This window comes from Arboricoccus pini (genome assembly GCF_900187945.1).
In the GTDB taxonomy this organism is placed as follows: domain Bacteria; phylum Pseudomonadota; class Alphaproteobacteria; order Geminicoccales; family Geminicoccaceae; genus Arboricoccus; species Arboricoccus pini.
This window is the reverse complement of record NZ_FYEH01000003.1, coordinates 1-111,895: the sequence shown is the minus strand read 5'-3', so window position 1 is coordinate 111,895 and position 111,895 is coordinate 1. Positions and strand designations below refer to the sequence as shown.

The following is a 111,895-nucleotide window of genomic DNA, read 5'->3' as shown; positions in this document are numbered from 1 at the left end:
CTCCACTTTTTCATTAGCGGGTTGTTCGAACAAGGCCTCTCCCGGGCCGCCTAGGGTGGCGAGCGCGGCGTTGCCCTTGAACTCGTCGCGCAGTTGGTCGCCTTCGAACGAACTGACGGTGAAGCGCAGGTTCTTGTTGTCGCGCGATTCCCAGCTCGAGAAGCGCACGTCATAGCTGAATCCTTGATCGTCCTCGCCGCTCGTGGCGACGAAACCGAGTCTTTGGTTGCTGATCCAGCCATCGCATGCCGCCTGCCATTCGACGACGAGGCCGCCGCGAATGCTCTCGATTCCGGTATCTGCCGTCAGAAGCGAGAGGCGATAGGCGGCGCGGTGCGAAAGCAAGTCGGTGGCATCGGCAGGGCCGGCTGTCAGCATCAGGGCCAGCGAAGCGCTCAGGAATGGGGCCGTTAGCCAGCGCATGGTTTTTCCGACATGAGGTCCGCCCTGATCTAAATCCGTTTTGGCGACGGTGTCACGCTCGCTCCTGGCGATCGGCCCTTGGCGAGCAAAGCCAAGCATTGCTCCGAAACACGCGCTGGGCTTTCTTGTCGAGGAGGGAACAGGTAAGCCAAACAGACGCTTGGAAGAGAACGGCGATGCATCGCGAGATGTATAAGCGAATGAAGTGCGAGGGTTGACCGGTTGGAGGCAGGCCAGTGACGGAAGCAATCTTAACCTGGGAAAAACTGGGCGAGTACGGGGAGCTCCGGACATTTCGGCGCAGTGGTCCACCCTGGCACCTGGCGATCGAGATTTTGCGCGAGGTCGATGGTCGTGCGTGGACCCTGCGCATTCCGCTAGATGAATTACGGGCCCTGATGACCGTGTTGCGCTCGGCCTCTGCCCGGTTGGGCGCGCCTTCGGAACTCGTTTTCGACGAGGACGGCACGGCCGTTTTGACCTCGGATAGATTGCGTGGTGATCGCGAGCTCTATGCGCTTGTGCTCCAGCAGAACGACGATCTCATCTTTGCGCTCTGGACCCGCGAGCATCTTCGCTCCGGCTGGTCATGGTCGCTCGACGCCGTATTCGTGCCGATCGATCTCTATCGGAGCTTCATCGATCTTCTCTTCAAGGCAATCGAGGCAGCAAAGCAGCCAAACGCCGGTCACATGCCGAACTTGCGTATGGCGCAGCCGGGCGTGTCTTTCCCTTAAAATTCGCAACCTCATTCCGGTCGACCTGCTAGCCGAGGCGATGACGACGGCTGGCGGCGCTGCCATGGGGTGTGATCATGAGCGAGGTCTTTAAACGCATGCGGCTGACAAGCTCTTCTGCCCGCCGGCGGCTCCTTTTGCTTCCTGTGTTGCTCTCTTTTATCGCCGTCTTCCCCTCCACTCGCCTTCGAGCGCAGCAGCCGGGTGATCATCCCACCTCGGCGGCCCAGGTGGATGCTGCACAGGCTCGCACGACGCTGGCCATCCTCAAGGATGACCGTCGCCGCGCGGAGTTGATCTCGACGCTGGAGACAATTGCTGCCGCCGCACCTGGCGGAGCCGAGGCGGTAGCCGCAGCGGCTCCGGCCGAGGCAGCGTCCGTACCGGAGGAGGGCCATCTCGCTCCCGACAGCTTGGGCGCTCAACTGGTCAACCAGGCGGCGTACTGGGTCGAGGATGCGAGCAAGGAACTCAGCCAGATTGGCCGGACCGTGTCGGATGTCCCGCAACTCTGGGGCTGGCTGACGCGGACGGTCAATGATCCCATTGCCCGCTATAGCCTCATCGATGCCGTATGGAAGATGGGCGTCATCCTCGCTGTTGCCCTTTTAGCCGAGTTCCTGATCTTCCAGGTGTTGCGGCCTCCCCTACGAACACTGCAGGCTAGGCCGGGCCCCCCGCCGGGGCGGCATGTCGATCCGATCCCCGACCTTTCTTCGGCGGGCGAAGCCAGCATGCATGTCGAGAGCGCCCATGACAGGCATCGGGGCAGGGCACTCCTGGCGGGATTGGGCGCGGTGATGCGTCGGCTACCGGCAGCCTTGTTGCACACGGTTCTCGAAATTGCGCCCGTCCTCGTATTCCTGGGCGTGGCCTATGCTCTGCTGGCGACGCCGCTGGGCGCTACGCCGACGGCGCGGCAGACCGCACTGGCCGTGGTCAATGCCTATGTCATCTTGCGAGTGATCTTGAGCGGGGTCCGGTTCTTTACCAATTCGAGCGCCGATGGCCTGCGCCTTCTTCCCCTGCAAGGGGAGACCAGCGCCTATCTGGAAGTCTGGGCGCGTCGCATTCTGGCGACCGGACTTTTTGGTGGCGCGATTGCCGAGATTGGGCTTTTCCTTGGCCTTACCCCCGAGGCACGCATGGCGATTCTCAAAATCGTCATCCTTCTCATCCACGTGTATGTAGTCATTATTCTCCTGCAATCGCGCGCAGCGATCAGCAGCGAGATCGCCGGAGCCGCTAACAAGCGCGGCTATTTCTCGGTCGTCCGGCGTCGCCTCGCGACCGTTTGGGTCTACCCGGCGGTCATCCTCGTGATGGCCATGTGGTTCGTCTGGGCGCTCGAGGTACGCGATGGCCTTTACCGCCTTCTCGTCTTCTTCCTCTCGACGCTGATTGTGTTGGTGGGCGCCCGGGTTCTGACCATTCTCCTTCTGGGCGCACTGGATCGGCTGTTTCGCGTCCATCCGGACATGCACAGGCGCTATCCGACCTTGGAGGCGCGGGCTAATCGGTATTACCCCATCCTTCGTCGGCTGATTATGGTGGTCATGGTGATCTTCACCGTCCTGGCGCTGCTTCAGGTCTGGGGGCTCCAGGCCGTGGACTGGCTGACCGCGAGCGCCATGGGCGCCCAACTCCTTTCGGCGGGTGTGACCGTGTTGGTCGCCGCTGTCGTGGCGATCCTCGTTTGGGAATTCGTCACGACGATGATGGACCGGCATCTGGCCACGCTCAATCGTGCTGGCCAGTATGCGCGGGCGGCCAGGGTGCGCACATTGCTGCCGATGTTGCGAACGGTGCTCTTGGCGACCATCGTGGTGATTGTCGGGTTGACGCTCTTGAGTGAGATCGGCGTCAATATCGCACCGCTCCTGGCTGGTGCCGGTATTCTCGGTGTGGCGATCGGCTTCGGTTCGCAAAAGCTGGTGCAGGATTTCATCACCGGCATCTTCCTGCTTTTGGAAAATGCCATGCAGGTGGGCGATTCCGTCACAGCTTCAGGGCTTTCCGGCACCGTCGAGAACCTATCGATCCGTACAATGCGACTGCGTGCTGGCGATGGCTCGTTGCACATCATTCCCTTCAGCTCGGTCGGCACGGTGACAAACGTCAATCGCGGGCTCGGCAACGCTGCAATCGAGGTCGTGGTGTCGGCCAAGGAGGACACCGACAGGGTCGGCGAGGTCTTGAAGGATATCGCCCGCGGCATGCGGGAGGACGAAGCCTATAAGGACCGGATCCTTGCGGACTTCGCCTTTTGGGGCGTCGACAATGTTGACGGCGGTTCGGCCAAGCTCGTTGGTCAGATTGCCTGCACGGATTCCGGTCGCTGGGGCGTGCAGCGTGAATTCAATCGGCGCATGAAGAAGCGCTTTGAGGCCGAAGGTATCGAGATCGCGATTCCTGCACAAAGGGTGATCGTCGAGCAGCGCGAACGCCATGCCGATGTTGCCGCACCCCAGAGCCCAGTATCGAAAGCGGAGCGGAGTGGCGCCATACCGGAATCACCGCCGCCCTCGGCCCTCGGCAATGACAGCTAGCCGACCGAGTGGATCTTGAGCGAGACCGCACCTTCCTGGAAGGCGTCCTTCGCTCAGTAGATCATGCCGAGCTCGAGCTGGGCTTCCTCGCTCATCATCTGCGGCGTCCAGGGGGGATCCCAGACGATGTTGACGACGGTGCCGTTGACGCCTTCGACGGCGTTGACCTTGAGTTCGACCTCGCCCGGCAGGCTCTCCGCGACAGGGCAGGCCGGCGAGGTCAAGGTCATGTCGATCGAGACCTTGTTCTCGTCATCGATGTCGATTTTATAAACGAGGCCCAATTCATAGATGTTTACCGGGATTTCCGGATCGAACACCGTCTTGAGCTGCTCGACGATGCGTTCGCCTAGCGCCGTCACGGCAGCGAGGCGGTCGGGCGAAGGGCGTTCGTCGCCTTCGTCGAGAATGGCCGTCGCCCGGTCGAGTGCCGGATCATGGTCGGTCGGTGAGGCCGGCACTGCGTCGTCCCTCTCGTCTGCCATCGCGGAACCTTCCTACTCTTTCGCGTGCTCGGGCACTGTCTTCTAGCCGGCGAACGTGCGGGCGACGCGCCGAAGTGCCAGGGATAGAGCTGCGATGTCGCTCTCATCATTATATACGCCGAGCGAGGCGCGTGCCGAGCCGGAAAGGCCGAATTTCGCGTGTAGCGGCATGGCGCAATGATGCCCGGTGCGAATGGCGATCCCTTCGAGGTCGAGCATCGTCGCTACGTCCTGCGGATGAATGTCGCCGAGCTTGAATGTGAGCACGCTGGCCTTGTCTGGCGCCCTGCCGATGATCTCCAGGCCCTCGATCTGCGAAAGGTCGCGCGTGGCCGTGGCCAGGAGCGATGCTTCATGGCGGGCGATGGCCTGGATGCCGACGCTCTCGATCCAGTCGACGGCATGACCGAGCGCCACGATACCGGCGATGTCGGGCGTGCCGGCCTCGAACTTGAAAGGAACCTCGTTCCAGGTGGTGGCCTCGAACGTCACGTGCTCGATCATGTCGCCGCCGCCTTGATAGGGCGGCATGGCCTCGAGATGCTCGAGCTTGCCCCAGAGCACACCAACGCCTGAAGGGCCGTACATCTTGTGGCCGGAAAAGGCGATGAAATCGGCCCCCAATCCCTGAACGTCGACCGGCAGATGCTGGACGGCCTGTGCTGCGTCGACCAGGACTGGAATGCCCCGATCTTTCGCCAGCTCGATCAGGCGGTCCACCGGATTGATTGTGCCCAGAACGTTGGAGATCCAGGGGAAGGCGATCAGCCGGGTGCGCGCGTTGATCCGCTCGGCGAAGGCATCGAGATCGAGGATCCCTTCAAGCGTTACCGGGGCTGCAACGAGCCTCGCACCTGTTGCAGCACCAATCAGCTGCCAGGGCACGATGTTGGCATGGTGCTCCATTTCCGTGACGAGGATCTCGTCGCCGGGTTGGAGGCGGGGCCGCAGGAAGGATTGCGCAACGAGATTGATCGATTCGGTGGCGTTGCGGGTGAAGATCACTTCGCGCCAGGACGCGGCATTGATGAAGCGTGTCAGCTTTCGTCTCGCCTCGTCATGGGCCGCGGTGGCACGCTGGCTCAATTCGTAGACGCCGCGATGGATGTTGGCGTAGTCGTGTTCATAAAAGCGCGCATGCGCGTCGATGACCGCCTGCGGCTTCTGTGTGCTGGCGCCGCTGTCCAGATAGACCAGCGGACGACCGTTGATCTGCTGGCGAAGGGCAGGGAATTGCGCGCGGATCGCCGCGACGTCGAATGCCGCTTCTGGACGGTCCACCATCAGAGCATGCCTTGCAGGGCACTTCCCCCTGGCAGCCGTTCGAATGCCATCCGCCTCGCCAGCAGCTTGAGCGGCACGTCGCTGAAGCGCTCGAACACTTCGGCTGCGAAGGCGTAGGTGAGCATACTTTCGGCCGTCGCCCGGTCCAAGCCGCGCGAGCGCAGATAAAAGAGTTCCATCGGATCGTGATCGCCGACCGTCGCTCCGTGGCTGCATTTCACGTCGTCGGCATAGATCTCGAGTTCGGGCTTGGTGTCGATCTCGGCATCATCGGAAAGGAGCAGATTATTGTTTTGCTGAAAGGCATTGGTCTGCTGGGCCGGCTTCTCGACGAAGATCTTGCCTTGGAAGACGGCGTGGCTGCGATCGTTGATCACGCCTTTGTAGAACTGGTTGGAATGACTGCCCGGGGCCAAATGATGCACGCGAATGGCGGTGTCGACATGCTCCGTGCCGACCGGCATGTAGACGCCGTTCAAAAGGCAATCGATGGCATTGCCTTTCAGGCGTGCATCCATCTCGTTACGCACGAACTCGCCACCCAGGGTGGCGATCGTCTGCTTCAGTTTGGCCTCGGCCTCCAGGTCGATGGCAAGCTGGCCGACAAAGCAGGCTCCTTCACTCAGGAGTTGCAGCCGATCATGCGTCAGGCTGGCACCCTTGCCAATCTCGACTGTGCCGACGAGGTTGGTGAGGCCCTTCGACTGCCCGAGCGTCACGTGCGTTTCGATCAGACGCAGTTCTGCACCAGCCCCCAGCTTGATGCGCACGCGCGGATGCGTCATTGGCGTCGGTCCGGCCTCGACGGTCGTCAGGAACAATAGCTGCAGCGGCACTTCGAGCTTTACACCAGCCGGTATATCGATCCAGGCGCCGTTATCCGCGAAGGCAGCATTCAGGGCGGTGAGCCCGTCATCTTCCCGGTCCTGATCGAGAAGGGCCTTGAAGGCGGCAGGCTCTTCGGCGAGGACGCGGCCGATACTCTTGAAAATGACGCCCGGCGGCAGGCCCTGCACATGCGAGAGGCTGGCCGCCGGGCGGCCATTAACGAAGATCAGTCGACGCGCGCGCGAGCCACCCGCAAGATAGGGGGTCACCATAGCACTTCCGAGCTCGGCCGCAGCTGCTGGATGCCAGGGGCGATTGAGAAAGCGGGCGGCGTTGGTGTAGTGCCAGCGCTCGGCTCGCTGGTTGGGAAAACCCAGGGCCTTGAAGCGCTCGAAGCGGCGGCGGCGGAGGTCGCCCAGCTCAGTGGCGCCATTCAGCCGGCCAGCCTGCGCCAGGAATGCCTCGGCGAAGCTGGAGATGGGCTCGACGAACGCCTGCGGCCGTCGGGCTGCCGGCGGACGCGGACTGACTGGAAGCGTAGCAGCAGACATGTCTTGCGATTCCTGCCTCAAGCAGCCACGGCGCCAATCATGGCATCGTAGCCCTTTTCCTCGAGTTCGCCCGCCAACTCCTTGCCACCCGAGCGCTGGATCTGGCCATGCGCCTGAATGTGGACGACGTCGGGGACGATATAGTCGAGGAGGCGCTGATAATGAGTGATGACGATGAAGGAGCGCTCAGGTGAGCGCAGTCGATTGACGCCTTCGGCAACCGTCCGCAGCGCGTCGATGTCAAGGCCGCTATCCGTCTCGTCCAAGATGGCGAGCTTTGGTTCGAGCACCGCCAGCTGCAAAATCTCGTTGCGCTTCTTCTCACCGCCGGAAAAGCCGAAATTGACGTCGCGCTTCAAGAGATCCTCGCGCACCCCGACGACAGCCGCCTTTTCGCGAAGCAGTTTCATGAAGGCGGCCGCCGAAACTTCCGGCTCGCCGCGCGCCTTCTTGATGGCATTGAGTGCCTGGCGCAGGAAATAACTGTTGGCGACGCCTGGAATCTCGACCGGGTACTGCATCGCCAGGAAGATGCCTGCGGCCGCTCGCTCCTCAGGCGACATTTCGGTGACGTCGTGACCGTCGAAGGTCACCGACCCCCCACTGACCTCATAGCCGTCTCGACCGGCCAGCACATAGGCAAGCGTGCTCTTGCCCGAGCCATTGGGTCCCATGATCGCGTGTACTTGACCAGGCTTCACCTGAAGATTCAGGCCCTTCAAGATCTCCTTGCCTTCGACACCAGCCTTGAGGTTTTCGATCTTCAACATAGGGAAATATCCGACTTCGAAACGACGACCCGCTCCCTTGGGGCGGTATTTATCTGCAGAGGGGCTGCGGCGGGCCGAGGCTCTAGCCGACGCTGCCTTCAAGCGAGACGCCCAGGAGCTTCCTGGCCTCCACGGCGAACTCCATTGGCAGCTCTTCCATGACCTCGCGACAAAAGCCGTTGACGATCAACGCCACGGCATCCTCTTCCGGCACGCCCCGCGAGCGGCAATAGAACAGCTGATCGTCGCTGATTTTCGAGGTGGTGGCCTCGTGCTCGCATTGCGAGCTGCGGTTGCGCACCTCGATATAGGGGACGGTATGCGCGCCGCAGCGATCGCCGATCAGCATGCTGTCGCATTGCGTGTAGTTGCGCGCGCCTTCGGCTGACTTCAGCATCTTGACGAGACCGCGATAGGTGGAATCAGAACGGCCGGCCGAGATCGTCTTGGCGACGATGCGAGAGCGGGTATTCTTGCCGATATGGACCATCTTGGTTCCGGTATCGGCCTGCTGGTGGTTGTTTGTCACCGCGACCGAGTAGAACTCGCCCTGGCTATTGTCTCCCTGGAGGATGCAGGAGGGATATTTCCAGGTGATCGCTGAGCCGGTCTCGACCTGCGTCCAGCTGATCTTGCTGTTCTTGCCGCGACAGGCACCTCGCTTAGTGACGAAATTATAAATCCCGCCTTTGCCATTCCTGTCGCCGGGATACCAGTTCTGCACGGTCGAATATTTGATCTCGGCATCGTCTAGGGCGATCAACTCGACGACGGCCGCATGCAACTGGTTTTCATCACGCATTGGCGCCGTGCAGCCCTCGAGATAGCTCACATAGGCGCCCTTATCGGCGACGATGAGCGTCCGCTCGAACTGTCCGGTCCCGGCCGCGTTGATGCGGAAATAAGTGGAGAGTTCCATCGGGCAGCGCACACCGGGCGGCACGTAGACGAAACTGCCATCGGAAAAGACGGCGGCGTTCAGGGCGGCAAAGAAATTGTCGCCCTGCGGCACGACGCTGCCCAAATATTTCTTGATCAGGTCGGGATGGTCTTTGACTGCCTCGGAGACCGAGCAGAAGATGATGCCAAGCTCATTCAGCTTCTTTTTGAACGTCGTGGCGACCGAGACGCTGTCGAAGACATAATCGACGGCGATGCCGGCAAGGAGTTCCTGCTCCTTGATCGGGATGCCCAGCTTTTCATAGGTCTTGCGAATCTCGGGGTCGATCTCGTCCAGCGATTTCGGCCGGTCATCGGGCGACTTGGGTGCCGAGAAATAGGAGATCGCTTGGTAGTCGATCGTCGGATATTGCGGCTTTTGCCAGTCGGGCTCGACCATGCCCTGCCAGCGGCGAAGGGCGTCCAGCCGCCACTCTGTTAGCCAGGTGGGCTCGTCCTTCTTGTTCGAGATGAAGCGGACCGTGGATTCGTCGAGTCCGACCGCGGCGCGATCTTCGCCCACGTCCGTGGTGAACCCGTATTTATACTCGCCACCACCGGCGTAATCCCGCACCGTCTCGAGAGCCGTTGCCATTTTCTACCTCAGTGCACTGCAGGAGAGCATCGCTATCATCAAGCGAGCTTGGCCATGGGCGGCCGGCTCACCTGATGATCGCTGTTGTCGTCTTCGACCATGAAAGCCGACGGGATGGCCGTGGCCATCTCGCCGATCGAAATTTCTGCCAACGCCGTGCGGATGGCATCGTTGATTCGTTGCCAGTTGGTTCGTGTGGGACAGAGCTGCTCGATGCCGCAGTCCGTCTCACCCTCTTCTGTGCAACTGGTAAGTGCAATCGGGCCTTCAAGGGCCTCGACGACCTCGGCGACCGTGATCATCGCCGGATCACGTGTCATCACATAGCCGCCATTGGCCCCGCGATTGGAGGCCAGCAAGCCGGTCCGCACGAGCGTCTTGAGGATCTTGCTGGCCATTGCCGCAGGCACCTGCGTCGCTTCGGCAATGTCATGCGTCGCATGTTGGCGTGCCCGTCCGCGCGCCATATGCGTCATGATCACAATGCCGTAGTCGGCGAGTTTGCTGAGCCTGATCAACGAAAATGTCCGGCTTCGATCCTGGTCCGCGACAAATAGAACCAATTCGGTCCAATTTGAACCCCTCTAATGAAGAAAAGCGCTGTAATCTTATGCCGAAACGAGGGGACGTGGCGTTTCGCGGCGGCCGAATTCCCGCTAGAGGAATCAAGCAAGATGGGGAGAGCCGCAAATGACGCAGCCCGCGGGGGCCTTGGCAGGCCTGCGTGTGTTCGATCTCAGCCGAATTTTGGCCGGACCGTCCGCCACACAGGTTCTGGGCGACCTTGGCGCCGAGGTCATCAAGATCGAACGCCCTTTGGAGGGCGACGACACCCGCCGATGGGGCCCTCCCTTTTTGCAAGGAAGCGACGGCCAGCCCATGGCCGAGAGCGCCTATTACGCGGCCGCCAACCGCAACAAGCGCTCCGTGGCGATCGACATCGCCTCGGCGGAAGGTCAGGCCCTAGCTCTGGAGTTGATCGCGCATTGCGATGTGCTAGTCGAAAATTTCAAGGTCGGCGGCCTGAAGCGCTACGGGCTCGATTATCCGAGCCTGCGGGTTCGCTTCCCGCGCCTCGTCTATTGCTCGATCACCGGCTATGGCCAGACGGGCCCCTACGCGGCGCGGGCCGGCTACGACTATCTCGCGCAAGGCCAGGGTGGCATCATGAGCCTTACTGGCGAGCCGGACGGCCAGCCCATGAAAGTGGGGGTCGCTGTGGCCGACTTGATGTGTGGCATGTATGCGGCAACGGCCATTCTGGCGGCGCTGCGCCATCGTGACCGCAAGGGCGAAGGCCAGCAGATCGACCTGTCCCTGTTCGATACGCAGATCGCCTGGTTAGCAAACCAGGGCTCGAGTTATCTGGTCTCCGGTGAAGTGCCGCCGAGGCTGGGCAACGAGCATCCAAGCATTGTCCCCTATCGCGTCTTTGCCACGGCGGACGGCTTCATCATCCTGGCCGTCGGCAATGATGCGCAGTTTCGCAAATGGTGTGCCGTCGCAGGGGCAACGGAACTGGCGCAGGATCCGCGCTTTGTCACGAATCCGGCGCGAGTGGCGCACCGCCAGGAATTGCACGCCTTGATGGAGCCCTTGATGCGCGAGCGCCAGACGGAGGCCTGGATTGCCGAGCTTGAGCAGGTTGGCGTCCCCTCGGGACCGGTCAACACGCTGGATCGCGTCTTCGCCGATCCGCAGGTGGAGGCCCGCGGCATGCGGGTGGCGATCCCGCAGGGCAATGTTGCTGGCGGTGTCGTGCCTGTCATCGCCAGCCCTATCAAGATGTCGGCGACGCCGCCTGCCTATCGCTGCCCTCCGCCAACGCTGGGACAAGATACCCGGGCCGTGCTGCAGGAGCTTTTGGGGCTGGAAGCCTCGGTGATCGAAGGCCTGCGCGCCAGGGGCGTCGTCGGTGTGAGCGATTAGGCCGGGGTGCCTTCTTCCTCGATAGGCATGCCGCTCTTTCGCCAGGCCTCGAAGCCGCCGTCGATATGGCTGACGTTCCGATACCCCATGTCCGACAGCGTCTTGGCGGCTAGTGCTGAGCGACCGGCCGCCGCGCAATAGACGACGATGCGGTTGGCCCGGCCGAAGTCGGGCTTGTAGGAGGAGCTGGCGGGATCGGCCGCCCACTCGAGCTGGCCACGCGGTACGCGGATGGCGCCTGGAAGGTGGCCGCCCTGCCATTCCGCGGGCTCGCGGACATCGACGAAAAGGACCTCTCGATCGTCCACGAAGGCTTGGGCTTGCTCGGGCTGCAGGGTCTCGATCGCTCGGCTGGCGTCAGCGACCAATTCCTTGGTCGACTTGATCTGCATCGGCTTCTTCCCGCTTAGAGGTGTGGACTTCCAACATCTGGCACGAGCACCGGTGCCGCGGCGCAGACGCTCTGGCGGTGGCAGGTCTTGAGATGATCGTTGACCATCCCGGTCGCCTGCATCAAGGCATAGCAGATCGTCGGACCCACGAAGGTGAAGCCCGCTTTGCGTAGGTCGCGACTCATAAGTCGCGATTCCGGCGTTTCGCTCGGCACTGTGCCTGGGCCGGCGCGCACGGGGTTGCGTTCGGCCGGGGCGAATGCCCAAAGAAAGGCAGTGAGACCACCAGGCTGAGCGATGAAGGGCAGGGCGGCCCGGGCGTTGGTTCGCACGCTTTGGATCTTTAGGCGATTGCGGACGAGGCCCGGATTGGCCAGCCGCTCCATTAGCTGATCGTCGCTGAGGGCGGCGAGCGCTTCGATCTCATAGTCAAGAAAGGCTTCTCGATAGGCGGCGCGGCGCTCAAGCACGGTTCGCCAGGAGAGACCGGCCTGTGCGCCTTCCAGGGTGAGGAACTCGAAGAGGCTACGGTCGCCGACAAGCGGCATGCCCCATTCCTCGTCATGATACCGGCACTCGCCAGGGCTGCCGGCCGCCCAGCCGCAACGCGGCAGGGACTCAGACATGGAGAGTGCGATCAGGAGACCCTTGGCGAATCCGGGCGTTCATGGTCTCTGCCGGCAGCCCGCTTGCCGCCGCCTTTGAAAGGAGGATGATGCTCGATCTTGTCCCCGCCTTGACCACGACCGCCTTTTGGGTCCCCGTCCTCCAAATCATCTGGATCGACCTGCTCTTGAGCGGTGATAACGCCGTGGTCATAGCGATGGCCTGCCGTGATCTGCCGCCCGCGCGACGACGTTGGGGCACGATCCTTGGTGCCGGAGTGGCTATCACGCTCCGTGTCGTTCTCGCCGTTTTCATCGTCTATCTCTTGCAAGTCCCCTATCTTAAGCTGGTAGGGGCGGCCCTGCTCTTGTGGATTGCCGTCCGACTGATGCTGCCGTCCCGCGCGGACGATAGCAAGGTGAAGCCACGTACGACGCTGGCCGGGGCCATATTGACGATCGTGGTCGCCGATGCGGTCATGAGTCTCGACAACGTCATCGCCATCGCTGCCGCCAGCGAAGGCAACATCGTGCTGCTCATCCTGGGGCTGCTCGTAAGCATGCCGCTCATCGTCGGAGGCAGTCAGATTGTCCTCACCGCATTAAAGAGGCTGCCCTTTCTCGTCATCTTGGGAGCCGGCATACTGGGTTGGGTGGCAGCCGAGATTGCGTTGACGGACCCGGTGGTCCTGCCCTGGATGCAAGGCACGCCGCCCTGGCTCGACATTGCGGCGTCGTTAGGGATGGCTGTTTGTGTGGTCATCTCGGGCTCGATCGTGGCCTGGACGTCGCGTCGGAGGCGTTCTGACATTAAAAATACCTCTGAAGAGGCAATGTGAACGGGTTTCTGGCTCGAGCACCTTGCCACGGCGCTCATATCGGCACAGGGTTAGGATTGTCATACTGCGTTGATCTAACGATGCCGGCTGCCTAACGGGCACGACTTCATTCTCAGCGTCAGTCTGGCGCGTCGCGACGTTCGCGGCGCCACTATCTTTCGGAGAACGTCATGCCCGTGGGCACCGTCAAATGGTTTAACGCGACTAAGGGATACGGCTTTATTCAGCCGGATGCCGGTGGTCCAGATATCTTCGTGCACATTTCCGCTGTCGAGCGCGCGGGAATCGGTAACCTACGGGAAGGTCAGAAGATCTCCTACGAGGAGCAGCGCGATCCCAAGCGCGGCAAGAGCTCGGCTGAAAATCTCAAGTCTGCTGAATAGCAGCCGCGAGACGATCAGCGTCATGCAGAAAGGCCCGGTTCACGCCGGGCCTTTTCTTTATTCGGCCTCGAGTTCCGGATAGTGGCGAAAAATGCCCTCCTCGTTGAAGGCGATTCGGCGCGGGCTCGAAAGATAGGCGTGCAGTCTTGGCCGCTGGCTCAGACGTTCGCCAAGAGCCGTGAGCAGCGGATAGGCTGAAGCTTGGCGGCGCATGCTCGATGGGAACGCGTAGCTCAGCCCCTGGACGATCTGGAACAATGAGAGGTCGGCGTAACTGTGCTCCTGGCCTAATAGATAGGGCCCGTCGCTCCGCATGAGCAGGCGCTCGAAATAGCCGAGATATTTTGGCATGCGTGTCGCGATGAAATCGGTTGAGCGGCGTTTCGCTTCCTCGAGCTGATCCTCGTAATAGAGACTGCTGGCGATTGGATGGTGTGTGTCGTGGACCTCGGCGACAAGGTCCATGATGGTCAGTTGGACCTGATTGACGAAGAAGCGCCCTTCATCCCCCTTCGGGGCCAGCCCGTGACGGCCGCCGAGAAACAAGAGAATGTTCGCGGTCTGCGCGATGACAAGGTCGCTGGTGACGAGAAAGGGCGGCGCAAAGGGCGGCAACGCGCCATTCGAGGCATTCATGCACGACAGCATCGCATCCATGCCATGCGACCTCGCGACGTCGTCGTAGGCCACATCCGCATCCTCAAGGGCCAGGCGAACGAATTCGCCGCGTCCCTGTAGCATCGGCCAGTAATAGAGCTTGTAGTCAGTCATTCTCGCGCCTCCGCTGATTGCCCTGATGGGACGGCAATGAGCTTGGCTGAGGCTGGCTTATGTCAAGGCGAATGCCTTAGCCGGGCAGGGGGGCGAACAGGTTGGCGATGTCTTCGTCGGTGAAGCCAAGCTGGCCTGTGCCGCCGCCAAGAACGCCCTCGTAGAGGGCCCGCTTCCTGCCCTGCAGTTCGACCATCTTCTCCTCGACCGTGCCGGCGGCGATGAGCTTATAGACGAAAACGCTCTTTTTCTGGCCGATCCGGTGTGCCCGGTCGGTGGCTTGCGCCTCGACGGCCGGGTTCCACCAGGGATCGTAATGAATCACCGTGTCGGCGGCCGTGAGCGTCAGGCCGACGCCACCTGCCTTCAGACTGATCAGGAAGATCGGCACTTCCTCGGCCTGAAAGCGCCTGACGGGCGTCTCGCGATCCCGCGTCCGGCCGGTAAGCTTGACGAAGGGAATGCCTGCCTCGCTCAGGCCCTCGTCGATCAGATCGAGCATCTCGACGAATTGAGAGAAGACGATGATGCGACGGCCCGTCTCCACCATGGCGGGCAGCATCTCCATGAGGAGCTCGAACTTGGCCGAACCCAGGCTTTCCCCTGGCTCGGCCGCCAGTACGGTCTCCGCCTCGCCGTCCTCGATGGCGTCGAAGAGATCGGCCGTGCGCGGCTGGCGCTTTGGCGCCTTGGCAAAGGAACGGGTGGCTCGACCGCCGGCTGCGGCCGGCTGGATGGGCTCCTCTTCGTCATCAAGGGCCGGGTCGGTCTTTAGGAGGCGGGGATCGCAACAGACCTGGCGGAGCTTGAGGAGCGCTTCCAGGATGGCGATGGACGAGCCCGCCAGACCCTTCTCGTTGATCTCGTCGCGGATCCGATCCGACATGGCGACACGGACCGATTCGTAGAGATCGCGTTGACGCTCGGAAAGTTCGATCTCGCGCAGGAACTCGCTCTTGGGCGGTAGTTCGCCCGCCACCTGCATCTTCTCGCGCCGAAGCATGAATGGCCGGACGCGATTGACCAGGAGGCGCTGGCGCTCCAGGTCGCCTTCCTTTTCGATCGGCGTTCTGAAGATACGGCGGAACTGCTCCCGCGAGCCGAGAAAGCCCGGCATGAGAAAGTCGAAGACCGACCAGAGCTCGCCCAGATGGTTCTCGATGGGGGTGCCGGTGAGTGCCAGTCGCTGATCGGCCTTGAGCTCGCGCGCGGTCTTGGCGAGCTTGGTCGAAGGATTCTTGATGGCCTGGGCCTCGTCCAGGACCAAAAGCCGCCAGTGGCGGGGTACCAGGTGCTCCTTGTCGCGGATGAGGAGCGCGTAGGAGGTCAAGACGATGTCGTGCGCATCGACGTGCCGCCAGAGATCCTTGCGCTCGCCACCATGCAGGACAAGGAGTTCGAGGCTGGGCGCGAATTTGCGTACTTCGTTGCGCCAGGTCGGGATGAGCGAGGTCGGAGCCACGATCAGGACCGGATGGTCTAGCCTGCCATACTGCTTCTCACTGACGATGTGGGCCAGCGTCTGCAGCGTTTTTCCGAGGCCCATGTCGTCGGCTAGGATTCCCGAGAGGCCGCAGGTCGAGAGGAGTTGCAGCCAGGAAAGGCCTTGCTGCTGGTACGGGCGCAAGGTTGCCTGCAGTGCTGCGGGCTGCGGTACCATCGGCAGCTCGCGCGTCTCGCTCAACCGCTCGGCCATCTGCCGGAGCTCGTCGCCGCCCTCCCATTTGAGCGCCTGTTCGGGCAAAGACTTGCGAAGCGCGACGAGGCGGGTCGCCTCCGCCCGGCCGAGACGGAGAATCCCGCTCTCGTCGAGGCGGCCGCCTGCCAGGAGGTCGTAGAGTGCCTCGACCACGGCCTTGAGCCGGGTCGCCGGGATGGGCACGAGGCGTCCGTCGGGAAGCTCGCCATAGATGGTTTGCTCACCCGCCTTCTCCAGGGCGGCCGGCGTCATCGCGTTGGGACTGCGGCGGAAGAGATCCAAAAGAATGGGAAGGAGAGGCACCCGCTCGCCATCGACGTCGATGCCGATATCGAGCGCGAACCAGTCCATGCCGCTGTCGTCGATGTCGATGCTCCAGGTCGAGCGCGGATGCACGACCTTGAAGGGATAATCGTCATCGAAGCTGATCTTCCAGCCCTTGACCTTGAGGTCGGGCAGCACCTCGTCGTTGAAATGGATCCACCGCATGGCGACGTCGTCGTCTTCGTCGCCTTCCTCGAAGGTGAAATCCTGGCGGCAGTTCTCGGGTGCAAAGCGTCCCATGCCGGTCGGACCCAGCGGCTGCAGGCCCAGTCCGTTCAAGGTCTCGATGCAGGACACCTCGAAGACGGTATCGCGCGGCATCACCATGAGCCGCGTGCCAGCCACGTGATTGAGTTCGGTACGGCCGTCCTGCCAGCCCACCTCGTAGCCGCTATAATCGAAGGTTACCCGGGCGAGCGGCAGGTCCATTTCCTGCTCCTCGCGCTTATAGCCCTGGCCGCGGGCATAGATCACGCTCGGGCAATGCAGGTGCAGCATCGGCTGTGGCCGCACCTCGATCCGCTCGCGCCGCTTCAAGGGCTCAGGCAAAGGCAGCATCGAGGCGGTCGGCTGCAGGCGCTGCCGCACGAGCGTTGCAGCCGTTGCCGGAACCGCCGGCGCGCGCAGGAGGTGCTGGGCCAGGCGCTCGGGCACGTCGGTGGTGATGGGGCCAGCCCGATGGGTGGACAGATCAATATACCAAGGGGTGCCGAGGCCGACGACGACAATGTCGTCATTGGTCTCGTCGAGCGTGCAGGTGACGTGCTGCTGGCCTTCGTCGTCGAAGCGCCAACTGAATCGACCCGGCCGAGGGCCGCCATAGCTCAGCGGCAGATTCTGGCCGTTGCGCCAATGACAGCGACCTGTCTCGAGCATGCGACGCAGCGTCTCGCTGTCGGCGGAACCGCCAAGCCGTCGCTGCGGGTGCGACTCGCCACTCTCCTCGTGCTGGCGTCGCGAGGCGCCCGCCAATAGGCGGCCGATGATCTGGTCCTCAAGCTTGATGAAGGGCGGCGGCTCGTCCGCCACCAGCGAGGCCACTGAGATAACCTGCTCGCGACCGTAAATGCCGTCGCCCAGAGAGCGCGCCCGGGATGTGATCACAGCCAAAGGCTGGGCGACGCCGCTCTCGCGCCAGGAACGTTGTGCCGGCTCCAGCAGATAGAGGACGCATTCGCCGCCATCGGCGTGGCCATTCATGGAAGTGAGTTTGGCGGCGCCGGCCACCTGGCTGAGCCAGCTTTCGAGCTCGCCATCCAAGGTGGCGGCGACATCGTCGGGTTCCGGGGCGGCGACTTTGTCCAGCAGGGAAATCAGGGCGGCCGCCGCGTGTTCGCATTCGGAATAGGTGATGCAGGTGCAGGTGCTGGTCAGCCGCACACGGCCGCCCCGGCCATTGGTGACCTTGATGCGAGTCAGATTTGGCGTGCGGCGCTCACCCTTGACCTTGGCGACTACCGACTTGCCATCGCGCTCCACCTCCACGTCGACGACCGCCGCATGGGAGGCCAAATCCTCGGCCTTCAGCCAGATCGCCGGCGGAAATAGACGTTCGAGATCGAGGCGGTTGAACGGAAGCATCGCTATTTATATCGGACCGTATATCGGAGGAGCGCACAGTAGCTAACGATGCGTTAATTTGCATCGCCGCAAAGAATTAAATGAAAAATGACGACTTATACGTCATTAGGCGCTATCGATCAAGCATTCGTTCATATAACGCGCCCTCCAGTACTGGCGTGGAAGTTTGTCGATGCCGCGCGGCACGGCACGCGCAAGCACCTCGTCCCGCACATCCCTTGGTCATCCTTGATCGTCAAATCAAACCATACTTGGTCGGACAATCGACCGACGCACAGCATGCCACCTCTTGCATAGGTTAAACCGCCTGTCACGTGGCCATACGCGAATTGCATACATTTGGCTGCGCAAGTCGGTTGTGATCGCAGCAAGCGTTGCACGCGCGCAGCAATAACGGGCATTGCTTGCCCTTGCGGCGGCGTTCACTAGCATCGGCCGGGCGGGCGATGGTGGGAGCGGAGAGTGGCCGATGAATGACGGGCAAGAGATCGTGCCTTTGGTCGCGGCAGCGCGGATAGAGGCGCGGGTACATGAACTGGCCCAGGCCATCGCCGGCGAGCTGCCTGCGCAATTTACGATGGTGGGTCTTTTGAAGGGCGCCTTCATCTTCATGGCCGACTTGGCGCGCGAGCTGGACGCGGCGGGCTGTCGACCCAGAATCGAGTTCCTGCAGGTATCGAGCTATGGCAGCGGCAAGATCAGCAGCGGCGAGGTCAAGGTCATAGGCGGCCTGCCGGATTCGGTGGGCGGCCGGACTGTGCTCCTCGTCGACGACATATTAGACAGCGGCCGAACCTTGTCCTTCACGCGCGATCTGTTGCTACGCCACGGTGCGGAGCGGGTCTGGACATGCGCTCTTCTCGACAAGCCGTCGCGGCGAACGGTCGTCATCGAGGCGGATTTCGTCGGCTTTGTCATCGATGACGTGTTCGTCGTCGGCTACGGCATCGACTTTGACGAGCAGGATCGCCACCTTCCTTATATTGGCCGATTGGCCTGATGGAGCCCGGCTTGTCCGTCGTCCGGCAACTCGCCGTCGGCTCGCCGGGGCGGTGGCAGGGGATCCTCCGTGCCCTCCTCACCACCGCGGCAGCCCTCATCGCCTATGTCCCGACGCAGACGCTCGGCCTGCAGGAAGGGTTTTGGGCCGCGATCACCGCCATTGCCGTCACGCAGGGCGAGTGGCGTTTGACACGTACGACGGCGAGGGACCAGCTTCTGGGAGCCGCCATCGGCGGCCTCGTCGCGCTTGCCATGGTCCTGGCCGTGGGCCGTCACCTCTGGAGTTACGGGCTCGCAGTCGGTGTCGCTGCCGTTTGTTGCGCCCTGGTCCGCCTGCCGGCCGCAGGGCGCCTGTCTGGCATCACCGCCACCATCGTCCTTCTCGTACCTTCCGGCATCTACAGCGCAGGCGACATAGCCTTCTGGCGCGTCTCGGAAGTCGCATGGGGCGTCATAGTCGCGGTGAGTCTCGTCTGGATCGTCGAGCGATTCCGCGAGTGGGTGGGCGGTGGACGGGGTACACTGCGCTAGCCCTTCAAGGAATGGCACCGCGAGAGGAGATCCGCCTGGCGTGTGGGCTCGGGCAGACGCCGGCCGCCATCGGTGCGCAACACCCAGTCCACGGCCTCGTCGAGTGTGATGCCATGGCCGGCCGATATGAAGAGAGGGCGTACCCCCGTCTTGCTGCGTAGGACGCTGCCGACGATGCGTCGCTTGTGGATCAGGGGGGCACGCGCGCCACGCTCCAGGGCCGGTTCGGCATGGGTGCCGACAAGGCGCGATTTGGCGCAACCGATCGTTGGCAAGCCAGTGATGATTCCCAGATGAGAGGCAAAGCCAAGGCCGGTAGGATGGGCCAGTCCTTGGCCATCGACGACGACGAGATCGGGTGGCCGGGTCAGCATGCCGAGCGCCTCCACGGCTGCTGGCACCTCGCGAAAGGACAAAAGGCCAGAAACATAGGGAAAATCGATGGGACGCACCGCTATCGCGCTCTCGACGAGTTCAAGGGTGCGGGCCGACAGCAGGACGGCGGCGGCGAAGGCCAGGCCGCGCGCCGGGTCGTAATGCAGGTCGACACCGGCCACGTTTCGTACCGGACCATCAAGCGGCCGCTCGCCCAACGAACCCGCGAGTTGTGCCTGGATGGCACGGGCCTCCTCGGCCGTTCTTGGCCACTGGCTCCAGTCATGGGGAGTCATCACCAGGCCGTCACCAAATGCCGCGCCTCACCGGCCAGCCAGGCTTCGGCCGCTGCCCGCCCGGCATCACGCAGGTTACAGACTAGCGACCAATCGGGCACGAAGCGGGTCGCAGGATCCAAGCGGCGGATGGAGTCGCCAGCATTGATCGTCGTGATGCGGTTGCGCCTGAGCTCGCGGAGTTCGCGCGAGAGCAGGCCCAAGGAGGGTGGCAGGAGGGTCTGCAACCGTTCGAGTTCGAGAAGCTCGCGTACGAGCGGTTGGGCAAAGGCCAACTGTGCCACCCTTGCGCGGATCGCATCCGCTCGGCGCGGCACGTCTTGGATCTCGATCGGTTCGATGCGGACGAGCAGGATGGGATGGGCTGGCATGGCACGGGCCAGGGCCACGATCGGCGGGTTGCTCGTGAAGCCGCCATCCCAATAGCTCTCGCCGTCGATCTCGACGGCGCGAAAGAGCTGCGGCAGGCAGGCCGAAGCCATGACGGCCGCAGCCGAAAGCTCGGAGTTCTCGAAGATCTTGAGTGCTCCGCTCTTGGCATTTGTGGCTGCGATCAGGAGGCGGGGAAGGTCCGCCGCGCGCAGTCCCGCAAAGTCGATGATCTGGGCCAGCGCATCGCCCAGGGGATCGAGACCGATCGGATTGAGCTGGTAGGGACTGAAGAGATGCGTCGCCAGCCCCAGGCCGAAGCGCCCGAAAGGACCGGCCGATAGCTGAAGCGGCGTCAGTCCGCTGATCGTGCGCCAGAGTAGATCGAGCGAGGATCTGGCTCCAGCCCGACCGTCGGCCAGGAGGCCCGAAGCCAGTGCCACCGCATTCAGGGCACCAGCCGAGGTGCCGCTGATAGCCCTGATCGTGACGTCCTCCTCGAGGAGGCGGTCGAGCACGCCCCAGGTGAAGGCGCCGTGCGCGCCGCCGCCCTGCAGCGCCAGGCTCAAGGGCGTCAGTCTCACCGACATGAAACTGTGGGCCCGGTGGCGATAGCGGACGGGCAGGTGGATCCGTCAGAATGGCGTCGAGACAGCATCCGCCGCGCCGCAGCCGTTCGTTTAGTGCAGCTTTGGCGACTTCAGCGATCGATCGCGATCCACCGAGGTGATCGAAAGCGTGATCGTTTCGCGGTCGCGCTGGATGGTAAGCGGGATCTCGACGCCGGCCTCGCCCAGATCCCAGGTGGTGCGCCAGAGATCGGCGAGGTCGCTCACCGGCTGTCCGGCGACGGCCAGGATCATGTCACCTTGCTCGAGCCCGGCCTCTTCTGCCGGACCCAGAGGGGCCAGGCCCGCGACAACGAGGCGATCGCTGGCCTCGGTCGCGAAGATGCCGAGCCAGGGACGCGAGGGGCCACTGCGTCGACCATGTCGGCGCAGATCATCGAGGATGGGGGGCAGCAGGTCGATGGGCACAGCCATGTTGCCAGCGGCGGTCTTGTTGTCGCCGGCCTCGGCCTGGATCATCAAGGAGCCGATGCCGACCAGCCGGCCTCGCTCGTCAAGGAGGGCGGCCCCACCCCAGTGGGGATGGGCAGGTGCCGTATAGAGCGCCTCGTCCAGAACATATTCCCAATAGCCTGCAAACTCGCGTTTGCCGATCAGACGCGTCTGCAGGGCCGCAGGTCGGCCGCCGCCGGCTGCCAGCGTGACCTGGCTGCCCACGCCTAGGCCCTTCGTGCTGCCCAGTGCCAGAGGAGGAAGGTCCAGGCGCCCCATGGTCTGGAGCAGCCCGAAACCGCTATCGAAATCATGCCCTAACACATGGGCCGGCACAGCCTTGTTGTCGTGGGAGGTGAGCCAGACGTTCTCGGCCTCGCTCACGAGATACCCGATCGTTAGCACAAGGCCGCTGGCATCGATCAGCACGGCACTTCCGCGCCTCTCGGTTCCTAGCATGGCAGCGGTGTAGGCGTCGTCGGGAATCTCCGCGCGCAGACTGAGGACACTCAAAAGGGTCCTGTCGAGATCGAAGGCCAATGCTTCGGGTTTGGCCTGCAACGTTGCAGGGATCGACCAGTCTTCAGGCATGCGTACGACCTTGAAACCTTCTAAGAGCAAAAGGTTACTCTTGTTTTAAAAGATGGGGTACCTGGGCGGTTTGACCACTCCCTCATTCGGAACGCGGCAAGTTTCTCTCTAGCGGTTGAAACTGATTGTCCCGAATCCCGGCACTTTGACGGCGGGGCCGAGCGGGTTAATGCCGAAGACCATGCCTAGGATATTGATCTCCAGGCCCTCTTCCTTGGCAAGGGTCATGCCAAGGAGGCCGGCCAGGGAAAATTGCACGCCCGTACCGCTGGGCGCCATGGCGAACGGCATGAAATAGGGCAGGAAGTCCTTGCCGACGGCATTCGGGGGCATCGCCGTCCGCAGTTCCGGCACCTGGCGCAGAATGCTGGCGATGAACGTGTTGGAATTGGGGCCGGGCCAGGTCACGTAGGAATAGCGGTAGGGATAGGCCGCGATGGCCGCCCTGATCTTGGGGATGGCCAGTTCGGCGGCCGGACCCGTAGTATGCGAAACGATCATGGGCTTGTTGCCCGCCCAATAACCGTCGGGCACACGCATGTCGCGGCGGATAGCCGGACGGTCCTGGCCGATGCCCCAGCCGGCGACGTCGTAGCGTTCGTAGGCCTTCGCATTCTTCTCTTTCAAGATGATCCAGCTATGCACGGCGAAGGCGCCCTTCCAGCCATAGGTGCGCGCGGCATAGACTTGGACGACGGCATCCTGGTAGGTCGCCGGATCGGGTGCTTGCCCGCTGCTGTCCCATCGCCGCTGACTCCAATGCTGGGCCTCGGAGCTGTTGAGGTACCCATAGGTCAAGGGGCCAGCCAGAAGACCGACAACCAGGATCAGAACGAATAGGAGCATGCGGCGCAGACATGTCATGGTTTTTGCAAGATGCGCATGCGGCCACGCCGGCGCAATCCCAACCCGGCATGTCGCTTGCCCATGGATCGCATGCCCGCGAGGCTGGCGGTTCAGCCCGAAAGGAGTTTTAACGTGGCACTGCTGTTCTTCAGCGAGGGCGATGATCCGGTGATGTGGCGGGAAGCGCTGCTCAAGCATGCGCCGGATCTCGATTTCCGCGAGGTTGACACGATGGGCGACGCGGCCGAGATCGAAACGGCGCTCGTTTGGCGGCCGCCCGCCGGACTTTTGGCCAAGCTGCCAAATCTGAAAGCGATCTTCTCCCTTGCTGCGGGCGTCGATGCGCTTCTCGCAGATACATCGCTGCCGCCCGTGCCCATCTGCCGTATGGTCGACCCGTCTTTGACGACGACAATGACGGAGTACGTGCTGCTCGGCACCCTCCGCTATCTGCGTGAATTCGACATCTTCGAGGCGCTCGCCAAGGAAGGGAAATGGGAGTGGCGGATGCCGCCCGCGCCCCACGAACGCAAGGTCGGCATGATGGGGCTGGGGGTGCTCGGCACCGATGCGGCTTTGGCGCTGCAGCGTCATGGCTTCGAAGTCAGCGCCTGGAGCCGCACGCCGAAATCGCTGGCTGGCATAGTCTGTCACTCGGGCGCCGACGGGCTGGATCCGTTCCTCGCCGATCTCGACATCCTGGTCTGCCTTCTGCCGCTGACGGCAGAGACGAGGGGCATCCTCGATGCCGAGCTGTTCGCTAAGCTCAAGCCTGGCTGCCGTTTGATCAACGTTGCTCGCGGTCCGCATCTGGTCGATGACGACCTTCTGGCAGCCCTTGAAAAGGGGCAGATCGCGCATGCGACGCTGGATGTCTTCCACAAGGAGCCGCTGCCGGCGGATCATCCCTTCTGGCGGCACCCGAAGATCACGGTGACACCGCATATCGCGAGCAATGGCCGGCCGGAGACCGCCGCCAAGACAGTGGTTGAAAACATGGAACGCCTGGCGCGTGGCGAGCCGCTCGCCAACGTCGTCGATTTCGACCGAGGCTATTGAGCGCGCGGATCGTCATCGCCAGTCCCGGGAGCGGTAACGGGGCCCGGGACTGGTAGGTGGGCGCCAACTCTCCTGTTCGGGTTTGAGACAAACTCTCGAAAACGTGCGTCGCGACGATCCTGAGGCTGGCGCGACGGGCAGGATTGCGGCCCGTCGCCCGGTTCGTCGACGGCCGCGATCCTCGGCATTGATCGAACATCATCGAACTTTCCCGCGAGCGGCGGATTGCATGTGGCCGCATGCACGACTATTTCCGCTGGAACCGTGCCGATAGGCTGTGCGCGGTATGAGAAACTGGCGGGGATCGAAGAACATGGCGGCACCGCCAAGCGGCAAGGGCGAGCCCATTACCGACAAGCGGCAGCTCGTCGAGTTCCTTGCCTCTGGCGCGAAGCCGCCAGCCGCCTTCCGTATCGGTACCGAGCACGAGAAGTTCGCGTTCACGCGGGAAGATGGGCGGCCGCTGCCTTATGCGGGCCCGCGCGGCATCCGCGCCTTGCTGGATGGCCTGGCCCGGGAGTTTGGCTGGACTCCGGTTCTTGAGAACGACCAGCCGATCGCCCTGATCAAGAATGATTGCAGCATCAGCCTCGAGCCTGGTGGTCAGTTCGAATTGTCGGGAGGCCCGCTTGAGACGCTGCACCAGACCTGTAGCGAGGTGACGACGCATCTGGAGGAGGTGCGCAAGATCGCGGATCCCCTGAGTATCGCCATGCTGGGCATGGGCTTTAATCCCAAATGGCGGCGCGAGGATATCCCTTGGATGCCCAAGGGCCGCTATAAGATTATGGGGGAATATATGCCCAAGGTCGGCAAGCTCGGCCTGGACATGATGCTGCGGACCTGCACCGTGCAGGTCAATCTCGACTTCGCCAGCGAAGCGGACATGGTCAGGAAATTCAGGACCAGCCTGGCCCTGCAGTCGATCGCGACCTCGCTTTTCGCCAACTCACCCTTCGTCGAGGGTCGCCCTAACGGCTTTCTCTCCTATCGCAGCTGGATCTGGACCGATACGGACAATGACCGCTGCGGCGTGCCGCGCTTCGTCTTCGAGGACGGCATGGGATTTGAGCGCTATGTCGAATGGATGCTCGATGTGCCCATGTACTTCGTCTATCGCGAGGGACGTTATATCGATTGCACCGGTCAGTCCTTTCGTGCCTTCCTCGATGGCAGGCTGCCGCAGTTGCCGGGCGAGCGCCCCTATCTCAGCGACTGGAGCGATCATCTGACGACCGCTTTTCCTGAGGTGAGGCTGAAGAAGTTCCTCGAGATGCGCGGCGCCGACGCGGGCTCATGGCGGAGCCTTTGCGCCCTGCCGGCCTTCTGGGTGGGGCTGCTCTATGACGAGACGGCGCTGGACGAGGCGGAGGAACTTGTGCGCGATTGGAGTGTGGGCGAGATCGAGGCTGTCCGCCTCGCAGTCCCCCGCCAGGGCCTGAAGGCCAAGGTTGGCAAGCGTAGCGTCCACGAGGTTGCAAGGGACGCGCTCGCCATCGCCAATCGGGGCCTGATCCGCCGCGCCCGCGTTAACTGGGAAGGTGCCGACGAGACGCGCTATCTGCGTCGCCTGGAGGAGGTTGTCGAGACCGGTCGCACGCCGGCCGAGGTCAAGCTCGCGAGCTTCAACGGCGCCTGGGAAGGCCAGATCGACAAGGTCTTCAGCGATTACGCCTACTAGGTCCTGGATCTGTCCCGCGCGGGCAGCTTGGCCGCCAGATAGTGGCCGCGGCGGCAGCCTTCCCCGCATGATCGCCGCGCCTGGGCGGCGGCTAAGGGTGATCGATTTGGAACGCCGCTGATCTTCGCGCCCGACCCGCTCGGTATCACCGCGCGCCCATCTTCTTGCCTCAGGAAGGTTGGTGCCTCGCCGGTCGCGAAGTGTCTCTCGCGGATCTCGATCGCTGTGCCACGCCTAGGCTGGATGCAGCATTGCCCGCCAAGCTGCCATGGGGCTGGGAAGAGCGGGACAACCCGTTGCGCCTTCTCAGAAGGACCGTAGCCCGAGGCCTCCTCGAGCCGCTTCGCGCCTTGCTTCATCGGAAGATCATCCCCGGCCCAGGACTCGAGCTCACAGCTCGTGGCGAGCGTCCAGTGTCTCACATCGCGATTTCGCATGGAATGCGTTCCTGAACCGTTGATCTATCGCAATGCACGGTCCAGCCGGCGATGGTATTGCTGCCTGGTTCTATTGGGCGGCAAACACGGAAACGAGCGGCTATGTCATCGTCTGTGAAGCTTGCGCGACGGGTGGGCAGGACGGAGTCCGGTTTCATCGCCGCCTGGGCGTTTTGTTTGATCTTCTATTTCGCGCAATATGCCTTGCGTTCGGCGCCGGGTATTATGATCCCCGAATTGACCGGCACGTTCGGGCTGTCGGCACTCGGCGTCAGCACGCTGGTGGGCCTTTATTACTACACCTATTCGACCTTCTCGCTGGTCGCCGGCGCCGCGCTCGATCGCTACGGTGCAAAATACGTCATCCCCGCTGGAATCCTGGTGACGGCGTTGGGCGCGATCCTTTTCGGCCTGGGCTCCGTCACCGGCGCGGAACTGGGTCGCCTGTTGCAGGGCGTCGGCTCCGCCTTCGCCTTCACCGGTGCTGTCTATCTGGCCACGCACGGTTTTGCCGCGAGCTCGCTGGCGACCGCCGTGGGCTTCACCCAATGCTTCGGCATGCTGGGGGGATCGGCCGGGCAGTTCGCCGTCGGGCCGCTGATCCATGGCGTGGTGAGTTGGCAGCTCTTCTGGATCCTGGCCGGGATCGTGCTGATCGCGATTGCCCTCCTGGTGTGGTTCACGACGCCCGGCGGGCATGACGAGCACCCGGGCGGATCGAACTCGCTCTGGTCGGCGTTGCGGCCCTACAAGGTCGTGCTCTCCAACCCGCAATCCTATCTTTGTGGGTTCGCGGCCGGCCTGCTGTTCTTGCCCACCACGATCGGTGATATGATTTGGGGCGTGCCGTTCCTGCGCGAGGGCCTGGGCGTCGACTACGCGGCCGCCGTCAATCGCGCAACCATGGTGCCGTTAGGCTGGGTGATCGGCTGCCCGCTGCTCGGCTACATTGCCGACAAGATCGGTCGGCGCAAACCCGTGCTGATCGGCGGTGCAATCTTGATGCTCGCCGCCGCCGCGATCATCGTCTACCTGCCGCACCTGGCGCCTCCCTATGTTCTGGGCCTCGTCCTCGGCATCGGCTCGGGAGCGGCGATGATCCCCTATTCGATGATCAAGGAAGTCAATCCGGACGAAGTAAAGGGCAGTGCCACGGGCGCCATCAACTTTCTCGTCTTCACTTTCAGCGCCCTGCTCGCGCCAGCTTATGGCTGGCTCTTGAATTACCTTACAGACGAAGGCGCGCGCACACTCGGCACGTTCCAAGAGGCGAGCGTGGTCGGAATGGCGTCGATCGTCATTGCCATCATCCTGTCCTGCTTCATCCGGGAAACCGGTGCGGCGGTTACGGTAGCGCGGAGGAGCGGCCGATGAGCGCTCGCCTTCATGATATGAGCCCTGTCGTCGACATGACGAGGCGGCGTGCCGTCGGGCCCGCCCGTTCGGCTCACCCGGTCTATCTGGACCATCTGCCACCATGCAATCAGGCTTGCCCGGCCGGCGAAGACATCCAGGGCTGGCTGAGCCTGGCGCAGGCCGGCAAGTTCCGCGAGGCCTGGGAACATTTGGTGCGTGACAATCCGCTGCCCGCGGTGCATGGCCGGGTCTGCTATCATCCTTGCGAAAGCGGCTGCAATCGCGGCGAGCTCGATACCGTGGTCGGCATCCATGCCGTGGAGCGTTTCCTAGGCGACAAGGCGACCGAGGAGGGCTGGACCATTCCGGTCGCGGGATCCAGCGGAAAGCGGGTGCTGATCGTCGGGGCCGGGCCCAGCGGCTTGTCGGCGGCCTACCACCTGGCCCGGCTCGGGCACGCGGTGGAGATCCACGATGCGGGGCCGCTGCCGGGCGGCATGCTGCATTTCGGGATCCCAGCTTATCGCCTGCCGCGCAATGTCCTGATGCAAGAGATCCAGCGGATCGAGGCGATGGGCGTGAAGATCGTTCTCAACCACAAGGTCGAGGACATCCTGGCGGAGAAGAAGGCGGGGGGCTTCGATGCCGCCTTTGTCGCGATCGGCGCGCAGGCAGCCAAGCACATCGACATCCCGGCGCGGGACGCCGCTCATGTCATCTCGGCGGTGAACCTGCTGCACGACGTCAGCGCCGGTGCGGCGCCGCGCCTCGGCCGCCGCGTGGTGATCTACGGTGCCGGCAACACGGCCATGGATGCCGCTCGGACCGCGAAACGCCTGGGTGCGGAGGAAGCGCTGATCGTCTTCTTCTCCGACCGTTCGCATATGCAGGCACACGCATTCGAGGCCGAGGAGGCGCTGAGCGAAGGCGTCAAGATCAGGTGGCTGAGCAGCATCCGCGATATCGGTGATACCGACATCAAGGTCGAGCTGATGGCTCTCGACGAGAAGGGGGTGCCGCAACCCACCGGGCGGTTCGAGACCCTGCAGGCGGATGCCGTGATCCTGGCCGTCGGCCAGCAATCGGAGAGCCGCTTCCTCGCCAATGTGCCGGGCATCGAGGTTGAACCCGACGGCACTGTGCGCGTCGGTGACGACATGATGACTGGTGCCGAGGGTATTTTTGCCGGCGGCGACATGATTCCCGGCAATCGGACGGTGACCACGGCGGTGGGTCACGGCAAGAAGGCGGCTCGGCATATCGATGGCTGGCTGCGACACGCTGCCTACGCGGCACCCGCCAAGCATCCCGGCATTTCCTTCGCCGACCTGCATTTGCCGATCTACAGCGACGCCGTCCCGTCCCGCCAGAACGAGATTCCGCCGGCGCTGCGCGAGGGATTCGCCGAAGTCACCGCCGGGCTGAATGAGCGGGAGGCCCTGCACGAAGCGCGTCGCTGCCTCTCCTGCGGCAATTGCTATGAATGCGACAATTGTCTGGCCGCCTGCCCGGAAGATGCGATCATCAAGCTCGGCCCCACCAAGGGCTATCGCGTCGACATGACACTTTGCATCGGCTGTGCCGCCTGTTTCGAGCAATGCCCCTGTCACGCCATCGACATGGTCCCCGAGCGGATCTGAAGGACGCATCCATGAGCACCCGGACCACGATGGACGGCAACACCGCCGCCGCCTATGTCGCCTATCGCGTCAACGAGGTCTGCGCGATCTTTCCGATCACGCCTTCCTCCACCATGGCGGAACTTGCCGACCAATGGATGGCCGAGGGCAAGCAGAATATCTGGGGCAACATCCCCGTCGTGCAGGAGATGCAGAGCGAAGGGGGGGCCGCCGGCGCGGTGCATGGCGCCCTGCAGTCAGGCGCGCTGACCACGACCTTCACAGCCTCCCAGGGCCTGATGCTGATGCTGCCGAACATGTACAAGATCGCCGGGGAACTCACCGCCACGGTGTTCCATGTGGCGGCGCGTTCGCTCGCCACGTCGGCGCTGTCGATCTTTGGTGACCATTCCGACATCATGGCGGTACGGACGACCGGCTTTGCGCTGCTCTCCTCGGCCTCGGTGCAAGAGGCGCACGATTCGGCGCTGATCGCCCAGATGGCGACGCTGGAGGCGCGCGTGCCATTCGTGCATTTCTTCGACGGCTTTCGCACGTCGCACGAGCTGAACACGCTGGACCTGCTCTCCGACGCGGAGATCCGGTCGATGATCGACGACGACCTCGTGCGCGCCCATCGTGCCCGCGCGCTGAACCCCGAGCATCCGTTCATCCGCGGCACGGCGCATAATCCGGACACGTATTTCCAGGCGCGCGAGGCGGTGAATCCCTATTATGCGGCGGTGCCCGGCATCGTCGAGCGGGCGATGCAGCGTTTCGGTGCGATGACGGGCCGTCACTACTCGCTTTTCGAGTATGAGGGCGACCCCGAGGCCGAGTATGTCCTGATCTTGATGGGTTCAGGTGCCGAGACTGCGCGCCAGACCGTGACCACCCTGCGCGCTGCAGGCGAGAAGGTCGGCGTGCTGCAGGTTCGCCTGTTTCGTCCTTTCTCGGTGGAGCATTTCCTTGCGGCGCTGCCCGACACGGTGCGCCGCATTGCCGTCTTGGAGCAGACCAAGGAGGTTGGTGCCACGGGCGAGCCGCTCTATCAGGACGTCGTGACCGGCCTGGCCGACGCCGTGGCGCGCGGGCATCGGACGACGCTGCCTTTGGTGATCGGCGGCCGCTACGGTATTTCGTCCAAGGATTTCACGCCGGCCATGGTCAAGGCCGCGATCGGGGCGCTGAAGGCCAACGCGCCGCGCAAAGACTTTACGGTCGGTATCGATGACGATCTGAGCCACACGAGCCTGCCGATCGATCCGACATTCTCGATCGAGGACCCATCCTCCACGCGCGCCGTCTTCTACGGCCTAGGCTCGGACGGAACGGTCGGCGCCAACAAGAATAGCGTGAAGATCATCGCGGAGGATGCCGGGCTCTACGCCCAGGGATATTTCGTCTACGATTCGCATAAATCCGGCGCCCAGACGATCTCCCATCTGCGCTTCGGACGCACGGCGATCAAGGCGCCCTATTTGATCGCGACGGCCGGATTCGTCGCGTGCCACCAATTCGTCTTCCTGCAGCGCCAGGACCTTTTGCACGTAGCGTCACCCGGCGCGACCTTCCTGCTGAACGCGCCCTATCCGGCCGAGGAGGTGTGGGATCACCTGCCGCGGCCGGTGCAGCAGGCGATCATCGACAAGAAGCTACGCTTCTTCGTCATCGATGCCTCCGCCGTCGCGCGCCAGGTAGGGTTGGGCATGCGGACGAACACGATCCTGCAGACCTGCTTCTTCGCACTCTCCGGCGTGTTGCCGCGCGACGAGGCGATTGCCCATATCAAGGAAGCGATCCGCAAGACCTATGGCCGTCAGGGCCAGATCGTGATCGACAAGAACTTCGCCGCGGTCGATGCCGCGCTCGCCCATCTGCATGAGGTAGCAGTACCGGGGAACGCCAGCAGCGCCATCGCCATGCCGCCGCTTGTGCCGTCCAATGCGCCCGATTTCATCAAGTCCGTCACGGCGCGCATGTTCGCCGGGCAGGGCGATGCCATACCGGTCAGCCAGATGCCGGCGGATGGTACGTTTCCTTCCGGCTCCAGCGCCTATGAGAAGCGCAACATCTCCGACATCGTGCCGGAGTGGCGAGACGATCTGTGCATCCAGTGCGGTCAGTGCAGCTTTGTCTGCCCGCACAGCGTCATTCGCGCCCGCTACTATCACGAGGACAGGCTGGCGGCGGCGCCCGAGGGTTTCAAATCGGCCGTGATCAACGCGCGCGGCTATCCGGAAACCCGCTTCTCGCTGCAATTCTATGTCGAGGATTGCACGGGTTGCGGCCTGTGCGTCGAGGCGTGCCCGGTGACCAGCCCGCGCGAGCCCGGGGTCAAGGCCATCAACATGGTCGACAAGCTGCCGATCCTCGAGCGCGAGAAGGCCAGCATCGACTTTTTCGAAACCCTGCCGGTCAATGATCGCGCGCGCGTGGACTTCGCCAATGTCCGGGGCGTGCAGTTCCTGCAGCCGCTCTTCGAGTTTCCGGGTGCCTGTGCCGGCTGCGGCGAGACACCCTATCTCAAGCTGCTGAGCCAGCTCTTCGGCGACCGGATGCAGGTCGCCAACGCGACCGGCTGCTCGTCGATCTATGGCGGCAACCTGCCGGTGACCCCTTGGACCAAGGACCAAGAGGGGCGGGGCCCGGCCTGGTCGAACTCGCTCTTCGAAGACAATGCCGAGTTCGGCCTGGGCTTTCGCCTCGCGGCCGACAAGCATCTGGAGCTCGCGCTGAAACTGCTGGCGGAACTGTCCGACAAGGTCGGGCCGGAGCTGGCGCAGGCCATAGCCGCCGCCCCGCAGATCGAGGAATCGGACATCCGTGCGCAGCGTATCCGGGTCGCGGAACTGAAGACCAAGCTGCTGGCGCTGCCCGGCGAGGCGGCGGCTGAGGATCTGCTCTCCGTCGTCGATCACCTCGTGCGGCGGAGCATCTGGCTGGTTGGCGGCGATGGGTGGGCCTACGACATCGGCTATGGCGGGCTTGACCACGTCCTGGCCTCCGGCCGCAATGTCAATGTCCTGGTGCTGGACACGGAGGTCTATTCCAACACCGGCGGCCAAGCCTCCAAGGCGACGCCGCTCGGGGCTGTCGCGAAGTTCGCCGCCGCCGGCAAGCGCACGGCGCGCAAGGATCTTGCCTTGCAGGCGATCGCCTACGGCAACGTCTATGTTGCGCAGATCGCCATGGGCGCCAATGCACAGCAAGCCCTGGAAGCGTTCCGCGAGGCGGAGGCTTATGAAGGGCCATCGCTGATCCTTGCCTACAGCCATTGCATCGCGCATGGCATCGATATGCGCTTTGGCATGAAGCAGCAGGATATGGCGACCGCCAGCGGTTACTGGCCGTTGTTCCGCTTCAACCCGACCATGCGCACTGTAGGCGAGAACCCGTTCCGGCTGGATTCGCCGCGCCCCCACGTCAAGCTGCGCGATTATGCCTACAAGGAGGTGCGCTACCGCTCGCTGGCCCAGACGCGCCCCGCCGAGGCCGAGGCCGTGCTGGCTGCGGCGCAGCGCGTCGTGGATGAGAAATACCGCCAATATGAAGATCTCGCTGCCCGCGATGGCAGCCGCTTCAATCCGGGTGAGGAGCAATCCGGGGCACCGGCGTGATGGCGGTCGTTCCAGGCCGGCACCGCCGTGGCCGCGTCCTGCGGCAAGAAGGGGACGCGGTCGTGGGGCGCGAGCCGGCATGCGGCCATACCGCCCGGACTCGCGGTCGGCACCAGGCGCTCCCGACTTCCTTGCCGGGCCCTGGCCGCACAGCTCCTCGACCTTTGCGTGGCGCAAGAAAGCCTAAAGCCGCAGGAACCTGTCAATGTCATTGACGACGCAATATCTCGGTCTGACGCTAAAGAACCCGCTGGTCGCGTCCGCGGCGCCGCCGAACGCGCATCTCGACCACCTGCGCCACCTCGAGGATGCCGGGGCCGCTGCCGTGGTACTGCCCTCGCTGTTCGAGGAACAGATCGAGGCCGAAACGGCGCTTGAGGCCCAGATCTATGATCTCCACGCCAACAACTCGCCCGAGGCCACGTCCTATTTCCCGGAGCCGATTGCCGGGCCCTACGGTGTGGGTCCCGATGCGTATCTCGATCTTGTTCGCCGCGCCCGGGCCGCGCTGTCCATCCCGGTGATCGCCAGCCTGAACGGTGCGACAGACGCGGGCTGGACCAACTATGCGCAATTGTTGCAGCAGGCGGGCGCGCAGGCGATCGAGCTTAATGTCGCCCTCGTTCCGATCGACATCACGCTCGACGGGCGCGAGGTTGAGGAGCGCATCTTGCACATCCTGGCATCGGTGCGCCGGGTCGTGAACGTGCCCGTCGCGGTGAAGCTCGGGCCCTTTGTCAGTTCGCTCGGTCATTTCGCCATGCGCCTCGTCGAGGCAGGCGCCGACGGGCTCGTCCTGTTCAACCGCTTGGTCCAGCCCGATATCGACATCGTGCGGCTGGCGTTTGATACCCACATGCCGCTCAGCCGGCCGGAGGAGATGCGGCTGCCGCTCTTGTGGATCTCGCTGTTGGCCGGGCGTCTGAAAGCCTCGCTCGCCGCATCGACGGGGGTGGATCGTGCCGATGACGTGGTGAAGGCTCTGCTAGCCGGCGCGGACGTCGTCATGACGAGCTCTGCCGTGCTGCGCTACGGCCCGAACTGCCTGAGCATCTGGCTTGATGACCTCCGAGCCTGGATGACGGCGCGCGATTTTAAGGACATCGCCGAGCTACGCGGCCTGATGAGCGGGCAAAAGTTGCCAAATAAAGAGCTCCTTGGCAGGCCAAGCTACATGAAGATGCTGGGTGATGCAGTGATGCCGTCATGATCGCGACCCGGAAAGGCATGTAAGCGATCCACCGTTATGGCTGGTCGGGCGGAAGCGGCTCACACGCTGTTCAAGGTCGTCAGGGGATCATGACGGCTCATCATGCTATAAAATCAGAGCCTGGCGGCGTCCGCCAACAACGGCATCTCTCGGCATAAGATTTGTGCCGGTCTCCATTGCGTCCAGCTCTCGGCATGTTGGCAAGCCCTGCCACCAGCTAGGCAAGCAGCGGTTCCAACCGGCGTTCCATGTAGGTGGTCCCAGTGCCGTAGCTGGCCGTCTTGGCGGCGAGTGCGGCGTCGTCCAGGACTGGCGTGAAGCCGTGTCGTGCCCAATAGCGGGGCGCGTCATAGACGGCGATCAGCGCCATTTCCCTCAGGCCCAGCGCCCGGGCATGGATCTCTAACTTGGCCATGAGCGCCACGCCCGCACCCAGGCCGCGGGCGGGCGGCAGGAGTGCAACGTCGTGCACATAATAGGTCTCGGGCGGCGTTGGCAGGCTGCCTAGAGGCAGGTTCAAGTGGGGTGGCTGGCGGCGGAGCCAGGGATGGCTGACGCAGTAGCCCATGATGCCGGCGGAGAATTCGAGCACGTGGCAGCCACGTGGCCAGAGATGCCATCGTTCGAGGAAGACTTCGTCACTCTCGGGATAGTCGGCGTGCACTTCGTCGCCGATGGCGCATACCTTGATGGTATCCGCCATCAGCATCGGTCGCCATCGCCAGTCGCTCATGTCTCATTTCCGCGTGGTTGCCGAAGATGGGCGTCTCTCTCGTGCCCCGGTGCCGCTAGCCCAGGCCGGGCACGGGCTGGACGTGCCCGCCGCTCATAACCCTGCTCTGCATAGGCCGCGCTCATCCTACCTGTTTGCTCAAGACGCATCTCCGTGGGGCGCAGCGGATATAGCGCCGGCGGGGCAGGAGCGGCCAGCCGTATTCCCGCATGGATCGCTTCAGAAAGACTGGATGGTCGTCAGGACCAGGAGGAAGGCGACCTCGGCCGTCTGCTGCAGGGCACCCAGCGTATCGCCGGTAAAGCCGCCCAGACGTCGTGATTGATCCCTTGCCAGGGCCAGGGAGGCCACACCGACGGCGAGAATGCCGGCAAGGGCGATCGCGGTCGGCAGGAGAACGAGGGCCGGCAGGACGCCTAGCGTCAGGGCAAGGCGCACGCCGCCACGTGTGGGCCTGCCGATCGAGGCGCCGAGTCCGCCTGGCCGGGCCGGCTTCTGCTGGCGCATGACAAGGGGGAGGAGCGCTCGCGAGGCGGCACCCGTCGTGACGCCGGCGGCGATCAGGGTCGGACCGCCCAGTTCGGCTATAGTGGCCAGAGCCAGCAGCCGTGCTGTCAGAAAAAGATATAGAGCAATGGCGCCATAGGTGCCGATCCGGCTATCCTTCATAATGGCAAGCGCCCGCTCGGCCTTCGTCCCGGCCCCTAACGCATCGGCGGTGTCGGCTAGGCCATCCTCGTGCAAGGCGCCGGTCAGAAGAATGCTTGTGGCGAGACAGGCAAGGGCTGCCAGATGCGGCGGCAGACCAAGACGTAGGGCCAGGGCGCCCGTCAGGCCTCCGGCCAGGCCGACGACCAAGCCGGCCAGCGGGAACCAGCCGGCCGCGCCACGGAGCTCGCCCGGGCGGATCCCGCCCTCGGGGTGAAGCGGCAGTCGGGTGAGCAGCGAGATGGCCAGGAGGGGCGGTCGCAGCGACGGGGGGAGGGTCAAGGTGTTCGCAGTCGTTCCGAAGAATGATAGAGCGGCCCGCAGGCTAAGGTTCGGTGCAAGGCCAAAAAAGGAATGAGCTCTTTATGACGGCGTCAGGAAAATCAGAAGCCGCTGCGCGGATCTTCGCCGACGAGGCTTGTCTCATGCACAGCCTTGCAAGCTTGCCTGAGGAGGACACTTTGGCAAGACGGGCGGCGCTGGAACGCCAGCGCCAATTGACCAAGCCCGAAGGCTCGCTCGGCCGGCTCGAGGCGCTGGCGGTCTGGCTGGCCAGTTGGCAGGGCAGGGAAATTCCGTCACTCGAGCGCGTTCAGGCCCTGGTGTTCGTCGGTTGGCATGGCATCGCCGACAAGGGCTATTCAGCTTATCCGGCGGCGGTCACGGGCCAAATGCTGGCGAATTTCCGAGCGGGCGGTGCCGCGATCAACCAGTTGTCAGCCCTGGGCGGTGCCCAGCTGTCCGTTGTGCCGATCCTGGAGGGCCAGTCGACCGCACCTTTCGACGAGGGGCCGGCCATGTCGACGGCATGCTGCCTCCAGGCCATGCAAATGGGCTTCGAGGCGGTCGACCCGCAAGCCCAGTTGCTCGTTCTGGGCGAGATGGGGATCGGCAATACCAGTTCGGCTGCCGCCCTTTGCACGCTGCTCTTCGATGAGCCGGGCGAGCTTTGGGCCGGGGCCGGAACAGGGCTCGACAAGGCGGGCGTCGCCCGCAAGGCGGACCTTCTGGAGAGCGTTCGGCAGCGGGTCGCCAAGCTGAACCCGCTGGCAATCCTGGCCGAGGTCGGGGGACACGAGATCGCCGCCATGGCCGGCGCTATGATCGCCGCCAGGCAGGCGCGAATCCCTCTGCTCCTGGACGGCTTCGTTGTCTGTGCCGCCGCCGCCGTCCTGCAGGCGATCAACCCGGCATTCACAGCCGCTATGGTGGCTGGCCACCGATCGGCCGAGATGGCGCATACCCGCCTCCTGGAGCGTCTCGGGCTGCCGCCGCTGCTCGAACTCGGGCTTCGCCTGGGCGAAGGCTCGGGCGCGGCGTTGGCTCTACCGCTGCTGCGCGCCGCCATTGCCTGTCACGCCGGCATGGCGACCTTCGCGGAGGCTGGCGTCAGCGACCGGGATGCATGAGCCTCTTTAAACGGATTGATGGAGGCGCGCCGCTCGTGCATGGACTTGATATCGGCTGCCCAGCCGGCGGGGCGTTGGTCCGCATCTTAAAGATTATCGTGGCGCGATATCGATTTCGTTCCGCTCGTGCGCATTGAGCCTGGATGGGAAGCTTCCAGCGCCATCCCCATGGCGACGGTTCGCTTTGACTTTATCCGATCGGGCTTCGGCAATGCCTGGGATGATAGCTTGGCCGCACTTTGGAAGCGAGCTCTGTAGTCGTGGGGGCTGACGCCGATCGTTTTGAGGAATGTACGGCGCATCGCATTGACATTCGCAAAGCCGCACGCGTTGGCGATGCGTTGTAGCGGCTGTGTCGTGTCTTCGAGCAACCTTCTTGCGGCGTCCGTGCGGGCCGCGGCGACGAAATCCGCGGGAGTAAGACCGAGTTCCTTGCGAAAGACCCGGGCGAAGTTACGCGTGCTCATGCCCACGCTGCGCGCCAGGCTCTCGACGTCCAGAGACCCGTTCAGATTGGCGAGCACATGCTCCTGTGCTCTTTGGATCAGCGTCGTTTGCGACATCTGGCCGACTAGATGGGCGCTGAATTGTGATTGCCCGCCCGGCCGCTTCATGAACATGACCATATAGCGAGCGACGATCATGGCGATTTCCTTGCCATAATCCTCCTCGACCAACGAGAGCGCGAGATCGATACCCGCGGTGACCCCGGCTGCCGTGATCAGCGCGCCATCCCTCAAGAAGATCGCGTCGGTGTTAAGATCGATGTTGGGATAGTCGCTTCTAAATTTGGCGGCGCATTCCCAATGCGTCGTGATCAGCTTGCCTTCCAGCAGCCCGGCGGCAGCCAGGAGGAAGACGCCGGTACAGATCGAACCGAAGCGGCGAACGGTGGGCACCCGGCGCTTGAGCCAGTCGATGACAGCCGGATCAATGTCGAGGAAGGCAGGGTCGCCTGCCACCAGCAACGTGTCGATCTCCTCGTCTTCATCGAAGATCGTCCGATCCGCCAAGAATCTGAGTTGGCCGGTTCCGGTGATCGTGGGCGCTCCCGTCGACATGATCTGTATGTCGTAGGCACTCATGTCGCCAAAGCGTCGAGCAGCCTCCCAGAACACTTCAGCTGGACCGACGATATCCAATGACTGAACGCCCGGCGGTGCGAGTATTACGATCCGCATGGCTTACGCCCCTGGTTGTTCACTCAACGAACTGGGATCTCGAACCGGCGCCCATCTCCTCAAGGCTGGCACGGATCTGTCTGCTATTTAGATGGAAATTGACCCCGTCGGCGATGGTTTTGGCATCGATCTTGGCCGAGGCTGCCGCCTCGAACGCCTCACGGTGTTCCTGAAAGAAGGCCTCGCAGTCCCGCTGCAACGGTGGCTTTTGCAAGAGCGCGCGAAATGCTCTTCGATGCACAAGACAGTTGCCGTGGTTTTTGGCGACGAACTGCAAGGCGTCGAGATCATCTCTCCACGTCATGTTGCCTGCTGCCCGGCGTGCTCGAAGCGGCCATAGATCATCCCGCTCAATAATCCGAGGAGCACCCAGAACAGCAAGCTCGTCACCAAGGCGGCGGCGATGAATTTATGCTCCAGGGCGTCGGGCGCCAGCGCATGCATGCCTTCCGGAGCCGGCGGCGCGCCGATCACGTGTGGGGCGACGATGAGGGCGCCGGCCAGGACGATGGCCCAGAGCCGTCGTTGAAACGCGATAAGGCCGATTCCGGTGGCGGTCGCCAGGGCCGTTCCGATCCACCAGATCTGGCGATCGGCTAGAGGCGCTGATGGTGTGCCCGGCAACTCCGGTGGCAGGCCGATCATGGGTGCCAGCATCACGCAGGCAAAACCGGCCAGGCCCCAAAGCAGGCCTTGGCGCCAGGTCACCGGCTTGCCGCGCAGGGAGATCAGAGCACAGAGGATCAGCGCATAGCCAATTGCCGTGAGCACATTGGCAGCCAAGGTGAACGCCATGCGCTCGAAGCCGTCGGCCGGCTTCCATTCACCGTCGTTGTGATGGCGAACGGCTTGGCCGGCATGCGCGTCGGGTGAAGGAGAGCCTGCAACCTGCGCTTCCTTCGCCTGGCCGGCGTTCTCATAGACTTCCGCCTCGGCGATCAACTGACTCGTTCCCAAAAATTGGAAAACGCTGGCGGCGCATCCAACGATGATGCCCGTCAGCACAGCAGTGAACACGATCGAGCGGAACAACGACATGGCGTCAAACCTTAGTGGCAGGGAAACGCGTTGGCGTGGCGTGTATCGTGCGCGGCGTTATGCACGGCCTCGATGTGAGAAAAGCCGACAATACCCACGATCAGGAGACCGAGACAGAGCGCCAGAGTGGCTTGCAGGACCTTACTCGTCGAGGCAGCGGCGCCGGCAGCCGTAATCGTGGAAGAAGGTAGGATGGACATGCAAAATACCTTTTAGATGCTGGATGTGCGCCCCTCTGAGACGCTGATGATCGCGCGTCCGTTTCAAGCGGTCAGCGCTTCCCTGATCTCATCCGGCGAGATAATGCCGGCCTTTACGACGGCTTTTTCGAGCGCCGTTAGGAACTGGTCGTAATAGTTCCATGTAGACCGGTCGATCGGGTGCGCGTCTTCCCAGTCTTTGATCGCCGATATGAGTTCGTCGCGGAACTCGTCCCACTCGAAATAACCGCTCTTGGCCAGGCTTAGGGCGATCCCGAAGGAGCATCGCTCCCATTCCGAGCCGAAGCAGAGAGTGCCGTTGGCCCGAGGAGGCGTGTCGGCTTTACCCATCATTTCTGTGACCGCGAAATGTTCGAACTGGGTCAGCATCGATCTACCTCAGGCAGCCTTGGCGACGGCGACGCCCATCATGGCTTCCGGCGTGACGAAGGCTTCGAGTTCCGCCTCGCTCATGCCCTCGGAGCCGGCGGGGCGCTCGGGAATGACGAACCAGCGAATTTGCGCGCTCGAATCCCAGACCTTGATCTCGATACCGTCCGGGATGGGAAGGCCGAATTCCTTGAGGACAGCACGCGGCTCGCGAGCCGCTCTACTGCGAAAGGTAGGATCCTTGTACCAGTAGGGTGGCAGACCGAGGACGGGCCAGGGATAGCACGAGCAAAGGGTGCAGATGATGAGATTGTGTACATCGGACGCGTTAGCGACGGCTCTCATGTGCTCGCCTTCCGCGCCGGCCATGCCCTCAGGCAGGTCGAGTTCGGCGATCGCTGCGGGAGTGTCGGCCAGGAGCCGTTCCTTGAATGCGGGATCGACCCAGGCCCGCGCGACGATCTTGGCACCGTTGAACGGGCCCATTTTCGTCTCGAAGAAATCGAGGACCGTATCGACCGTCTTGTCGGTGATGACGCCCTTCTTGATGAGCAGGGCCTGGAGCGCCTTCACCCGTGCCGCACTGTAGGCTTCGCGATCTTGGCGATAGTGAAAAAGCTCAGTCATGAGCGGAGAACCTCCTGTCGGATGGCTTGTCAGGCACGAGTGCCGGACGTGGCCGGTGCCTCGACATAGTGAGCATAGAGATCGGCGTAGAGGCTGAAGTTCTGCTCGGCGTTGTTCGGCCAGAGCTCCTCGGGCTCGAACCTCACGCAGTAGACGGGCATGGGCGCGCCTATGCCGTCGCTTCCGGTGTCGCAGAGATAGACATAGGCTCCCTCATAGACCGTCTCGATCGTCCCGCTCTTGTTGCGCAGGAAGCCTGGAAGTCGCGTGTGTGCGACGGAGGGCACGTTCTTGATATTGACCGTGTCACCGACCTCGAATTCGTAGGAAACGGTAGCCTCGCGCTTGGGGCTATCGCCGTCGACCAGATATTGGACGACCCGCTCGTCGATGGCCGGGCTGCCGCCCGTCGGCAGCGGCTTGGACGGATCGCTTAAGTATTCATCGGTCAGGGCATCGAGTTCTTCAGCAGTGATGTAGCCGTTATCGATGAAGTAGCCGGAAATGCCCCCTAGCCATTTCTCATAGTACCTGAATTTGAAGTACTCGAAGGGATTGAGCGATTCCGCACCCTTACGCAGATCTGCCCAGGTCCAGACCGTCCTAAACTCAGAGGGTGTTGCCGGCAGCGGAAGCTGAGGGGAGAGCGCCATCATGGCCGTGTGGATACCGAAGATGCGTTTTTCCCACTCTTCGACAAAGACGCGCGTTTCGGTGCTGACCGGGCCCAGCCCTTCCAGACCGCCAAGGTAGTGCTGCAGCTTCATAGGAGGGTCTCCTGTATTGGAAGGTCAGGCGGCGGCCAACTTTTTGGCGGTGAGCAGCGAGGTGCCGATCTCCGAGAGCAGGCCGAATATGCCGCCCAGCAGCATGGCCGCCATGGCAACCAGGGTAGGATGGTTGATGCCGGGCGTGACGACCGTCGTGTCGGTAGCTGCGGTGGTGCCCACAAGGGATGCGAAGCCGAACACGATGGCGGGTGGAAAATCCAGCAGCTTAATGCCGGCTGCCAAGACCATGGCCGAGGTGCCAAGTCCGACCAGGATGGCGGCAAACAGCGGATGCGTCGGCCCGAATTGGATGATGAGGAGGGTGATCGAGGCGATGATAATGCCCGTCCAATTCCGGGCTACGCTTTTTACAAGGCCCTCTTGACCGCCGCCGCAGGCGTAGAAAGACGCCCACGCGATGAAGGTGACCCAGACCGGAACGGGAAAGATAGTCGCAGTTATATAGGTGTCGATGGCGCCGAGAACGCCCAAGCTGACCATTGCGGCAAGTCGCGGATGCATGAGCTTGTCCCCATGTGAATCTATGGACTTAATGCGTGTTGAAAAAGATCAGGAGACAAGTGCACGACGTTCGGCCAAGCAACCTTCAAAGCCGGCGCGCAACGTCGTTTCGTCGAGATTGCGCCCAATGAAGACGATATCGCTTTTTCGTCTTTCGGATGGCTGCCAGATCTTTCCGGGCCGACCTTCGAGCGTCATGTGGACGCCGTGGAAGACGTATCTGCGAGCCTCGTCTGCAAAGCTGAGCACGCCCTTCATGCGCAGGAGATCGGTCCCGATGTCCTGCACCAGGCGGTTGAGCCAGCCATTCAAGGCTTGCGGGTCGACCGGGTCGAACGCGCGAATCGCGACGCAGCCGATCGACTGGTCGTGTTCGTGGTCATGCTCCTGGAGGATTTGCGGATCGATCGTCAGGATGTTTTTCAAATCGAAGGCGTTGACGTTCATCACGTGGCGAAGCGCTATGTCGCAAGACTTGGTGCGATGGATCCGTGCAAGTGGATTGCGCATGCGCAGGTCGCTCTCGATCGCATCGAGATGAGCGTCGTCCGCGAGGTCGGTCTTGTTGAGAAGAAGGACATCGGCGAAGCTGATCTGCTCGGCCGCCTCCTCCTGCGATAAATGTTGCGTGATATGGTTCGCGTCCACGACCGTGACGATCGCATCCAATTCCAGCCTTGAAGCCAGCCACTCGTCGAGAACAAACGATTGGATGACCGGTGCCGGGTCCGCGAGCCCGGAGGTTTCGATGATGAAACGGTCGATCGGGCGTCCGGAATCCAGGAGACCGCGGATGGCGGCGATGAGATCCTCGCGAACCGTGCAACAGATGCAGCCATTGTTCAGTTCGACGACATCGTCCTGCGTCTCGAGGACAAGTTGACCGTCAATACCAACCTCGCCGTACTCGTTGACGATGACGGCTATCCGCGTGCCCTCGGCCTCGGAAAGTATCCGATTGAGGAGAGTAGTTTTACCGGACCCCAAAAAGCCGGTGATTATCGTCGTCTTTAACTTGATCATCGTTCACCCGGCGCGGCTCAGCCATCTCTGGGTCACCCGCGAATTCACACCGCGAGGAAGAGCTGGCCCTTGATCCTTGAGTACTGATCTGAGCTTGCAGTCATGCTTGCCTGAAGGGCATTACCGGGAAAAACAGCCTGATACACAATAGCGATGGGGAGTACAGAATCGGCCAAATGAGTAGCAAAAACCGCCAAAAATCCAACGCGTTCGTTATTTGCTTCAAAATCAATCGTCATGCACAAAAATTAAACTTCTTGTGCATTATTTGTAGACGGCTAATAAAATGAAGCATCCGCCATGTAAAGTCGAGGGAAACGCTCGGCGATTCCGGCGAAGTCTGGCGGTTAACCGGCATTGAGGTTTTTTGGACGGCCCAGCTCCGAATGGCGGGCTGCCGAAGTGCCTGGCCGACATTATCACGCGACGTGGATGAATTCGGGGATGACCCGCGCACTCGGCCTCGCACGAAGAGCTGCCGACTGCGCCTCTTCGGTGGCGTATTCCAGATTCGTGCGCCGCAGGTTGTGTGGCCTGTCATCAAGGTCAGGCGACCGGAATGCGAGCCTGGATGGATCGTCTTAGATAATTCCGGTCGGCACGGCGCGGCTCTTCAAGGAAATGGGGCGAGATGGCGGCCACCTCTCCCATCAAGAACGGGGCAAGCGCCGCCGCGGGGCTCAGTAGCCGCCTTCGCGGATGATCTCCGAGAGCGGCAGGCGGTCGTTCGGCAACTCGCGCTCGCGCAGGCCATCGGGCAGCGTGGCCGGATCGCCGGGACGACCGATGGCGATCATCGCTGCCACCGCGTGGTCGGCGGGGATCTTCAAGGTGGGCTTCACTTCGTCCAGCTTGATGCCCGTCATGCCGTGCGCGACCAGCCCCATTTTGGAGGCCTGCAAAGCAAGGTTCTCCCAGGCAGCGCCGGTATCGAAGAGATGCGCCGCGTTGGGCGTGGCGTTCTTCTTGAGGTTCATGCGCGCCGTGACCACGACCAGCATGGCCGCATCCTTGGCCCAGCCCTGGTTGAACGGGATCAGGAGATTGAAGAACGAATCCCAATGCGGCGTGTCGCGCTTGGCATAGAGAAATACCCAAGGCTGCTCATTATAGGCGGAAGGCGCCCAGCGCGCGGCCTCGAACAAGATCTTGATCTCGGCATCCGTCAGGCTCTCGCCCGACATCGCGCGTGGCGACCAGCGACGCAGGAACTGCTCGTCGATGGGATGGTCGGCCTTGCGGTACTCGAGCGGATTGATGGGCATGCGAGATCTCCTTCTCGGGTGGCGACTGCACCCGGCGCCGCATTGGATAAAGGCGGCGCCGGTGCCGCGTCGCGCGGCGGTGCAGCAAAGATGGCGGAATTTGCGTCAGGACTGGTCGCTTCGCAAGCGGCTGGCATTCATGCCGGCCATCTGTCGAATTCAAGATGCGCGGTCCACGATATGGGCGAAGGTCCCGGCGATCCTGCCTTGAAGAGCGCCCTCGAATCGCGCGTGATCACCTCGTGCATCGGTCATCTGCAGGAGCGGCGCGGCGTCGTTGCGGCAGAGTGTCGCGTAGTGGAATTCATGGCCGCGCAGGCGGGTCCCGGCGGGCCCGAGGCAGGATGGGCCGCAGAGCCTGATCCGGCGATAGCCCAGATGCAACTGTCGTGCGGCAAAGCTCGTCTCGGTCGGCAGGAGGCCCGCCATCTCATGCCGCCTGCCGTCGGCATCGATCAGGCCTTGCCCCAGCACCATGAAGCCGCCGCACTCGCCCAGAATGGCTGCACCCTCTGCCGCCCGCGCCGCGAGGCCGGCCTTGAAGCGGCTGGCGCTGGCAAGTCTTCCGGCATGCAGTTCGGGATAGCCTCCCGGCAGGAAAATGGCATCGGCATGCGAGGCGGGGGGCTCGTCCGCCAAGGGGGAGAAGAAGCTGACCTCGGCACCCGCCTGGCGCCAGCCCTCGAGCGTCGTCTGATAGTGAAAGGCGAAGGCAACGTCCTCGGCCACGGCGATGTGCTGGCCGAGAGGCGGCAACGGGCAGGTGCCGAGGTGGAGGGCGTCGAGGGCGGAGGGTCGTGCCAGACTGAGGAGACGGTCGAGATCGAGCCTTTCGGCCACGATCTCGGCCGCCCGCTCGATGACCTGCTCGATCCTAGTCTGCTCACGTGCCTGGATCAGGCCCAGATGGCGGCTGGGCAGGGCAAGGTCGGCCTCGCGACCGATCCAGCCGAGGACGGGAGTCTCGAGGTGATCGCCGCAGGCCTCGGTCAGCATGGCCGCATGACGCGCCGAGGCGACACGGTTGAGGATGAGGCCAGCTACCTCGACATCCTGGCGATGGCGGATGAAACCGCTGGCAAGGGCCGCGATCGAGGCGCCCATGGAGCCGACATCGATGACGAGGATGACGGGCAGGTCGAGAAGGGCGGCGAGGTCGCCGGTCGAACCGGTTCCGTCGGCCGCCGCATCGAAGAGGCCCATGACGCCTTCGCCGATGACGAGTTCATGCGTCGAGAAGATCGTCGAGGACAAGGAGGCCAGCGTTTCGAGCCGCATCGACCAGGCATCAAGATTGCGGCTGGCATGCCCGCTGGCGAGGCGATGGAAGGCGGGGTCGATATAGTCGGGACCGACCTTGAAGCTGCCGACATCGAGGCCGCGACGGCGAAAGGCCCGCATGAGGCCCATCGCCAGGACGGTCTTGCCGCTGCCCGTGGCGGGTGCGGAGAGGATGAAGCCGGCAGCGCTCATGGCAGCCTTTTGGCAAGGCTTGCGGAGCGGCACAAGGAACATCAGGGGCAGGTTCGCCACAGGCGTGTCACAAAGGGGGCCTAGCGGAAGCGTCGCAACCTTCCTGTTCGAGGATCGAGACGATGCCCAAGCTACATTTTCCCGCATCAGCCAGCGGGCCCGCTTTCTCCCGCCGTTCGCTCATTCGCGGTTCAGCAGTGATGGGCACGGCCCTGGCGATGGGGCAGCCGCTCAAAGCAATGGCAGCGGGAACGGTTGCGGCGCCGGCCATCGTGACGTCGGATTCGATGCGGCCGCAGCTGCCATCGGGCGTGCAGGCTGGTGACGTCCTGGGCGACCGGGCCATGCTCTGGGCGCGGTCCGACCGGCCGGCACGGATGAGCGTGCGCTGGTCGACCGTCGAGAGCATGAAGAATGCCCGCGAGTTGCCGTTCTTGAACGTCCTGGCCGACACGGATTTCTCCGGCAAGATCGATGTCGATGGCCTGCCTGCCGGCCAGACGATCTTCTACGAGGTGACGTTCACCGATTTCGCCGATCTCAAGACGAACAGCGTGCCAGTCAAAGGCAGCTTCAAGACGCCGCCTGCAGGCCGCCGCGACATCAAGTTCACCTGGTCGGGCGACATGGTCGGGCAGGGCTGGGGCATCAATCCCGAGATGGGCGGGATCAAGATCTATAAGACCATGCTCGAGGCCGACCCAGATTTTTTCATCCATTCGGGCGATACGATCTACGCGGACGGGCCGCTCGCTGCGGAAGTCAGGCTGCCGGACGGCACGATCTGGAAGAACATCGTCACCGAGGCAAAGTCGAAGGCGGCTGAGAATCTGGCCGAGTATCGAGGTGCCCACGCCTATAATCTGCTGGACGAGAATGTGCGCGCGTTCAATGCCAGGACGGCCAGCTTCATCCAGTGGGACGATCACGAGGTTACGAATAACTGGTTCTGGGAGAAGCGGCTGGATACCAACAAGCTCTACCGAAACGAGACGCGCGTTTCAGTGCTCGCACCTCAGGCAATGAATGCGTTCTTCGATTATTATCCCGTGCGTCGCCATCCGCTGGATCCGCAGCGGATCTACCAGAACTTCGCCTATGGCCCCTCGCTCGAGGTGATGCGCATCGACATGCGGCCCTATCGCGGCCGCAACGATACGGACGGGTTGCAGACCGAGATGTCGCCGGAGACGCGCTGTCTCGGCGAAGCGCAGATCCGCTGGCTGAAGCAGCGCCTCTTGGCTTCCAACGCCACATGGAAGGTCATCGCCTGCGACATGCCGATCGGGCTTTGCGTGTGGGACGATGCCGTCAACAGCAAGGGCACGGAAGCCTGGGCGAACGGCGATAACGGAGCGCCCAAGGGTCGCGAACTGGAGGTGGCCGACATTCTTCGCTTTATCCGCGACAATCAGATCCGGAACACGGTCTGGCTGACGGCCGATGTCCACTACACGGCCGCGCATTACTATGACCCAGACAAAGCGGCGTTCCAGGATTTTCTGCCGTTCTGGGAATTTGTCTCCGGCCCCTTGAATGCCGGTACGTTCGGCCCGAACCAGCTCGACAACACGTTCGGACCACAGGTGGTCTACATGAAGGCGCCGCCCCCAGGGCAGCAAAGCCTCTCGCCCGCCGCCGGCATGCAGTTCTTTGGCGAAGTGACGATCGATGGCGAGAGCGAGGTCATGACCGTGCGCCTCAAGGACCTGAACGGTGCCACCTTGTTCACCAAGGAGCTGGAGCCTAGCGTCTGAGCCCAGCCTCGGATTATCTGCAAGGCGCGGCCTTTTTCTGAGCCCCGAATACCGGGGCGTCCGAGCTGGCTGGTCAAAAAGGCGGATGAGCGAGGTGGGCGAAAGGTTGATCTTGGGCGTCGGGCTCTCGAGCGGGGCTGATGCCCAGGCACTCTTGGCGCTCGCTCTGGCGGTGCTGGACGAGGGGGAGCGAAAGGCGGCCGAACTCGCCAGCATCGTCTCCCTCGAGCGCCGGATCGGTCATCCGGCATTGCGCGCCTTGGCGATGGCCTTGGATTGTCCGCTGCTGGGCTATCCGGCCGAGCGACTGGCGGGCGCAAGGGTGCCCACACCCTCGATGCGGGTGGAAGAGCTGGTGGGCGTTGCCAGCGTTGCCGAGGCGGCGGCGCTCGAAGCGGCCGGTAGGGGGGCGCTGCTCCTGGTCGGTAAGCGGCGGGCGTCGCATCTGACCTGTGCCCTGGCCCATGGGGATGGAATCGACCCTGAGGACGGGTTCAGTTCCGGGCCCCGAAACTGACAAAAAGCGCCCGGTACCATTGGTACCGGGCGCTTGTCTGTCGATGAAAAGCCAGAAGCTACCGTCGAGGGAGGAGCCGTCGGCTGGGAGGGACGCTACGTCCGGCATCGCTGCCAGGGCATCAACCGCCCGCCTCTACGGCTGCGGTCTCTTCAGTAGCGTTGCCTCATCAGCGACGATGCGCGCAGCGCCAGGCGACGTTGTCGATGTCGGCACGGTTGAGGCCGATATCGGCGAGCTCGCGGTCTGTGAGCGAATCCAGCTCATTACGCGTGCGGTTGAAGCGACGATATTCGGCGAACGAGCCGGTGAAGCGTCCGAAAATCGAGGCGAGAAAGCCCCGCTCCTGGGTGGCCGCATGCGACGGGCGCACGATCTGGGCAGCCATGGTGAACTCCTAAGTCTAAAAGATGTGCTGCTTGCCGATTGGCTGAGCAGATGTGTTTCACGAGTGGGTATATCGAGTTTTGCACGCCCGCTGAGAAGCTGCGTTTAAGCATTCCTCCATTGCCGGGAAATGCAGTAAAACCGGGTGTTTTGTGGTGATTTGTTAGCAAAGAAGCACGCGGGTGCAACAAAGTGGGGGGCGCTGCTCAAGGACCATCCAGTGGCGATTTTTTGAGCACGGGCTTTTCCGGGCGCGGGCGAAAAAAAAGGGCCGGTGCCCGAAGGCGCCAGCCCCTCTTGGCGGCCTGAAGACCTATTGCGGCGCGCGGGTGATCGCTGCCGCGTCGATTTCGCCAGCCGGCACCGCAAGGCTGCGGCGGCAGGTCGCGGGGGGCTGTTCGTAGAGGCGCACCTGCTGGTCGGCTACGGTGCCGCGCCAGACGGCGAACGGCTTCTCGCCAGGTGCCTGGTCTGGGCCATTCGGCCAGTAGGTGGGTTTCCAGAGCTGGACCAGGATGTTGCCGTTTTCGTAGAGCTCGCCCGAGGCGTAATAATGTCCCTGGGCGCCGCTGACGTCGCCGGCGATGGTGCCGCCACTAGCGATGCTAAGCTTGAAGTCCAGGGGTGGGCAGCGCTCGGCCGTGGCCGCCGATGCGGCGGCAATGCCGCCTTCGGCCGCACCTGCATTGGCCGGTGGAGGGGCAGAGGGGGCGAGCGAGGCCGTACCGCTCAAAGTCGGCGCGGCGCTGTCGGGGCTCTGATAGACGAAGGGTTCGGCGCAGGCCGAGAGGGCCAGCAGACAGGCTAGGCTGGGAATGAGACGGCCGGGTTTGCCAAGGGGCATCGATGCTTCTCCAACCATTGACGCCAGGCGTCCTTGCTTAAACCAGACCGGCTAGGTCCAGCCGGGCACTCCGTCGGTGTCGGTGCGGGAGCGCCTATCCAAAGGCTCTAGCGCTCCCGCACCCCAAGGAGAAGGGGGGCGGGAGAGGAGAGCGCCGCGTTGTTGCAGAAAGCACCTCTGCAAAGCTGCGGGACCGGACATGGGCGAAGTCGCCGACCGGGCACGTGTGAAACTGCCGGGCCAGGACCGTTGCGCCGCCGCACGACGCGAAATCGACGATCTTTGCGCCGTCGGCCTCAGGCGACACGGAGCGGCTTGTACTTGATGCGGTGCGGTTGGTCGGCGTCATGGCCGAGCCGGCGCTTCCGATCGGCGTCGTAATCTTGATAATTGCCCTCGAACCAGACGACTTGGCTATCGCCCTCAAAGGAGAGGATGTGGGTGGCGATCCGATCGAGGAACCAGCGATCATGGCTGATGACGACGGCACAGCCGGCAAAGTCGAGCAGCGCATCCTCAAGCGCGCGCAGCGTGTCGACGTCGAGATCATTGGTGGGCTCATCAAGGAGGATGACGTTGGCTCCGGACTTTAAAAGCTTGGCCAGGTGGACGCGGTTGCGCTCGCCGCCCGAGAGCTGGCCCACCTTCTTCTGCTGATCCGGTCCCTTGAAATTGAAGGCAGAGACGTAGGCGCGACTGTTGATCGTCGACTTGCCGAGCTCAATGATCTCCTTGCCCTCGCTGACCTCCTCCCAGACGTTCTTGTTGGGGTTCAAGCTGTCGCGGCTCTGGTCGACATAGCCGAGCGTCACGGTGTCCCCGATGGTGATCGTGCCGCTGTCGGGCTTCTCCTGGCCGGTGATCATGCGAAAGAGCGTCGACTTGCCGGCGCCGTTGGCGCCGATCACGCCGACGATGGCGCCAGGCGGCAGCTTGAAGGTGAGATCGTCGATCAGCAGCCGGTCGCCAAAAGCCTTGGTCAGCCCCTCGGCATCGATAACGTTGGCGCCAAGGCGGGGGCCGGCTGGAATGATGATCTGGGCGGTGCCCACCTGGAGGTTCTGCGCCTGCTGCAGGAGATCCTCATAGGCGGTGATACGCGCCTTCTGCTTCGCCTGACGACCGCGGGCACTCTGGCCGATCCATTCGGCCTCACGTGCGAGCGTACGCTGCCTTGCCTTGTCCTCCGAGGCCTCTTGCTCCAGGCGCTTGCGCTTCTGCTCGAGCCAGCCCGAATAATTGCCCTCGAAGGGAATGCCGCGGCCACGGTCGAGTTCGAGGATCCAGCCGGCGACATTGTCCAGGAAGTAGCGATCATGAGTGATCGCAACCACGGTACCCTTATAGTCTTTGAGGAAGCGCTCCAGCCAAGCCACCGATTCGGCGTCCAGATGGTTGGTCGGCTCATCCAGGAGGAGAAGGTCGGGCTGCGAAAGAAGGAGCCGGCAAAGAGCTACCCGGCGGCGTTCACCGCCCGAGAGCTTGGTGACGTCCGAATCTGGCGGCGGGCAGCGTAGCGCGTCCATCGCCATGTCGAGCGTCCGCTGCAGCTCCCAGCCGTTGCAGGCGTCGATCTTCTCCTGCAACTCGGCCTGCTCGGCCAGAAGATCGTTCATCTCGTCGTCGTCGAGCGGCTCGCCGAAGCGGGCGCTGACCTCGTCGAAGCGGTCGAGGAGGGCCTTGGTCTCGGCCACGCCCTCCATGACGTTTCCAAGCACATCCTTCTCTGGATCAAGATACGGCTCCTGCTCCAGATAGCCGACCTTGGCCCCCTCGGCCGCGAACGCCTCGCCCAGAAACTCGGTCTCGCGACCGGCCATGATCTTAAGGAGCGTCGACTTGCCGGCACCATTGACGCCGAGCACGCCGATCTTGGCTCCTGGAAGGAAGGCCAGCGTGACGTTCTTCATCACCTCCTTGCCGCCCGGATAGGACTTGGAGAGGTTCTTCATCACGTAGATATATTGATAGGAGGCCATCAGCAGCTCCCTGGCATCGTGCCAGCAAAATGGGAGAAAGCGGTCCGGCTGGGACCGATATTGGCGGCGCTTCTATCAAAACCCGGGCTCGGGTGGAACGCCCGGCGACCGGGCGCGCCACCGTTCGCGACAAGCGGCCGAGCTCAGCCGGCGCGAAGCGGCTCGTTGCTTTGTAACCGCCGCTGCATCTCGGCCAGGAGGCCAGGGATACCCTGGCTGCCGGCGATACTGTTGACCTCGTTGCGCTGGGTGACGACGAGGCTCACTCCCTCGGCCACGATGTCGACAATCGTGTACTGGCCGTTCAAGGAGCGTACCCGCCAATCGACATGGGTAGGCTGTGCGCCGCCTGGTTGCATGATCAAGGTCGAGACGACCGTGTCGCGATCATCGGCTGCACGGCTGCCCGCCACCTTGAAGGTCTGGCCGGAATAGCTGGATAAGCTGTCGGCCATGGTCTTAATCGAAAGCTGGCGGAATAGGTCGACGAATTGGCCGTGCTGAGCGTCGTTCATGTCGCGCCAATAGCGGCCAGCCACCAGCCGCGAGACGAGCTCGAGATTGACGGCACGGGTCAAGAGCCCCTTCAACTGGTCGATCTTGGCCGAGGTCGACTGGTTGCTTTTGAGAACCTTCAGCGCCTCGTCGCCCAAACTCTGCACGAACGCCTCGGCACCATCGGTCGTCTGTGCCATGGCAAAGGGGCTGAACTTCAAGAGCAGCGGGAGGAGGGCCGTTGCCAAAAGTCCTTGGAGAACGACGCGGCGGTTCCCGAGGCGGATCGGCAGATTACTTGGCGCCATTGTCGGCTCCGTCATCCTGGAAGATGGCATCATAGCTTTTTTGCTGCGTCGCATCGGCCTGCTCGCCGCGGACGATCGCGGCGCGCCTTTGCAGATAGATGGTCTTGAACGTCGCATAAGGATCGAGGCTGTTATTGTAGAGATCTTCCAGCGTGTCGCCATAGCGGAAGCGCGTGTCGATCGCATCCGTCGCCGTGCGGGACAATTTCACCCACCATGGCAGCTCGCTGCCGGGCGGGTAGAACGGCGTGCCGATCGGATCGATTACCAGCGAGTCGACGGCCCGGCCGCCGGCATCGCGCAGCGTCGAGGGGCCGAAGGCCGGTAGAACCAGATAGATGCCGTTGCCGGCACCCCAACGCCCGAGGGTCTGGCCGAAATCGGCGTCGTGCTTTTTGAAGCCGGCCTCGCTGGCCACATCGAAGATCCCAAGCCCCAGGATCGTGTTGATCATGAAGCGGCCGAGCGTGTTGCCGGCCGCGTCGGTATCGCCCTGGAGGAGGTCGTTGACGAGTACAACGGGGGTATGGAGGTAGTCGAGGACGTTGCGAACACCCTGCTTGCCCACATCTGGTACGACGAAGTCATAGGCCTTGGAGGCGGGACGCAGGACTAGGCCATCCAGATAGGTGTTGAAGGCGAAAATGCCGCGGTTGACGGGCTCGATCGGATCGGCGATCTGCACTTCCTGGGCGCGCAGAACGCTTGGAACGAGGAGCAAAGCGGCCATCAGGCCGGCCTTGAGACTGCGAGAAGGCCACGTGCTCGGTTCAGGCAATGGCATCAAAAAACTACCTCAGTTGCGAGTTCGAGGCGGACCTGCCCGATCGGCGAGGCAGAGCGCGACGCGACAGAGCTAGTGTGGAACGGGCCCTTGAGCAAGGTCCGCCAAGCGATCGCTGGCAGTTAGCACTGCGGCCATCGTCCAACTGCAGATAGCCGCAATGCTTGTCCTTGGCGCCGGTGTCCTTTATTCGGGGACGATGTTGATACCGGCATTTTTTCATGTACGGGCGGCGGATTTTTGCCGAAGGTCCCGAACATGATCGAGGGTTCGCTCATTGATCAGACGCCTCTACGACTGGACGCTCGGGCTTGCCGCCCGGCGTAATGCCGAATGGGTGCTAGCTGGCGTTTCGTTCGCCGAAAGCTCCTTCTTCCCGATTCCGCCCGATGCCATGATGGTCCCCATGGTTCTGGCTCGGCCAGAACGAGCATGGCGGCTGGCCTTCATTGCGACGCTGGCCAGCGTCGTGGGCGGCCTCTTTGGCTATGCGATCGGTTACTATCTCCTTGAGACGGTGGGCGCTTGGATCATCAATCTTTACGGCCTGACCGATAAGCTCGACCAGTTCCAGGCAGCCTACGCGCGGTGGGGGGTCTGGATCATTCTGATCAAGGGCCTGACACCCATTCCCTACAAGTTGGTCACGATTGCATCAGGCATCGCCCATTTCAGTCTGCCCTGGTTCATACTGGCCTCGTGCATCACGCGCGCGCTTCGTTTTTTCATCGTGGCGGCGCTTCTGAAGTTCTACGGGCCGCCGATCCGCACTTTTATTGAGGCGCGCTTGACCCTGGTGACCACGGTTTTCGCCCTCCTGATCGTCGTTGGATTTGTCAGCCTACGCTATTTGTAAGGCCCTTTGGTTCGCTGTATGAGCGTCTCCCACATTCGGAGGCCCGCTTTTCATGCGCAGCGCTCTTATTCATTATCGCCTGGCCCTCCTGATCGGTGCCGCGGCCGTCCTGGCCATCGCCGCCGCCTTCGTGCTGCAATATGCTGGCGGGCTCCAGCCCTGTCATCTCTGCATCCTCGAGCGTTGGCCTTATGTGGCTGCAGCCGCCATCGCCTTCATCGGTGCTGCTGCCTCCAAGCCGCGCCTGGCCCTGGTGCTTGTGGCCGTCGCCATGGCGACGGGAACGCTCCTGGCCGCCTACCATGTGGGCGTTGAAGAGGGGCTCTTCACGCTGCCGGCCAGTTGCATCGCCGGGCAGGAAGCGCAGACGATCGACGATCTCCGCGCTCAGCTTATGACGGCTGCTCCCACCTGCGATCAGGTCAAGGCGGTGTGGCTCGGCCTTTCGCTTGCCAGCTGGAATGCGCTTTTGGCGCTTGGCCTCACGCTACTGGCCCTCATCGGCGCCCTGAAGACATCCTGAGTGGGTCAGGATCGTCGTGAGCCTCGTCCGGTCCAGGCAATGATGCGATCGGACAGAGGCGGTCGATCCTCCTGCCTGTCGATTGCTGCGGCGGCCGAAGCGATGCCTCCCTCGTCGTGGGAGGGCATCTCTTCGCGACGGCGCATGCGGTTGGCGAAGAACCAGCCGACTGGGATCGAGAGGATGTAGCCGACGCCAAAAACGGTCATGGCCAGCCAGGGCTCGGTGACGAGGAATACCAGGGCCGTGCCGCCCAGCATCAGGACGGGCAAAACCCATTCGGGCTTCACGCGGACGCGCTTTAAGGAAAAGGTCGGGATCCGGCTCACCATCATGAAGGCGACGAAGATGGCCAGGATCGCGTTGATCGCGGGATGGCGCGGCCAGCCGACGCCCGTGGTGAACGAGGCCATCATCGGGGTAAGCAAGAGCATGGCCGCTGCCGGGGCCGGGACGCCGGTGAAGAAATAGAGCGTCCAGCGTGGCCGGTCCGGCATCTCGAGTTCGCTGTTGAAGCGGGCCAGGCGCAGCGCCATGCAGGTGGCAAATAGCATGGACACGCCCCAGCCGACATTGCGCATGTCCTCGAGCGACCAGAGATACACCAAGACCGCCGGCACGACGCCGAAGACGACGAAATCGACGAGGCTGTCGAGCTCCGCGCCCAGCCGGCTCGTGATCTTGAGGAGGCGGGCCGAGCGGCCGTCCAGGCCATCGACCACGGCCGAGAACAGGATGAGAGCGACGGCGATCTGGAAGCGCCCGTCGAGGCCATAACGTAGTGCCGTCAAGCCAAGGCAGAGCCCAAGGATCGTGATCATATTGGGGATCAGATGCAAAAGCGGCCGGGCACGCAGCGATCGCCGCCGCTCCCTTAACCTGGCACTACGTCGCAACATCAGGTCTCCCGACCTTGATAGCAGGTCTGCTGGCCGTCGAGCCGGGCGATGATCGTCTCGCCCGCCACCGCCTTTTGTCCCTCGATGACGAGCGGCTCGACGCCGTCCGGCAGATAGACGTCGCAGCGGCTGCCGAAGCGGATAAGCCCGACTCGATCACCCGGCAGGAGGACGGCGCCAGCTTCGACGAAGCTGACGATACGCCGCGCCACGAACCCGGCGATCTGGACGAGGCCCACCTTGCGTCCGTCGGCTGCCTCGATCAGCCAGGACTGGCGCTCATTGAGTTCCGAGGCCTTGTCGGCGGCGGCGTTCAGAAACTTGCCCGGGTGGTAGGCGCGGGTCAAAAGCCGGCCCGGCACGGGCGTGCGGTTCACGTGCACGTCGAAAATGTTGAGAAAAATGCTTACGCAAAGCAGTTTCTCATCGCCAAGCCCCATCTCCGGCGGCGGGCGGCGCAGGCGTATCATCTGGACCAGCCCGTCGGCTGGGCTCGTCACCAGCATTGGATCGTCGGGGGTCACGCGACGAGGATCGCGGAAGAAATAGATGCACCAGGCGGTGGCGATCAGGCCCAGCCAAAAGAGCGGCTTCCAGAGGAAGCCCAGGAGGATGGCCAGCACGAAGGCGCCGGCGATGAAGGGCCACCCTGCCTTGTGGATGGGCGTCATCACCGTCGATAGCGCCGAGCGATCAGCACTCATGGCAGAGACCTTCCGGTCGAACCGGTTGAGGGGTCCGCGGCCTGTCTGAAGAAAATACCGTCCACCTGTACCTGCCTTGCGAGCTTCTTTTCGAAATAGCCCGGGACGAGCAGATAAAGCTCGAAGCCCAGGGCCGCCAGCCTGTCGGTCATGACCCGCCAGTCCGTCTCACCTTCATAGAGCGGAAGAAGCGCCATCTCCAGTTCCAGCCCGACGATCCGTGGCCAAAGCGCCTCCAGCCCTTCGAGGACGGCCGCCTCGGCACCCTGCACGTCGATCTTGACGAAGAGTCGTTGCCAGCGCGGGTCGATTTCGTCCAGATGGTCGAGCCGGCGGAGCGGCACGTCGCGGCGCTCCTTAACGGCGGAGGAGGGCGATAACCGCTCGAGGAGCGGGCTGCGGGCACGAAGCGAGCTCATGTCGCTTTCGGCCGAGACCTCGATCACCGCCGATCCGTCCTTGTCGCCGATCGCCATGGGCGGGGCGACCTGCCAGGCTTTGTCGCCCCGCATTGTCCGTCTGAGGATAGGGTGCAGTTCGGCCAGCGGTTCGATCGAGAGGATCGGGCCTTCCCAGCCGCCCTGACGCAAGGCGTGCGCGAACTGGCCCTGATTGGCGCCGATATCGATCACGGCATCGACGGCGAAGCGCTCGAGCCCGGCTTCGAGCTGTCGCCAGCGGTCCCGCTGCTTGCGCCGGGGCACGAGATCGTAACCCATGGCGGCGGCCAGAGTGGAGAACAAAGCACTCATTTGCTGGTTTCGGGAAGCGCCCAGACATCCATGGGGGCATCGACGCCGCGAAGGGGATAGCGACCCACATAGTCGAGGCCGAGGCCGCCGCAGGGACAGGTATTGACGAAGGCACCGGAGAAGAGGATCTCGCGATGCACCGTCTTGCTCAGGCCTTCGAGGCGCGAGGCGATGTTGACGGCCGGGCCGATGACCGTGAAGTCCAGGCGCTTGGCCGAGCCGATATTGCCATACATGACGTCGCCCACATGGACGGCCAGCCCGTAGCCCAGCCGGGCCAGCCCGCGCTCTTGGCGCTTGGCGTTGAGGGCCGCCATGTTGCGCCTCGCGCCGATCGCTGCTCGCAGGGCGGCGTCGCAGGCATCGGGATCGCGCATCGGAAAGATCGCCAAGAGCCCGTCGCCGATGAACTTGAGGATCTCGCCGCCATTCCGCTCGACGGGCTCGCACATGGCATCAAAATAATCGTTCAACATGGCGATCACGTCGTCGCGCGGCCAGAGCTCGGAGAGGGCGGTAAAGCCGCGCAGATCGCAGACCGTGATGACCGCGCGCACCGTCATGCCGCTGCCGCGGCGAATGACGCCTTTGAGGATTTCCTCCGAGGCGTAGCCGCCCACATAAGTGTCGAGCAGCGTGCGAGTGATTCGATTCTTGATCCGGATGTCGGCCACCAGGGCGATGGCCGGGATCAGATCGGCGATCAGCATCAATTCGTCGCCGTGAAAGCCGCCCGGGCGGTCGGTCGCAAGGCTCATCACGTGGCGCTGGCCGCCCACGAAGTCGAGCGGCCAGACGACATAGTCGCTCAGGTTCTGCTGGCGCAGATCGTCGAAGATCGGATAGTTCGGCGCACCCTCGGGCAGGGGGCGATCCAGCCGCTGACGAAAGCCTTCGGCACCCTCGTAGATCGCCTTGACCGGGCTGGCATTGTAGACTGCCCCCTCGAGTTCAGCGTGCTCGAAGGTCCGCATCTCGACCTGGTTCATGCCGGAGCGCCAGATCATGCTGGCACCGCTATATTGTGGATGCAGGGTGCGCACGTGCAGGGTCGCCCGAGCCACCGGGATGTCGAGCCCGACCAGGCGCTGGCAGAGTTCGGCGAAGATGACGTCGAGGAACCGCTCGCCGCGACTCTCCAGCATCAGCCAGTCGAGGATAGGATTGGAACGGGTCGGCCAGATTCCCGTCGGTAAGGAAGTCTGAGGTGTCATCATGACCGACTGGCGGCCTTGCCGGCCGCGCTTTGGATGAGCTGCTGGGTCGTCTGGTGCAAGCGGGCCGCCAACTCGTGCATGACTTCGACCGCGACCTGGGGGAATTGCTGAACTAGGTGGAAAAATCCGTCCTTGGAGATGCGTAGCGCCATGACCCGGCCGTCCGCCGTCACCGTGGCGGTGCGGGGAACGTCGCAAAGAATGGCAATCTCGCCCACGATGTCGTTCTTCTTGACCGTCGCCACCGTGACCCGGCCTTGCTCCGTCAGCACCTGGACCAGCGCCTTACCGTCCAGGAGGATGTAGGCGGCATCGCCCAGTTCGCCCTCCTTGCAGATGTCCTCGCCGTCCAGGAACTCGATATGCTCGCTGGTGAATGCCAGCAGTTTGAGCTTGGCGGGCTCGATCTTGGCAAAGAGAGGGACGCCGCGCAGGACCTCGACATCACGCTGCAGGCTCATCGGCGGCTCCTCGGATGGACGATGGGTGGCGTCATTCGGCGGGCGAGGCAGGCACGCCCTCGCGGCGTCTCTGCTCCTTGCTATCGGCAGCGCGGGCCGTGCCGCTAGTCTTTTCTCCCGACTGGGTACTGCCGCCGGGCTCGCCCTCCTCGGCCGCGTGGCTAGCGCGGTCAGCGGCCTCGGCCACCGGGGCGGCGTCGGACTGGTTGGCATTCCCGAGTTCGTCCGCCCGGTCGTTAGCCGCCTCGCCGGTAGGCGCGGCGGACGGCCCCTCGATCTTGGCCATCACCTCGTCATAGCCGCCAAAGGCGCGCAACCGGCCATGGTCCATGACGGCCACGTGCTCGAAGTCGCGGGCCCATTCATGCTGGTGGAGTGCCCAGACAACCGTCCGGCCCTCGAACTCCTTGAGGATATTGTCGCGCACCTGGGGCTGCTCGCCAATATCGAGCGGACCCGTGGCGTCGGCTACGATCAGCATCTCGGGCCGCTTCAGGATCGCCCGGGCGATCGCCAGCTTCTGGCGCTGGGCCACCGGCAGCCGACTGCCACTTACCCCGACCTGTGCCTCCAGTCCGATCTCGATGATGAAGGGTTTGAGCTCTAATTCGTCGATGATGTCGGCGATGAGCTGGCCGATCCGCTGCTGGGCGCCCGCCTGGCCGAGAGCGATCCGGCCGAAGATGATATTGTCCTGGACGCTTGAGGCCTCGTTGAGGCGGTCGGGATCGAAGAAGTCGACTCGGTCGATCAGGCGTTCGGGTAGATGCTCGCGGAAATCGTGGCGGGCTGCCACGACCTTGGCCTTGAGGTCCTCGGTCAGGAGACCAAGCCGGTGGCGGGTCTCGACGAGCTTGAAGGGCAGCATCAAGAGCCGCTCCTGGTCGGCCCGGCGAAGCTTGTCGAGACGCCCGGGCTGGGCTCGGCTGACCAAGGCGCGGTAATAGGGCAGGTCGTCGGCGGCGATGAAGCTGAACTGGCGGTAGTAATCGTGATCGGGCGGCAGGTCGGCGAAAAGCTCGACCATCGTCTCGGCGATCTTGAGGCCGACGCTCATCAACTCCTTATCCAGACCGGTACGTGCCAGTGTCTCCAGCACGTAGGGATACTGGGTCAGATGGTCGGCATCGAAATCGTCGCCGCGTAGCGTGCCAAAGAGGAGGTTTTCGGCCAGCGTTGCGTTGTCGTTGTAGCGATCCTGATCGAAGCGTTCGATCAACCTTCGCAGCTTCGGATCCTGGTTGAGCCGCTCCTCGACCAGGCGGCGCGCTTCGAGGATACGCTCCACCGATTCGGGGCTGAGTGCCTTCCCGACCCGGCCGCGCAGGCCCAGGCGATAAACATCGTCGCTCAAGAGGGCGAGATCCAAGGCGCGCATGACCTCGGCGCGCCGCTGGGCGGGCTTGGTTAGGCCCAGTTCGTCAAAGCCCAGCCAATCCGCCTCGACATCGAGCGTCGTGTTGCCCGAGAGCCTGGATTCGCTCAAGTCGCGCTTATAAGCTTCCTCGTCCACGTTCGGGCGAGGTGCCACGGGCTCGTGCATCAAGCCGTAGACGAGGTTACGATAGATTGTGCCGGCGAAGATGTAGGGCTGGCTGCCGATGAAGCCGATGGCGCGTCCTAGCACTGCTTCTGGCAGCTCTTCCAGATCACGTCCGCCGATCGTCACCTTGCCGGTGGTTGGCACGTGCAGGCCGGCCAGCGTGAGGATCAGATCCTCCTTGCCGCTGCCGGCCGGTCCGATCACGGCCAGTCGCGTCGGCAGCTCGACCTCGAGATCGATGTTCTCCAAGAGCACGTCGCCGTTCTCGTCCTGGAGCGAGAGCTTGCTGACCTTGAGGTTCGTCTCAATCTTGAGCCGCTCGTTCGCGTCGCCGTCCAGGCGGGATGCGCGCCTGAGATCGGGGGGCATGAACTGAGTGACGACCTGCTCGTATTTGATCTTTACGTCGTAGGCACCCTGGTAGAACGCCAGGAGCTCCTTCCAGGGGGCGGAAATGTCCTTGTGCGCCGAGACGATGGCAACCAGGGCGCCCAGCGTGATGCTGCCCTGGAGCACCAGATAGCCGCCAACGGAATAGAAGAGGAAGGGCCCGAACTGTGCCATGAAGTTATTCAGGAACTTGATCAGGAACTTCTTCTTGTAGATGTCGAAGCGGATCCAGAAGACCTCGCCCAGTTGCTGCGCCATGCGGGCGCGCTCGTAGCGGGTGCCGTCGTTGGCGTGGATGTCGCGCGCGCCCTGGACGGTCTCGCTGATCCGCTCAGCATTGCGGCGGACCTGCTGCACCCTGAGCTTGCCCAACTGGTTGACCTGCCGCTGCAGCTTGGGGATCAAGTAGATCTGCAAGGGGTAGAGGGCTATCGCGGCCATGCCCAGGATCGGATTCTGCACGAAGATAAAGACCAGCGTCGTGAGCAGCGTGCCGCCTTGCAGCCCGGGCGTCGAGACCGCCTCGGCGACGAAGCCGCCGAGCGGTTCCGTCTCGGCATTGATCATCTGCACGATCTCGCCCTGGCTGGTCCGGCGGAACTGGGCCAGGGGAAAGCGCAGCATGTGCTCGTAGAGCTGGTAGCGCAGTCGGCGCAGCATCCGTTCGGAGACGATGCCGGCATAAACGTTGACGATGTATTTCAAACCGCCGCTGACGACGACCGCCGCCAGGAAGAGGCCGCAGAGCAGCCAAAGGAGATTCAGGCGATCGAAATTATACCCCATGTAATGAGGTGTGGCGTTCTCACCCAGGGCCCGGTTGACGATTGTCTTTGGCAGTTCCAGCGTCACGTAGTTCAAGGGCAGGAGGACAGCGCTCATGCCAAGAATGATGAGCTGTTGACGCCAGCTATAGCGTTTGACGAAGGCGTAGATCGAAGATTCCATGGAGCGGCCGGCTTGCTCGCGCATTGTTGGCGGCAGTCATATGGTGCGGCCCCCTTGCCGGGGCCAAGCCAAATGACTGCCGCAATGATCTAGTCTAGAGGGTGCGGCGCGTGGGCGACAAGAATTGAGGCGCGCCAGAGCCTGTGCCCTCCGCTGGCCCCCCGATTCGAATGGGTGAGCGCGAAGGGAGCGCAGCCCTAGCCGCCGGCGTCGAATTCTTGAAGCATGGCTTTTGCCATGCAGGCATGCGCCAAAATCAAAGAGGAGAGAACTTGGTCGAGATCGGCAAGCTCAAGGCAGTGCTGGAGCGGGCGGCTGGCGAAGGCCGTGCGTTGACCTATGGCCAGATCTTGACCTTTTTCGGCCGCAAGGTGACCAGGGTCAGCGTTGGCGCTCTTTGTCGTGATCTGGGTGAAGCCTGTCGTCTCGTCGAGGCCGATGGTGGCCCCGATCTCGCCGTCTTGGTGGTGCGCAAGTCGGACGGCATGCCGGGGGCCGGCTATTTCACGGCGCTCAGACGCGAGGGGCTCTACGATGGCGCGGACAGCGGCGAGGCAGCGGCCGCCTTCGTCGCCGCCCGCCAGCAGGAAGTCTTTGCCTGGTATTCCAAAGGACGGCCCTCAGCGAGGCGCGCCCGGCGCGCCGCCCAGCGGCCGCAAGACCAGGAGGAGGGCCAGGACGGCAAGGACGGCGACGTCGCGATAGGCGGGATCGAGATAGGCGGACCAGAGGCTCGCCATGACGCCGATCAAAAGGCCGACCAGGAGCGCGCCTGAAAGGCTGCCAATGCCGCCCAGGACGGCTGCGGCCATGGCCTTAAGGCTGAGGATGAGGCCACCCTCGCTGTCCATCGTCCCATAGCTGAGCAGCGTCAGGGCGCCGGCAAGGCCGGCACAGGCACCGCAGAGTGTGAAGACCAGCGCGCTGACGCGCTGGGTTCGCACGCCGTCGAAGGCTGCGATGGAAAGATCGTCGGCGATTGCCCGGACGGCGCTGCCAAAGCGCGCGAAGCGCATCAGGCCGCCAAGTGCCAGGCAGGTCAGGATGGCGACCAGAAGATTGAGGGATGCCGCACTCGGCAGAGTGATGCCGCCCGCCAGGCTCGCCCTCAGCGGCTGCGGCAGCAAGGCGCTCAGCCAAGCCGGTCCTTTACCCAAGACCAGCAGCGCGCTTTCGCGAAGGGCCACCGATATGCCGACAGAGGCGATGAGGGGAGTTATGCCGGCTGTCCGCCAGAGTCGGCCGAAGGCGCCGCTCCCGGCGGTGAGTGCCAAGAGCGCGCCGCTGCTGACGCCAACTGCGATGGTCAAGATCAGTGTCAGCCAGAGGGGAAGGGCACCGGCACCGGTCAGGAAGGTCGTCAGGAGCAGCGTGGTCAAGGCCGCAGCGGTGCCGATATCGCCCAAGGTCAGATGCAGCCGGCCTGTATGGGCGAGTATAAGGGTCAGGCCCATCGCCAGCAGCGCAATGAGCGCTCCCTCGCGCATGCCATTCACGGTCTGTTGAACGATGAGCGGCAGGGGCGAGCGCGGCGCGAAGCTGTAGGGCAGGCCGGTCGGCTGGCCCAGCGCGTAGGTGCGAAGATAGAATAGGACGGCCTGGCCAATCAGGCCATCCCGGCTTGTTGTGAGCTCCACGAGCAAAGGCGATGCCAGGGCCGAGCGGACCTCGAAACGACAGATCGTCCAGTCGCTCCCAAGTGACGGGGCGTGCGATCCTTGCCGGTCGGGCAGCGGTGCCGGATGGGCGGGCGGCAAGCCAGGGACGCGATAGCTGACAACGACGCTCTCCGGCACGGCCGGTAGGGTGTCAGTTGCCGCGACGAACTCGAGACTGGCGTCCTTCGGCTGGAGGGCCAGCGTCGCTTCCCGGCACAGAGCCACCTCCTGGGCCCGCCGGGTACTGGCGCAGCCGAAAAGGACAGCGAGGAGTGGCAGCACTACGAGGAGCCGCCAGGCAAGTGCGCCCGTAGGGGCAGATCGCGGCGTCGCGCCTTCGCTCATCCGGTGCCAGCCAGGCTCGCTGCCGCTAGAGGTCGGAATCATGCGCGGCCTGGATGCTCGCTCCGGAGTCGTTCTCGCGGCTCATGGGTTAGGGGCCTACCCGTATGCCTGAAGGCAGCAACTATTTGCGCAGGCTCAAGGTCCAGTCCGGACCGGCGCCGATGCCGTTCTGGTCGGCGAAGCTCCCCATGTTTACACCCAGCGCCACTCGGTCGTGCTCGTCCACATAAACGAAGGAGTCTCCCTCGGGCACATCGCCAGGGGCACGCGCCAGGACGAGATTGCCTTCCCAGATTGTGTGCTTGTCCTGGTCGATCCGTGCGTGGACGCGCTCGCCCTCCCGCAGAGACAGCTTGGCAAGAAGGTCGCTGCCGATGTTGGTCTTGGCATCGCCCTGGTCGGGGTCGATGTCGGGGATGGTGCCGACCACCTCGCCGTCCACGAAGGTAGCATGCGTATAGGGGATCATGACGGGCTCGCCCAGTGGCGGACCGGCCTGATCGAAACTTAGCTTGTTGGCGGCCAGCAGGGCTCCCGCCATGGCGAAGCGATCTCGGGCGGCGAATTTCCTCGGGCTCTCGAAGGGAGGCTTCTGGACGAGGTCGGGCTGTAGCTGCCTGACATCCGCCAGGCCTGGCTGGTCAGCCAGGAGGGTTAGGAGGCCATTGTCGGGGCCAACCACGATCTGGCCGGTCTTGAGGCGCGCCACCAAGGCCGGGCGGTTGGCATCAGCATCGACGATACCGACGAAAACGGTGCCCGCCGGCCAGGAGGGCACGACTTGGCTTAGTTGGTAGGCGCCGATCCAGATATCCTGCGACGGGACATCGTGGCTGAGATCAACGACGTTGAGCCCGCGATCGACTCCGAAGATAAGGCCCTTCAAGGCGGCGACCTCGACCTCGTCGCCAAGGTCGCTCTCGAGCACGACGATGCCTTCCGCCCGGGCCGCGCCGGTGCCGAGCGTCAGGGCCATGGCGGCCCAGAAGAGCCAATGGCGCATTGTCTTCTCCCATGGCCGGTCCAGGCGGGCGGCCAACCCTCAATTCGGTCGATGGTACCAGTAGTCATAGGCGCTCGAAAATCCCGCTTGCTCATAGAGAGCGCGGGCTGTGGCGTTTTCGCGCTCCACCTGCAGCATCGCTTCCTTGGCACCCATGCCAGCCGCCCAGGCCAGCAGGCGGGCCAGGACGGCACGACCTATGCGCCGGCCGCGATGGGCGGGCTCGACGCGGATACTGGCAAGGAACACCGTCTCGCGGTCGATCGCGGCATAGCCACCGCCAACCGGCCGATCGCCCAGGATCGCCACGGCCAGAACCATGGGTAGCCTTACGCGATTGAACAGGGCGGCCCGGGCAGTGCGCGGGCCGGCGGGCCAACGCTGGTCGATCAACCCCGCCATGGCCAGTTGCGTCGGTCGTCCTTCGAGCAGGATCGACACGTCGCTTTTGACAGCAAGCGGCGGTTGGACGGGCCTCGTCATGACGGAGGTCGTCCCGAAACACCGATAGCCCGCCTGATCGAGGCGGATGGCAAGGTCGCAGGGCTCGGCCGCCGCCGTCAATTGGAAGAGCGGCTCGTTGCCCTGGCCTCGATACCATGCCTCCACGCGAGCGATGCTGGTGCCGACGTCGCGGCCGGCATAGGGGCCCACATAGGGGAACGAGGCGGAACAGGCATTGCAGCGTTTGGAGATGTCGGCGTCGCGGCGGACCTGCCAGCCATCGATCACCTCGAGCGTCGCGGGCGGCCAAGCTAGAAGGGCCGTGCGCTCGAGTTGGCGAAGGCGCGAGGCGTCGATCATCGCCGTCCTAGAGAATGGGGCGCGAACGCGGTTTGGCCTCCTCCAGGCCGGCGATCGCGCGGAGCTGATCGAGCCTGGCTATGGCCAGCATGCCGCCGCCAACCTTGACGGCCCCCAGCTTGACTAGGCGGCGCAGCGTCTTGTTGGTGTGGACCAGCGAAAGGCCAAGCGCGTCCGCCACATGCTGTTGCGTCAAGGGAAAAGCAAAGCGGCCATGCTGCGACATGCCCACACCTTCCAGCCGCGCATGGAACTGCACGATGAGGTAGGCGATCCGTGCCAAGGCGGTGCGCTGGCCCACGGCGACGAGGTTGGCGTCGACCAGCGCCTCCTCATTGGCGGCAAGCCAGGTGAGATCGTAGCCGAGGCTCGGCTGCTCACGATAGAGCGACCAGAGTTCGCTCCTTTGAAAGACGCAAAGAGTGACGTCCGTCAATGCCGCGACCGAGTGCTGCATGGCGTCGAACAGGCCGGCCTGCAGGCCGATGAAATCCCCGGGGAGGAGAAAATTGAGGATCTGGCGGCGACCGTCGGGCAGCAGGCTGTAGCGGTATGCCCAACCGCGCAGCAGGGTGAAGAGATGGGCGCTGTTGTGCTCGGCCAGGAGAATGTCTGTGCCGGCGGTGATCTGGAGTTCGCCCGCCTTGAAATGCGTAACAAACGCCAGTTCCTCGGGCGCGAATTGGCGGAACGCCGCCTGATGGCGCAAGGGGCAGTCCACACATGCGACGACCCCGCCAGCCTGGCGCGAGGCTCTGCCCTTGTCGCCCACGCTAGCCTCGATTGCGCTGCAAATGAAACGCCAGACTCAAGCGGCTCCGTCCCGGCGGCCGGTCGCCAGCAGGTAAATCTCCGAGGATTCGGCCCGAGTGGCCTGCGGCTTGAGAAGCCGGTAGCCGCCGAATTGCTTTTGCGCCACCGGTACCAGAGTGGCTTCAGAGCCCTTCAACAGCTTCAAGAGGCAATGGCCGCCCGGCTTGAGCGAGGCCATCGCATAATCGAGGACGATCTCGCCCATGGCTTCAGCGCGCAACCGGTCGACGGCCCGAGTACCGGTAGCCGGGGCGGCGATGTCGGAGAGCACCATGTCGACCGGCCCGCCCAATGCCTGCGTCACCTTGTCCTGGACGGCGGGATCGAGGAAGTCGCCCTCGATGATGGTGGCCCCGGCGACCGGGCTCATCGGCAGGATGTCGATCGCTACGACCTTGCAGCCCTTGGCGATCGCGTACTGTGTCCAACTGCCGGGGGCGGCGCCGAGATCGGCCACAAGCATGCCGGCGCGCAAAAGCTTGAACTTCTTGTCCAGCTCTTCGAGCTTGAAGACCGAGCGTGCGCGATAGCCGAGGCGCTTGGCCTCGTGCACCAGGGGGTCGTTCAGCTGGCGCTCCAGCCAGCGGGTCGAGGAATGGCTGCGCTTGGCGGCCGTCTTGACCTGCGTTTTCGTGCCGCGCGGGGCGGTCATCGGACGGCCACGCCCGACGGCAGCAGTGCCGATTGCAGGTTCTGACCCATAAGGGTGCCAAGAATGCCCTCGCGCAAGCCGCGATCGGCGACCCTGAGCGACATTACTGGCCAGCGGCGGCGGATCGCCTCCAGGATGGCGCAGCCAGCGACGACGAGATCGGCCCGACCCTGTCCGATGCAGGGATGCAAGGCACGTGCATGGTCGTCGAGGTCTCGGAGTTCCGCAGCCGCCTTGTCGATGGCGGCAAAGCTCAGCCACATGCCGTCAACCCGGCGGCGATCATAGCGCTTGAGGCCCAGATGCAGGGCGGCCAGTGTCGTCACCGTGCCGGACGTTCCCAGCATCTGCCAGCCTTCGGCTTCGTCCAGGTCGGGCCAGCTGGCCGTCGCCTGATCGAGCCGCATCGCGACATCGGCCACCATCCGCTCGAAGGCAGCGGGCTGCCACAGACCCGCCATCTCGGCCGGGCTTTGCGCATGGGTCTCGGATAAGGTCACAACGCCCACCGGCAATGAGGCGGTCAGACCTTGCTGCCGGCCATCGGCACTGGCGCGGCGGTCGAGATACATGACCTCGCTGCTGCCGCCGCCGATATCGAGCATCAAGAGCCGCTCGGCTCTGGAATCGACCAGCGGCAGGCAGCCTAGCATGGCCAGCCGCGCTTCCTCGTCCTGGTCCAGGATCTCAAAGGACAGGCCGACAGTGCCCTGCACGCGGCTGATGAAGGCGGCGCCATTGACGGCGCGGCGGCAGGCCTCGGTCGTCACGCAGCGAACATGGGTCGCCCGGTTGCGCTCGATGATCCGGGCGCAGACCTTGAGCGCAGCGATCGTGCGCGACATGGCGGCGCTGCTCAGCCGGTCGCTATGCGCCAGGCCCTCGCCCAGTCGGACGATTCGCGAGAAACTATCGATTACGACGAAGTCGCCATTCCGCACCTCAGCCACCAGCAGTCGGCAATTATTTGTGCCGAGATCAAGGGCGGCCAGCCGTTCATTCTGGGCTGGCAGCCGTGACGGTGGTGGGCTGGAGTCGCCGATCCGCTTCGGATCGGCCAGGAGCGTGTCCATCAAGAACGATTCGCTGTTGCAGGTTCAATGCCTGATACTAGGCGCCTGTGGCAGGCGCGCAAGCGCCGAACGCAAGAGCAAGCTCGCCCCCTTGCTGCCGGGCCGCACGGTTGCTAACGGCAGCAACTCCGGGCAGGTTCGGCGATGGCCGGGTGGGTGCTGTCCTGACGGTACCCTCAAGGCCGATCGCCATCGACGCCATCCGGGCGGCCCTACAAAAGGACGGAAAAGACGCCATGGTCACGATTCGCCGCATGCTCGCCACGGCAGGCTTCCTTGCGGCGATCCCGCTTCTCCTGGCCGGCTGCACGCACGGGCAGAAGGAGCCGCCCGCCTGCCCGCAACCCGCCATCGTCAGCGGGGCGCAGAGCGCATCCTTTGGCAATGTCGGTGTCATCCCGGAGGTGAGCGATCCCTCGCAGGTCGTCTACCGCGCCACGATTCTTGGGTTTGGCGGCGGCTGCGCCCAGAACTCGGACGGCACGTTGATCCGGCTGACCGTCGACCTCTCTGCCGTGGCCGGTCCCGCCTATGACGGCCGGCCGATCACCTTTCCCTATTTCGTCGCCGTCGCCAACGAAGCCGGTCAGATCATCGACAAGCAGGACTTCACGGCCCGCATCAATCCACCGCGCGCGCGCGAGGCCGTCGGGGTGCAGGACATGATCGAGCAGACGCTTGCCGGCGTTGGCAGGGGCACGGCACCGCTCTGGAAGGTCTATATCGGTATCGACATGCCAAAGGACGCGGCCGTCCAGCGCTTCGACGCACGCTAAAGAGGTCGAGCGTCTCGACCTCTTTAGCGAGTCTTTGCAGGCTGCCGCCCTTTGGGCTGCTTGAGCCGGGCAGGGCGGCTTCGGCCATTGCGCGGGTGGCGTCGACATCGGGTGGCGAAGGCATTATCTAGAGCGCGCTTGAATGGGAACAGGTGAGCCTTTGGTTAAGATGCGCAAGCTCGCATGCCTGGGACTGGTGGCCGTCGGCGCGTTGGCGGCCTGTCGGCCCTCCTATTCGCCGAACGACTATGCGGTCAACGCGGTCCAGCAGGCCAACAAGGTCGATCAGGGCGTGATCGTCGGCTACCGGCAGATCATCATCCGACCCGATGGCACGACCGGCACGGTGACGGGTGGGGCCGCCGGCGGCATCGTCGGCGGTGCCGCCGGCTCGCAGAGCACCATGGCCACGGCCCTGGGTGCTGTGGGCGGAACGCTCGTGGGCGGCCTGATCGGCAGCGGCGTCGAAAAGGCGACCGGCAATACCGAAGCGTTCGAGTATATCATCAGGAAGCCCGACGGCAGCCTGATGTCGGTCGTCCAAAAGGACGACAAGCCCTTGAATATTGGCCAGCGCGTCCTCCTCATCGGTGGCAACCAGGCGCGCATCGTGCCGGACTACACCGTGACGATCGCCGAGCCGCCCCCGCCGCCCAAGGCCGAAGCAGCCAAGGGCCTCGAGCACGCACCGGCCACATTGGCCGCTCCGGCGCCGGCCGCGGCACCCGTACAGGCGGCTCCGGCAGCATCCGATGGCGCCAATGCGTCGCCATCCTCGCCGCCGACCAGTCCAACGACTTCGCCTACGTCCGCAACGGCGTCCACTCCCTCCGGCCAGGGCCAGACGACCGGCGATCCCGCCCAGACCGGGCAGGCTCCGGCCAGCTCGACCCCCTCCAACCAGGACCAGTCAACCGCGCCGTAGCCAGCCCCCGGCTCAAGGAAGCAGCGCGCAGCACCGTAACCCCGCAAACCCGGGTCAAGCAGTGCGCCAGCGCGGTAGCCCTAAAAAAACTTCCGCCCCCATCAGGGGGCCGGAGGGGGCGGGAAGGCCAGGACGTCGCGGGTGTAGGTCTCGACCACCAGGCTGAAGGGTGTGCCGTCCGGCAAGGTGAGGACGGCCTGGTGGCGGATCAGCATGTCGGGGATGGCCAGCGTGGTGCTCGCGGGCGGCACGGATGCGGGCAGGGGCGCCATCTCCCAGCCGGCCGGCAAAGGCTGCCAGAGAAGATCGGCCGAGAGGGTGTGGCGCTGGAAATGCAGCCCCTGGACGGCGCGACCGAAGGCCGTGTCGGTCGTCGCCAGCACCTCGTTCATCTCGGGCGAGAGGCGGGCTGGCACATACCAGTTGTCGGCCAGGGAAAGGACGCGCTGGCCGCAGCGCAGGCGGACGCGGCGATAGCCGACGGTCTCGGTCGGCCCGACGCCCAGACGGGCACGGACGGCATCGTCGGCGGGCTTGTCTTCGTCCCGCACCCGGTCGGCGACGATGACCGCCGGCTGTCCCAGGCCATGCGCCTTGCACCACCGATCCAGCGTCAAGGTGGCGCTGTCGTGGCTGAGGAGATCGGCATTCAGCGTCTCGAGAAGAACCAAGGCCTCCAGGCGGGCGGTTCTGGTATCCGGCCAGACCGGCTGGGCGGCCTCCGTCACGCGACTGCCCGCCATGAACAGAACCGTAAGGAAGGCGGAAAGCAACGCCGCACGGACAGGCCGCCTCAAAGCTCGATCAGCTTCAGCCCGTCGCCCTCGGTGGCGACCAGGCCCATGTCGGTGAGCTTGAGATGCGGAATGACGGGCAAGGGAAGGAAGGCCAGTTGCAGGACCGGCTCGGCCAGGCTGCAGCCGATACGCAGCGCCGCCGCGCGCAGTGCCGCGAGGTCCTGGCTGACCGCTTCCAGCGGCCGGTCGCTCATCAAGCCGGCGATCGGCAGCCGTAACTCGGCCAGGACGTTCGCTTGCTCGACGACTACGCTGCCACCCTCGATCTCGATCAAGCGATTGACCGCCAAGGCCATGTCCTGCTCGTTGCCGCTGATGACAGTGATGTTGTGGCTGTCATGGCCGATGCTCGTGGCGATGGCCCCTTTGAGCGTGCCGAAGCCTTGAACGAAACCCAGGCCAATATTGCCGTTCCTGCCATGCCGCTCAAGGACGGCGAGCTTCATGATGCCTGCCTTCGGATCGGATTGGCGGCAGCCTGCTGCTTCCGGCAGCAGGGCCTCCAGGCGATCCGTCAGGAGCTGTGCTTCGTGGACGACGATTATTGGCGTGGGCCGGCCGGCGCCGGCCACCTCGAAGGAGGCGGGCTCGACCCTGGCCCGGCGGATCGAGTGCAGGCCCACCGGGGCAACCTTGTCGCGGTCCGCGAAGAAGTCTGGCTCGACGAGGCTGCCGCCGCAGACCACCGCCTCGACGTCGACGTCCTCCAGTCGGCGGATCAGGAGGATGTCGGCGCGCTTGCCGGGGCCGATCAGGCCGCGATCCTCGAGCTTCATGATCATGGCTGCACCGAGTGTCGCTGCCCGGTAGGCCGGAATGAGCGGCGCGCCCGCATCAATCGCGAGGCGGAGCGCATAATCGATATGGCCCTCATGGGCGATTTCGAGAGGGTTGCGGTCGTCGGTGCAAAAAGCCAGGCGCTGCCAGGTGTCGGGCCCGATCAACGGCGCCAGCGCCTTGACATTCTTGGCGACCGAGCCCTCGCGCATCAAGATCGCCATGCCTTTCTCGAGCTTTTCCCAGGCTTCCGCAAAGCTGGTGCATTCATGGTCGGTAAGGATGCCGGCTGCCAGATAGGCGTCCAGGGCGGGACCGCGCAAAAGAGGCGCATGGCCGTCAATATGGTCACCCGCGAAGGCCGCGAGCTTGGCCAGGACGGCCGGCTCCTTGGCGAGGACGCCGGGGAAATTCATCATCTCGGCGAGGCCGAGGACGGCCGGATCGTCCTTGAGTGCCAGGAGGTCGTCGACGTCCAGGCGCGCACCCGCCGTTTCCAGGGCCGTGGCTGGCACGCAGGAACTGAGATTGACCTTGAGCGTCATGCGCAGCGTGCGCGCGGCGGCAAGAAAGTAGCTGATGCCGGCGGCGCCGGCGACATTGGCGATCTCGTGCGGATCGCAGATGGCCGTGGTGGTGCCGCGCGGCAGGACGGCACGCTCGAACTGGTCGGGCGTTACCATCGAGCTTTCGATGTGCAGATGCGTGTCGATGAAGCCTGGCACGGCGTAGCGGCCGGCCGCGTCCAGGGTTCGCGCGGCCGCGAAGCGGGCTCCGCCTGGATCACCGAGGTCTAGCCCGACGATCCGCTCGCCCCCGATCGCGATCGCCGCTTCCTGGATTGCACCCGTGGCCGTGTTGAGCAGCCGAGCGTTGGTGATCAGAAGGTCGAGGGGCGCTTGGCCCGTTGCCTGGTCGATCCAGCCAGCCAGCCTCGAGGGAGACATCATGGCTGTTCCTCGCTTCCAGGGTCCTGCTGCTTGCCGGGCGCGAAAGGCAGGGTGGTGACAAAGCGGCCATAAAGCCAGCCAATGCCGATCAAGGCCAGGCCCAGGCCGACGAAGGATGCCGCGCGGTAGAGGCCCTCCAGCTCCGAGAGATCGAAGAGGAAGGCCTTGCCGATAGCGAGGCAGGCGACCGCGAGCGCTCCGGCCCGGATCGTCCGGTCGCGCCGCCAGATGCCGATCAGAAGGAGGACCCCCGAGAGGAGCAGCCAGGCAAGCGAGAGCGCCAGTTGCTCGTCCGGGCCCCACTGCGACGCCAGCTCCGGGCCGCCTATGCTGCGCTTGACCTCGAGTGCGATCCAGAAAAGCCCCACAAGGATGGCGAGCGCTCCGGCCAGGACGGCCGGACGATGATGCTCGCGGCGGCGAAGGGCGCGGGCGATGCCAGCGGTCAGGAGGGCCGGCAGCAGGTAGGCCAGGGCCAGGACGTTCAAGATCGGCCAGCCCAGGATCGGTTGGCCCGTGAGCAGCGGATTTTCGAGATAGAGGCAGACGATGGCGAACTCGGCGGCTGCCAGGGTCAGCTTGATGCGCCAGGCATAGGCCAGGACATGGCGTCCCTCGGCCATGTCCTTGAGGCGCAAAAGGGCCAGGGCGCCGGCCAGCCAGACGCTGACCTGGAGGCCTGCCTCGGCCAGACCCAGCTCCATCCCGGGTTGGCCGATCAGGGTGCGCGTCGCGTAGGTGACGAAGAGCAGCCAGAGGAGGAGGATCGCGGCGTCCAGGAGCTCGACCAGAAGGTCGATGCGGACAGCGGCAAAGAGACGCCGTGCGGTAAAGACCAGGGCCAGGGGCACGCCCAGGCCATAGAGGGCCCAGAACCAACCCAGTCCGCCATAGAGGTTGGTATTGAGGATCCAGGCGGCGGCCGCGAGGATGGCCAACGTCAAGGCCATGGCGGGGCGGCGTAGGGCCGGCACGTCGAGCCGGCCGGCCACATAGGCCAGGATAGGCAGGAGGGCCGAGAGTGCCACGAGGAGCCATTCCTCGCGCAGGATGAAGGCGGCGCCCAGGGCCAGCGCGCCGAACCCGCCGGTGATCCAGGCGGCTCGTGCCGCACGGTCGTCCGGCGTCACCTTGGCTGCCAGGAGGGCCAAGGCTGCAAGGGCCAGGGCCGCGAGGCTGAGGAGGCTGCTCGGGCCGAAGCCTTCCAGGCGCCAGCAGGCGATCACGAGGGCCAGGAGGGGCACGGCCACGGCCAGACCCGCCCAATAGAGGCTGGCCTCACCCTGTCGTCGCGAGGCGCTATAGCCGGCAAGCGCGAAGACCGCGCTGATGAGCGTGAGCGCCACGGCCAGATCGCCTGCCGCCGGTACCAGCCAGATGGTGGCCTCGAACACGATCGGCGGCTCGATCCCGTCCGGCGAGAGGAGGTCCGGCGGAATCTGGTAGAGGGCGGCTGCCAGGAGGGCGGCGGCGGCGGCGATGGTGGCCAGCTTGGCCTCTGCCCGTCCGCTCCAGGCGACCAGAAGGGCCACGAGGACCGGCAGGGTCAGGCAAAACAGCGGTAGAAGGGAATAGTAGGCGGCGACGAGGACGACGATACAGAGGAGGAATGCCGCCTGGAGGATCAGTCGTCCCGGGCGCCCGAGACGATGCGCGTCAGGGCCCTGCTTGCGGTTGAGTGCCAAGGGCGCCGCCAGGACGGCGAGGCTGAGGCCGCCCGGAATGAGAGCCAGGGGGCCCTGGCCGTCCGCCTCATAGGCGTAGAAAAGGATGAAAAGCCCGAGACAGGTGCCGAGCGCAAGGATGGCGTTCTCGGCTGCGAGCCAGCGCCAGTCCGCCCAGCGCGAGAGGCTGTGCATGACGATGGCGACGACCGCCAGATAGAGCGAGAGGCCAAGGAGCGAGGTATCGGCACTCTGGATCAGGAAGGGGGCTGTATAAGCGCCGAGGCAGCCCAAAATTGCCGTCAAGGGGCCAAAGAGTAGGCTCAAGAGAATGGCGGCCAGGGAGACGGCTGCCATGAGGGCAAGAGCCAGGGTGGCGGCCAGGTAATCGTAGAACGCGTGTGCGGCGACCGTCGCGCCAAAGAGCGTCACGAGGCCGCCCGCCGCCAATGCAGCGGGCACGAGGTCGAGGGCGCCGCGCGCCAGTTCGCCCTTGCGGGTCCGAAGGGCAAGGCCGATCAGGAGAAAGCCGAAAAGGGTCGCCAGGACGAGGCGGGCCAAGGGGCCGAGGAAGCCGGCCTCGACCGCGTAGGCCGCCATGAAGATACCTCCCAGGCAGAGCGTGCCGGCACCCAGCCAGACCAGCCAGTGCTGCGCCAGGCGTCGTTCGAGATCGCCCTTCCGGCGAGGCGGGAATGGCGCCGGCTCGATCGAGGGCGCTGGCTCAGGCTGTGGCTCGGGCGAGGGGGGCGGCTCGGATGCGGGCGGCGATGAGTCCGGCTCCTCCGTCGCGCTGGGCAAGGGAGGCTCCGCTACCCTCGTTTCGCTGGGAGGGGGGCTGGCCGCCTCGCGCGCGAGGACCGGCTCAGGAAGCGGTGTCGGGCCGCCCGCGCGCATTGCCGCGACCTCGCGCTCGAGGATGGTCAGCCGGTTGCGTAGGCCGCTGGCTCGCGCTAGGGCCACGATGCCGAAAATTGGCCCCACGAGTAGGAGGCCGAGGGCAAGAAAAATAAGGAAGGTGATGTCGTCGAACATGGCGGGCGGTAGCCTTCTCTCCCTCGACACTGACCTTGGCGGCACGGCATGATCGCTCGTACACCGTGCGTTCTGTCTTTGTGCGGCCGTGTCGAGGCTTATCGTCCTTGATGCAAGGTCGATTGTCGATATGCGGGAGATAATCCTTGAAACTTTATTACAGTCCCGGCAGCTGTTCGTTCGCTTCGCATATCGTGCTTCGCGAGACGGGTGCCGCGTTCGAGCGCGTTCTCGTCTCCACCGCCGAGGGCGCGCAAAAGGAGCCGGCCTTCAAGGCGATCAACCCGCGCGGCATGCTGCCAGCACTGGATTACGATGGCGGCATCATGACCGAGAACGCCGCCATCATGACCTTCCTGGCGCTTCGCTATCCGCAGGCCCGCCTGCTGCCGGAGGACGAGGGCCAGCGGGCCAAATGCCTGGAATGGGTGGCCTGGCAGAGCAACACTGCCCAAGTCGCGGTGGCCGGCCTCTGGCGCACGGAGCGCTTCGTCGAGCGCGAGGCGGATTTTGGGCCAGTGCGCGATGCGGGCCTGAAGCGGTTGGAGCGGTTCGGCAAGGAGATCGAGGACTGGCTGGCGGCCAACGCCTTCGCGGCCGGTAGCGTTTTCAGCATCGCCGATCCCATGTTCCTCGTGCTCTATCGCTGGAGCATCAAGGCGGGACTGACGATTGACCGCACGACGCGGCCAGCCTGGAGCGCCTACGCGGCGAGGCTGGCCGAGCGTCCCTCGGTGCGGGACGCGCTCCAGGCCGAACAGATCAGCCTCTTTCACCCCTGAGGCGTCTCAGGCGGCGCTGCCGCCGAAGCGTCGGTAGAAAGCGCCGCTCAAGGCACCCAGCACTACCCAGAAAAGGAAGGTGGAGATCGTCACGGCGACGATGAAGCTGTGCTCCAGGCTGGCGGGCACGGTGCTGGGCTCGTCCATTGGCGGGGGCGCACCCCAAAGATGCGGAGCGACGATGAGGGCGACGCCCAGCACCACAGCCCAGAGATCGCGCCGCAGGAAGACGAGGGCCAGGCCGATCGCTGTCAGGAGCGCGGTTGCCACCCACCATGTCTGGCGTGGGCCGAGTGCGCTGGCTGGCATGCCCGGTAGCTCGGGCGGCAGGCCGAGGCCCGGCGCCAGGGCGACGACGACGAAGCCGGCCAGTCCCCAGAGGAGCCCTTCCCGCCAGGTGACGGGCCGGCCGCGGAGGACGTAGAGGCTGGTGAGCACGAGGGCAAAGCCGACCCCGGTCAGAAGATTGGCAAGGAAGCTGTAGGCTGTGCGTTCAAAGCCGTTCCTGGGCTCCCAGGCGGCAACGCCTTCATGGTCATGGGTGGCCGGCATGCTGGCGGCGGCCTGCTCCTCGTAGACCTCGCCGTTCAGGATGAGGGGGGCCGTCGAGAAATGCTGGAAGACGGTGATGGCTAGGCCGGCCAAGATGCCGGCTGCCAGGGCCGTGGCTAGAATGCGACGCAGGATGTCCATGGGTCCCTGCCTGCGCTCAGTGGCAGGGGAAGGCGTTGGAATGGCGCGTGTCGTGCGCGGCGTTGTGGACCACCTCGATGTGGGAAAAGCCCACCATGCCGACGATGAAAAGACCGAGCCCCATGGCGATGAAGGCCTGGAGCAGGACGCTGGCGCGGCTGGTCGTGCCGGCGGCGGTGGAAGCGATGGTTACCTGATGCGCGGCCATGGCGATGACCCTCCGTCATGTTAGCCTTTGTTACCCGTCGAGCGGCAGGTCTCCTGACTTGCGGGTCGCTGCCTGGCACCGCATGGCCTTCCCGGGCGAGCCCAGTGGCCGAGCAAGAACGCGGTGGCAGGCTCGCCGCCTACAGTTGCGGGGGCAGTCGCCGCTTTATGACGGCGTTCCCTTTTCATTCCGGCAGCGGCCGGAAACCGTTCGACGCGCCAAAGCTAGCAAGCTTGGATAGTTAATCAACCTCCATCAGGGAAAGCGTCTGAGATCCAGCGTGTGCGGGAAGTCCGGATGGACCACCGCCGGGGCGGCGGTCATCGGACCGGCCGTGTGGCCCATGGCCTGGAAGCGGGCGAGCCTGCGGCCCTCCGCCTCGAAATCGTTGATCGGCATGGTCTCGAAACTGCGGCCGCCCGGGTGCACAACGTGATAGGTGCAGCCGCCGAGGCTGCGACCGTTCCAGCGATCGACCAGGTCGAAGACCAAAGGCGAGTGCACGCCGATGGTCGGATGCAGGCATTGGGGCGGCTGCCAGGCGCGAAAGCGCACGCCCGCCACGCCGATGCCGCGATCGTCCGTCGTCGAGAGCGGCACGGTCTTGCCATTGCAGGTGACGGCGTAGCGCTCGCCCGTGAGCCCGGCTACCCGTACCTGCAGGCGCTCGAGCGAGCTGTCGACATAGCGCGCCGTGCCACCGATGATTCCCTCCTCGCCCAGCACGTGCCAGGGCTCCAGGGCCGCTCTGAGTTCGATCTCGACGTCGCGGCACTGGACCGCGCCGTAGCGCGGAAAGCGGAACTCGAAATGGGTGAGGAACCATTCCTCGCGGAGATCGAAGCCGTCCTCCCTGAGGAAGGCCAGGATGTCCTTGAAATCCTCCCAGACGAAATGCGGCAGCATGAAGCGGTCATGGAGGCGCGTACCCCAGCGGACGAGTTTTTGCCGGTAGGGCTGCTCCCAGAAGCGGGCGATCAAGGCGCGGATCAGGAGGGTCTGGGCCAGGCTCATGCGCGCATGCGGCGGCATCTCGAACCCGCGGAACTCGACCAGGCCCAGTCGTCCGGCCGGGCCATCGGGGCTGTAGAGCTTGTCGATGCAGATCTCGGCCCGGTGCGTGTTGCCGGTGACGTCGATCAGCAGGTTGCGAAAGAGCCGGTCCACCAGCCAGGGCGGCACGGGCGGGCCGCCCGCGAAGGGATCGGGAATCTGGGCGAGCGCGATCTCGAGCTCGTAGAGCTGGTCGTTCCTGGCCTCGTCGCTGCGCGGTGCCTGGCTGGTCGGGCCGATGAAGAGGCCCGAGAAGAGATAGCTGAGGGCTGGGTGATTCTGCCAGAAGGTGACGATCGAGGCCAGAAGGTCGGGACGACGCAGGAAGGGGCTGTCTTCGGGCCGCTCGCCGCCGACGACGATGTGATTGCCGCCGCCCGTGCCGACCTGGCGGCCGTCGATCATGAATTTGCAGGTGTCGAGCCTGGCCAGGCGGGCCTCCTCGTAGAGGGCCTCGGTCACGGCTACCTGCTGCGCCCAGCTCGAGGCCGGGTGGATGTTGACCTCGATCACACCGGGATCGGGCGTCACCTTGATGACGTTCAGGCGATGGTCGGCAGGCGGCGTGTAACCCTCAAGGCGGATGGGGAGACGCAGCTCGCCAGCCACCTCCTCGATAGCGGCGACGAGATCGACATATTCGGTGGCTCCGGGAAGAGGCGGCAGGAAGACCGCGATCTTGCCGTCCTTGGGCTCGACCGCCAGCGCCGTGCGCACATCGACGTCCGGTTCCGCCTCCGCATGGGCATTGCCGGCATTGCTGGCATTGGGATCGCTCCCCCAGCCGCCGCGCACGGGTGAGGATGGTGCCGTGGTGTGGCGCTCCTGGAAGCTGGGGGTCACGGCCGGCAAGGCTGCGTGGGCGGCGAAGGGGTCCACCGGATAGACGTGCGGATAGTCCGTCTCCTCCAGGTGATGGAGGGCGGAGAGCGGCAGGCGGTAGCCGACCGGGCTGCCGCCCGGCACGAGGAAGAGCCGCCCGCGTCTGGTCGTCCAGCGCTCGCTCTTCCAGCGCACCAGCCGGCGGCTGTCGGCGGCGGCGGCACCCTGCCAGGGCTGGATCGGCAGGACATAGCCCGATGGCTTGTCGAGGCCGCGCGCGAAGACCTCGGCCAGGCGCTGCCGGTCCATCGGATCGGTGAGGTTGTTGTTGGCCGGGTCCAGATTCTCCGGGAGGTTCTGCTCCTTCCAGACGAAATAGGCCGGGTCCTCGAAGGCCGGCTGAACATGGTCCGCCTTGACCTCCAGCCGTTCGGCCAGAAGCCTGGTGAATCGTTCGGCGTCAGCGATCGTCGCCCGCTCGTCGGTCTCCTCCGCCACCAGGCTCTCGTCCTGCCAGAGCGGAAAGCCGTCGCCGCGCCAGTAGAGGCTGTAGGACCAGCGGGGCAATTGCTCGCCCGGATACCATTTGCCCTGGCCGTGATGCAGCATGCCGCCCGGCGCGAAGCGGCGGCGCAGCCGACGGATCAACTCGTCGGCGCGCTGCTGCTTGGTCGGACCGACGGCATCGACGTTCCACTCGGCGGCGTCCCGGTCGTCGATGCCGATGAAGGTGGGCTCGCCGCCCATCGTCAGGCGCACGTCGCCGGCTTCCAGGCGGGCATCGATCGCCTGGCCGGAGGCGACGATGTCGGCCCACTGTCCCTCGGTATAGGGCAAGGTGACGCGCGGCTGCTCGAAGATGCGCTTGACGCTCATCGCGAAGTCGAACGTCACCTCGCTCTTTTCGACGGCACCGCTGATCGGCGCGGCGGTCTCGGGCGAGGGGGTGGCGGCAAGCGGGATATGGCCTTCGCCGGCCAGGAGGCCCGAGGTCGGATCGAGGCCGATCCAGCCGGCACCGGGCAGGTAGACCTCGGCCCAGGCATGGAGATCGGTGAAGTCCTCCTCGGCGCCTGAGGGGCCGTCCAGGGCCTTCATGTCGGCCTTCAGCTGGATGAGGTAGCCGGAGCAGAAGCGGGCGGCCAGGCCCAGGTGGCGCAGGATGGCCACCAGCAGCCAGGAGCTGTCGCGGCAGGACCCGGAGCCCAGCCGCAGCGTATCCTCAGGCGCCTGCACGCCCGGCTCCATGCGCACGAGATAGCCGATCTCGCGCCAGAGTCGCTGATTGAGGTCGACCAGGAAGGTGGAGGTGTCGCGGCGCTCGCGCGAGACGTCGGCGATCCAGGCCTTCAACCGCGGCGTTAAAGGCGGTGCCGCCAGATAGGGCTCGAGGTCCTTCTTCAGCGCCGGATCGTACTCGAAAGGCCATTGCTCGGCCGTGGGCTCGAGGAAATAATCGAACGGATTGAGGACCGCCATCTCGGCCACAAGATCGACTTCGACCGAGAAATGGTCGGTCTTCTCGGTGAAGACCAGGCGCGCCAGCCAGTTGCCGAACGGGTCCTGCTGCCAGTTGATGAAATGCTTGGCCGGCTTGACGTTCAGAGAATAGCTGAGGATGCGCGTGCGGCTGTGCGCCGCCGGCCGGAGTCGCACGACCTGTGGGCCCAGATTGACCAGCCGATCGTAGCTGTAGCTCGTTCGATGATTGAGTGCGACGTGCATGACCATGTCGAGCGTCTCCCCCTCCCTTGGCGACGTTCACTTAGGCAGATGCCGCGCGAAGCGTCACCGCCCGGCAAGCTAGCCGGCACGGTGCCAGCCGACGCCCGGCCGCCGGTTCGTCATGCTCTCACTCAGCAACGAGCGGGCCAGTTTTTCTCTTCAAGGTCGCTTTCAGGCGAGGGTGCCGTTCGCCGGCGGGAGGCGATCCCCGCCGAGGCGCCGCATCGCCAGGCCCAGAGCCACGGAGGCCCAGCCCTGGAAGATCAGATCGATCGCCAGCAGGAGCCCGAGAATAAACAGGCTGTTGACCGGCCAGCCGACGGCGACGACGAGGCCGGCCAGCAGCGTGATGATGCCGCTCAGAACGATCCAGCCGGAGAGGCCGCCGCTTGGGCTGGAAAACCCTGCGACCAGCCGCAGGATGCCGGCCACGATCAGACTGATGGCCAAAACGAGGGTCAAGACGGCCGAGGCCAGGAGTGGATTGACGAAGGCAAGGATGCCGGCCAGGCAGTAGATCAGGCCGCTCAGGAGCCAGTAGGCGAAGCGGCCCCAGGTCTTGACGCCAAAAGCGTGGATGACCTCGGCAATGCCGCCCAGCAGCATGAGGGCACCCAGATAATAAATGCTCACGATGGTGGCTTCGAAGAGGTTGCCGAGGGCGATCAGTCCTAAGATCAGGAGCACCACGCCCAGGACGACGAACCACCCCCATTTGAGGTGTAGTGCGGTCAGATCCGGTCCGAGAAAAGAGGGGGTTCTGGACGGTTCGGCCATGGGTGCCATTCCTTGCTGCTTCGCGTGGCGAGGCACGACGCGCCTTCCACCGCCACCCTGCCACATCTAAAACGTGCCTTTTGCGATAGTCAAAGGTATAAAAACCTATTATAGTTTTTCGATGGACTGGACCGACCGCCTCGCCACCAAGCCGCCACGGCGCCGCTATCCCTTCTGGGCCAGGCGCGACCGCAGGCGCACGGCCCAGGCCATGGCGGCCGGACGCAGTGCCGAGGAGATGGCGCTCGTCAATCGCGTTCCCGTCATGGAAGTCGAGAAGCTGCTCCGGGACGAGGAGTTCCAGGAACTGCTTCGGCATTACAGCGCGGTGGCATCGCTCCCTTATGAGGAGCGCATCGCCCGGCTGGCACCCCTGGCGCTCTCCATCCTGGAGATGGGTCTGGAGACGGGCGACATGCGGGTCGCCATGTTCGTCCTCCATGAGCAGCACCGGGGCCGCGATCCGGCCCGGAGCATGGCCCAGCGCTTCGTCGCCCGGGCCGAGGCCGCCGCACGGGAGGTGCACCCCAGGCCCGAGCGTCGCCCACCCGTACCGCCGGCCGAGCCGTGCCAGCCGCCGGGCGACTGGAGCCATTGCGCGGCGATACCCGAGCACCAGGAGGAGGCGGAAGCGCTGGCCCTGGCCGATCTGCGCCGGGTGGCGCGGGACAACCGGGCTGAGCTGAACCGTCTGGCGGACAAGCTGGCGTCCGAGGCCGAGCGGATGGGTACGGGCCTTGGTCCGAACGCGCTGCCCTCGCTTCGCCTTGAGGCGGTGGCGCGGGGTGTGGCGCGGTACTGGCACGAGCGGCCGGCGGAGAGCATGCAGGCGGCGATACGCTTGCAGGGTGCGCGGAAGATCGGCCGCTATGGGACCGGCCCGCCCTCGTGATCCTGGCCGGCTGAGACTCAATCCTCACCCGCACCAACAATCCCGCCCCAACCCGGGTCCAGGGGGCGGTGCCCCCTGGCCACCGGAGGCATCCCTGCTGTCTCGCAGCGAGGCGGCGATCATCAGATCGCCGAGGGCCGCCGGAGGCTATTACCCAATCCTCTCACCGAGGGACTGGTGGCTCCTGTCCGGCGGAGGCATCATGGTCCTTGGACAATCTCTGGGAGTTTCATCGTGCCGGTGATCAATCGGGTGGCGGAGTATCAGGACGAGTTGGTGGCGTGGCGGCGGCATCTGCATGAGCATCCGGAGCTTGCCTACACGGAAGTGGAAACGGCGCGGTTCGTGGCGGAGAAGCTGCGGTCGTTCGGCGTGGACGAGGTTCATGAGGGTCTTGGCAAGACGGGTGTCGTCGGGGTTTTACGCAATGGCAGCGGTAAGGGGGCGATCGGCCTTCGGGCCGACATGGACGCGCTGCCGATGGATGAGCAGAGCGGGGTTGCGTGGGCGTCGCGGGCCAAGGGGCGGATGCATGCCTGCGGGCATGACGGGCATACGACGATGCTTTTAGGTGCTGCCCGGTATCTGGCCGAGACGCGTTGCTTCGATGGCACGGTCTATCTGATCTTCCAGCCCGCTGAGGAGGGTGGCGCTGGTGCGGCGGCCATGATGCAGGACGGGTTGTTCGAGCGGTTTCCGGCGGAGCGCGTCTTTGGCATGCATAATTGGCCGGACCTTCCAGCCGGGCAGTTCGGAATGCGCGAGGGGCCGATCATGGCGGCCACGGCTGAATATGAGATCCTCGTGAAGGGCAAAGGCTGCCATGCGGCGATGCCGCATCAGGGGCGCGATCCGATCGTGGCGGCCTCGTTGCTGGTAGGCGCGTTGCAGTCGATCGTGTCGCGGACGGTCGATCCCTTGAAGAGTGCCGTCGTGTCGACGACGAGGATCGCGGGCGGCGATGCCTATAACGTCATTCCCGGGCAGGTTGAGCTCTGGGGGACAGTGCGGACCTATGAGCGGAAGGTCCAGGACGAGGTGGAGCAGCGGATCAGGTCGATCTGTGCCGGGATCGCCCTGGCGCAGGAGGTCGAGGTCGATCTGCGGTTCCAGCCCAATTATCCGGCCACGATCAATAGCAGCGCCGAGGCCAGAATCGGCGCCGAGGTGGCACGCGGGATCGTGGGCGAGGACAAGGTGGTCTGGGACATGGCGCCCTCGATGGGCGGTGAGGATTTCGCCTACATGCTAGAGAAGAAGCCCGGCAGCTATATCTGGCTGGGTGTGGGCGGCGCCAGCGAGGGGAAGGTCTGTCACAGCCCGACCTATGACTTTAATGACGAGATGCTGCCTTTGGGGGTCACGTACTGGGCAAAGCTGACCGAGCATCTGCTGCCGCGCCGGGCCGAGACTGCCAAAGCCGCTTGACAAAATCGGCAGGCCTGATTGAGCATCGAGCCTGCCGCCTGAGGCAAAGGCGGCCGCCTTGCGGAGCGGGGCCGCGTGGTCGTGATCGATGGCCTTCGTCGTCGCGACCGATCGGGCCTGCATCCTTTTTCGGGGAGATGCATGGACGAGCGCTATTGGGGCGAGCAGACCTGTCTTCGGTCGTTCCTTACCGACCTGTTGCCGGTGGTGGAGAGCCGGCTCGGACCGAGTGCCCTGCTTTATCACGCGGTAAAGCGCGGCTTGCGGCGAGGCGACCTGGAAGCGATGCGAACGGCGAGGCGGATGTTCAATCATCTATCCCGGCCGCAGCGTCAGGCCCTCTCGGCCGGGATCGTCGACCGCTCGCGGGAGCGAGCGGCTGCGCGCAAGCGGGGCATGGAACTCCCCTGATCTTCCGCCAGCGGGAGTGCCCGGTTCGCAGGCCCGTGAGGCGCTAGCGATCGCTGTCGAAGGATTCGAGCGGCTCGTCATAGGCGGGGAGGGGATCGATTGGCTGCGGCCTGGCGCCTTGCGGCATGTCTGCCCTGGCGCGAGCGATGGCCTCGTCGAGTTCGATCTGCTGGCAGAGGCCCAAGAGCACGGGGTCGCGCGGACGGATGTCCTGGCTCTTCCAGTGTGTGCGATCTCGGACCGACTGGACGGTATTCTTGGTGGTGCCCAAGAGCTTGCAGATCGCCTGCTCGCCGAGCTCGGGGTGGTTGCGCAAGAGCCATGCGATGGCGTCAGGGCGGTCCTGGCGCTTGGAGAGTGGAGTGTAGCGTGGCTCTTTGCGCTTGGGCTGCTTGACGTCGAGGGCGATCGACTTCTCCATGCGGAGCCGGGCCTTCTTGTCCTGCTCGCAGCGGGCGATTTCCTCACGCGTGAGCGTGCCGGCGACGACGGGGTCGAGGCCACGGATGCCGGCTGCGACTTCGCCGTCGGCGATGCCCTTGACCTCAAGGGGATGGAGGCCCGTGAAGTCGGCGATCTGCTCGAAGGTGAGACCGGTATTGTCGACCAGCCACACGGCGGTGGCCTTCGGCATCAAGGGGCGATCCATCGGATGATCCTTTTTCGCGACCGGCGCGGTGCCTGCCGTTCAGGGGCGGGGCACCGGTACGCGCACCGTTAGACGTGAAGGCAGAGCGTCCACGACCGTGGAGACTATCTGCAGTAGATATAGCGCGTCAGGCCCCCGACACGAAAGGGGGCCATGGTCGCAGCTTGATTTAGGAATAAAAACCGCCGAGAGTCACTGGCATGCGCTTATGGGCGATGCGACGATGCCCGCATCGTCGGGGCGACCGGGGCGCACTCCAAGGGGCCCCCGGTCACGATGTCAGCGAGAGCTCGTCTATTTGATCTCGGCGTATTTGCCGTCCTGGCTCCACTGGAACATGACGTAGTTCTGGCCGGTCTTGTCGCCCTTCTTGTCGAAGCCCACCGGGCCGATCACGGTGTCGTAGCTGGTATCTCGGAGGACAGGGAGGACCTTGTCGGGCTCAGACGACTTGGCCTTGGCGGCGGCCTCGGCGAAGACCTGGATCGCGGCGTAGGTGTAGAGGGTGTAGCCCTCGGGGTTGTAGTTGGTGGCCTGAAATTCCTTTACGACGGCGGCGGCGGCCGGGATGTTGCGCGGGTCCGGGCTGAAGGTCATGTAGGTGCCGGTACCCTGGGTCCCGGTGATGGCCCAGTATTCGTCGGTGACGATGGCATCGCCCGACATGATGGCAAGCTTCAGGCCCTGTTCCTTGGCTTGGCGGGTGATGAGGCCAAGTTCGGTGTGGTAGCCGCCGTAATAGAGGAAGTCGGCACCTTCCTCCTTGAGCTTGGTGATCAGCGCCGAGAAATCCTTATCGCCCTGCGTGACGGCATCGTAGGAGACCTCGGTCGTGCCCTTGGCGTTGAGCTCGGCCTTGAACGCGTCGGCCAGGCCCTTGCCGTAGGCGCTCTTGTCCTGGACGATGGCTACTTTGGTGAAGAGCTTGTTCTTGATGGCGTAGTCGGCGGCGTAGGGGCCTTGCTGATCGTCGCGGCCGCAAACGCGAAAGACGTTGTCGAAGCCTTGGTCGGTCAAGGTGGGGTTGGTCGAGGCGGGCGACATCTGGATGATGCCTTCCTCGTGATAGACGGCGGAGGCGGGGATCGAGGAGCCCGAACAGAAATGGCCGGCGACGAAGACAACGCCGTCATTGACGAACTGGTTGGCAACGGCCACGGCCTGGCGCGGATCGCAGGCATCGTCACCGACCTTGAGGACCAGCTTCTGGCCGAGGACGCCGCCTTTGGCGTTGATGTCCTTGACCGCCATTTCGGCACCGCGCTTCATCTGCTCGCCGAAGGCCGCGTACTGGCCAGTCATCGGCCCGGCGGTGGCGATGACGATATCGGCTCTGGCGGTGCCTGCCACGAGGGCCGTGGCTGCCGTGGCAGCGAGCAGCAGCGAGGTCAGACGAGTCATCTTGATACTCCTGAAGAGGCCTTTAGGCCGATGCCCGAAACGTGGTGTTGCGGAACGCATGAACAGATAGAAACGAAGGGCGCGGTGGTTGGCAAGATGGCGTCTCAGTCATCTTGGAGCCGCTGGTAGGACCAAGGGCCGGAGCGCGCGTAGCGCCAGGGATACTGGCCGCAGAGCTTGGCCACGCGGGTGAGACGCCAGCCCAGGGCCGCGAAGAGAAGGAGGATGACGAACTGGAGGAGCAAGCCCGGCGGATGCAGCAACGGGCCGTTGAAGAGCGCGTAGGTGAGGAAGCGGTCGGCCAGCGCCAGGCCGAAGGCGGCCGGCGCCACGAGCCAGAAGGGCCGCCATTGATAGGCGATGGAGCGCCCCGCCATGAAGGCGGCCGCGCCCATGAGGATGAGGGTCAGGCCGATGAAGACCGGCACCGAGGAGCCCAGCAGATCCATTACGCGACCTCCTTCTGGCCGCCCTCGAGATAGGCGGCGCGAACCTCGGGATTGGCCAGGAGCTCGCGGCCGGCGCCTTCCATGACGACGCGGCCCGTCGAGAGGACGTAGGCGCGATGGGCGATCTTGAGCGCCTGGAAAGCGTTCTGCTCGACGAGGAGGATGGTGAGGCCCTGCTCCTTGTTGATCTCGACGATGGCGTTGAAGATCTGGCGGACGAGGATGGGGGCGATGCCGAGGGAGGGCTCGTCCAGGAGGAGGAGGCGAGGGCGCGCCATCAGGGCTCGTCCGATGCAGAGCATCTGCTGCTCGCCGCCCGAGAGCGTGCCGCCTCGCTGATTGATGCGCTCCTTGAGGCGCGGGAAGAGGGTGAATACCTTTTGGACGTCTTCCTCGAAATGGCGGCCGCCCGAGGGGACCGAGCCCATCTGCAGGTTTTCGAGCACGCTCATGCGGGCGAAGATGCGCCGGCCCTCGGGGGCTTGGCTGATGCCCAGATGGACGATGTCGTAGGGGGCGGTGCGGGTAATGTCCTCGCCATTCAGGAGGATGCGGCCGGCGGCGGCTTGCGGGCTGCCGCAGATGGTCATCAGCAGTGTGGACTTGCCAGCACCGTTGGAGCCGATGATGGTCACGATCTCGCCTTGGCGGACCTCGACGGAGACGCCCTTGAGCGCCTCGATATTGCCGTAGCGGGTGTGGACGTCCTCGAGTTGCAGCATGGGCCGACTCATGCTCGTGCCGCCGTCTCGCTGATCTCGGCCCGGATCTCGGGCGGCAGCTCGTCGTCGTCCTCCTCGCCAAGGTAGGCCTTGATCACCTCGGGGTCGCTGCGCACCGCAAGCGGCGTGCCGTCGGCGATCTTGCGGCCATAGTCGAGGACGATGATGTGATCGGAGATGCCCATGACCATGCCCATGTCGTGCTCGATGAGGAGAATGCCGATCCCGGTCTCGTCGCGAATCGCCTTGAGGAGAATGCCCAACTCCGCTGTCTCGCGCGGATTAAGTCCGGCGGCGGGCTCGTCCAGACAGAGCATGGTCGGTCGCGTGCACATGGCGCGCGCGATCTCGAGCTTGCGTTGCTGGCCATAGGGGAGGGCACCCGCCGGCGAATCGGCCAGGTGTGTCAGTTCCATGCGGTCCAGCCACTGCCGGGCGAGCTCGATCGCGTCTTTTTCCGCCTCGCGGTAGCGACGGGCGCCAAAGAGGCCGAGCAGCGTGAAGCCCGAGGCCTGCATGAGCGGCTGGTGCTGCGCCACGAGGAGATTTTCCAGGACGCTCATGCCGGGGAAAAGGCGGATGTTCTGGAAGGTGCGGGCGAGGCCGTGGCGGGCGATGACGAAGCCGTCCAACTGCTCCAGCAGGATGCGGCCGTCGCGTCCCATGAAGGCGAGCTCGCCGACGGTCGGCTTGTAGAAGCCGGTCAGGCAGTTGAAGACCGTCGTCTTGCCGGCCCCGTTCGGGCCGATGATGGCCGTGATCTCCTTGCCTCTGGCGCTGAAGGAGAGGTCGTTCACGGCGACCAGGCCGCCAAAGCGCATGGTGAGATGCGTGACCTCGAGACCGCCTTGCTCCCTCATGCTCCGGCCTCCTTGACGCTGGGTGGCACGTCGGCCGGCCTGGGTCCTCCCTTGGGATGGAGGAGGACGGTCGGGCTTCGATGGGCAAGAAGGCCACGCGGCCGCCAGATCATGATGCCCACCATGGCAGCGCCGAAGATGAGCATGCGATATTGCGCAAAGTCGCGGCCGAGCTCGGGCAGGAGGACGATGATGATGGCGGCCAGAACCACGCCGATCTGGCTGCCCATCCCGCCCAGAACGACGATCGCCAGGATGATGGCCGATTCGATGAAGGTGAAGCTCTCAGGGCTGACGAACCCCTGGCGGGTGGCGAAGAATGCGCCGGCGAAACCGCCGAACATCGCGCCCAGCGCGAAGGCCGTGAGCTTGGTGTTGGTCGGATTGATGCCCAGCGCCTTGCAGGCGATCTCGTCCTCGCGAAGCGCCTCCCAGGCACGGCCGATCGGCAGCCGGCGAATGCGGATGACGAAGAAATTGGTGATGAGGGCCAGAAGGAGGATGAGGAAATAGAGATAGATGACGCGCTGTTCGCCCGAATAGGGAATGCCGAAATACTGATGGAAGGCCGTGGTGCCGGGTTCCGGACTACGGGCGAAATCGAGGCCGAAGAAGCTCGGGCGCGGGATGCCGGAGATGCCGTTCGGGCCGTTGGTGACATTGGTCCAGTTGAGCAGCACGATGCGGATGATCTCGCCAAACCCCAGCGTGACGATCGCCAGATAGTCGCCGCGCAGGCGCAGGACGGGAAAGCCCAGGAGCAGGCCGAACATCGCCGCGAGCAACCCTGCCAGGGGGAGGCAGTACCAAAAGCCCATGCCGGCGGTGGTCCCGAGCAGAGCAAAGGAATAGGCGCCGACGGCGTAGAAGGCCACGTAGCCGAGGTCGAGCAGGCCGGCCAGGCCCACGACGATATTCAGGCCCCAGCCCAGCATGACATAGATGAGAACGGTGGTGCCGACATCGACGACATAGCGGTTGGAGAACGGCATGAACGGCATCGTCAATGCAAAGAGGATGCCGACGAGGCCGAGCCAGCGGCCATTGGCGGCGACGCCGGCGGCAACCCTTTCCATGATACTGGGGCCAGCACGCGGCGCCCGGCGTCGGCTGCCGAGGAGGCCCAGAAGCAGACGGCCGACGAAGACGATGGCGGCGCCGATGAGGACGAGGGGCAGGCGGAAATTGACATCGAGCCCGCCCGATCCCGGCTGCAGCTGCATGCCGATGATGGGTAAAAAGAGGATGAAGGCGACGATCGCCGCTATGGCTGCATCCTTGAGGGCCGCGGGCAGGGCCTGCTTGCTGACGGCTGATGGCATGCCCTTAGACCTTCTCGATCTCGGGCTTGCCCAGAAGGCCGGTCGGCAGAAAGATGAGGACGACGACAAGGATGCCGAACGCGGCCACGTCCTTGTATTCGATCGAGAAATAGCCGGACCAGAAGGATTCGATCAGGCCCAGGAGCAGACCACCCAGCATGGCGCCCGGGATCGAGCCGATGCCGCCCAGCACGGCCGCCGTGAAGGCTTTGACGCCGGCCAGGAAGCCGATGAAAAAGTCGACGACGCCATAATAGAGCGACGCCATCAGGCCCGCGACGGCGGCCAGCGCCGCGCCCAGGACGAAGGTGGTCGAGATCGTCCGGTCGACATTGACGCCGCAAAGGCCCGCCATCTTCAGGTCCTGCTCGCAGGCCCGCTGGGCACGGCCAAGCGGCGTCTTGGCGATGAGGAAGGAGAAGGCCGCCATCAAGACCGTGGTCAGGACGATGACCATGATCTGCACATAGCTGATGCCGACGGAAAAGCTGCCGTCGCTGCCCAGCTGGATTCCGCCCGTGATGATGGGAGCCAGTGGCTTGACGTTGGCCCCTTGCGCCACCTGGACGTAGTTTTGCAAAAAGATCGACATGCCGATCGCCGAGATTAGCGGGGCCAGGCGGAACGAGCCGCGCAATGGCCGGTAGGCGATGCGCTCGACCGTCCAGCCATAGGCGGCCGTGAACAGCATGGCGCAAAGCAGCACGACCATGAGGGCCAGCGGCATCCAGGTGATGCCGACGATGCCTAGCGTGGTGAAGGCGATCACGGTGACGAAGGCGCCGATCATATAGATGTCGCCATGGGCGAAATTGATCATGCCGATGATGCCGTAGACCATGCTGTAACCGATGGCGATCAGGCCATACATGGCGCCGAGCGTGAGACCGTTGATCAATTGCTGGAGGAAATAGAGCATCGGGATGTCCGGCTGGCGCGGTGCAGGATGGGCGAGAGGATGACGAAGGCGCCCCGACTGGCCAAGTGCTCAAGCAGCCAGGGGCGGAGCTTCCAACCGGGTAGACGAGGCTTTCGTGGCTGGCAAGAACCCGATGCGGCCGGGCCACAGCGCCGTGTCCATCGGCGGCGTATCAAGCAGTGCTTCAACCAGTTCCCAGTATAGCTTCGAAACAGTTTAAGGTGCTTGTTAAAGAGAGCGCTTGATAGGCCGTGCCCCGTTCCTAAAATGGGTCATCATGATCGTGTGCCTTTGCAATCGCATCAGCGACAAGTCGGTCAGTGAGGTCGCCTGTTCGGGGATGTGCCGCACGGCGGGCGAGGTCTATCGCTGCTTCGGCTGCCGCGTCCAATGCGGCAAGTGCGTGCCGGAGATGCGCCGCCTATTTCATGAGGCGCGCGCGGTGGCCCAGGCCGCGCAGATGCAGGCCGCCACGCTCCAGGACCACACGGGATGCGAGGCTGTCTGCGCCGCTGCCGCGCTATGTGGTGCCATCGAGGCTGGCGGCGACGACGTCGACGATTCCGAGGCCGCCGCCTGACGCGAATTCTTGCGCCGCGGTCTGGTCAGGCCGCTCTTGACGGCCCACTTGCCTGGCCCGCGATCCTCGACTAAGAAGCGGCTCCCGATCGCGAGCTTGCCCATTCGTTGCGGAGAGGTGCCGGAGTGGTCGATCGGGGCGGTCTCGAAAACCGTTGTGCGTGTAAGCGTACCGTGGGTTCGAATCCCACCCTCTCCGCCAATACCGCCGATTCTACGCTATGGCGCGATATGCTGCGAGATTGCTACTCAATCACCGCCGATTGCCGCACGGACTTCTCGCGCGAGTTCGAACCAAAGCTGGCAACGCCGTGGCGGCAGAAATCGCCCCAACCGCTTTGCCGGCTGAACGGCAACCTCGCCGGCGATCTGCCAGATGTCAGTCGGGCGATATGGACTGCCCCGCTAGAAGCGGAGCGTAGGCGGCGAGCTTGCGGGATAAGAACTCCGTGAAGAGTTGTACGCGCTTCGTCTTGCGGGTCTCCCCCTGAGTGAGAAGCCAGACCGGTCCATACAGGTGGAGGTCGGTATCTGGCACCCTTTCTAACAGGGGATCGGTATCTCCGACGAAACACGGCAGCGTCGTGATGCCGATCCCTTGCCGTACCGCCGCGATCTGCGTTTCGAGATCCATGGTCCTGAACGGAGCTCCAGCTGTGCGAAGCTCACCCTCGCGGGTCCAGTCCGGTACTCCATGACCACTTACAGAAATCCACCTGGGTTCCGGTCCGCCCGCCCGCCACTGGGCGAGGCGATCGCCGGACATATAGAAGCCGCCGAATAGCTCCGGTCCCTTCAGGCCGTGAAGATTGAGCGGCAGAGCTTCGCGGTCGTAGACGACACGGATCGCCACGTCGGCCTCCCGGTTCGTCAGGTTTGCCAGCTCGCCGGACGACAGGATGTCCATCTCGATGCCCGGATGCAGGCGTATGAAGTCGGCGAAGTCCGGCATGAGCAGGTGTGCTGCGAGGGGCGGGGGCAGCGTCACCCGCAGAAGCCCGCGCACGCTCTGGTCGCGCCCGAAGATGCGCGTTTCCAGTTGGTGCGACGACGCTTCCATCTGATCCGCGAACTCGAGGACCTCCTCGCCCGCGGCCGTCAGGCGGTAGCCCGAAGGCAGCTTTTCGAACATCTGCGCCCCGAGGCGCTCCTCAAGCTGGGCGATGCGTCGCAACACCGTCGCGTGGTTCACCCCCAGGCGCTTGGCGGCGGCCCGCACTGAGCCGCAGCGCGCGGCAGCAAGAAAGTAGCGAACGTCATCCCAGTCGATCATGGTGCATTCCCGCGCCACCAGCTGCGCCTTCCGAAACGCTGTCTAGCACGCCGAACCGCAGTGTGCACGACGACCGTCGCGACGTCATATCGTCTATCCGGATCGTTTTCGCACCGACGATGTGCGCGATTTCGTACTCACCGTCGGACTTCGGCGAACACATATCGGGGCTCTTGGGGGATCTCCCAGTAAAGCCAAAACTCGTGATGGCGAAACGAAGGACACACGACATGACCAGATTGAATGGAAAGACCGCCATCATCACGGGCGGTGCCACCGGCATCGGCCGCGCCTCGGCAAAGCGCTTTATCGAGGAAGGCGCCTTCGTCTTCCTCTTCGGCCGCCGGCAGGAAGCACTTGACGCCGCTGTGGCCGAGCTTGGGCCCAACGCCCGCGCGGTGAAAGGCTCGGTCTCGGATGAGGCTGACCTCGACCGGCTCTACGCGGCGGTGAAGGCCGAGCGCGGAACCCTCGACATCGTCTTCGCCAATGCCGGAGCTGGAAGCATGTCCAAGCTTGGCGAGATCACCGCCGAGCACATCGACGAGACCTTCGACACCAATGTGAAGGGGACGATCTTCACCGTCCAGAAGGCGCTGCCGCTGATGGGTCCGGGCGGTTCGATCATCCTGACCGGATCGAGCGCCGGCACCACGGGCGCCCCGGGGATGACCGCCTACAGCGCGAGCAAGGCGGCGGTGCGCAACCTCGCGCGGAGCTAGGCGGAGGATCTGAAGGGCACCGGCATCCGGGTCAACGTGCTGTCGCCCGGGGCGACCGCGACCGAGCTTGCGAAGGAAGCGCTCGGCGAGGAGGGGCAGAAGGTCTTCGCTTCGATGACTCCGCTCCAGCGCATGGCCGACCCGGCGGAGATCGGAGCCGTGGCCGCCTTTCTCGCGTCGTCGGACAGCAGCTTCATGACCGCCAGCGAGGTCGCCGTCGACGGCGGCCTGGCGCAACTCTGACGCGCGACGCCCGGCCGGGCGCTCCATTCGAACATTCGGAGCGCCGGTTGAGCGTGGTAATCCAAAGGACAAGTTTATGAGCTACGCTATTATCGGCTTCGGCGCCGTTGGCCAGGCCCTGGCCAAGGCATTCACCCGCAAGGGCATCGAAGTCTCCGTCGCCACCACGCGCGACCCGGAAAGCTTTGCAGCTGAAGCGGCGGCGATCGGGCCTAAGGTCATTGCCGGGACACTGGCGGAAGCCGTCGGGGCGGACATTATCTTCCTGGCGGTCCGTTTCGAGTCATACCGGGTAATCGCGAAGGCGCTGCCCACCTGGCAGGGGAAGATCATCGTCGATGTAACCAATGCCTACGGCGTGTCCGCCGAGGAACTGGTCGAACAATCCTCCGCCAAGGCCGTCGCGCAGGCCTTCACCGGTGCCAGGCTGGTCAAGGGCTTCAACCATCTGGTCGCTGGCATCCTCGAGCAGGATCCGGCCGTACACGGTGGCAGGAGGGCCGTGTTCCTGGCGAGCGACGATGATGCCGCCGCGACGGAGATCGGCGCACTTGCGGAGAAGCTCGGGTTCGCGCCGGTAAAGCTCGGCGGGCTTTCGGAGGGCGGGCTGCTCGTCCAGGCGCGCGGAAACAGCTGGGGCCGGCTGATCTTCAAGGACCTGGTCAAGTTCGACTGATGAACACGGCGTGCCCGCCGGTAGGCGGCACACAATCCGTTGGGAATGGAGAAATTCCATGAGCATTGAGACGAACATCCAGACCGTGAAGGACTTCTTCGCTGCGATCGGCCGCGGCGACACGGGGGCTCTGCTGGCGTTGGTCGCCGAAGACATCGAGTGGATCATTCCGGGCGAGGACTGGCCGTTGGCCGGGACGCTACACGGACACGCCGGGCTGGCGGATCTGCTGGAGACGGCATCCAGGTCGATAGACATGTCCACGGAGCCCCAGGAGTTCGTGGCGCAAGGAGACCGGTTCCTCGTCGTCGCGGATTCGCGACGGGAAAGATCAAAGCGACCAACAAGACGTTTGTGGACGACTAGATCTTTGCCATTACGGTTCGAGACGGCAAGCTGACGAGCATCCGGGAATACATCGACACGCAAGCGCTTGCCCGGGCCTCGCAGATGGACGCGTCCGGGCCTGCGTAGGTCGGCCTTTGGAGCCCGCGCCACCGGATAGGCGGTGGATCAGCCGTCGCGCCCCCTCGCACGCCGCGCGCTTGTCGAATGCCCAGCCGTAACGGAGACCCCGATGTACGACCAACCCAAGCTATCCGAGCTAATCCGGTTTGCCGGCATCGATGCGGGCTCCACCGTGATCGACGTGTACCCAGGCGACGGAGACTGGACGCGCCTCTTCTCCGACGTGAAGAGCGATTCGGTCAGCCGCATGCGGGCGCTCGCGAAGGAGCCTGGCCGAGAGAACGTCGAAGCCGTATCAGCGGATCTCGTCGCAATGCCGGAGGTCACGCAGCCAGCGGATGTCCTGTGGCTGCACCTATTCTACCACGATCTCCATGCCGCGCTGATCGAGGCCAGGGACGCGACGGCGGCCGACTTCAATCGAGTCGTGTACGAGCGGCTGAAGTCCGGTGGGTCGTACGTCATCGTCGATCATGCCGCCGCCGCGGGGGCGGGCACGAGGGACGCACAGTCGCTGCATCGGATCGACCCTGCCTCCGTCCGCGAGGAGGTGGAGGCGGCCGGCTTCGTATTGGAGGCGGAAAGCGCCATGCTTGCGAACAAGGACGATGCGCACTCGGTTAAGGTGTTCGATCCAACGATCAAGGGCGAGACCGATCGTTTAGCGTACCGCTTCGTGAAGCCCTGACAGGTCCCGGTGCCGACTTCATTTCGCCTCCGGTCGGGGCAAACGCGCCCGTTGCCGATGATCGGCTTCTTGAGCTGAAATTGCGGCTTCCGCACGCAATCGTTCGGAGATCTACGCGGGATTGGCAGACATTCGTCAGACGCGGTAACGTCACGATAGGCAAACGAATCGGCGTTTCAGCACATTGGCTTCCTGGCAGCCGACCGATCGCTATCCCACAGGCCTTGCCGTTCAGAAATCGCCAAACGCTGGAATGCACCGTGCGGTTTTAGAGAGCTATAGCGTAGACATAGCACTCATCTTCGTCGGGCGTACCCCGCCATTAATTGCCAATAAGTCGTTGAATTATAATATTACCCTATAATGCCACGCAGCTTGACCCGCAATCCCGCCCACAGTCATAATTCCGTAGGGACGCTTTTCTCTCCCTCGATCACCGTGAACCGTCCGCGTTGTTGGGAAAGGCATACAGGCAGCAGCCCGCATCGCCGGTGACGTGGTCCTCCAGCCGCTCGGCCTAACCTCGCTCAATTCGATCCGGTTGGCGACGGCCAAGTTGCTGGCCGCCCATCCACGCGTCGACCTGCTGATCAACAAGGCCGGCGTGATGTACACTCAAGCCGCACCACGTCGGATGGCTTCGGACTGTTCCTCGAGAACATTCCCATTCGCCTCCATCCCAGCGTTAAAGCGGTCGACTTCTTCCTTGCCGCCGTAAAGGCGAACGTCAGCAACTACGATCCCAACCTGGACGCGCTTGGTTATTACCGGCTGAAGGGCATCATCGCGGATGGGTTCCCAGGCCTGAAGCAGGCATCGCCCTACGACCTGAAGCTCGGACCGAACGAAATCATGCGGGTCGTCAGGGATGCGGTCGCACTAGACGGTCCTCTCGCGATCGGAGAACTCGCTGAGAGGCTGAGGATCACGCATGTGTCGGTCAGTCAAGCTGCGCGATCGCTGGAGGCCGCGGGACTCGTTGCGTCCCAGCCAGATGCAGCAGACGGACGTCGACGTCTCCTTTCACTTACCGCGAAGGGACAAGCGCTGGTGCGTGAACTGGGTCCCATGTGGAATGCGTTCGATAAAGCTTCGGCCATGCTGGATGAGGAAGCAGGTGGTGTGGTGGCCGTTCTCGATCGCCTTGATGATGCGCTGGCGAAACACTCGCTATTCGATCGCATCTCGCAGCTTCTGGAGGAATGGTATGCAAAGAGCGCTGACCGCTATCAGGAACCGACAAGCTCGGTTTGAACGGCAACAACTGGGGCGGCGACGGCCCGGTCGATTGCCTTATTTCTCGATGAACAAGGGACCGTCCGCACCATGACGCTGCCGTCGGAGCTTACTACCGCAATCGAACACGCCCGCCGCCACGCCGAGGACGGCTGCAAGGGCAGACCTTTTGATCCCGTCTACGTCCACACACTGGATCAACTCGCCATCATCGATCGCCATATCTCGGCGGATGGTCTTTCCGGCCTTGTGCCGGGCGAGATCGATGTCGGACGAATGGCCGTCAAAGAATTGAATAACGACGAGCAGCATTTCGCTCATGCCCTGCACGTCATCCAACGGTATGCTGATAGGATTACCGAGGATAATGCAAAATGGATGCGTCGGGAATGACCGCATCCGGGCGACACTTTCTCAATCAATGAACGGTTTCATTGGGGCGGCAACAGGCTGTCTCTTATCGTGGATCCGGACCGGCAGCTATCCCTCTGGGTTGCTCGGTGGGGGTGACTTGATGAGCTGAAAGTATCATCAGGCCATCCGAAGAAATAACTGCCGCCTAGATCGGCTGTCTCGGGTTTGTCCACCTTGAGCCGACGCTTGTGGCCCTGAGGGTGATGAGACGGTCTACCGCCAGCACATCATGTGTCCTCAAGATAAAGCTCTTCGCACGTATAGGGGCATGCTGACAGCAGATTGGCTGTCAGTTCCTCCACCAGCCTCCATCGGGGCACGCCGGTATCCCGTGGACACCCGGCCAAGAGAGGCGTCAGTCGAGAGGCAGACAGAGGCCCTCATTCCCACTTTCCTGGCGGCCTCTAGTGCTGCCATGATCTCGAATCAGCCTCGGTAAGGTCCGACGACTTATATTGCAGCATCGGCACGGAGACAGAGCAATGCGCGGTCTTTTAGTTTCGGCAATGTTGGTGGCAGCGGCACTCTGTACCAACCTTCCCGGCGTGGCCCACGCACTCGAGCCGGAGAACCCAATTATGAGTAGGTGCAGCGCGGACGCGGAGACAAAAGGGCTATCTGGAGATGCCCGTATAAATTTCCTGAGCCGTTGTTTTTCTGCCAACGACACTGCCGCAGCCACCTCGACCACGAGCGATGCCAGCAAGAAGTGTGCTGCGGATGCTGACGCCAAGAAGCTGCATGGAGCTTCTCGTAGGTCTTTCGTCAAGAAGTGTCGGGGCTAGCCTAGGTCGGCACATTGATCCCGGCTGATATAGAGCTACCGACCTTCTGCCGTTGGATCACGAGCTGTGATGCACCAAGACGTTGGCGTTCACGTCACTGCGCTCGGCTGCGTGATCAGGCACGCCGGGTGCCTCGGGGCGGGTGTCGGAGCCGGTGCGTCATGTGCCTTGGGCTTATTAGCAGTGCACATATCAGGCCCTCTTGTCCGAACCCGGTCCGGAGATGAGGACGCGATAGTAAATGGCGTGCATTCTTGAGAGGTGGGGAGTCGAGCTGCCCTGTCGGGCTGCTTCGCGTGCTCGGGCAAGCGCTCCTCGAAGACTACGCCTCCACCATGATGGCATTCGTTGTGGGGCATTCCGGTCGCCTCAATGGAGAGCCACGAGACGTCTTCGCCCGTTGTTCGGGCTTGGTTGTGCTCGTTGACGCAGAGGATACCCGTGGTCAGATCGGCGTGGTCCATCGGGCGCTCTGGCGGCGTTCGTTTGGGCTTTGAGGCTTGTATCTGTTCGTCGAAGAGCGCCCGGTAGTAACGAGTGTCAGCCTCGAGATCCCGGGATCGGGCGATGAGGGCGGCAAGGGTTTCCCGCTGCTCTGGCCAATATTCGTCCATTTGGTCGTCATGTTCAAAAGCAGGGGCAGCTCCTAGGCGGCCCTCTGCGTTACCGCCTTGTCGAGGAGGTCTTAAAGAGCGGCAGGTGAGCGGGTTCGTCGATGCCTCTTCATCATTCCCGGCCTGCCACCGATCTCGTTTAATCCAGTCGAATCTGGAGCTTTGGCCCCCGGACTCCGGTGGCGTTACGCGTGTCGTTAGACGCCACTGCCGGCGACCGCTGGCTCGTCAGGGGTATCCTCTGGCGCAAGAGCGCCTCGAAAGGCTTTGGCGAGCAGCGCCTGGTCAAGTCTGGGAGCGAGGCTCGATGCGCGCGTCCAGCTTGCGATCAGGCGGTCGAGCCGGGCGAATGCGCCCTCGGCGAGGCGGACGATTTCGCGTTGCTCGTCGATGGGGGGCAGGTCGAATTCGAATGCACGGAGCTGACCAAGCCTGATCCGGGGACGCGTGGCGCCGTGGGCGGCGGCCCTGAAAAGCGAATGGGTCGTGCGGCAGGCGAGGCGAAACGCCAGAAATTTCGGATCGCAGACCTGCTCGTCGAGGCGAATGCAAAAGCAGTCGGCCTTGTTGATCGCTGGCGTTTCAAGGTCGGAGGGATAAAGACAGGCCCTGATTTCCTCATTCACGAAAGACGAGATCAAGATGTCATGAGGACGAAGCGAATAACGGATCAGTGCCGCATGCTTGTCCGCGGAAATAAAAGTCTGCCTGTCGTGTAAAAAGCGGAGATGGCCGATATTCTCGAGCCGCACGACGCGCACGCCGCACGACGTGTAGTCCGATGATTTCAGATTGGAACCGAAGGGACCGTCGAAAATCGCTTGTGCGACATCAACAAGACGTGTCCGTCGCCAGACCGGCGAGGCTGCTTTTGCCCGCCACGCCCTGGTCAGGGAGCCGCTCGCGGCCGCGGTCAGGATGGCCTGTCTGTAGCGGCTGGCCAGGGGAGGGATCGCGGCCAGTTCATCGCGGACGCGCGCGGTCCGGGCGAGCAGGCTGTCCAGCCTCGTGCTGATTCGCCGCCGGTCGCCGGGCGGGGGCAGGGGCAGCGGGAGATTGCCGATATCGGTGCTGCGGAAATTATTGATGCTGGCGCCAAACGCGACGCTTTCGACATAGGCTCGGTATGCGGCACTCCGCAGAAACAGGCGCAGCCAAGCCGCAGCCTCGGCGGTCCTGGGTCGTGCGACGGAACAAAAGGCGCCAAAGGCATAATGTTCATGCGCGCTGCCGGCGGGTGCCGCCTTGCCCACGACATCACGCGATCCGGATGACGTGGCGATCAACAGATCACCAGAGCGCAGATATTGGCGTGGCGCGACGTAACGGCGGGGAACATAGACAAGATCATGCGTCACGATGCGCCCGCTTTGGATATTGGTCGCCCGTAACAGGGGGATCAGGCCATCGGCAGGCTGCGTGTGAGCCTCGTTTCCCGCGTAGGTAACCCCGCGCACGAGATCGCACAGGTCGCAGATGCTTGCCCAGCGCCAACCTCTTGGGAGTTCGCTCATTCGGCGGCGGTACCTCCTGCTATGTCCGGCTCTGGCACTTCCAGTTCCTGGCTGAGTGCCTCGATCTCGGCCAAGGCTGCCCGCAGGTGGCCTATGATGGCAGCAGCGATGTCCTCTGGTTCGGTCAGGCCCTCTTCGGCGTCGGCCTCGGCGTCGCGCAGCCAGGCGATGTCGAGATTGTCGTTGCGCTCTTCGATCAGGCTCCGCGTGAAAGAACGGAAGCGGCCGGTCTCGCCCTCGTCTGTTCGAGGAGTCTTGCCGTTGGGATCGTCGCCGAAGGCCGCCTCGAAGCCGGCGAAGTCGGCCAGCGTCAGGGGGCGGGTCTTGCCGAAGGCCGGCATGTCGGCGCGCAGATCGTAGATCCAGACCTGGTCGGTATTGCCGCTGTCGGTTCGTCCTCGGGTGAGGAAGAGAACATTGGTCTTCACGCCCTGGGCATAAAAGATACCGGTCGGCAGGCGCAGGATGGTGTGCAGATCACAGAGTTCCATCAGCCAGGTGCGCAGACGCCGGCCGGTATTATCCTCGAAGAGAAGATTGTCGGGCACGACGAAGGCCGCCCGGCCTCCGGGTTTCAGCGCCCGGACCAGATGCTCGACAAAGGCCAGCTGCTTGTTGGAGCTATCGGCCGTTACCGAGAAATCAGCACGCGTCGGCCGGCCGCCACCCTTCTTGGTACCAAAGGGCGGGTTGGTGAGGATGATATCGGCCTTGCCCAGCGCCTGGCCATCGGGGGAGAGCGTATCGCCTTGCTCCAGCGATGCGTCGATATCGTGGAGCATCAGGTTCATCAGGCAGAGCCGGTGGGTATCCACCACCAGTTCCAGGCCCTTATAGGCATGGCGGCGCTGGAAGATCGCCGCCTTTGCCGAGAGCTTGGCGAGATCGTTGGTGGCATCCTTGATGTAACGATCGGCGGCGACCAGGAAACCGCCCGTGCCGGCGGCCGGATCCTGAATGGTCTCACCCGGCTGCGGCTTGATGACACGCACGATGCAGTCGATCAGGGGGCGCGGCGTGAAGTACTGGCCGGCACCCGATTTCTTATCGGACGCGTTCTTCTCCAAAAGGCCTTCATAAAGATTGCCCAAGCCTTCCTCGCGGGCCGAGAACCAGTCCAGCCGGTCGATGGCCCTGGTGAGCGCCTTGAGGTTGGCGGGTTCCCTCAGCCGTGTCCGCGCGTCCGTAAAGATCGTCCGGACGGTCGCATTCTTGGTGCAGCCGGCATTGCCCAGATCGTGCAGCAGCTGCTTGTAGAAGGTGAGCTGATCGAGGGCCTCGCGCCTCGCAAGTTCGCGCCACCGATAGGGCTGGGGCAGCCTCTGCTCATTGCCGGTCTCCTCCATCATCTTGAGGAACAGGAGGAAGGTTAGCTCGACCACATACTCGCTGTAGGAAACGCCATCGTCGCGCAGGACATGGCAAAGATTCCAGAGCTTCTGGACGATGTCGCGGGTCGTCACCGCGCCTCGGGCCAGTTCGCCTGTTGCCATAGTTCCTCGCCGACATTCGTTTGGATGGCCGAACTCGCCACCCGCCATCTGCTGGTCAAGGATAGGGCCGTCGGCCGTTGGCAGGAAGACGAGGTGGGTGACCCGCAAATGGGCGTGTTGATGCGGCGCACCGGTTCGATCGGCGTGGCGATGTCCCTGGCCGCGACGATCACCGTTCCTGGCGGCCGGCGGGCCACGAGGGAATTGGCCGATCTCGAAGCCTGGTCTGTCAGCCAGAGTGCAGCGCGCGGTCGGTACCGGTCGCGGCGCCAACCGGGTTTGATGCCGACCTGTGGCAAGATTGTAGGCGGCGTCGACGATGCGCTGGCGCAAGCCGGTCGCCAGTACCGGCAACAGGACTCATTGCGGCGGTCGAAGGAGCAGAAGGCAGCGCGCGCGGCAGACTTGGACCTAGGCGGAACTCATCGAGCCGCTGGCGGAACAAGCGCGCTTTCCTGGATGGGAAGGGGCCCGGCTCGTTCTCATGCGCTAGCGAAAGGATTGAACTCGTTGGTGTAAAGCTCGGCGACGCTCAGCTTGCCCTTCGGCACGACCCCCTGGCGCTCGTCCATCTCCAGCCAGAAGCGCACATCATCCTCACGCTGAAGTCCATGATCCGGCCAGGTGAGCACGCTGTAATCGCCCTTTCCGTCCTTGGTATAGATGTAGGGTGCGAGGCCGTCTGGAATGCGTCCTTTGTCGATGCCGAGCTGGATCACGGCCGCCTGGTTGTGGTTGGCCCAATCGGCAGCCTTCGCAATGGCTGTGGCGTAGTTGCGAACGAGATCCGGATCGGAGCGGATGAGCGATTCCTTGGCCATCGTTCCGCCTCGGTTTATGCGGCGGCCAGCGATGGTGCCGAGCTGGAATATCTGCCGATAGCCGCCGCGCCGCCTGAGGATCGCGTCGATCGGCGAGAAGGCGAAGATGGCGTCGACGTCGCCCGACTGTAGAACCTGTTCCTGTTGCTGGGCCGGGATCGGCACGTAGGTCACTTCGCCAAGCCCGACGCCGCTCTGGCCCAGAAACTCGGCGGTGAACCAAGCACTCGAGAAGCTGACATTGGTCATGCCGATCTTCTTGCCGCGCAAATCGGTTGCGCGCTGGATCGGGCTGTCTTCTCGAACGAAGAGCCCGTCCGAGGCACGCGCCGGATCGATGTTCGGTGTCGAAACGACGATTTCCTTGGCGATCAGTCCTTTGTCGCGGACATTGATGAAATAGGCATAGTCCGAAGCCGGGGCGAAATCGGTAACCCCGCTATCCAGGGCCACCGTGTACTGATCCGGGGGCAGGGGTATCAGTTCCAGCGCCAATCCCTGTTCCTTGAACAGTCCATTGGAGTCGGCCACGAAGATAAGCTCGTAGCTTGCCCAGCGCCCGGGCGAATCGATGATCCGGACAGGCTTCAGCTCGGCCGCCCTGCCGTGGCGGATAAGTGCCGGCATGGCCAGGACGGAAGCGCACAGGCCCAAGCCCGTCCGCAGGAGGCTACGGCGTGGAGTTGCCATCATGTCATTGCCCTTTTGAACCAAGCGAGATCAGGCGGCAGCGCTCCGCTCGCGCACGCGTGGCATCACCTCGTGCGCAAAGCGGCGCATTTCCGCCTCGAAGGGCTGGAACTGCAGCATGAAAAGATCGATGCCCAGCGAGTGGAAGCGCCGGATGCGTTCGGCCACGCGCTCATAACTGCCAACCAGGCCGGCCGCGGTGCCGCCATTGGTGCCAACGTGCGGCATCCGAGCGAACGTCTTGAACATGACGGCCTTGTTGTCGGTATTGTCGAGGCTTTGTCGACGATACGGGCGATCCTGCTCGGCTAGCTCGAATGCCCGCTGCAATTCGTCCTGGGCTTCCTCGTCCGTCCGCCGGGCGATGACGAAAGCGGCAAGGCCGAAGCGAAGGGGGGCATCGACGCGCGGCCGCCGACTGATGTCGGCGATCAATGCCGCCACATCCTCGGGCGGCTGGCCATTGATGAACCACGTATCCGCCACGCCCGCCGCCAAGTCGCGCGCCTGGCTGGATTCGCCGCCGGCATAGATCAAGGGGCGGGGTCGGTAGCGGCCGGTCGGATGGAGCTGATAATCGCTGACCTCGAAATGCTGGCCCTTCGTATTGACTTTACGACCCTCCATCAACGGCCGGACGATATCGATCCATTCCCGCCCATACGCATAGCGGTCGTCATGGTCGGTGAAGGGAATGCCGGCGCGTTCGAACTCGGGTTTGTACCAAGCATTGACGAGGTTGATGGCAAAGCGACCTTGGCTGATCTCCTCGATCTGCGTCGCCATCTTGGCCAGGACGACGGGATGGAAAAGATAGGGCTTGATCGCGGCGATGATCTCGATTCGACTGGTGATCGCCGCCAGTCCGGCGCAGGCGGTCCAGGTCTCGAGCTGATCCAGCCTTTCGTCGCGGACATGAAAGAGATGCTGGGCGACGAGCGTGCTGTCATAGCCCAGGGCCTCGGCTTCCAGGACGAGCCGACGATTGCGCTCCCACGTGGCGTCGGGCGGGTCATCGGGGTGGAAGAGCGAGCCGGTGGCACCGGAGACGAGTGCCCAGATGCCAAAGCGAGGACCTTCATAGCTCATGTGCTGGACCTCCGAATGCTGGAAGTGGTCATCAGGCCGGGGCTCGCTGCCGGCTGAGGTTATGGCGCGGATCGGCCTCTTCGATCTCATGTCGCAGCAGCGACCAGACTTGATGGCGAAGCTCCGCGAACCCCGGTCGGCCGCGCAGATCCTCCCCGCCATCGCCTTTGTCGAGATCGACGTCGATCAATGCCTTGATGCGCCCGGGCCGGGCCTGCATCACCGCCACGCGCTGGCCAAGGAAGATCGCCTCGTCGATCCCGTGCGTGATGAAGACGATCGTCTTTCCCGTGGTCGCCCAGAGCCGCAGCAGCTCGGCCTGGAGCGTCTCGCGGGTCTGGGCATCGAGAGCGGCGAAGGGCTCGTCCATCAAGAGGACGTCGGGCGCGTGGGCGAGGCTGCGGGCAATCGCCACGCGCTGCTTCATGCCGCCCGAGAGCTCGTGCGGGTAATGCTGCTCGAATCCCTCGAGCCCCACCATCGTCAGGTGCTCCCGGGCGATGGCCAGACGTTCCTTTCGCGGCACTCGTTTGGCGACGAGCCCGAAACCCACATTCTCCAGGACCGTCAGCCAGGGGAAGAGGGCATAATGCTGGAAGACGATGGCCCGATCGAGCGAGGGCCCTTCGATCGGCTTGCCGTCCAGCAGCACGCGGCCAGCGCTCGGCGCCTCCAGGCCGGCAAGGATGTCGAGCAGGGTCGACTTGCCGCAGCCAGATGGCCCGACAATGACGAGGAACTCGCCGGCATCGACGTTAAGATCGATGCCATCCAGGGCCAGGAAATCGGCGCGGGCGTTCCTCGCCATGTTGCCGGCAAAGCGCTTGGTGACGCCTTGTGCCGCCAGTTTGGGAGTGTTCATGCCGTGGCTCCGACGTCGACCTTCCAGCGGGTCAGTCGACGCTCCAGCCGAACCAGCGCGTAATTGGCGGCGATGCCGAGAAGCGCCAGGATGATCACGCCCACATAAAGAAGATCGATGCTCATCAGATACTGAGCATTGACGATCAGATAGCCCAGTCCGTCGCTGGCGCCGACCATCTCCGAAACGACGAGCATCAAGAAAGAATAGGTAGCCGCAAGGCGCATGCCGGTGACGATCGAGGGCAGTGCGGACGGCACGATGATTCGCCAGAACAGGGTTTTCGTGCCGAGCCGTAAGGAGCGCGCATATTTGATCAGCGCGGGATCGGCATATTTCACGCCGCTCATCGTGTTGAGCAGGATCGGCCAGACCACCACCCAATAGATGATGGCCACCTTGGTCAGGTAGCCGATGCCGAAGAAGAGGATGAAGACAGGGAAGAGCGAGACCGGATTGGTCTGACGCAACAATTGCAGGAGCGGGTTCAGATAGCGCTCAAGCGGTCGGTACCAGGCAAGGAGGATGCCGAGCGGGACGCCTGTCAGGATGCCCAGCGCGAAACCTCCGGCCGCGCGACCGAGGCTGGCCAGCACATGCGGCAGGAGTTTGCCAGCCAGCGCGTATTCTACGCCGTAGGCCACGATCTCGGAGAAGGGCGGGAGGAACGTCCGGTTAACCACGCCCAGCCGCGGCGCCAGCTCCCAGGCGAGCAGGAACAGGACGATCGCCAGCAGATTTTCGCACCAGGGGCGAAGAAAATGCCAAATCGGGAGAAAGACATGGGAGCGACGGTCATCCTGCGCGATCGCGCGGGGCAGTCCCACTAGCATGGCGGATCCCTCGAGCTGCAAACCTTGTTGTTGCTGTAGGATGCAGCCAAAAACATATTTGTCTATAGTATTGCTAGACAATAATGCGTCGGGGACCTGCCGGTGGCATATGACCCAGTTCTACCGACGCTCCGTCAGTCCTTTTGCCTGAGGGGCTGACGCGTGCAGCCGGAGCGCGCGGGTGCGCCAGGTGCGCCGCGACGATCCGGCTGGGCCCTCAAAAGACGCGGCCCTCGCGCAGATGGGTGGTCGTGCCGTTCAGGTAGAAATCGCCGATGACGCGCGCCTTATGAAGGAGCGGGTTGTGGTTCAAGATCGTGCGCAGGTTTCGCCAGTGACGATCGAGATTGAAGCGGCTGGACGTGGCAGAGCCACCGCCGAGCTCGAAGATCTGCTGAGCCGCGGGCTGACCGAGCTTTGCCAGCACGATCTGCGCGCGCGATGTTGCAATCGAGCTTTCAATGAGCGCCTTGTCGATCGCGGATTCGCTGCCCGAACCGAACGCCTCGACGCTGCGGTCGAGCGCGCGAGCCGCCTCGGCTATACTGGCGTCGATCGCGAAGGAGGCGGCGGCGATCTCGCCCACCACGTTCTGGACGAAGGGGTCGTGCCTGGCGGTATCGACCGGGCTATGTGGCGCCGTGCGCGCGTGTTTCCTCACATAGTCGATGCCTTCCCGCAGCACGGCGCGGATGGCGCCGGCGGCGGAAGCCGCGAGATGAAGCTGGCGCAAGGTCGCGGTATGCCGACCGATCGACGTTTCGCGATCGCGAATGACAAGCTCCTCGTCCCGCACCTCGACGTTATCGAGCTTGATCCCGCCACTGGCAGTCAGCTTCTGGCCCATGCCGTCCCAGTCGTCGAGAATCTGGATGCCTTGCCGATCCGTCGGCACGAGGGCGGTCATCAGCACGCCCTCTTCGTTTTGGGCACTGATGACGGCGAAATCGGCAAAGGCCGTGCCGGTCGCATACCATTTGCGCCCATCCAGTCGCCAACCATTCGCCGTGTGACGCAGAGCGGTCTTGATCTCACCGGGTCGCTTGGTGCCCTGCTCCGTATGAGCCGCGCCGTACAGCTTGCCGGACAGAACGTTTTCAAGGTGAGCGCGGGAGCGTGCCGTCGTCGGGTCGAGCAACAGGCCCTCGGTGAAGTCGAAATGCGAGCGAAGCGCGTGCGCTACGTTCGAATCGGCGGCGCCCAGCGTCGCTATCAACTCGATATAGTCGGCAACCGAGCCGCCAGGGCCACCCAGGGCCTCGGGAATGCGCAGGGCACCAAGACGCAGCTCCTTGATGCGCTGGAAGGCAGGGTAGGGCAGCTCACGCTCAAGGTCGCGGCGAACGGCACCGGCGGCGATCTCGTCGACAAGTGCCGGTAACTGGCCAAGAAGGCCCGCGCGGGTGAGTCGCGGTGCTGCGGGGGTGGCCAGCTGGAGGATGGCGGCAGAGCTCATGCGGAGCGATCCAATCGGGTGATGGCTGTGGTCTCGGGAGAGGTCAGGTTGAAGCGGCGGCGGAGGGATTGTCCGTCATAATGCCGAGGAAACAGGCCGCGATCCTGGAGGCGGGGAACGACCTCCTCGACGAACTCGGTAAGGTCGTCGGGCAGGACCGGTACCTGAATGTTGAAGCCGTCGACCGCGCCGCTTTCCCACCAATGGACGATATCGGCGGTGACTTCGTCAGCGGTTCCGAGCACGACGCGATGGCCGCCCTCTACTCGCCGCACAAACTGCCTTGCCGTCACGCGTTCGAGACGTGCCAGCTCGGCCAGGGCCTGGGTGAAGCCAACCGGCCGTTGTTGATCATCGCTCGAGGGAAACACTGCCTCACTCAGGGGAGCATCAGGGTCGAGGTCGCTGGGCTCAATGCCTATCTCGTGCGCGAAACGCGCGAGCAGTGCCTCTTCGCCGTCGACATTTGTGATGGCATGATGGCGCTCCAGGGCCTGAGCACGAGTTCGGCCAAGAATCGGGACAAGGCCCGGGACGATGCGAATGGCATCTGGCGCTCGGCCGAGCGATACGGCGCGGCGACGGATCTGATCGCCAAAACGCCTGGCGCCCTCGAGCGTCAACTGTGCTGTGTAGATGATCTCGCCATGCGCGGCAGCCAGCTCCATCCCGGCATTGGAGCCACCTGCCTGGGCGAGAATGGGGCCGCCATCCTCTCGCCTCGGGACGTTGAGGGGACCGCGGACGCTGAAGAATTCGCCGCGATGATCGATCGCTTGGGCATGGCTCGGATCCCAGACGCTTCTTTGCGGGTCGGCCGGCCGGCATAGATCCCAGCTGTTAAAAAGTGTTTTGAGTAGGGCCGCGAATTCGTGTGCCTGCCGGTAGCGCTCATCCCGAGGGGGAAGCGGCGCGTCGCCATAATTCGCGGCGATGGCCGGGTTGAAGGACGAGACAAGATTGAGGATGACGCGGCCATGCGAGAGATGATCGAGCGTCAAGACGCGCCTTGCCAGCTCGTAGGGCGGGCTGAAGCTGGTGGAAGCCGTGATCTCGACGCCGATATCGGGAATTTTTGCTGTCAGGCTGGCGGCCAGCACCAGGGGATCGAAGCTGTGCAGTGGGCGTTCGGCCGGGTTGGCCCAAAGGGCCGGATGGTCGGAAAAGAAGACGGCGTCGAGGCAGCCCGCATGCGCGATCCGCGTTACGGCCAGATAGTGCGCGGGGTCGGCGAAGGCCAGCGGGCCGCCTTTGGCAAGGCGCCACGACTGCGCGGCATAGCCGGTGCTGTTGGCCCCGGCGGTCAGGATCAGCCGCTGTCGGTCAGGCATGGAGCATCTCCAGGGAAGTGCCGTTAGGCCAGCTTCGGCTCAATTCCTCGGTCGATGTTGATCCGGCTCGCGCGGCCATCCCTGCTCGCCGAGCAGCGCTTGCGCCAAAAGCCCTGCGACTTCCCGCACCCAGTCCTGAAACCGCTCTATTCTGCCCATCGACCCAATCCCCATGCCTTGACCCTCGTGCACCAACGCCAGCCGCCATCGTGGCGGCCGACCGGGGACACTGGCAGTGGCGGAAGTCCTTGAAATCGGCGGACGAGCGCGCGTGAGGCGACCGCAGGGTCCAGACAACTGAAGCGTTCCGGCAGATGAAGGACATGATCTCTATCCGATTGGCCGCATCATTTTTGCATCATGATTCCGTGCCATCCCGCGATCCGGCGGGCCGAAATCCAACGATTCTGGCGACCCGGGCCTTGGGGGCGATCGAACGAGCGGATCGCCGCATACATGGGCGGTCGACGTCGCGACGTCGGGATTGACCCCGGCTAAGTTTCCATTCCCCGGCAGCGATCGTCCGCCTGCCCAAATCCTCAGTAAAGGGAAAGGCATTCGAGCTGCGCGCATCTCCCATCCCGTGCCGGCACCCGCCGGCATCCGACCACGCCCGGCAACCGAGCGCGGCCGGATGCCGTATGGTCGCGAACTGCCTCGCGATCCCCTTCACCCGAGATTGGAAGGCAGAGGTGGCGCGTCAGTGCGTTCATGGAAACGAACCCCCATTGCCAATGGTTTGAAGCACCATCCTATCACTCTATAGAATCTTGTCCATTATCTTAATAGACAAATAGCGATCTGGTCTAGTTGGCCCGCCATTAGGTTCATGTGGCCAGTGCTTTTTTCTTTTTCCGGCATAGCACCGCCGATGGCCGCATGACCGCCTAAGTCATCGATTGGAGGGCTGCGCCAGTTCCGCGTCGATGCGGTCGCGCACATAAGGGAAGAGGGGATTGGAGGTTATACGAAAGAGCGCGTCCAAGCTGACGACGAAGACGCCCCGTTCTCCGCGCGGCATGATCGAGCCCAGATTGATGCCAAATTCGTCAGGATTGGCCGGCGTCGAACCATAAAGCGGGTCGTCGACGGGGAAGGGGAGAGCCACGTGGGAGAGCGAGAAGACGTTTTGTGGATAGGCGAGGTCCAGGCGACGGATCGTTTCCTCGACGCTGTCAGCCTCTATGCGTCGCTCGACCAGTTCGGCATCGGTCGGCGAGGCATTGGTGATGATGGAAGTCCGGAAGTTGCGCGGTGGTGACGGCAGAAGTCGATCGAGTGCGACATTGGCGTCGGCATTGAGGAACAGGCTCTTTTGCATCGAGCGGTTGAGATCGAAAAGGACGAGCTCGTTCGAGCCAGGCGGCAAGAGGGCGTAGAGGTTGCGGATGACCGCAGCGGTGCTGACCGTTGAATCGACGACCGATTGAAAGGTCAGGATGGGGGCGAGGCGCCGGAGTTCGTCCGCGTTGGCCTGCCTGATCAGTTCGGCCTGGAGAACCTGCGTGACCTCGTAGGACTGGCGTGCGCCGTTAACGGGGAAGGAATTATATTTGAAGGGGATGAACTCCGGCAGGATGCTCAGCCAGGCAGCCTTGGCAAAAGCGGGCAGAATGGCCGGCAGGCCGGCCAGTCCGGCATAGCGGGCAAAGCTGGTGATGCCGATCATGGGCGAGAGGAGGATGAGGCGATCGGGGCGGGCCAGGGCCCGATCCTCGTTCGCGTCCAGCGCGTATTTGAGTGCCAGCGCGCCGCCGTTGGAGAATCCCACGATGTGCAGCGGTCGACCAGGGCCGCTCAGCCGCCTGGCTTCACGCACGGCCAGACGTGTGGCGGCCATCCAGTCCTCCCAATGGACGGCGGTCAGCGCCGCCGGCACCGTGCCGTGGGCCGGCAGGCGGGGAATGATCGCCACATACCCATGCGACACGTAAATCCCGGCCAGATGGCGCATGCTGTAGGGAGAATCAGTCAGCCCATGCAGGAGGACGACGGCCCCCTTGGGGGAGCCGGCGGGCAACAGAAGGTGAGAGCGGTTCCAGTCGTCGGCGAACCGTGCGGGATTGACGGCACTTGCGGAAAAATAGCGGTTGGCCGGCACTTCCTGGTCCGCCGGCATCTTGTCGACGACGTTGGTCCGCACCTCGTCGAAGACCCGCTGCTCGGCTGTCAGATAGGCAGCCCAGTCGGCGTGGTCGATCTCCGCCGCCGTCATTTCCGTGGGCACGAAGAGATGCCAGGCCTCGAGCGGTGGTCCGCGTTCCGACTCCCAGATGCGCAGTGCCAGGAAACTGACGAACGCCAGCAGAATGCTTAAGGTGGCAAATAGGGCGAGACGGCGAAATAGCCGCAGCCATGATCTCGATTTGCCCGGCACGCACATCCCCGCCTGCTTTGGGTGGCTGATCCTTGCGGCGACGCGGCCTCAATGGCGAGGCGTCGCTGTCGGGTAATCCGGCTCGCCTGGCGGCCGCGTCCCCTTAATCCCAATAGGCCCATTCGCACCACGAACCTGACCTGACGCGTCACCTATACCGCACTCGGCAAATGAGCCACCCGTTCGCTGCTTGAGGGCGAGTGCCGGGCGAACATCGTCCTTGAGGGTTTCCGCTGGACGAAGGGCGCGAATTCCCCTGGGATACGCCAAGCGATCATGGTGAGAGACGCTCTTTCGGGCCATCGGCACCGGGCGCATCCGCAGCGCCCATCTCCTCCAGCCACCGGCAAAAGCAGAGGGCCGAGCGATCGTCCGCTCGCGCGTCGGGCAGATAGGCATGATAGCCTCGCGTCGGCAGGGTCATGTCGGGAAACGGCGCAATCAGGCGCCCCGTCGCGAGATCGTCCGCGACCAGGGCGGTCGGCCCCATCGCCACGCCCAGGCCGGCCAGCGCTGCCTGGATCGTCAAGTAGAAATGATCGAGCGTCAGCGAACTCGCCGTCCTCAGTTCCGGCATGCCCGCCGCCCTCAGCCAATCCGGCCAGACGCGCGGCAGCGAGGATGCATGAATCAGGGTGTGCGAGCGCAGATCCGACAGATCGGCAAGCGGCTGCCGTTCGAGAAGATCCGGGCTGCAGATCGGCAAGCGGCTCTCGCTGAGGAAGAAGTGGCAGGTGAAGCCGTAATACGTGTCCGGACCGCCTCGGATAATGACGTCATAGGGGTCGCTTAGAGCGTCCACGGACTCGGTGGAGGTGGAAAGACGCACCTCGATCCCCGGATGGCGATCGCGGAATTGCGCGAGGCGCGGCAGCAGCCATCGCAGGCTGAACGTGGCAAGCGCGTTCACGTGCAGCACGGCTGGCGGGGGGCTGTCACCTCCCGAACGATGTTGTTCCACGGCGGCGGCAAGGCGATCGAGCATCGGCCCCGCCTCCGCGAGGAGCGCCCTGCCTGTGGGAGTCAAGACAACCAGCCGATTGAGCCGCCGAAACAGAGCGGGCGGCCCCAGCCAGTCCTCGAGCAGGCGTACGTGCCGGCTGATCGCGCCATGGGTCACGCCCAGCTCGGTCGCGGCATCCTTGAAGCTACCGAGCCTGGCTGCGGCCTCGAAGGCACGCAGGGCGTTGAGCGGCGGGAGCGAGCGACGGTTCGACGGCATGGTTCGGGTGACTTTAGCTGACCTGAATTCCTAGTTTTAGTCGTTTGTCGCTGTCATGAACATGCAACATATACTTGCGGATCGCAGATATCCGATTGATCAATCATGGCCAGTCCGAACAACCGGCAAACCCTCTCCGGGTCCATGTCAGCTTTCTTCACTCCCATCGGATGCGACGGACCTGATGTCTGTATCTTGCAACTGCCTCCCATCAGAGCAAAGCGGCGAACGACAACCGCGGGGTGGCGATGATGGCCGGCAGCCGCGGTTTCGAGCGACCTCGCGTGGCAAGGTCGGCGCGCCGAAACGGGCAATCTGTGTCAGCCAGGCACACGCTCGCATTGGCCGGTACGGCACATGCCCTGCATGATGGCTATACCGACCTGATCTACGTCCTGTTGCCTGTCTGGCAAACAGAATTCGCCTTGGGCTACGGGATGTTGGCGGCACTTCGCGGGCTCTATGCCGGTGTGATGGCCCTGCTCCAACTCCCCTCCGGTTGGCTCGCTGAGAAGATAGACGGCCGGATTATTCTTGCCGCCGGTACCTTATTGGCCGCCGCCGGCTACGCCCTGGCCGGCGTGACGGGGAGCCTCGTGGGCCTCTCGGCAGCCTTGGCCCTGTCCGGCGCGGGATCGAGTACGCAGCATCCGATCGCCTCGGCGGCGGTTTCCCGGGCTTATGGGGACTCGGCCCGCGGCCCGCTTGGCACGTACAATTTCACGGGCGATCTGGGAAAGGCAGCGATTCCTGCCCTGACATCCCTGCTTTTGACACTGATGCCATGGCGTGGCGCGCTCTGGCTCATGGCCGTGCTGGGTGCAGCCGTCGCGGCGGCGATCCTCTTGCTGATGCCGCCGGTCGTGCGTGCCAACCCTTCGCGGCAGGTCCAAAAAAGGGCCGGCCGGGATCGCGGCGGCTTTTGGGTGCTGTTTGCGATCGGCGTCCTGGACACAGGCGTGCGAATGGGCCTGTTGACCTTCCTGCCATTTATTTTGGCGGAGAAGGGTGCATCCTTGCCGATGGTCGGTATCGCCCTGGCCATGGTCTTTCTGGGCGGTGCCGCCGGCAAATTTTTTTGTGGATGGCTGGGATCCCGAGTAGGCGTTCTTATGACGGTGCTCGCTACGGAGGGAGGGACGGCGGCCTGCATCGTCGGGGTGCTGGTGCTGCCGCTTGTTCCTCTGTTCATCCTGCTGCCGCTCCTGGGTCTCATGCTGAACGGTACGTCGTCGGTCCTCTATGGCACCGTCCCGGAACTCACGCCGGCAGACAAGGCGGAACGCGCGTTTGCCCTCTTCTACACCGGGACGATCGGATCGGGGGCGATCTCGCCGATCTTCTACGGCGTTCTGGGCGACTGGTTGGGCGCCTACTGGGCGACCGCGGCTACGGCCGTCGTCGCGCTGTCGATCTACCCGCTGGCCTTTGCCCTCGCATCGCGTCTTGCCGACGGTCGCAAGGCCGCATGAACGACGACACGCCATGACCATGCGCAGGCCGACCGAAAGCCCTGGGGTCTGCATTCCCTAGGCTGGTGGTGTGTTTTGGTCTTCTTGGGCGTTGCGACCGGGGGGTATCGGTTCCCTGCTGCTTTGCCAACGTCCTGTTGTCTGGTTGATTGTCGCGGGCGGCGGGAGACTGGTTGGGGGAGAGGTGATGGATTTGTCGCTTGGTCTGGTGG

Annotated in this window: 102 protein-coding genes, 1 tRNA gene, 4 pseudogenes and 1 riboswitch (1 of these 108 cut by a window edge); of the genes and pseudogenes, 36 read left to right on the top strand and 71 right to left on the bottom strand. The window is 63.9% G+C overall.

What is annotated here, in order from left to right:
* On the bottom strand, positions 1–672 hold the 5' portion of the coding sequence (locus CFB17_RS05225; RefSeq protein ID WP_165769438.1) for an EipB family protein. 372 nt of this gene lie to the left of the window's left edge; 672 of the gene's 1,044 nt are visible here — the first part of the coding sequence; it begins with the start codon at positions 670–672; the stop codon falls past the left edge of the window.
* On the opposite strand from CFB17_RS05225, the gene CFB17_RS05220 reads away from it, so the two are divergent.
* Both CFB17_RS05220 and CFB17_RS05215 read left to right on the top strand, forming a co-directional pair.
* Positions 660–1,160: a hypothetical protein gene (locus CFB17_RS05220; RefSeq protein WP_165769437.1), complete on the top strand. Its 501-nt coding sequence runs from the start codon at positions 660–662 to the stop codon at positions 1,158–1,160. The two genes, CFB17_RS05225 and CFB17_RS05220, sit on opposite strands and share 13 nt — an antisense overlap.
* 77 nt (positions 1,161–1,237) lie before the next feature.
* Positions 1,238–3,709 carry a mechanosensitive ion channel domain-containing protein gene (locus CFB17_RS05215; protein ID WP_088560355.1) on the top strand — a complete coding sequence of 824 codons (2,472 nt, stop codon included), beginning with the start codon at positions 1,238–1,240 and terminating at the stop codon, positions 3,707–3,709.
* A gap of 53 nt (positions 3,710–3,762) precedes the next feature.
* Here CFB17_RS05215 and CFB17_RS05210 read toward each other — a convergent pair whose 3' ends face one another.
* From CFB17_RS05210 to CFB17_RS05185, 6 genes are all read right to left on the bottom strand, one after another.
* Positions 3,763–4,194: an SUF system Fe-S cluster assembly protein gene (locus tag CFB17_RS05210; protein WP_088560354.1), complete on the bottom strand. Its 432-nt coding sequence runs from the start codon at positions 4,192–4,194 to the stop codon at positions 3,763–3,765.
* Between the two features lie 42 nt (positions 4,195–4,236).
* Positions 4,237–5,478, bottom strand: coding sequence for an aminotransferase class V-fold PLP-dependent enzyme (locus tag CFB17_RS05205; RefSeq protein ID WP_088560353.1), 1,242 nt, complete (start codon positions 5,476–5,478; stop codon positions 4,237–4,239).
* Positions 5,478–6,857 (bottom strand): Fe-S cluster assembly protein SufD, encoded by a 1,380-nt coding sequence (gene sufD, locus CFB17_RS05200; RefSeq protein ID WP_088560352.1) that lies wholly within the window; start codon positions 6,855–6,857, stop codon positions 5,478–5,480. The genes CFB17_RS05205 and sufD overlap by 1 nt, the downstream gene beginning before the upstream one ends.
* A 17-nt stretch (positions 6,858–6,874) precedes the next feature.
* Entirely contained in the window at positions 6,875–7,627 is a 753-nt protein-coding gene (sufC, locus tag CFB17_RS05195; protein WP_088560351.1) for a Fe-S cluster assembly ATPase SufC, read from the bottom strand.
* Between the two features lie 82 nt (positions 7,628–7,709).
* Positions 7,710–9,161 (bottom strand): Fe-S cluster assembly protein SufB, encoded by a 1,452-nt coding sequence (sufB, locus tag CFB17_RS05190; protein ID WP_088560350.1) that lies wholly within the window; start codon positions 9,159–9,161, stop codon positions 7,710–7,712.
* A gap of 38 nt (positions 9,162–9,199) precedes the next feature.
* Complete coding sequence (locus tag CFB17_RS05185; protein WP_088560349.1) at positions 9,200–9,679, bottom strand: SUF system Fe-S cluster assembly regulator; 480 nt, start codon at positions 9,677–9,679, stop codon at positions 9,200–9,202.
* Positions 9,680–9,851: 172 nt separating this feature from the next.
* On the opposite strand from CFB17_RS05185, the gene CFB17_RS05180 reads away from it, so the two are divergent.
* Positions 9,852–11,090, top strand: coding sequence for a CaiB/BaiF CoA transferase family protein (locus tag CFB17_RS05180; RefSeq protein WP_088560348.1), 1,239 nt, complete (start codon positions 9,852–9,854; stop codon positions 11,088–11,090).
* Here CFB17_RS05180 and CFB17_RS05175 read toward each other — a convergent pair.
* Positions 11,087–11,482, bottom strand: coding sequence for a rhodanese-like domain-containing protein (locus CFB17_RS05175; RefSeq protein ID WP_088560347.1), 396 nt, complete (start codon positions 11,480–11,482; stop codon positions 11,087–11,089). The genes CFB17_RS05180 and CFB17_RS05175 overlap by 4 nt on opposite strands.
* A gap of 14 nt (positions 11,483–11,496) precedes the next feature.
* Positions 11,497–12,108 (bottom strand): DNA-3-methyladenine glycosylase I, encoded by a 612-nt coding sequence (locus tag CFB17_RS05170; RefSeq protein WP_088560346.1) that lies wholly within the window; start codon positions 12,106–12,108, stop codon positions 11,497–11,499.
* Between the two features lie 89 nt (positions 12,109–12,197).
* On the opposite strand from CFB17_RS05170, the gene CFB17_RS05165 reads away from it, so the two are divergent.
* Together CFB17_RS05165 and CFB17_RS05160 are read left to right on the top strand one after the other, a co-directional pair.
* The gene (locus CFB17_RS05165; protein ID WP_243389738.1) at positions 12,198–12,926 is read left to right on the top strand and encodes a TerC family protein; all 729 of its coding nucleotides are present in this window, start codon (positions 12,198–12,200) and stop codon (positions 12,924–12,926) included.
* A gap of 170 nt (positions 12,927–13,096) precedes the next feature.
* Positions 13,097–13,309: a cold-shock protein gene (locus tag CFB17_RS05160; protein ID WP_088560345.1), complete on the top strand. Its 213-nt coding sequence runs from the start codon at positions 13,097–13,099 to the stop codon at positions 13,307–13,309.
* A gap of 57 nt (positions 13,310–13,366) precedes the next feature.
* Here the strand turns inward: CFB17_RS05160 and CFB17_RS05155 are convergent, their stop codons facing one another.
* Positions 13,367–14,080: a glutathione S-transferase gene (locus tag CFB17_RS05155; RefSeq protein WP_088560344.1), complete on the bottom strand. Its 714-nt coding sequence runs from the start codon at positions 14,078–14,080 to the stop codon at positions 13,367–13,369.
* A 76-nt stretch (positions 14,081–14,156) separates the two neighbouring features.
* Positions 14,157–17,684, bottom strand: a complete 3,528-nt coding sequence (locus tag CFB17_RS19570) for a DEAD/DEAH box helicase (protein ID WP_088560343.1) — start codon at positions 17,682–17,684, stop codon at positions 14,157–14,159.
* A 469-nt stretch (positions 17,685–18,153) separates the two neighbouring features.
* Between CFB17_RS19570 and hpt the strand changes: the two genes are divergently transcribed.
* Positions 18,154–18,684 carry a hypoxanthine phosphoribosyltransferase gene (hpt, locus tag CFB17_RS05145; RefSeq protein ID WP_088560342.1) on the top strand — a complete coding sequence of 177 codons (531 nt, stop codon included), beginning with the start codon at positions 18,154–18,156 and terminating at the stop codon, positions 18,682–18,684.
* Positions 18,685–18,695: 11 nt separating this feature from the next.
* A complete protein-coding gene (locus CFB17_RS05140; protein WP_165769436.1) occupies positions 18,696–19,217 on the top strand; it encodes an FUSC family protein in 522 nt (173 codons plus the stop codon).
* On the opposite strand, the gene CFB17_RS05135 is transcribed toward CFB17_RS05140, so the two are convergent.
* The 4 genes from CFB17_RS05135 to CFB17_RS18970 form a co-directional block, all read right to left on the bottom strand.
* Positions 19,214–19,888: an endonuclease V gene (locus tag CFB17_RS05135; RefSeq protein WP_088560340.1), complete on the bottom strand. Its 675-nt coding sequence runs from the start codon at positions 19,886–19,888 to the stop codon at positions 19,214–19,216. The genes CFB17_RS05140 and CFB17_RS05135 overlap by 4 nt on opposite strands.
* Positions 19,888–20,847, bottom strand: coding sequence for a patatin-like phospholipase family protein (locus CFB17_RS05130; protein ID WP_088560339.1), 960 nt, complete (start codon positions 20,845–20,847; stop codon positions 19,888–19,890). The genes CFB17_RS05135 and CFB17_RS05130 overlap by 1 nt, the downstream gene beginning before the upstream one ends.
* A 90-nt stretch (positions 20,848–20,937) precedes the next feature.
* Positions 20,938–21,909 carry a S1C family serine protease gene (locus CFB17_RS05125; protein ID WP_088560576.1) on the bottom strand — a complete coding sequence of 324 codons (972 nt, stop codon included), beginning with the start codon at positions 21,907–21,909 and terminating at the stop codon, positions 20,938–20,940.
* 108 nt (positions 21,910–22,017) lie between these two features.
* Positions 22,018–22,755 carry a DUF3750 domain-containing protein gene (locus CFB17_RS18970; RefSeq protein ID WP_165769435.1) on the bottom strand — a complete coding sequence of 246 codons (738 nt, stop codon included), beginning with the start codon at positions 22,753–22,755 and terminating at the stop codon, positions 22,018–22,020.
* Between the two features lie 132 nt (positions 22,756–22,887).
* Between CFB17_RS18970 and CFB17_RS18965 the strand changes: the two genes are divergently transcribed.
* From CFB17_RS18965 to CFB17_RS05090, 6 genes are all read left to right on the top strand, one after another.
* Positions 22,888–23,814, top strand: coding sequence for a 2-hydroxyacid dehydrogenase (locus tag CFB17_RS18965; protein ID WP_133063842.1), 927 nt, complete (start codon positions 22,888–22,890; stop codon positions 23,812–23,814).
* Positions 23,815–24,127: 313 nt separating this feature from the next.
* Complete coding sequence (locus tag CFB17_RS05115) at positions 24,128–25,495, top strand: glutamate--cysteine ligase (RefSeq protein ID WP_088560337.1); 1,368 nt, start codon at positions 24,128–24,130, stop codon at positions 25,493–25,495.
* Between the two features lie 539 nt (positions 25,496–26,034).
* Positions 26,035–27,306, top strand: a complete 1,272-nt coding sequence (locus tag CFB17_RS05105; RefSeq protein WP_088560335.1) for an MFS transporter — start codon at positions 26,035–26,037, stop codon at positions 27,304–27,306.
* Positions 27,303–28,928, top strand: a complete 1,626-nt coding sequence (locus CFB17_RS05100) for an NAD(P)-binding protein (protein WP_088560334.1) — start codon at positions 27,303–27,305, stop codon at positions 28,926–28,928. Before CFB17_RS05105 ends, CFB17_RS05100 begins: the two co-directional genes overlap by 4 nt.
* A gap of 11 nt (positions 28,929–28,939) precedes the next feature.
* Positions 28,940–32,527, top strand: a complete 3,588-nt coding sequence (nifJ, locus tag CFB17_RS05095; RefSeq protein ID WP_165769434.1) for a pyruvate:ferredoxin (flavodoxin) oxidoreductase — start codon at positions 28,940–28,942, stop codon at positions 32,525–32,527.
* Positions 32,528–32,732: 205 nt separating this feature from the next.
* A complete protein-coding gene (locus tag CFB17_RS05090; protein WP_088560333.1) occupies positions 32,733–33,737 on the top strand; it encodes a dihydroorotate dehydrogenase-like protein in 1,005 nt (334 codons plus the stop codon).
* A gap of 217 nt (positions 33,738–33,954) precedes the next feature.
* Here the strand turns inward: CFB17_RS05090 and CFB17_RS05085 are convergent, their stop codons facing one another.
* On the bottom strand, positions 33,955–34,470 hold the full coding sequence (locus CFB17_RS05085; protein ID WP_088560332.1) for a GNAT family N-acetyltransferase: 516 nt from the start codon (positions 34,468–34,470) through the stop codon (positions 33,955–33,957).
* Between the two features lie 219 nt (positions 34,471–34,689).
* A complete protein-coding gene (gene cobS / locus CFB17_RS05080; protein WP_165769433.1) occupies positions 34,690–35,460 on the bottom strand; it encodes an adenosylcobinamide-GDP ribazoletransferase in 771 nt (256 codons plus the stop codon).
* Positions 35,461–35,603: 143 nt separating this feature from the next.
* On the opposite strand from cobS, the gene cobT reads away from it, so the two are divergent.
* Positions 35,604–36,587, top strand: a complete 984-nt coding sequence (gene cobT, locus CFB17_RS05075) for a nicotinate-nucleotide--dimethylbenzimidazole phosphoribosyltransferase (RefSeq protein WP_207761943.1) — start codon at positions 35,604–35,606, stop codon at positions 36,585–36,587.
* A gap of 86 nt (positions 36,588–36,673) precedes the next feature.
* On the opposite strand, the gene CFB17_RS05070 is transcribed toward cobT, so the two are convergent.
* From CFB17_RS05070 to CFB17_RS05015, 12 genes are all read right to left on the bottom strand, one after another.
* Positions 36,674–37,768, bottom strand: a complete 1,095-nt coding sequence (locus CFB17_RS05070; RefSeq protein ID WP_088560329.1) for a GlxA family transcriptional regulator — start codon at positions 37,766–37,768, stop codon at positions 36,674–36,676.
* Between the two features lie 19 nt (positions 37,769–37,787).
* Entirely contained in the window at positions 37,788–38,072 is a 285-nt protein-coding gene (locus tag CFB17_RS05065) for a DUF1488 family protein (RefSeq protein ID WP_088560328.1), read from the bottom strand.
* Positions 38,069–38,806, bottom strand: coding sequence for a CbtA family protein (locus tag CFB17_RS05060; RefSeq protein ID WP_088560327.1), 738 nt, complete (start codon positions 38,804–38,806; stop codon positions 38,069–38,071). The genes CFB17_RS05065 and CFB17_RS05060 overlap by 4 nt, the downstream gene beginning before the upstream one ends.
* Before the next feature lie 11 nt (positions 38,807–38,817).
* Entirely contained in the window at positions 38,818–39,006 is a 189-nt protein-coding gene (locus CFB17_RS05055) for a CbtB domain-containing protein (RefSeq protein WP_088560326.1), read from the bottom strand.
* Positions 39,007–39,069: 63 nt separating this feature from the next.
* Entirely contained in the window at positions 39,070–39,396 is a 327-nt protein-coding gene (locus CFB17_RS05050; RefSeq protein ID WP_088560325.1) for a nitrile hydratase accessory protein, read from the bottom strand.
* Positions 39,397–39,405: 9 nt separating this feature from the next.
* Positions 39,406–40,023: a nitrile hydratase subunit alpha gene (gene nthA / locus CFB17_RS05045; RefSeq protein ID WP_088560324.1), complete on the bottom strand. Its 618-nt coding sequence runs from the start codon at positions 40,021–40,023 to the stop codon at positions 39,406–39,408.
* A gap of 29 nt (positions 40,024–40,052) precedes the next feature.
* Positions 40,053–40,790 (bottom strand): nitrile hydratase subunit beta, encoded by a 738-nt coding sequence (nthB, locus tag CFB17_RS05040; protein ID WP_088560323.1) that lies wholly within the window; start codon positions 40,788–40,790, stop codon positions 40,053–40,055.
* A 24-nt stretch (positions 40,791–40,814) separates the two neighbouring features.
* On the bottom strand, positions 40,815–41,315 hold the full coding sequence (locus CFB17_RS05035) for a DUF1097 domain-containing protein (RefSeq protein ID WP_088560322.1): 501 nt from the start codon (positions 41,313–41,315) through the stop codon (positions 40,815–40,817).
* A gap of 48 nt (positions 41,316–41,363) precedes the next feature.
* On the bottom strand, positions 41,364–42,338 hold the full coding sequence (locus CFB17_RS05030; RefSeq protein WP_088560321.1) for a CobW family GTP-binding protein: 975 nt from the start codon (positions 42,336–42,338) through the stop codon (positions 41,364–41,366).
* A gap of 44 nt (positions 42,339–42,382) precedes the next feature.
* A complete protein-coding gene (locus tag CFB17_RS05025; RefSeq protein ID WP_088560320.1) occupies positions 42,383–42,577 on the bottom strand; it encodes a hypothetical protein in 195 nt (64 codons plus the stop codon).
* Between the two features lie 441 nt (positions 42,578–43,018).
* Positions 43,019–43,603, bottom strand: a complete 585-nt coding sequence (locus CFB17_RS05020) for a nitroreductase family protein (RefSeq protein WP_088560319.1) — start codon at positions 43,601–43,603, stop codon at positions 43,019–43,021.
* A 159-nt stretch (positions 43,604–43,762) separates the two neighbouring features.
* Complete coding sequence (locus CFB17_RS05015; RefSeq protein ID WP_088560574.1) at positions 43,763–45,076, bottom strand: cobyrinate a,c-diamide synthase; 1,314 nt, start codon at positions 45,074–45,076, stop codon at positions 43,763–43,765.
* A gap of 122 nt (positions 45,077–45,198) precedes the next feature.
* On the opposite strand from CFB17_RS05015, the gene CFB17_RS05010 reads away from it, so the two are divergent.
* On the top strand, positions 45,199–46,833 hold the full coding sequence (locus CFB17_RS05010; protein ID WP_207761942.1) for an alkaline phosphatase D family protein: 1,635 nt from the start codon (positions 45,199–45,201) through the stop codon (positions 46,831–46,833).
* A gap of 94 nt (positions 46,834–46,927) precedes the next feature.
* Positions 46,928–47,350, top strand: coding sequence for a cobalamin biosynthesis protein (locus CFB17_RS05005; RefSeq protein ID WP_165769432.1), 423 nt, complete (start codon positions 46,928–46,930; stop codon positions 47,348–47,350).
* Between the two features lie 169 nt (positions 47,351–47,519).
* On the opposite strand, the gene CFB17_RS05000 is transcribed toward CFB17_RS05005, so the two are convergent.
* The 5 genes from CFB17_RS05000 to CFB17_RS04980 form a co-directional block, all read right to left on the bottom strand.
* Entirely contained in the window at positions 47,520–47,738 is a 219-nt protein-coding gene (locus CFB17_RS05000; protein ID WP_088560317.1) for a DUF1127 domain-containing protein, read from the bottom strand.
* Positions 47,739–48,050: 312 nt separating this feature from the next.
* Positions 48,051–48,581, bottom strand: coding sequence for a hypothetical protein (locus CFB17_RS04995; protein WP_133063841.1), 531 nt, complete (start codon positions 48,579–48,581; stop codon positions 48,051–48,053).
* Positions 48,582–48,877: 296 nt separating this feature from the next.
* Positions 48,878–50,560 (bottom strand): energy-dependent translational throttle protein EttA, encoded by a 1,683-nt coding sequence (gene ettA, locus CFB17_RS04990; protein WP_088560315.1) that lies wholly within the window; start codon positions 50,558–50,560, stop codon positions 48,878–48,880.
* 143 nt (positions 50,561–50,703) lie between these two features.
* Entirely contained in the window at positions 50,704–51,363 is a 660-nt protein-coding gene (locus CFB17_RS04985; RefSeq protein ID WP_165769431.1) for an MlaC/ttg2D family ABC transporter substrate-binding protein, read from the bottom strand.
* Entirely contained in the window at positions 51,350–52,093 is a 744-nt protein-coding gene (locus CFB17_RS04980; RefSeq protein WP_165769430.1) for an MlaA family lipoprotein, read from the bottom strand. The genes CFB17_RS04985 and CFB17_RS04980 overlap by 14 nt, the downstream gene beginning before the upstream one ends.
* A 331-nt stretch (positions 52,094–52,424) precedes the next feature.
* Here CFB17_RS04980 and CFB17_RS04975 point away from each other — a divergent pair, with 331 nt between their 5' ends.
* Positions 52,425–53,003, top strand: a complete 579-nt coding sequence (locus tag CFB17_RS04975; protein WP_088560313.1) for a YqaA family protein — start codon at positions 52,425–52,427, stop codon at positions 53,001–53,003.
* 52 nt (positions 53,004–53,055) lie between these two features.
* Positions 53,056–53,526: a disulfide bond formation protein B gene (locus CFB17_RS04970; protein ID WP_088560312.1), complete on the top strand. Its 471-nt coding sequence runs from the start codon at positions 53,056–53,058 to the stop codon at positions 53,524–53,526.
* A gap of 5 nt (positions 53,527–53,531) precedes the next feature.
* On the opposite strand, the gene pssA is transcribed toward CFB17_RS04970, so the two are convergent.
* From pssA to CFB17_RS04910, 12 genes are all read right to left on the bottom strand, one after another.
* Positions 53,532–54,425 carry a CDP-diacylglycerol--serine O-phosphatidyltransferase gene (gene pssA, locus CFB17_RS04965; RefSeq protein ID WP_088560311.1) on the bottom strand — a complete coding sequence of 298 codons (894 nt, stop codon included), beginning with the start codon at positions 54,423–54,425 and terminating at the stop codon, positions 53,532–53,534.
* Positions 54,425–55,129 (bottom strand): phosphatidylserine decarboxylase, encoded by a 705-nt coding sequence (locus tag CFB17_RS04960; RefSeq protein ID WP_088560310.1) that lies wholly within the window; start codon positions 55,127–55,129, stop codon positions 54,425–54,427. Before CFB17_RS04960 ends, pssA begins: the two co-directional genes overlap by 1 nt.
* Positions 55,126–55,881: an FkbM family methyltransferase gene (locus CFB17_RS04955; RefSeq protein WP_088560309.1), complete on the bottom strand. Its 756-nt coding sequence runs from the start codon at positions 55,879–55,881 to the stop codon at positions 55,126–55,128. The genes CFB17_RS04960 and CFB17_RS04955 overlap by 4 nt, the downstream gene beginning before the upstream one ends.
* Positions 55,878–57,098, bottom strand: a complete 1,221-nt coding sequence (locus CFB17_RS04950; RefSeq protein WP_088560308.1) for an adenylate/guanylate cyclase domain-containing protein — start codon at positions 57,096–57,098, stop codon at positions 55,878–55,880. Before CFB17_RS04950 ends, CFB17_RS04955 begins: the two co-directional genes overlap by 4 nt.
* A complete protein-coding gene (locus CFB17_RS04945) occupies positions 57,095–57,559 on the bottom strand; it encodes a Crp/Fnr family transcriptional regulator (protein WP_088560307.1) in 465 nt (154 codons plus the stop codon). The genes CFB17_RS04950 and CFB17_RS04945 overlap by 4 nt, the downstream gene beginning before the upstream one ends.
* A gap of 31 nt (positions 57,560–57,590) precedes the next feature.
* A complete protein-coding gene (locus CFB17_RS04940; RefSeq protein ID WP_088560306.1) occupies positions 57,591–60,464 on the bottom strand; it encodes an ABC transporter ATP-binding protein in 2,874 nt (957 codons plus the stop codon).
* Between the two features lie 596 nt (positions 60,465–61,060).
* Complete coding sequence (locus CFB17_RS04935; RefSeq protein ID WP_165769428.1) at positions 61,061–62,443, bottom strand: branched-chain amino acid ABC transporter permease; 1,383 nt, start codon at positions 62,441–62,443, stop codon at positions 61,061–61,063.
* Between the two features lie 121 nt (positions 62,444–62,564).
* A complete protein-coding gene (locus tag CFB17_RS04930; RefSeq protein ID WP_133063840.1) occupies positions 62,565–63,446 on the bottom strand; it encodes an SAM hydrolase/SAM-dependent halogenase family protein in 882 nt (293 codons plus the stop codon).
* A gap of 39 nt (positions 63,447–63,485) precedes the next feature.
* The gene (locus CFB17_RS04925; protein WP_088560303.1) at positions 63,486–64,250 is read right to left on the bottom strand and encodes a GNAT family N-acetyltransferase; all 765 of its coding nucleotides are present in this window, start codon (positions 64,248–64,250) and stop codon (positions 63,486–63,488) included.
* Positions 64,251–64,257: 7 nt separating this feature from the next.
* On the bottom strand, positions 64,258–65,022 hold the full coding sequence (locus CFB17_RS04920) for a Crp/Fnr family transcriptional regulator (protein ID WP_088560302.1): 765 nt from the start codon (positions 65,020–65,022) through the stop codon (positions 64,258–64,260).
* A gap of 36 nt (positions 65,023–65,058) precedes the next feature.
* A complete protein-coding gene (locus tag CFB17_RS04915; protein ID WP_088560301.1) occupies positions 65,059–65,715 on the bottom strand; it encodes an RlmE family RNA methyltransferase in 657 nt (218 codons plus the stop codon).
* Positions 65,712–66,788: a Ppx/GppA phosphatase family protein gene (locus CFB17_RS04910; RefSeq protein ID WP_088560300.1), complete on the bottom strand. Its 1,077-nt coding sequence runs from the start codon at positions 66,786–66,788 to the stop codon at positions 65,712–65,714. Before CFB17_RS04910 ends, CFB17_RS04915 begins: the two co-directional genes overlap by 4 nt.
* Before the next feature lie 236 nt (positions 66,789–67,024).
* Between CFB17_RS04910 and CFB17_RS04905 the strand changes: the two genes are divergently transcribed.
* Both CFB17_RS04905 and CFB17_RS04900 read left to right on the top strand, forming a co-directional pair.
* Positions 67,025–67,564 (top strand): hypothetical protein, encoded by a 540-nt coding sequence (locus tag CFB17_RS04905; protein ID WP_165769427.1) that lies wholly within the window; start codon positions 67,025–67,027, stop codon positions 67,562–67,564.
* A gap of 169 nt (positions 67,565–67,733) precedes the next feature.
* On the top strand, positions 67,734–68,489 hold the full coding sequence (locus CFB17_RS04900; protein WP_088560298.1) for an outer membrane lipoprotein: 756 nt from the start codon (positions 67,734–67,736) through the stop codon (positions 68,487–68,489).
* Between the two features lie 101 nt (positions 68,490–68,590).
* Here the strand turns inward: CFB17_RS04900 and CFB17_RS04895 are convergent, their stop codons facing one another.
* From CFB17_RS04895 to CFB17_RS04885, 3 genes are read right to left on the bottom strand one after another with little or no spacing between them, the layout of a single operon-like run.
* The gene (locus CFB17_RS04895; protein WP_088560571.1) at positions 68,591–69,232 is read right to left on the bottom strand and encodes a hypothetical protein; all 642 of its coding nucleotides are present in this window, start codon (positions 69,230–69,232) and stop codon (positions 68,591–68,593) included.
* A gap of 50 nt (positions 69,233–69,282) precedes the next feature.
* The gene (gene ade / locus CFB17_RS04890; RefSeq protein ID WP_088560297.1) at positions 69,283–71,010 is read right to left on the bottom strand and encodes an adenine deaminase; all 1,728 of its coding nucleotides are present in this window, start codon (positions 71,008–71,010) and stop codon (positions 69,283–69,285) included.
* Entirely contained in the window at positions 71,010–73,712 is a 2,703-nt protein-coding gene (locus CFB17_RS04885; RefSeq protein ID WP_088560296.1) for a DUF2339 domain-containing protein, read from the bottom strand. Before CFB17_RS04885 ends, ade begins: the two co-directional genes overlap by 1 nt.
* Before the next feature lie 146 nt (positions 73,713–73,858).
* Here CFB17_RS04885 and CFB17_RS04880 point away from each other — a divergent pair, with 146 nt between their 5' ends.
* Positions 73,859–74,494 carry a glutathione S-transferase family protein gene (locus CFB17_RS04880; protein ID WP_088560295.1) on the top strand — a complete coding sequence of 212 codons (636 nt, stop codon included), beginning with the start codon at positions 73,859–73,861 and terminating at the stop codon, positions 74,492–74,494.
* Between the two features lie 6 nt (positions 74,495–74,500).
* On the opposite strand, the gene CFB17_RS04875 is transcribed toward CFB17_RS04880, so the two are convergent.
* The 4 genes from CFB17_RS04875 to CFB17_RS04860 form a co-directional block, all read right to left on the bottom strand.
* Positions 74,501–75,187: a CbtA family protein gene (locus tag CFB17_RS04875; protein WP_088560294.1), complete on the bottom strand. Its 687-nt coding sequence runs from the start codon at positions 75,185–75,187 to the stop codon at positions 74,501–74,503.
* Positions 75,188–75,203: 16 nt separating this feature from the next.
* Positions 75,204–75,395 (bottom strand): CbtB domain-containing protein, encoded by a 192-nt coding sequence (locus CFB17_RS04870; protein WP_207761940.1) that lies wholly within the window; start codon positions 75,393–75,395, stop codon positions 75,204–75,206.
* Positions 75,396–75,421: 26 nt separating this feature from the next.
* A riboswitch (cobalamin riboswitch) is annotated at positions 75,422–75,621 on the bottom strand.
* Between the two features lie 29 nt (positions 75,622–75,650).
* Positions 75,651–79,001, bottom strand: a complete 3,351-nt coding sequence (locus CFB17_RS04865) for a transglutaminase family protein (RefSeq protein ID WP_088560293.1) — start codon at positions 78,999–79,001, stop codon at positions 75,651–75,653.
* A 165-nt stretch (positions 79,002–79,166) separates the two neighbouring features.
* Positions 79,167–79,772 carry an HdeD family acid-resistance protein gene (locus CFB17_RS04860; RefSeq protein WP_088560292.1) on the bottom strand — a complete coding sequence of 202 codons (606 nt, stop codon included), beginning with the start codon at positions 79,770–79,772 and terminating at the stop codon, positions 79,167–79,169.
* Positions 79,773–79,893: 121 nt separating this feature from the next.
* On the opposite strand from CFB17_RS04860, the gene CFB17_RS04855 reads away from it, so the two are divergent.
* The 3 genes from CFB17_RS04855 to CFB17_RS04845 all read left to right on the top strand — a co-directional run bounded on the left by CFB17_RS04855 (position 79,894) and on the right by CFB17_RS04845 (position 82,503).
* Positions 79,894–80,664, top strand: coding sequence for a hypothetical protein (locus CFB17_RS04855; RefSeq protein ID WP_088560291.1), 771 nt, complete (start codon positions 79,894–79,896; stop codon positions 80,662–80,664).
* A gap of 234 nt (positions 80,665–80,898) precedes the next feature.
* Complete coding sequence (locus CFB17_RS04850; protein WP_088560290.1) at positions 80,899–82,092, top strand: M20 aminoacylase family protein; 1,194 nt, start codon at positions 80,899–80,901, stop codon at positions 82,090–82,092.
* A 141-nt stretch (positions 82,093–82,233) separates the two neighbouring features.
* Positions 82,234–82,503 (top strand): hypothetical protein, encoded by a 270-nt coding sequence (locus CFB17_RS04845; RefSeq protein WP_088560289.1) that lies wholly within the window; start codon positions 82,234–82,236, stop codon positions 82,501–82,503.
* Positions 82,504–82,546: 43 nt separating this feature from the next.
* Here the strand turns inward: CFB17_RS04845 and CFB17_RS04840 are convergent, their stop codons facing one another.
* The 7 genes from CFB17_RS04840 to CFB17_RS04810 form a co-directional block, all read right to left on the bottom strand.
* Positions 82,547–83,152, bottom strand: a complete 606-nt coding sequence (locus CFB17_RS04840; protein WP_088560288.1) for a DUF1013 domain-containing protein — start codon at positions 83,150–83,152, stop codon at positions 82,547–82,549.
* Between the two features lie 294 nt (positions 83,153–83,446).
* On the bottom strand, positions 83,447–84,553 hold the full coding sequence (locus tag CFB17_RS04835; protein ID WP_088560287.1) for a branched-chain amino acid ABC transporter substrate-binding protein: 1,107 nt from the start codon (positions 84,551–84,553) through the stop codon (positions 83,447–83,449).
* 104 nt (positions 84,554–84,657) lie between these two features.
* A complete protein-coding gene (locus CFB17_RS04830) occupies positions 84,658–85,002 on the bottom strand; it encodes a DUF6867 family protein (protein WP_243389737.1) in 345 nt (114 codons plus the stop codon).
* Positions 85,002–85,736, bottom strand: coding sequence for an ABC transporter ATP-binding protein (locus tag CFB17_RS04825; protein WP_088560286.1), 735 nt, complete (start codon positions 85,734–85,736; stop codon positions 85,002–85,004). Before CFB17_RS04825 ends, CFB17_RS04830 begins: the two co-directional genes overlap by 1 nt.
* On the bottom strand, positions 85,733–86,584 hold the full coding sequence (locus CFB17_RS04820) for an ABC transporter ATP-binding protein (protein ID WP_088560285.1): 852 nt from the start codon (positions 86,582–86,584) through the stop codon (positions 85,733–85,735). The genes CFB17_RS04825 and CFB17_RS04820 overlap by 4 nt, the downstream gene beginning before the upstream one ends.
* On the bottom strand, positions 86,581–87,906 hold the full coding sequence (gene livM, locus CFB17_RS04815) for a high-affinity branched-chain amino acid ABC transporter permease LivM (RefSeq protein WP_088560284.1): 1,326 nt from the start codon (positions 87,904–87,906) through the stop codon (positions 86,581–86,583). Before livM ends, CFB17_RS04820 begins: the two co-directional genes overlap by 4 nt.
* Positions 87,907–87,910: 4 nt before the next feature.
* Positions 87,911–88,825: an ABC transporter permease subunit gene (locus tag CFB17_RS04810; RefSeq protein WP_088560283.1), complete on the bottom strand. Its 915-nt coding sequence runs from the start codon at positions 88,823–88,825 to the stop codon at positions 87,911–87,913.
* 241 nt (positions 88,826–89,066) lie between these two features.
* Between CFB17_RS04810 and CFB17_RS04805 the strand changes: the two genes are divergently transcribed.
* Both CFB17_RS04805 and CFB17_RS04800 read left to right on the top strand, forming a co-directional pair.
* A complete protein-coding gene (locus CFB17_RS04805; RefSeq protein WP_133063837.1) occupies positions 89,067–89,405 on the top strand; it encodes a (2Fe-2S)-binding protein in 339 nt (112 codons plus the stop codon).
* A gap of 111 nt (positions 89,406–89,516) precedes the next feature.
* Positions 89,517–89,606, top strand: a tRNA-Ser gene (locus CFB17_RS04800).
* Positions 89,607–89,783: 177 nt separating this feature from the next.
* On the opposite strand, the gene CFB17_RS04795 is transcribed toward CFB17_RS04800, so the two are convergent.
* Positions 89,784–90,677 (bottom strand): LysR family transcriptional regulator, encoded by an 894-nt coding sequence (locus tag CFB17_RS04795; protein WP_088560281.1) that lies wholly within the window; start codon positions 90,675–90,677, stop codon positions 89,784–89,786.
* Positions 90,678–90,907: 230 nt separating this feature from the next.
* Between CFB17_RS04795 and CFB17_RS04790 the strand changes: the two are divergent.
* The 9 genes and pseudogenes from CFB17_RS04790 to CFB17_RS20025 all read left to right on the top strand — a co-directional run bounded on the left by CFB17_RS04790 (position 90,908) and on the right by CFB17_RS20025 (position 95,909).
* Positions 90,908–91,642 (top strand): annotated as a pseudogene (locus CFB17_RS04790) (SDR family NAD(P)-dependent oxidoreductase).
* A gap of 76 nt (positions 91,643–91,718) precedes the next feature.
* Positions 91,719–92,318, top strand: a complete 600-nt coding sequence (locus CFB17_RS04785; protein ID WP_088560280.1) for an NADPH-dependent F420 reductase — start codon at positions 91,719–91,721, stop codon at positions 92,316–92,318.
* 58 nt (positions 92,319–92,376) lie between these two features.
* Positions 92,377–92,792, top strand: a pseudogene (locus tag CFB17_RS04780) (nuclear transport factor 2 family protein).
* A 103-nt stretch (positions 92,793–92,895) separates the two neighbouring features.
* Positions 92,896–93,474: a class I SAM-dependent methyltransferase gene (locus CFB17_RS04775; RefSeq protein WP_088560279.1), complete on the top strand. Its 579-nt coding sequence runs from the start codon at positions 92,896–92,898 to the stop codon at positions 93,472–93,474.
* Positions 93,475–93,919: 445 nt separating this feature from the next.
* A pseudogene (locus CFB17_RS19910) lies at positions 93,920–94,122 on the top strand (short-chain dehydrogenase); the annotation flags it as partial.
* Positions 94,123–94,326: 204 nt separating this feature from the next.
* Positions 94,327–94,503, top strand: a pseudogene (locus CFB17_RS20030) (MarR family transcriptional regulator); the annotation flags it as partial.
* A 39-nt stretch (positions 94,504–94,542) separates the two neighbouring features.
* The gene (locus tag CFB17_RS19565) at positions 94,543–94,728 is read left to right on the top strand and encodes a hypothetical protein (protein WP_243389736.1); all 186 of its coding nucleotides are present in this window, start codon (positions 94,543–94,545) and stop codon (positions 94,726–94,728) included.
* 72 nt (positions 94,729–94,800) lie between these two features.
* Positions 94,801–95,103, top strand: coding sequence for a hypothetical protein (locus CFB17_RS04760; protein WP_088560277.1), 303 nt, complete (start codon positions 94,801–94,803; stop codon positions 95,101–95,103).
* 503 nt (positions 95,104–95,606) lie between these two features.
* Positions 95,607–95,909 (top strand): PsiF family protein, encoded by a 303-nt coding sequence (locus CFB17_RS20025; RefSeq protein ID WP_088560276.1) that lies wholly within the window; start codon positions 95,607–95,609, stop codon positions 95,907–95,909.
* A gap of 811 nt (positions 95,910–96,720) precedes the next feature.
* Here the strand turns inward: CFB17_RS20025 and CFB17_RS04745 are convergent.
* The 10 genes from CFB17_RS04745 to CFB17_RS04700 all read right to left on the bottom strand — a co-directional run bounded on the left by CFB17_RS04745 (position 96,721) and on the right by CFB17_RS04700 (position 110,211).
* Positions 96,721–98,037 carry a restriction endonuclease subunit S gene (locus CFB17_RS04745; protein ID WP_088560274.1) on the bottom strand — a complete coding sequence of 439 codons (1,317 nt, stop codon included), beginning with the start codon at positions 98,035–98,037 and terminating at the stop codon, positions 96,721–96,723.
* Entirely contained in the window at positions 98,034–99,530 is a 1,497-nt protein-coding gene (locus CFB17_RS04740; protein WP_088560568.1) for a class I SAM-dependent DNA methyltransferase, read from the bottom strand. The genes CFB17_RS04745 and CFB17_RS04740 overlap by 4 nt, the downstream gene beginning before the upstream one ends.
* A 482-nt stretch (positions 99,531–100,012) precedes the next feature.
* Complete coding sequence (locus CFB17_RS04735; RefSeq protein ID WP_165769426.1) at positions 100,013–101,041, bottom strand: ABC transporter substrate-binding protein; 1,029 nt, start codon at positions 101,039–101,041, stop codon at positions 100,013–100,015.
* Positions 101,042–101,071: 30 nt separating this feature from the next.
* Positions 101,072–102,130: an LLM class flavin-dependent oxidoreductase gene (locus CFB17_RS04730; RefSeq protein WP_088560272.1), complete on the bottom strand. Its 1,059-nt coding sequence runs from the start codon at positions 102,128–102,130 to the stop codon at positions 101,072–101,074.
* A 31-nt stretch (positions 102,131–102,161) separates the two neighbouring features.
* The gene (locus tag CFB17_RS04725) at positions 102,162–102,992 is read right to left on the bottom strand and encodes an ABC transporter ATP-binding protein (RefSeq protein ID WP_088560271.1); all 831 of its coding nucleotides are present in this window, start codon (positions 102,990–102,992) and stop codon (positions 102,162–102,164) included.
* The gene (locus CFB17_RS04720) at positions 102,989–103,825 is read right to left on the bottom strand and encodes an ABC transporter permease (RefSeq protein WP_088560567.1); all 837 of its coding nucleotides are present in this window, start codon (positions 103,823–103,825) and stop codon (positions 102,989–102,991) included. The genes CFB17_RS04725 and CFB17_RS04720 overlap by 4 nt, the downstream gene beginning before the upstream one ends.
* Before the next feature lie 217 nt (positions 103,826–104,042).
* Positions 104,043–105,281, bottom strand: a complete 1,239-nt coding sequence (locus tag CFB17_RS04715) for an acyl-CoA dehydrogenase family protein (protein WP_088560270.1) — start codon at positions 105,279–105,281, stop codon at positions 104,043–104,045.
* Positions 105,278–106,612 carry an NtaA/DmoA family FMN-dependent monooxygenase gene (locus CFB17_RS04710; protein WP_088560269.1) on the bottom strand — a complete coding sequence of 445 codons (1,335 nt, stop codon included), beginning with the start codon at positions 106,610–106,612 and terminating at the stop codon, positions 105,278–105,280. Before CFB17_RS04710 ends, CFB17_RS04715 begins: the two co-directional genes overlap by 4 nt.
* A gap of 892 nt (positions 106,613–107,504) precedes the next feature.
* Positions 107,505–108,995 (bottom strand): alpha/beta hydrolase, encoded by a 1,491-nt coding sequence (locus CFB17_RS04705; protein ID WP_088560268.1) that lies wholly within the window; start codon positions 108,993–108,995, stop codon positions 107,505–107,507.
* A gap of 268 nt (positions 108,996–109,263) precedes the next feature.
* A complete protein-coding gene (locus tag CFB17_RS04700) occupies positions 109,264–110,211 on the bottom strand; it encodes a LysR substrate-binding domain-containing protein (RefSeq protein ID WP_088560267.1) in 948 nt (315 codons plus the stop codon).
* Positions 110,212–110,528: 317 nt separating this feature from the next.
* On the opposite strand from CFB17_RS04700, the gene CFB17_RS04695 reads away from it, so the two are divergent.
* Positions 110,529–111,683, top strand: a complete 1,155-nt coding sequence (locus CFB17_RS04695) for an MFS transporter (RefSeq protein WP_243389733.1) — start codon at positions 110,529–110,531, stop codon at positions 111,681–111,683.
* Positions 111,684–111,895: the final 212 nt, after the last annotated feature.

Excerpts from the sequence above, each read along its gene's own strand:
- CFB17_RS04905 (WP_165769427.1), top strand. The coding sequence starts at position 67,025 with ATGGTCACGATTCGCCGCATGCTCGCCACGGCAGGCTTCCTTGCGGCG.
- CFB17_RS04915 (WP_088560301.1), bottom strand. The coding sequence starts at position 65,715 with ATGACCGCCCCGCGCGGCACGAAAACGCAGGTCAAGACGGCCGCCAAG.
- CFB17_RS04820 (WP_088560285.1), bottom strand. The coding sequence starts at position 86,584 with ATGAGGGAGCAAGGCGGTCTCGAGGTCACGCATCTCACCATGCGCTTT.
- CFB17_RS05055 (WP_088560326.1), bottom strand. The coding sequence starts at position 39,006 with ATGTCCATCCTACCTTCTTCCACGATTACGGCTGCCGGCGCCGCTGCC.
- CFB17_RS04715 (WP_088560270.1), bottom strand. The coding sequence starts at position 105,281 with ATGAGCTCTGCCGCCATCCTCCAGCTGGCCACCCCCGCAGCACCGCGA.
- hpt (WP_088560342.1), top strand. The coding sequence starts at position 18,154 with ATGAATGACGGGCAAGAGATCGTGCCTTTGGTCGCGGCAGCGCGGATA.
- CFB17_RS04825 (WP_088560286.1), bottom strand. The coding sequence starts at position 85,736 with ATGAGTCGGCCCATGCTGCAACTCGAGGACGTCCACACCCGCTACGGC.
- CFB17_RS04865 (WP_088560293.1), bottom strand. The coding sequence starts at position 79,001 with ATGGTCATGCACGTCGCACTCAATCATCGAACGAGCTACAGCTACGAT.
- CFB17_RS04775 (WP_088560279.1), top strand. The coding sequence starts at position 92,896 with ATGTACGACCAACCCAAGCTATCCGAGCTAATCCGGTTTGCCGGCATC.
- CFB17_RS04840 (WP_088560288.1), bottom strand. The coding sequence starts at position 83,152 with ATGGATCGCCCCTTGATGCCGAAGGCCACCGCCGTGTGGCTGGTCGAC.
- CFB17_RS04725 (WP_088560271.1), bottom strand. The coding sequence starts at position 102,992 with ATGAACACTCCCAAACTGGCGGCACAAGGCGTCACCAAGCGCTTTGCC.
- CFB17_RS05125 (WP_088560576.1), bottom strand. The coding sequence starts at position 21,909 with ATGCCTGAAGACTGGTCGATCCCTGCAACGTTGCAGGCCAAACCCGAA.
- ade (WP_088560297.1), bottom strand. The coding sequence starts at position 71,010 with ATGTCTCCCTCGAGGCTGGCTGGCTGGATCGACCAGGCAACGGGCCAA.
- CFB17_RS04810 (WP_088560283.1), bottom strand. The coding sequence starts at position 88,825 with ATGCTCTATTTCCTCCAGCAATTGATCAACGGTCTCACGCTCGGCGCC.
- CFB17_RS04710 (WP_088560269.1), bottom strand. The coding sequence starts at position 106,612 with ATGCCTGACCGACAGCGGCTGATCCTGACCGCCGGGGCCAACAGCACC.
- CFB17_RS04745 (WP_088560274.1), bottom strand. The coding sequence starts at position 98,037 with ATGAGCGAACTCCCAAGAGGTTGGCGCTGGGCAAGCATCTGCGACCTG.
- CFB17_RS05210 (WP_088560354.1), bottom strand. The coding sequence starts at position 4,194 with ATGGCAGACGAGAGGGACGACGCAGTGCCGGCCTCACCGACCGACCAT.
- CFB17_RS04885 (WP_088560296.1), bottom strand. The coding sequence starts at position 73,712 with ATGTTCGACGACATCACCTTCCTTATTTTTCTTGCCCTCGGCCTCCTA.
- CFB17_RS05115 (WP_088560337.1), top strand. The coding sequence starts at position 24,128 with ATGGCGGCACCGCCAAGCGGCAAGGGCGAGCCCATTACCGACAAGCGG.
- CFB17_RS05160 (WP_088560345.1), top strand. The coding sequence starts at position 13,097 with ATGCCCGTGGGCACCGTCAAATGGTTTAACGCGACTAAGGGATACGGC.
- CFB17_RS04795 (WP_088560281.1), bottom strand. The coding sequence starts at position 90,677 with ATGATCGACTGGGATGACGTTCGCTACTTTCTTGCTGCCGCGCGCTGC.
- CFB17_RS04985 (WP_165769431.1), bottom strand. The coding sequence starts at position 51,363 with ATGGCGCCAAGTAATCTGCCGATCCGCCTCGGGAACCGCCGCGTCGTT.
- CFB17_RS19565 (WP_243389736.1), top strand. The coding sequence starts at position 94,543 with ATGTGGAATGCGTTCGATAAAGCTTCGGCCATGCTGGATGAGGAAGCA.
- CFB17_RS04950 (WP_088560308.1), bottom strand. The coding sequence starts at position 57,098 with ATGATGACACCTCAGACTTCCTTACCGACGGGAATCTGGCCGACCCGT.
- nthA (WP_088560324.1), bottom strand. The coding sequence starts at position 40,023 with ATGACTGAGCTTTTTCACTATCGCCAAGATCGCGAAGCCTACAGTGCG.
- CFB17_RS05135 (WP_088560340.1), bottom strand. The coding sequence starts at position 19,888 with ATGACTCCCCATGACTGGAGCCAGTGGCCAAGAACGGCCGAGGAGGCC.
- CFB17_RS04910 (WP_088560300.1), bottom strand. The coding sequence starts at position 66,788 with ATGGACACGCTCCTGGCCGATCCGAAGCGGATCGGCGACTCCAGCCCA.
- nthB (WP_088560323.1), bottom strand. The coding sequence starts at position 40,790 with ATGAAGCTGCAGCACTACCTTGGCGGTCTGGAAGGGCTGGGCCCGGTC.
- cobT (WP_207761943.1), top strand. The coding sequence starts at position 35,604 with ATGCACAGCCTTGCAAGCTTGCCTGAGGAGGACACTTTGGCAAGACGG.
- CFB17_RS04740 (WP_088560568.1), bottom strand. The coding sequence starts at position 99,530 with ATGGCAACAGGCGAACTGGCCCGAGGCGCGGTGACGACCCGCGACATC.
- CFB17_RS05070 (WP_088560329.1), bottom strand. The coding sequence starts at position 37,768 with ATGCGGATCGTAATACTCGCACCGCCGGGCGTTCAGTCATTGGATATC.
- CFB17_RS05205 (WP_088560353.1), bottom strand. The coding sequence starts at position 5,478 with ATGGTGGACCGTCCAGAAGCGGCATTCGACGTCGCGGCGATCCGCGCG.
- CFB17_RS05130 (WP_088560339.1), bottom strand. The coding sequence starts at position 20,847 with ATGTCGGTGAGACTGACGCCCTTGAGCCTGGCGCTGCAGGGCGGCGGC.
- livM (WP_088560284.1), bottom strand. The coding sequence starts at position 87,906 with ATGCCATCAGCCGTCAGCAAGCAGGCCCTGCCCGCGGCCCTCAAGGAT.
- CFB17_RS04735 (WP_165769426.1), bottom strand. The coding sequence starts at position 101,041 with ATGGCAACTCCACGCCGTAGCCTCCTGCGGACGGGCTTGGGCCTGTGC.
- pssA (WP_088560311.1), bottom strand. The coding sequence starts at position 54,425 with ATGTTGCGACGTAGTGCCAGGTTAAGGGAGCGGCGGCGATCGCTGCGT.
- CFB17_RS04970 (WP_088560312.1), top strand. The coding sequence starts at position 53,056 with ATGCGCAGCGCTCTTATTCATTATCGCCTGGCCCTCCTGATCGGTGCC.
- CFB17_RS04960 (WP_088560310.1), bottom strand. The coding sequence starts at position 55,129 with ATGAGTGCTGATCGCTCGGCGCTATCGACGGTGATGACGCCCATCCAC.
- CFB17_RS04830 (WP_243389737.1), bottom strand. The coding sequence starts at position 85,002 with ATGGATCTGCTGGGCTCCTCGGTGCCGGTCTTCATCGGCCTGACCCTC.
- CFB17_RS05155 (WP_088560344.1), bottom strand. The coding sequence starts at position 14,080 with ATGACTGACTACAAGCTCTATTACTGGCCGATGCTACAGGGACGCGGC.
- CFB17_RS05025 (WP_088560320.1), bottom strand. The coding sequence starts at position 42,577 with ATGACGATTGATTTTGAAGCAAATAACGAACGCGTTGGATTTTTGGCG.
- CFB17_RS04935 (WP_165769428.1), bottom strand. The coding sequence starts at position 62,443 with ATGAGCGAAGGCGCGACGCCGCGATCTGCCCCTACGGGCGCACTTGCC.
- CFB17_RS05170 (WP_088560346.1), bottom strand. The coding sequence starts at position 12,108 with ATGTCTGAGTCCCTGCCGCGTTGCGGCTGGGCGGCCGGCAGCCCTGGC.
- CFB17_RS04945 (WP_088560307.1), bottom strand. The coding sequence starts at position 57,559 with ATGAGCCTGCAGCGTGATGTCGAGGTCCTGCGCGGCGTCCCTCTCTTT.
- CFB17_RS18970 (WP_165769435.1), bottom strand. The coding sequence starts at position 22,755 with ATGCTCCTATTCGTTCTGATCCTGGTTGTCGGTCTTCTGGCTGGCCCC.
- CFB17_RS04940 (WP_088560306.1), bottom strand. The coding sequence starts at position 60,464 with ATGCGCGAGCAAGCCGGCCGCTCCATGGAATCTTCGATCTACGCCTTC.
- CFB17_RS04980 (WP_165769430.1), bottom strand. The coding sequence starts at position 52,093 with ATGGCCGCTTTGCTCCTCGTTCCAAGCGTTCTGCGCGCCCAGGAAGTG.
- CFB17_RS05180 (WP_088560348.1), top strand. The coding sequence starts at position 9,852 with ATGACGCAGCCCGCGGGGGCCTTGGCAGGCCTGCGTGTGTTCGATCTC.
- CFB17_RS19570 (WP_088560343.1), bottom strand. The coding sequence starts at position 17,684 with ATGCTTCCGTTCAACCGCCTCGATCTCGAACGTCTATTTCCGCCGGCG.
- CFB17_RS04705 (WP_088560268.1), bottom strand. The coding sequence starts at position 108,995 with ATGTGCGTGCCGGGCAAATCGAGATCATGGCTGCGGCTATTTCGCCGT.
- sufC (WP_088560351.1), bottom strand. The coding sequence starts at position 7,627 with ATGTTGAAGATCGAAAACCTCAAGGCTGGTGTCGAAGGCAAGGAGATC.
- CFB17_RS04860 (WP_088560292.1), bottom strand. The coding sequence starts at position 79,772 with ATGGCCGAACCGTCCAGAACCCCCTCTTTTCTCGGACCGGATCTGACC.
- CFB17_RS05090 (WP_088560333.1), top strand. The coding sequence starts at position 32,733 with ATGTCATTGACGACGCAATATCTCGGTCTGACGCTAAAGAACCCGCTG.
- CFB17_RS04700 (WP_088560267.1), bottom strand. The coding sequence starts at position 110,211 with ATGCCGTCGAACCGTCGCTCGCTCCCGCCGCTCAACGCCCTGCGTGCC.
- CFB17_RS04760 (WP_088560277.1), top strand. The coding sequence starts at position 94,801 with ATGACGCTGCCGTCGGAGCTTACTACCGCAATCGAACACGCCCGCCGC.
- CFB17_RS05060 (WP_088560327.1), bottom strand. The coding sequence starts at position 38,806 with ATGTCGTTGTTCCGCTCGATCGTGTTCACTGCTGTGCTGACGGGCATC.
- CFB17_RS05100 (WP_088560334.1), top strand. The coding sequence starts at position 27,303 with ATGAGCGCTCGCCTTCATGATATGAGCCCTGTCGTCGACATGACGAGG.
- CFB17_RS04930 (WP_133063840.1), bottom strand. The coding sequence starts at position 63,446 with ATGCGCCATTGGCTCTTCTGGGCCGCCATGGCCCTGACGCTCGGCACC.
- CFB17_RS04955 (WP_088560309.1), bottom strand. The coding sequence starts at position 55,881 with ATGAGTGCTTTGTTCTCCACTCTGGCCGCCGCCATGGGTTACGATCTC.
- sufD (WP_088560352.1), bottom strand. The coding sequence starts at position 6,857 with ATGTCTGCTGCTACGCTTCCAGTCAGTCCGCGTCCGCCGGCAGCCCGA.
- CFB17_RS05215 (WP_088560355.1), top strand. The coding sequence starts at position 1,238 with ATGAGCGAGGTCTTTAAACGCATGCGGCTGACAAGCTCTTCTGCCCGC.
- CFB17_RS04855 (WP_088560291.1), top strand. The coding sequence starts at position 79,894 with ATGGACTGGACCGACCGCCTCGCCACCAAGCCGCCACGGCGCCGCTAT.
- CFB17_RS05175 (WP_088560347.1), bottom strand. The coding sequence starts at position 11,482 with ATGCAGATCAAGTCGACCAAGGAATTGGTCGCTGACGCCAGCCGAGCG.
- CFB17_RS04900 (WP_088560298.1), top strand. The coding sequence starts at position 67,734 with ATGCGCAAGCTCGCATGCCTGGGACTGGTGGCCGTCGGCGCGTTGGCG.
- CFB17_RS05050 (WP_088560325.1), bottom strand. The coding sequence starts at position 39,396 with ATGCTGACCCAGTTCGAACATTTCGCGGTCACAGAAATGATGGGTAAA.
- CFB17_RS04785 (WP_088560280.1), top strand. The coding sequence starts at position 91,719 with ATGAGCTACGCTATTATCGGCTTCGGCGCCGTTGGCCAGGCCCTGGCC.
- CFB17_RS04835 (WP_088560287.1), bottom strand. The coding sequence starts at position 84,553 with ATGACTCGTCTGACCTCGCTGCTGCTCGCTGCCACGGCAGCCACGGCC.
- CFB17_RS05030 (WP_088560321.1), bottom strand. The coding sequence starts at position 42,338 with ATGATCAAGTTAAAGACGACGATAATCACCGGCTTTTTGGGGTCCGGT.
- CFB17_RS04995 (WP_133063841.1), bottom strand. The coding sequence starts at position 48,581 with ATGCCCCTTGGCAAACCCGGCCGTCTCATTCCCAGCCTAGCCTGTCTG.
- CFB17_RS05035 (WP_088560322.1), bottom strand. The coding sequence starts at position 41,315 with ATGCATCCGCGACTTGCCGCAATGGTCAGCTTGGGCGTTCTCGGCGCC.
- CFB17_RS05165 (WP_243389738.1), top strand. The coding sequence starts at position 12,198 with ATGCTCGATCTTGTCCCCGCCTTGACCACGACCGCCTTTTGGGTCCCC.
- CFB17_RS04870 (WP_207761940.1), bottom strand. The coding sequence starts at position 75,395 with ATGGCCGCGCATCAGGTAACCATCGCTTCCACCGCCGCCGGCACGACC.
- CFB17_RS04875 (WP_088560294.1), bottom strand. The coding sequence starts at position 75,187 with ATGGACATCCTGCGTCGCATTCTAGCCACGGCCCTGGCAGCCGGCATC.
- CFB17_RS05010 (WP_207761942.1), top strand. The coding sequence starts at position 45,199 with ATGCCCAAGCTACATTTTCCCGCATCAGCCAGCGGGCCCGCTTTCTCC.
- CFB17_RS04730 (WP_088560272.1), bottom strand. The coding sequence starts at position 102,130 with ATGAGCTATGAAGGTCCTCGCTTTGGCATCTGGGCACTCGTCTCCGGT.
- CFB17_RS04720 (WP_088560567.1), bottom strand. The coding sequence starts at position 103,825 with ATGCTAGTGGGACTGCCCCGCGCGATCGCGCAGGATGACCGTCGCTCC.
- CFB17_RS04845 (WP_088560289.1), top strand. The coding sequence starts at position 82,234 with ATGGACGAGCGCTATTGGGGCGAGCAGACCTGTCTTCGGTCGTTCCTT.
- CFB17_RS05085 (WP_088560332.1), bottom strand. The coding sequence starts at position 34,470 with ATGAGCGACTGGCGATGGCGACCGATGCTGATGGCGGATACCATCAAG.
- CFB17_RS20025 (WP_088560276.1), top strand. The coding sequence starts at position 95,607 with ATGCGCGGTCTTTTAGTTTCGGCAATGTTGGTGGCAGCGGCACTCTGT.
- CFB17_RS04925 (WP_088560303.1), bottom strand. The coding sequence starts at position 64,250 with ATGATCGACGCCTCGCGCCTTCGCCAACTCGAGCGCACGGCCCTTCTA.
- CFB17_RS05020 (WP_088560319.1), bottom strand. The coding sequence starts at position 43,603 with ATGCCCATCAATCCGCTCGAGTACCGCAAGGCCGACCATCCCATCGAC.
- CFB17_RS05065 (WP_088560328.1), bottom strand. The coding sequence starts at position 38,072 with ATGACGTGGAGAGATGATCTCGACGCCTTGCAGTTCGTCGCCAAAAAC.
- sufB (WP_088560350.1), bottom strand. The coding sequence starts at position 9,161 with ATGGCAACGGCTCTCGAGACGGTGCGGGATTACGCCGGTGGTGGCGAG.
- CFB17_RS04895 (WP_088560571.1), bottom strand. The coding sequence starts at position 69,232 with ATGGCGGGCAGTCGCGTGACGGAGGCCGCCCAGCCGGTCTGGCCGGAT.
- CFB17_RS05015 (WP_088560574.1), bottom strand. The coding sequence starts at position 45,076 with ATGAGCGCTGCCGGCTTCATCCTCTCCGCACCCGCCACGGGCAGCGGC.
- ettA (WP_088560315.1), bottom strand. The coding sequence starts at position 50,560 with ATGGCCTCCTATCAATATATCTACGTGATGAAGAACCTCTCCAAGTCC.
- CFB17_RS05105 (WP_088560335.1), top strand. The coding sequence starts at position 26,035 with ATGTCATCGTCTGTGAAGCTTGCGCGACGGGTGGGCAGGACGGAGTCC.
- CFB17_RS05000 (WP_088560317.1), bottom strand. The coding sequence starts at position 47,738 with ATGGCTGCCCAGATCGTGCGCCCGTCGCATGCGGCCACCCAGGAGCGG.
- nifJ (WP_165769434.1), top strand. The coding sequence starts at position 28,940 with ATGAGCACCCGGACCACGATGGACGGCAACACCGCCGCCGCCTATGTC.